Origin of the sequence: Variovorax sp. LjRoot84, from assembly GCF_964254305.1 — a bacterium.
Classification (GTDB): domain Bacteria; phylum Pseudomonadota; class Gammaproteobacteria; order Burkholderiales; family Burkholderiaceae_C; genus Variovorax.
Window position 1 is genome coordinate 650,085 of record NZ_CAXUTE020000001.1, and the last position, 113,289, is coordinate 763,373.

91 protein-coding genes and 1 pseudogene (2 of these 92 running past the window's edge) are annotated in these 113,289 nt (G+C 68.4%); 55 read left to right on the forward strand and 37 right to left on the reverse strand.

The genetic code is table 11. The features are described from left to right. The 4 genes in view from ACSQ9I_RS03410 to ACSQ9I_RS03425 are tightly spaced (at most 4 nt apart) and all read right to left on the reverse strand, a layout consistent with a single transcriptional unit that may run on beyond the window. Positions 1-253, reverse strand: the 5' portion of a protein-coding gene (locus ACSQ9I_RS03410) for an acyl-CoA dehydrogenase family protein (protein WP_436312274.1). Its footprint begins 944 nt before the window's first position; 253 of the gene's 1,197 nt are visible here — the first part of the coding sequence; the start codon lies at positions 251-253; its stop codon lies off the left edge, out of view. A 4-nt stretch (positions 254-257) separates the two neighbouring features. After that, positions 258-1,112 carry an enoyl-CoA hydratase family protein gene (locus ACSQ9I_RS03415; RefSeq protein WP_436312275.1) on the reverse strand — a complete coding sequence of 285 codons (855 nt, stop codon included), beginning with the start codon at positions 1,110-1,112 and terminating at the stop codon, positions 258-260. Then, positions 1,109-1,585, reverse strand: coding sequence for a MarR family winged helix-turn-helix transcriptional regulator (locus tag ACSQ9I_RS03420; protein ID WP_093105319.1), 477 nt, complete (start codon positions 1,583-1,585; stop codon positions 1,109-1,111). The genes ACSQ9I_RS03415 and ACSQ9I_RS03420 overlap by 4 nt, the downstream gene beginning before the upstream one ends. A gap of 1 nt (position 1,586) precedes the next feature. Next, entirely contained in the window at positions 1,587-3,950 is a 2,364-nt protein-coding gene (locus ACSQ9I_RS03425; protein WP_436312276.1) for a bifunctional salicylyl-CoA 5-hydroxylase/oxidoreductase, read from the reverse strand. A 98-nt stretch (positions 3,951-4,048) separates the two neighbouring features. On the opposite strand from ACSQ9I_RS03425, the gene ACSQ9I_RS03430 reads away from it, so the two are divergent. Together ACSQ9I_RS03430 and ACSQ9I_RS03435 are read left to right on the forward strand one after the other, a co-directional pair. After that, positions 4,049-5,317 (forward strand): class I SAM-dependent methyltransferase, encoded by a 1,269-nt coding sequence (locus ACSQ9I_RS03430; protein ID WP_436312277.1) that lies wholly within the window; start codon positions 4,049-4,051, stop codon positions 5,315-5,317. Positions 5,318-5,331: 14 nt separating this feature from the next. Beyond that, complete coding sequence (locus ACSQ9I_RS03435) at positions 5,332-5,655, forward strand: DUF1840 domain-containing protein (RefSeq protein ID WP_093105327.1); 324 nt, start codon at positions 5,332-5,334, stop codon at positions 5,653-5,655. 187 nt (positions 5,656-5,842) lie between these two features. On the opposite strand, the gene ACSQ9I_RS03440 is transcribed toward ACSQ9I_RS03435, so the two are convergent. Next, positions 5,843-6,859, reverse strand: a complete 1,017-nt coding sequence (locus ACSQ9I_RS03440) for a Bug family tripartite tricarboxylate transporter substrate binding protein (protein WP_436312278.1) — start codon at positions 6,857-6,859, stop codon at positions 5,843-5,845. Positions 6,860-6,936: 77 nt separating this feature from the next. Next, a complete protein-coding gene (locus tag ACSQ9I_RS03445) occupies positions 6,937-7,860 on the reverse strand; it encodes a LysR family transcriptional regulator (protein WP_436312279.1) in 924 nt (307 codons plus the stop codon). 110 nt (positions 7,861-7,970) lie between these two features. On the opposite strand from ACSQ9I_RS03445, the gene ACSQ9I_RS03450 reads away from it, so the two are divergent. Then, a complete protein-coding gene (locus tag ACSQ9I_RS03450; RefSeq protein WP_436312280.1) occupies positions 7,971-8,732 on the forward strand; it encodes an SDR family oxidoreductase in 762 nt (253 codons plus the stop codon). Here the strand turns inward: ACSQ9I_RS03450 and ACSQ9I_RS03455 are convergent. The 4 genes from ACSQ9I_RS03455 to ACSQ9I_RS03470 all read right to left on the reverse strand — a co-directional run bounded on the left by ACSQ9I_RS03455 (position 8,660) and on the right by ACSQ9I_RS03470 (position 12,471). Continuing rightward, a complete protein-coding gene (locus tag ACSQ9I_RS03455) occupies positions 8,660-9,175 on the reverse strand; it encodes a MarR family winged helix-turn-helix transcriptional regulator (RefSeq protein WP_436302683.1) in 516 nt (171 codons plus the stop codon). The two genes, ACSQ9I_RS03450 and ACSQ9I_RS03455, sit on opposite strands and share 73 nt — an antisense overlap. Then, a complete protein-coding gene (locus ACSQ9I_RS03460; RefSeq protein WP_436312281.1) occupies positions 9,172-10,176 on the reverse strand; it encodes an alpha-ketoacid dehydrogenase subunit beta in 1,005 nt (334 codons plus the stop codon). The genes ACSQ9I_RS03455 and ACSQ9I_RS03460 overlap by 4 nt, the downstream gene beginning before the upstream one ends. Next, positions 10,167-11,186 carry a thiamine pyrophosphate-dependent dehydrogenase E1 component subunit alpha gene (locus ACSQ9I_RS03465; protein ID WP_436312282.1) on the reverse strand — a complete coding sequence of 340 codons (1,020 nt, stop codon included), beginning with the start codon at positions 11,184-11,186 and terminating at the stop codon, positions 10,167-10,169. The genes ACSQ9I_RS03460 and ACSQ9I_RS03465 overlap by 10 nt, the downstream gene beginning before the upstream one ends. Positions 11,187-11,283: 97 nt before the next feature. Beyond that, entirely contained in the window at positions 11,284-12,471 is a 1,188-nt protein-coding gene (locus tag ACSQ9I_RS03470) for a helix-turn-helix domain-containing protein (RefSeq protein ID WP_436312283.1), read from the reverse strand. A gap of 129 nt (positions 12,472-12,600) precedes the next feature. Between ACSQ9I_RS03470 and ACSQ9I_RS03475 the strand changes: the two genes are divergently transcribed. The 5 genes from ACSQ9I_RS03475 to ACSQ9I_RS03495 all read left to right on the forward strand — a co-directional run bounded on the left by ACSQ9I_RS03475 (position 12,601) and on the right by ACSQ9I_RS03495 (position 19,024). After that, positions 12,601-14,706, forward strand: coding sequence for a PQQ-dependent dehydrogenase, methanol/ethanol family (locus ACSQ9I_RS03475; RefSeq protein ID WP_436294471.1), 2,106 nt, complete (start codon positions 12,601-12,603; stop codon positions 14,704-14,706). A gap of 102 nt (positions 14,707-14,808) precedes the next feature. Further along, positions 14,809-15,831, forward strand: coding sequence for a D-xylose ABC transporter substrate-binding protein (gene xylF / locus ACSQ9I_RS03480; RefSeq protein WP_436312284.1), 1,023 nt, complete (start codon positions 14,809-14,811; stop codon positions 15,829-15,831). Positions 15,832-15,835: 4 nt separating this feature from the next. Further along, on the forward strand, positions 15,836-17,023 hold the full coding sequence (locus ACSQ9I_RS03485; RefSeq protein ID WP_436312285.1) for a sugar ABC transporter permease: 1,188 nt from the start codon (positions 15,836-15,838) through the stop codon (positions 17,021-17,023). Beyond that, positions 17,023-17,799, forward strand: a complete 777-nt coding sequence (locus ACSQ9I_RS03490) for an ATP-binding cassette domain-containing protein (RefSeq protein ID WP_093105355.1) — start codon at positions 17,023-17,025, stop codon at positions 17,797-17,799. The genes ACSQ9I_RS03485 and ACSQ9I_RS03490 overlap by 1 nt, the downstream gene beginning before the upstream one ends. A gap of 61 nt (positions 17,800-17,860) precedes the next feature. Further along, complete coding sequence (locus tag ACSQ9I_RS03495) at positions 17,861-19,024, forward strand: ROK family transcriptional regulator (protein ID WP_436312286.1); 1,164 nt, start codon at positions 17,861-17,863, stop codon at positions 19,022-19,024. Here ACSQ9I_RS03495 and ACSQ9I_RS03500 read toward each other — a convergent pair. Then, on the reverse strand, positions 19,012-19,989 hold the full coding sequence (locus tag ACSQ9I_RS03500) for a tripartite tricarboxylate transporter substrate-binding protein (protein ID WP_093105484.1): 978 nt from the start codon (positions 19,987-19,989) through the stop codon (positions 19,012-19,014). The genes ACSQ9I_RS03495 and ACSQ9I_RS03500 overlap by 13 nt on opposite strands. Before the next feature lie 161 nt (positions 19,990-20,150). Between ACSQ9I_RS03500 and ACSQ9I_RS03505 the strand changes: the two genes are divergently transcribed. Further along, positions 20,151-21,611: an NAD-dependent succinate-semialdehyde dehydrogenase gene (locus ACSQ9I_RS03505; RefSeq protein WP_436312287.1), complete on the forward strand. Its 1,461-nt coding sequence runs from the start codon at positions 20,151-20,153 to the stop codon at positions 21,609-21,611. Position 21,612: 1 nt separating this feature from the next. Here ACSQ9I_RS03505 and ACSQ9I_RS03510 read toward each other — a convergent pair whose 3' ends face one another. The 10 genes from ACSQ9I_RS03510 to argH are packed head-to-tail and all read right to left on the reverse strand — an operon-like array spanning position 21,613 to position 31,449. Then, positions 21,613-22,596 (reverse strand): NAD(P)H-quinone oxidoreductase, encoded by a 984-nt coding sequence (locus ACSQ9I_RS03510; protein ID WP_436312288.1) that lies wholly within the window; start codon positions 22,594-22,596, stop codon positions 21,613-21,615. A 22-nt stretch (positions 22,597-22,618) separates the two neighbouring features. After that, a complete protein-coding gene (locus ACSQ9I_RS03515) occupies positions 22,619-23,488 on the reverse strand; it encodes a transporter substrate-binding domain-containing protein (protein WP_436312289.1) in 870 nt (289 codons plus the stop codon). A 36-nt stretch (positions 23,489-23,524) separates the two neighbouring features. Then, positions 23,525-24,298 (reverse strand): class II aldolase/adducin family protein, encoded by a 774-nt coding sequence (locus ACSQ9I_RS03520; RefSeq protein WP_093105369.1) that lies wholly within the window; start codon positions 24,296-24,298, stop codon positions 23,525-23,527. Positions 24,299-24,310: 12 nt separating this feature from the next. After that, positions 24,311-25,714, reverse strand: a complete 1,404-nt coding sequence (locus tag ACSQ9I_RS03525; protein WP_436312290.1) for an MmgE/PrpD family protein — start codon at positions 25,712-25,714, stop codon at positions 24,311-24,313. Then, a complete protein-coding gene (locus ACSQ9I_RS03530; protein WP_436312291.1) occupies positions 25,711-26,619 on the reverse strand; it encodes a polysaccharide deacetylase family protein in 909 nt (302 codons plus the stop codon). Before ACSQ9I_RS03530 ends, ACSQ9I_RS03525 begins: the two co-directional genes overlap by 4 nt. Further along, a complete protein-coding gene (locus ACSQ9I_RS03535; RefSeq protein ID WP_436312292.1) occupies positions 26,616-27,494 on the reverse strand; it encodes a polysaccharide deacetylase family protein in 879 nt (292 codons plus the stop codon). The genes ACSQ9I_RS03530 and ACSQ9I_RS03535 overlap by 4 nt, the downstream gene beginning before the upstream one ends. 5 nt (positions 27,495-27,499) lie before the next feature. Further along, positions 27,500-28,330, reverse strand: a complete 831-nt coding sequence (locus ACSQ9I_RS03540) for an ABC transporter substrate-binding protein (RefSeq protein ID WP_436312293.1) — start codon at positions 28,328-28,330, stop codon at positions 27,500-27,502. 34 nt (positions 28,331-28,364) lie between these two features. Continuing rightward, a complete protein-coding gene (locus tag ACSQ9I_RS03545) occupies positions 28,365-29,138 on the reverse strand; it encodes an amino acid ABC transporter ATP-binding protein (protein WP_436312294.1) in 774 nt (257 codons plus the stop codon). A gap of 2 nt (positions 29,139-29,140) precedes the next feature. Next, a complete protein-coding gene (locus ACSQ9I_RS03550; RefSeq protein ID WP_093105382.1) occupies positions 29,141-30,016 on the reverse strand; it encodes an amino acid ABC transporter permease in 876 nt (291 codons plus the stop codon). After that, on the reverse strand, positions 30,010-31,449 hold the full coding sequence (gene argH, locus ACSQ9I_RS03555) for an argininosuccinate lyase (protein WP_436312295.1): 1,440 nt from the start codon (positions 31,447-31,449) through the stop codon (positions 30,010-30,012). The genes ACSQ9I_RS03550 and argH overlap by 7 nt, the downstream gene beginning before the upstream one ends. Positions 31,450-31,624: 175 nt before the next feature. Here argH and gcvA point away from each other — a divergent pair, with 175 nt between their 5' ends. Further along, complete coding sequence (gene gcvA, locus ACSQ9I_RS03560) at positions 31,625-32,566, forward strand: transcriptional regulator GcvA (protein WP_436312296.1); 942 nt, start codon at positions 31,625-31,627, stop codon at positions 32,564-32,566. 18 nt (positions 32,567-32,584) lie between these two features. Here gcvA and speB read toward each other — a convergent pair whose 3' ends face one another. After that, the gene (gene speB, locus ACSQ9I_RS03565; protein WP_093105386.1) at positions 32,585-33,562 is read right to left on the reverse strand and encodes an agmatinase; all 978 of its coding nucleotides are present in this window, start codon (positions 33,560-33,562) and stop codon (positions 32,585-32,587) included. A 148-nt stretch (positions 33,563-33,710) separates the two neighbouring features. On the opposite strand from speB, the gene ACSQ9I_RS03570 reads away from it, so the two are divergent. Beyond that, on the forward strand, positions 33,711-34,652 hold the full coding sequence (locus ACSQ9I_RS03570) for a 2-hydroxyacid dehydrogenase (protein ID WP_436312297.1): 942 nt from the start codon (positions 33,711-33,713) through the stop codon (positions 34,650-34,652). Between the two features lie 36 nt (positions 34,653-34,688). On the opposite strand, the gene ACSQ9I_RS03575 is transcribed toward ACSQ9I_RS03570, so the two are convergent. After that, positions 34,689-36,149: an amino acid racemase gene (locus ACSQ9I_RS03575; protein ID WP_436312298.1), complete on the reverse strand. Its 1,461-nt coding sequence runs from the start codon at positions 36,147-36,149 to the stop codon at positions 34,689-34,691. 96 nt (positions 36,150-36,245) lie between these two features. On the opposite strand from ACSQ9I_RS03575, the gene ACSQ9I_RS03580 reads away from it, so the two are divergent. The 4 genes from ACSQ9I_RS03580 to ACSQ9I_RS03595 all read left to right on the forward strand — a co-directional run bounded on the left by ACSQ9I_RS03580 (position 36,246) and on the right by ACSQ9I_RS03595 (position 44,834). Next, on the forward strand, positions 36,246-37,142 hold the full coding sequence (locus tag ACSQ9I_RS03580; protein ID WP_093105392.1) for a LysR family transcriptional regulator: 897 nt from the start codon (positions 36,246-36,248) through the stop codon (positions 37,140-37,142). Between the two features lie 195 nt (positions 37,143-37,337). After that, positions 37,338-39,449 (forward strand): CHAT domain-containing protein, encoded by a 2,112-nt coding sequence (locus tag ACSQ9I_RS03585; protein ID WP_436302705.1) that lies wholly within the window; start codon positions 37,338-37,340, stop codon positions 39,447-39,449. Continuing rightward, positions 39,446-41,116, forward strand: a complete 1,671-nt coding sequence (locus tag ACSQ9I_RS03590; protein ID WP_436312299.1) for a ShlB/FhaC/HecB family hemolysin secretion/activation protein — start codon at positions 39,446-39,448, stop codon at positions 41,114-41,116. Before ACSQ9I_RS03585 ends, ACSQ9I_RS03590 begins: the two co-directional genes overlap by 4 nt. A 1-nt stretch (position 41,117) precedes the next feature. Beyond that, positions 41,118-44,834, forward strand: a complete 3,717-nt coding sequence (locus ACSQ9I_RS03595; protein ID WP_436312300.1) for a two-partner secretion domain-containing protein — start codon at positions 41,118-41,120, stop codon at positions 44,832-44,834. A 114-nt stretch (positions 44,835-44,948) separates the two neighbouring features. Here ACSQ9I_RS03595 and ACSQ9I_RS03600 read toward each other — a convergent pair whose 3' ends face one another. Continuing rightward, a complete protein-coding gene (locus tag ACSQ9I_RS03600; protein ID WP_436302708.1) occupies positions 44,949-45,806 on the reverse strand; it encodes a LysR family transcriptional regulator in 858 nt (285 codons plus the stop codon). A gap of 83 nt (positions 45,807-45,889) precedes the next feature. Between ACSQ9I_RS03600 and ACSQ9I_RS03605 the strand changes: the two genes are divergently transcribed. Next, positions 45,890-46,270, forward strand: a complete 381-nt coding sequence (locus tag ACSQ9I_RS03605; RefSeq protein WP_436294488.1) for a tautomerase family protein — start codon at positions 45,890-45,892, stop codon at positions 46,268-46,270. Between the two features lie 73 nt (positions 46,271-46,343). Here the strand turns inward: ACSQ9I_RS03605 and ACSQ9I_RS03610 are convergent, their stop codons facing one another. The 4 genes from ACSQ9I_RS03610 to ACSQ9I_RS03625 all read right to left on the reverse strand — a co-directional run bounded on the left by ACSQ9I_RS03610 (position 46,344) and on the right by ACSQ9I_RS03625 (position 52,274). Beyond that, positions 46,344-47,123 carry a hypothetical protein gene (locus ACSQ9I_RS03610; RefSeq protein ID WP_436312301.1) on the reverse strand — a complete coding sequence of 260 codons (780 nt, stop codon included), beginning with the start codon at positions 47,121-47,123 and terminating at the stop codon, positions 46,344-46,346. Between the two features lie 103 nt (positions 47,124-47,226). Continuing rightward, entirely contained in the window at positions 47,227-49,212 is a 1,986-nt protein-coding gene (locus ACSQ9I_RS03615; RefSeq protein WP_436312302.1) for an ATP-binding response regulator, read from the reverse strand. Continuing rightward, the gene (locus ACSQ9I_RS03620; RefSeq protein WP_093105413.1) at positions 49,209-50,213 is read right to left on the reverse strand and encodes an ABC transporter substrate binding protein; all 1,005 of its coding nucleotides are present in this window, start codon (positions 50,211-50,213) and stop codon (positions 49,209-49,211) included. The genes ACSQ9I_RS03615 and ACSQ9I_RS03620 overlap by 4 nt, the downstream gene beginning before the upstream one ends. A 168-nt stretch (positions 50,214-50,381) precedes the next feature. After that, positions 50,382-52,274: an ATP-binding protein gene (locus ACSQ9I_RS03625; RefSeq protein WP_436312303.1), complete on the reverse strand. Its 1,893-nt coding sequence runs from the start codon at positions 52,272-52,274 to the stop codon at positions 50,382-50,384. Positions 52,275-52,510: 236 nt separating this feature from the next. Here ACSQ9I_RS03625 and phnD point away from each other — a divergent pair, with 236 nt between their 5' ends. The 10 genes and pseudogenes from phnD (at position 52,511) to ACSQ9I_RS03675 (ending at position 66,644) form a co-directional block, all read left to right on the forward strand. Further along, a complete protein-coding gene (gene phnD / locus ACSQ9I_RS03630) occupies positions 52,511-53,542 on the forward strand; it encodes a phosphate/phosphite/phosphonate ABC transporter substrate-binding protein (protein ID WP_436315707.1) in 1,032 nt (343 codons plus the stop codon). A gap of 7 nt (positions 53,543-53,549) precedes the next feature. Continuing rightward, positions 53,550-54,575 (forward strand): phosphate/phosphite/phosphonate ABC transporter substrate-binding protein, encoded by a 1,026-nt coding sequence (locus ACSQ9I_RS03635; protein ID WP_436312304.1) that lies wholly within the window; start codon positions 53,550-53,552, stop codon positions 54,573-54,575. Between the two features lie 246 nt (positions 54,576-54,821). Beyond that, positions 54,822-56,522, forward strand: coding sequence for a ShlB/FhaC/HecB family hemolysin secretion/activation protein (locus ACSQ9I_RS03640; protein WP_436312305.1), 1,701 nt, complete (start codon positions 54,822-54,824; stop codon positions 56,520-56,522). 18 nt (positions 56,523-56,540) lie between these two features. Beyond that, positions 56,541-60,266, forward strand: a pseudogene (locus ACSQ9I_RS03645) (two-partner secretion domain-containing protein); the annotation flags it as partial. A 950-nt stretch (positions 60,267-61,216) separates the two neighbouring features. Beyond that, a complete protein-coding gene (locus ACSQ9I_RS03650; protein WP_436312306.1) occupies positions 61,217-61,549 on the forward strand; it encodes a hypothetical protein in 333 nt (110 codons plus the stop codon). A gap of 321 nt (positions 61,550-61,870) precedes the next feature. Next, the gene (locus ACSQ9I_RS03655) at positions 61,871-62,863 is read left to right on the forward strand and encodes a hypothetical protein (RefSeq protein WP_436312307.1); all 993 of its coding nucleotides are present in this window, start codon (positions 61,871-61,873) and stop codon (positions 62,861-62,863) included. Between the two features lie 205 nt (positions 62,864-63,068). Beyond that, positions 63,069-63,683: a CC0125/CC1285 family lipoprotein gene (locus tag ACSQ9I_RS03660; RefSeq protein ID WP_436312308.1), complete on the forward strand. Its 615-nt coding sequence runs from the start codon at positions 63,069-63,071 to the stop codon at positions 63,681-63,683. A 376-nt stretch (positions 63,684-64,059) separates the two neighbouring features. Next, entirely contained in the window at positions 64,060-64,416 is a 357-nt protein-coding gene (locus ACSQ9I_RS03665) for a hypothetical protein (RefSeq protein WP_436312309.1), read from the forward strand. A gap of 64 nt (positions 64,417-64,480) precedes the next feature. Beyond that, positions 64,481-65,881: a hypothetical protein gene (locus ACSQ9I_RS03670; RefSeq protein WP_436312310.1), complete on the forward strand. Its 1,401-nt coding sequence runs from the start codon at positions 64,481-64,483 to the stop codon at positions 65,879-65,881. Between the two features lie 31 nt (positions 65,882-65,912). Then, complete coding sequence (locus ACSQ9I_RS03675) at positions 65,913-66,644, forward strand: hypothetical protein (RefSeq protein WP_436312311.1); 732 nt, start codon at positions 65,913-65,915, stop codon at positions 66,642-66,644. A 22-nt stretch (positions 66,645-66,666) separates the two neighbouring features. Here the strand turns inward: ACSQ9I_RS03675 and ACSQ9I_RS03680 are convergent, their stop codons facing one another. Continuing rightward, a complete protein-coding gene (locus ACSQ9I_RS03680) occupies positions 66,667-67,041 on the reverse strand; it encodes a VOC family protein (RefSeq protein WP_436312312.1) in 375 nt (124 codons plus the stop codon). A gap of 71 nt (positions 67,042-67,112) precedes the next feature. On the opposite strand from ACSQ9I_RS03680, the gene ACSQ9I_RS03685 reads away from it, so the two are divergent. Further along, positions 67,113-67,748 (forward strand): LysE family translocator, encoded by a 636-nt coding sequence (locus ACSQ9I_RS03685; protein ID WP_436312313.1) that lies wholly within the window; start codon positions 67,113-67,115, stop codon positions 67,746-67,748. Between the two features lie 17 nt (positions 67,749-67,765). Here the strand turns inward: ACSQ9I_RS03685 and ACSQ9I_RS03690 are convergent, their stop codons facing one another. Further along, complete coding sequence (locus ACSQ9I_RS03690) at positions 67,766-68,041, reverse strand: DUF4242 domain-containing protein (RefSeq protein ID WP_093110740.1); 276 nt, start codon at positions 68,039-68,041, stop codon at positions 67,766-67,768. A gap of 182 nt (positions 68,042-68,223) precedes the next feature. On the opposite strand from ACSQ9I_RS03690, the gene ACSQ9I_RS03695 reads away from it, so the two are divergent. Both ACSQ9I_RS03695 and ACSQ9I_RS03700 read left to right on the forward strand, forming a co-directional pair. Beyond that, entirely contained in the window at positions 68,224-69,309 is a 1,086-nt protein-coding gene (locus ACSQ9I_RS03695; RefSeq protein WP_436312314.1) for a CAP domain-containing protein, read from the forward strand. Positions 69,310-69,377: 68 nt separating this feature from the next. After that, positions 69,378-70,397 carry a Bug family tripartite tricarboxylate transporter substrate binding protein gene (locus tag ACSQ9I_RS03700; protein WP_436295301.1) on the forward strand — a complete coding sequence of 340 codons (1,020 nt, stop codon included), beginning with the start codon at positions 69,378-69,380 and terminating at the stop codon, positions 70,395-70,397. Positions 70,398-70,407: 10 nt separating this feature from the next. On the opposite strand, the gene ACSQ9I_RS03705 is transcribed toward ACSQ9I_RS03700, so the two are convergent. Continuing rightward, the gene (locus tag ACSQ9I_RS03705) at positions 70,408-71,859 is read right to left on the reverse strand and encodes a caspase family protein (protein ID WP_436312315.1); all 1,452 of its coding nucleotides are present in this window, start codon (positions 71,857-71,859) and stop codon (positions 70,408-70,410) included. Between the two features lie 195 nt (positions 71,860-72,054). Here ACSQ9I_RS03705 and tssK point away from each other — a divergent pair, with 195 nt between their 5' ends. From tssK to ACSQ9I_RS03825, 24 genes are all read left to right on the forward strand, one after another. Next, positions 72,055-73,386 carry a type VI secretion system baseplate subunit TssK gene (tssK, locus tag ACSQ9I_RS03710; protein ID WP_436312316.1) on the forward strand — a complete coding sequence of 444 codons (1,332 nt, stop codon included), beginning with the start codon at positions 72,055-72,057 and terminating at the stop codon, positions 73,384-73,386. 33 nt (positions 73,387-73,419) lie between these two features. Further along, complete coding sequence (locus tag ACSQ9I_RS03715; protein ID WP_436312317.1) at positions 73,420-74,748, forward strand: DotU family type VI secretion system protein; 1,329 nt, start codon at positions 73,420-73,422, stop codon at positions 74,746-74,748. Next, on the forward strand, positions 74,745-78,344 hold the full coding sequence (gene tssM / locus ACSQ9I_RS03720; protein WP_436312318.1) for a type VI secretion system membrane subunit TssM: 3,600 nt from the start codon (positions 74,745-74,747) through the stop codon (positions 78,342-78,344). The genes ACSQ9I_RS03715 and tssM overlap by 4 nt, the downstream gene beginning before the upstream one ends. Further along, positions 78,341-78,991 carry a type VI secretion system-associated protein TagF gene (gene tagF, locus ACSQ9I_RS03725; RefSeq protein ID WP_436302724.1) on the forward strand — a complete coding sequence of 217 codons (651 nt, stop codon included), beginning with the start codon at positions 78,341-78,343 and terminating at the stop codon, positions 78,989-78,991. The genes tssM and tagF overlap by 4 nt, the downstream gene beginning before the upstream one ends. A 55-nt stretch (positions 78,992-79,046) precedes the next feature. After that, a complete protein-coding gene (locus ACSQ9I_RS03730; RefSeq protein ID WP_436312319.1) occupies positions 79,047-80,921 on the forward strand; it encodes a protein kinase domain-containing protein in 1,875 nt (624 codons plus the stop codon). 54 nt (positions 80,922-80,975) lie between these two features. Further along, positions 80,976-82,604, forward strand: a complete 1,629-nt coding sequence (mltA, locus tag ACSQ9I_RS03735; RefSeq protein ID WP_436312320.1) for a murein transglycosylase A — start codon at positions 80,976-80,978, stop codon at positions 82,602-82,604. A 240-nt stretch (positions 82,605-82,844) separates the two neighbouring features. Continuing rightward, a complete protein-coding gene (locus tag ACSQ9I_RS03740) occupies positions 82,845-83,609 on the forward strand; it encodes a hypothetical protein (protein WP_436312321.1) in 765 nt (254 codons plus the stop codon). A gap of 28 nt (positions 83,610-83,637) precedes the next feature. After that, complete coding sequence (locus tag ACSQ9I_RS03745) at positions 83,638-84,729, forward strand: hypothetical protein (RefSeq protein WP_436312322.1); 1,092 nt, start codon at positions 83,638-83,640, stop codon at positions 84,727-84,729. Continuing rightward, positions 84,726-86,696 carry a caspase family protein gene (locus tag ACSQ9I_RS03750; protein WP_436312323.1) on the forward strand — a complete coding sequence of 657 codons (1,971 nt, stop codon included), beginning with the start codon at positions 84,726-84,728 and terminating at the stop codon, positions 86,694-86,696. The genes ACSQ9I_RS03745 and ACSQ9I_RS03750 overlap by 4 nt, the downstream gene beginning before the upstream one ends. A gap of 9 nt (positions 86,697-86,705) precedes the next feature. Continuing rightward, complete coding sequence (locus ACSQ9I_RS03755; RefSeq protein WP_436312324.1) at positions 86,706-87,260, forward strand: hypothetical protein; 555 nt, start codon at positions 86,706-86,708, stop codon at positions 87,258-87,260. A gap of 8 nt (positions 87,261-87,268) precedes the next feature. Continuing rightward, entirely contained in the window at positions 87,269-88,072 is an 804-nt protein-coding gene (locus ACSQ9I_RS03760) for a type VI secretion system accessory protein TagJ (RefSeq protein ID WP_093110764.1), read from the forward strand. Then, on the forward strand, positions 88,065-88,580 hold the full coding sequence (gene tssE / locus ACSQ9I_RS03765; protein ID WP_093110766.1) for a type VI secretion system baseplate subunit TssE: 516 nt from the start codon (positions 88,065-88,067) through the stop codon (positions 88,578-88,580). Before ACSQ9I_RS03760 ends, tssE begins: the two co-directional genes overlap by 8 nt. Positions 88,581-88,587: 7 nt before the next feature. After that, positions 88,588-90,492: a type VI secretion system baseplate subunit TssF gene (tssF, locus tag ACSQ9I_RS03770; RefSeq protein ID WP_436312325.1), complete on the forward strand. Its 1,905-nt coding sequence runs from the start codon at positions 88,588-88,590 to the stop codon at positions 90,490-90,492. Beyond that, positions 90,456-91,547, forward strand: a complete 1,092-nt coding sequence (gene tssG / locus ACSQ9I_RS03775; protein WP_436312326.1) for a type VI secretion system baseplate subunit TssG — start codon at positions 90,456-90,458, stop codon at positions 91,545-91,547. The genes tssF and tssG overlap by 37 nt, the downstream gene beginning before the upstream one ends. Positions 91,548-91,590: 43 nt before the next feature. Next, positions 91,591-94,263, forward strand: coding sequence for a type VI secretion system ATPase TssH (gene tssH, locus ACSQ9I_RS03780; RefSeq protein ID WP_093110772.1), 2,673 nt, complete (start codon positions 91,591-91,593; stop codon positions 94,261-94,263). Between the two features lie 26 nt (positions 94,264-94,289). Next, a complete protein-coding gene (locus ACSQ9I_RS03785) occupies positions 94,290-95,111 on the forward strand; it encodes a hypothetical protein (protein WP_093110774.1) in 822 nt (273 codons plus the stop codon). Between the two features lie 28 nt (positions 95,112-95,139). Further along, positions 95,140-96,507, forward strand: a complete 1,368-nt coding sequence (locus tag ACSQ9I_RS03790) for a tetratricopeptide repeat protein (RefSeq protein WP_436312327.1) — start codon at positions 95,140-95,142, stop codon at positions 96,505-96,507. Between the two features lie 20 nt (positions 96,508-96,527). Beyond that, a complete protein-coding gene (locus ACSQ9I_RS03795) occupies positions 96,528-98,900 on the forward strand; it encodes a type VI secretion system Vgr family protein (RefSeq protein WP_436312328.1) in 2,373 nt (790 codons plus the stop codon). An 18-nt stretch (positions 98,901-98,918) separates the two neighbouring features. Continuing rightward, complete coding sequence (locus ACSQ9I_RS03800; protein WP_436312329.1) at positions 98,919-101,570, forward strand: DUF2169 family type VI secretion system accessory protein; 2,652 nt, start codon at positions 98,919-98,921, stop codon at positions 101,568-101,570. 23 nt (positions 101,571-101,593) lie between these two features. Then, a complete protein-coding gene (locus ACSQ9I_RS03805; RefSeq protein WP_436312330.1) occupies positions 101,594-102,643 on the forward strand; it encodes a pentapeptide repeat-containing protein in 1,050 nt (349 codons plus the stop codon). 5 nt (positions 102,644-102,648) lie between these two features. Beyond that, positions 102,649-103,287 (forward strand): DUF3540 domain-containing protein, encoded by a 639-nt coding sequence (locus ACSQ9I_RS03810; RefSeq protein WP_170855763.1) that lies wholly within the window; start codon positions 102,649-102,651, stop codon positions 103,285-103,287. Between the two features lie 10 nt (positions 103,288-103,297). Then, positions 103,298-103,693, forward strand: coding sequence for a DUF4150 domain-containing protein (locus tag ACSQ9I_RS03815; RefSeq protein ID WP_093110786.1), 396 nt, complete (start codon positions 103,298-103,300; stop codon positions 103,691-103,693). Between the two features lie 23 nt (positions 103,694-103,716). Continuing rightward, on the forward strand, positions 103,717-105,327 hold the full coding sequence (gene tagH / locus ACSQ9I_RS03820) for a type VI secretion system-associated FHA domain protein TagH (RefSeq protein ID WP_436312331.1): 1,611 nt from the start codon (positions 103,717-103,719) through the stop codon (positions 105,325-105,327). 22 nt (positions 105,328-105,349) lie between these two features. Next, the gene (locus ACSQ9I_RS03825) at positions 105,350-106,126 is read left to right on the forward strand and encodes a PP2C family protein-serine/threonine phosphatase (RefSeq protein WP_436312332.1); all 777 of its coding nucleotides are present in this window, start codon (positions 105,350-105,352) and stop codon (positions 106,124-106,126) included. 45 nt (positions 106,127-106,171) lie between these two features. On the opposite strand, the gene ACSQ9I_RS03830 is transcribed toward ACSQ9I_RS03825, so the two are convergent. The 4 genes from ACSQ9I_RS03830 to tssA all read right to left on the reverse strand — a co-directional run bounded on the left by ACSQ9I_RS03830 (position 106,172) and on the right by tssA (position 109,897). Continuing rightward, positions 106,172-106,654 (reverse strand): Hcp family type VI secretion system effector, encoded by a 483-nt coding sequence (locus ACSQ9I_RS03830; protein WP_093110882.1) that lies wholly within the window; start codon positions 106,652-106,654, stop codon positions 106,172-106,174. Positions 106,655-106,780: 126 nt separating this feature from the next. Beyond that, the gene (gene tssC, locus ACSQ9I_RS03835) at positions 106,781-108,277 is read right to left on the reverse strand and encodes a type VI secretion system contractile sheath large subunit (protein ID WP_093110792.1); all 1,497 of its coding nucleotides are present in this window, start codon (positions 108,275-108,277) and stop codon (positions 106,781-106,783) included. A 33-nt stretch (positions 108,278-108,310) separates the two neighbouring features. Continuing rightward, positions 108,311-108,832 (reverse strand): type VI secretion system contractile sheath small subunit, encoded by a 522-nt coding sequence (gene tssB / locus ACSQ9I_RS03840; RefSeq protein ID WP_212733719.1) that lies wholly within the window; start codon positions 108,830-108,832, stop codon positions 108,311-108,313. 33 nt (positions 108,833-108,865) lie between these two features. Continuing rightward, entirely contained in the window at positions 108,866-109,897 is a 1,032-nt protein-coding gene (gene tssA, locus ACSQ9I_RS03845; RefSeq protein WP_436312333.1) for a type VI secretion system protein TssA, read from the reverse strand. A 71-nt stretch (positions 109,898-109,968) separates the two neighbouring features. Here tssA and tssJ point away from each other — a divergent pair, with 71 nt between their 5' ends. After that, entirely contained in the window at positions 109,969-110,526 is a 558-nt protein-coding gene (tssJ, locus tag ACSQ9I_RS03850; RefSeq protein WP_436312334.1) for a type VI secretion system lipoprotein TssJ, read from the forward strand. 6 nt (positions 110,527-110,532) lie between these two features. Here tssJ and ACSQ9I_RS03855 read toward each other — a convergent pair whose 3' ends face one another. Both ACSQ9I_RS03855 and ACSQ9I_RS03860 read right to left on the reverse strand, forming a co-directional pair. Beyond that, positions 110,533-111,624: a type VI secretion protein IcmF/TssM N-terminal domain-containing protein gene (locus ACSQ9I_RS03855; protein ID WP_436312335.1), complete on the reverse strand. Its 1,092-nt coding sequence runs from the start codon at positions 111,622-111,624 to the stop codon at positions 110,533-110,535. 24 nt (positions 111,625-111,648) lie between these two features. Beyond that, positions 111,649-112,974 carry a DotU family type IV/VI secretion system protein gene (locus ACSQ9I_RS03860; protein ID WP_436312336.1) on the reverse strand — a complete coding sequence of 442 codons (1,326 nt, stop codon included), beginning with the start codon at positions 112,972-112,974 and terminating at the stop codon, positions 111,649-111,651. Between the two features lie 237 nt (positions 112,975-113,211). On the opposite strand from ACSQ9I_RS03860, the gene ACSQ9I_RS03865 reads away from it, so the two are divergent. Beyond that, on the forward strand, positions 113,212-113,289 hold the 5' end (the start) of the coding sequence (locus ACSQ9I_RS03865) for a LuxR C-terminal-related transcriptional regulator (RefSeq protein WP_436312337.1). The gene runs 597 nt beyond the window's last position; the window shows 78 of its 675 coding nt (coding positions 1-78); the start codon lies at positions 113,212-113,214; the stop codon falls past the right edge of the window.

Here is a 113,289-nt window from a genome sequence, read left to right on the forward strand (position 1 = left end):
CGCGCAGCAGCACCAGCGCGCGCGAATCGAGGCGTTCCAGCGCGCCGCCCGAAGAAGCCGGCACGCAATAGCGCAGCCAGCCGCCCTGGCCGAGCCGCTTCACCCAGTCGCGGCAAGCGGCGCGATCGTCGCGCTCGTCCACCGACTGGGCGGCTGCCCAGGGCAGCAGATCGCGCGACAGCGCCCGATGCGCATCGTCGAAGAAGGGCAGCGCCAGGTGCGCCGTGGAAGGAGGTACGGGCGAAGCAGCCATTGCGTCAGTCTCCGCCGAACACCGGCTTGCGCTTGGCCGCAAAGGCTTCGAAGGCGCGCCTGAAGTCCTCGGTCTGCATGCAGATCGCCTGCGCCTGCGCCTCGGCCTCGATCGCCTGGTCGATGGTCATCGCCCATTCCTGCGACAGCATGGTCTTGGTCATGCCGTGCGCGAAGCTCGGGCCTTCGGCGAGCTCGCGCGCCACGGCGGTGGCGGCGCCGAGCAGCGCGCTGCTCTCGTGCAGCGCGTTGAAGAAGCCCCAGGCGTGGCCTTCCTGCGCCGTCATCGCGCGGCCGGTGAAGAGCAGCTCCGAGGCGCGGCCCTGCCCGATCACGCGCGGCAGCAGCGCGCAGGCACCCATGTCGGCGCCGGCCAGTCCGACGCGCGTGAAGAGGAATGCGGTGCGCGCTGCGGGCGTGCCGTATCGCAGGTCGCAGGCCAGCGCGATCATCGCGCCGGCGCCGGCACAGACGCCGTCGATCGCGCCGACGATGGGTTGCGGGCAATGGCGGATCGCCTTCACCAGGTCGCCCGTCATGCGCGTGAACTCGAGCAGTTCGGGCATGTGCATCTGCGTGAGCGGCCCGATGATCTCGTGCACGTCACCGCCTGAACAGAAGTTGCCGCCCGCGCCCGTCACGACGATCGCCTTGACGTCGGTCGCGAAATTCAGCGCGCGAAACAGGTCGCGCAGCTCGGCGTAGGAGTCGAAAGTCAGCGGATTCTTGCGCTCCGGCCGGTTCAGCGTGACCGTGCCGATGCCGTCCTCGAAGGACCAGCTGAAATGCTCGGCCTCGTAGCCGGCCTTCGGCTCGAATTGCGCGCGCATGGGACTGCTTGCGCCGATGTAGTGCTTCATAGGGCCTCCGCCAATTGTTGATGTGAATGCTGCTTGACCTTGCCGAGCAGCTTGTGGAGCTGCGTGACCTCCTTCGCGTTCAGGCCCGCGAAGGCATCGACGATCCATGCCTCGTGCTGTTGCGCCATCTCGTTGAAGAGCTTGCGGCCACGCGTGGTGAGGCGCACGCGCCAGGCGCGGCGATCGCCCTCGACGTCGACGCGCTCGACCAGCCCCTCGGCCACCAGCTGGTCGGTGATGCCGGTGACGTTGCCGCCGGTCACCATCATGCGGCGCGACAGCTCGTTCATCTTCAGCCCGTCCGGCGAGCGTTCGAGTTGCGACATCAGGTCGAAGCGGGGCAGGGTGGTGGCGAACTGCTCGCGCAGCTCGTTGCGCACCTGCTTCTCGATAAGCTGGGTGCATGTCAGCAACCGCAGCCAGAGGCGCAGCTCGTCGGGGTGCTCGCTGTGGGCTCTTGCTTCGAGGTCCATGCTATTGATCCTCCTCGCTGTTGCGCGGCACGGCCGTCGCAGCCGCCGCGGCGGCCAGCTGTTGCTGCTTGGCGATCTCGCGGTACATCTGGTCGCGCCCGCTCAGGTATTGCTTGGGCCAGTCGACGTCGCGGCTTTGCAGCTTGGCCGTTTCGTGCAGGGTCCACGCCGGGTCGGCCAGGTGCGGCCGTGCGATCGCGCACAGGTCGGCGCGGCCCGCGGCGATGATGCTGTTGGCCTGGTCGGCGTCGGTGATGGCGCCGACCGCAATGGTCGAGATGCCGACCTCGTTGCGGATGCGGTCCGCAAAAGGCGTCTGGTACATGCGTCCGTACACCGGTTTCGCCGTGCGCGTGGTCTGGCCCGAAGAGACGTCGATGAAGTCGCAGCCCGCTTCCTTGAAGAGCCGCGCCACCACCACCGCGTCGGCATCGGTATTGCCGCCGGGCGCCCAGTCATGCGCCGAGATGCGCACGCTCATTGGCCGTTCGGTGGGCCAGGCCGCGCGCATCGCGCGGAACACTTCCAGCGGATAGCGGCAGCGGTTCTCGAGGCTGCCGCCGTACTCGTCGGTGCGCAGGTTGGTCAGCGGGCTGATGAAGGAAGCCAGCAGGTAGCCGTGCGCGCAGTGCAGCTCGAGCCAGTCGAAGCCGGCTTCGGCCGCGCGACGCGTCGAGGCGACGAACTGGTCGCGCAAAGTGTTCATCTCTGCTCGCGTCATGGCGGCGGGCAATTGGTTCTGTTCGCCGTAGGCCAGCTCGCTGGCGGCGATCAGCGGCCAGTTGTCTTGCGGCAGCGGTTCGTCGATCTCTTCCCAGCCCAGCTGGGTCGAGCCCTTCGGCCCGCTGTGGCCCAGCTGCATGCCGATCTTCGCCGTGGTCTGCGTGTGCACGAAGTCGACGATGCGCTTGAAGGCGGCCGACTGCGCATCGTTGTAGAGACCCGTGCAGCCGGGCGTGATGCGGCCCTCGGGCGTCGGGCTGGTCATCTCGACGAACACCATCGCGGCGCCGCCGAGCGCGCGCGCGCCAAGGTGCACGAGCAGGAAATCCTGCGGCACGCCGTCGACCGCGCTGTAGGTCGCCATGGGCGAAACCAGAATGCGGTTCTTGAGCGTGAGGCCGCGCACCGTGAGCGGCATCAGCATCGGAGGCAGCGGCTTGCCGCCCGCGAGCCACGCCTCGTAGCCGCCCAGCCATTGCGTGTCGCGCAGGCGCAGGTTCTCGTGGCTGATGCGCTGCGAGCGCGTCATGAGCGAGTAGGCGAACTGCTCGATCTCCATGCCGGTGTAGCGGTGCACGTTCTCGAACCATTCGGTCGAATTGCGCGCCGCGTTCTGGATCTTGAGCACCTCGACGCTGCGCCGCGCCTCATAGGCTTCGAGCACATGGTCGACGCTGCCGCCGCGCGCGAACTCATCGCTGAGGTCGATCGCATCCTCGAGCGCGAGCTTGGTACCCGAGCCGATCGAGAAGTGCGCCGTGTGCGCCGCGTCGCCCATCAGCACCACCGGCACGCTCTTGCCATTCACCTCGACGCGGTGCGTCCAGTGCTTGCAGACCACGCGCGGAAAGCGGATCCAGTTGGCCGAGCCGCGCAGATGCGTGGCGTTGCTGATCAGCTCGTGACCGCCGAGGTATTTGGCGAAGAGCTTTTCGCAGAAGGCGATCGCTTCGGGCTGCTCCATCTTGTCGAGGCCATGGGCCTGCCACACCGCTTCGGGCGTTTCGACGATGAAGGTCGAGGTCTTGTCGTCGAACTGGTAGGCGTGGGCCTGGAACCAGCCGTGCTCGGTCTTCTCGAAGGCGAAGGTGAAGGCATCGAAGGTCTGGTGCGTGCCGAGCCAGACGAAGCGGCACTGGCGCAGATCGATGTCGGGCTCGAAGACGTCCGCATAGCGCTGGCGAATGCGGCTGTTGAGGCCGTCGCTGGCGATCACCAGGTCGGCGCCGTACTGCGCGGCCAGGGCCTGGTCATCCGTGGCGTCGGTCTCGAACACCAGCTTGACGCCGAGCGCCAGGCAGCGCTCCTGCAGGATGTTCAAGAGGCGCTTGCGGCCGATGCCGCAGAAGCCGTGGCCGCCCGAGCGCACCTGGCGTCCCTTGAAGAACACCTGAATGTCGTCCCAGTGATGGAACTCACGGCCGATCAGCGCGGCCGTTTCGGGATCGGCGGCCGCGAGGTTGGCGAGCGTCTGGTCGCTCAGCACCACGCCCCACCCGAAGGTGTCGAAGGGGCGGTTGCGTTCGATCACCGTGACCTCGAGCGCCGGCCGCCGGGCCTTCATCAGGAGCGCGAAGTAGAGGCCGGCGGGACCGCCGCCGATGCACAGCACGCGCTGCAGATCTGTTGCGAAGCTATTCATGGATCAATAGTTTAGGCCTAAACAATCTGTTGTCAACCCGGCAAGGGTTTTCGCCGAGGTCGGTTGACGAAGTTCGCCGCTGCTGGCAAAAATCAGCCATGTCAAGCCTGTTGCCGAAGATCGAGTCCCAGCTTTCCACGCTGCCGGTTCCCATCACGCTGCAATTGCCCGATGGGCGGAAGGTCGCAAAGCCAGGCTCACGCGTCACGCTCGCCTTCTCCGAATGGTCGGCGCTCGCCAAGCTCACCGCTCGGCAGATCGGTGCCATCGGCGAGGCCTACGTCGAGGGACGGGTCCAGATCGAAGGGAAGATGCGCGACCTGATCGATGTCGCGGTCAGCCTGCTGCCCGGCAATCCGGCGGAAACCAACACCAACTGGTGGAGCCGGCTGCAGCGGCGCACCAAGTCGCGCGGCTCGCACTCGCTGGGCAAGGATGCGGCGCAGATCGAGTTCCACTACGACGTGTCGGACGACTTCTATGCGCTGTGGCTCGACCCGCGGCGCGTCTATTCGTGCGCCTATTTCCGTGACGCCGGGATGACGCTGGCGCATGCCCAGGAGGCCAAGCTCGACCACATCTGCCGCAAGCTCATGCTGCAGCCGGGTGAGCGCTTCCTCGACATCGGCTCGGGCTGGGGTGCGCTCCTGCTGTGGGCGGCCGAGCACTACGGCGTCGATGCGACCGGCATCACGCTGTCGAAGAACCAGCATGCGCACGTGACGCGCATGATCGAGGAGAAGGGCCTGCAGGGCCGCGTACGAGTCGAACTGCTCGACTACCGAAAACTCGACAGCGACAAGCCCTTCGACAAGATCTCGTCGGTCGGCATGTTCGAACACGTCGGCAGCGTCAACATGCCGACTTACTTTCGCAAGATCCATTCATTGCTCAAGCCGGGCGGCCTGGTCATGAACCATGGCATCACTTCGGGCCAGCTCGACTACAAGCAGCTCGGAGCCGGCATGGGCGATTTCATCGAGAAATACATCTTCCCGGGCGGCGAACTGCTGCACGTCACGCATGTGCTGCGCGAGACGGTGGCCGCGGGCCTGGAGATGGTCGACACCGAAAACCTGCGGCCGCACTATGCGCGCACGCTCTGGGCCTGGTCGGATGCGCTCGAGTCCCGGCTCGACGAGGCGCGCGAGGTCCTGCAGCGCGCCGGCGGCCACCAGGGCGGCAATGCCGAGCGCATCCTGCGTGCCTACCGCCTGTATCTGGCCGGTTCGGCGATGTGCTTCGAACAGGGCTGGATTTCGCTGCACCAGATGCTCGCCACCCGGCCCGACGGAAAGGTCGAGGGCGGCGCGCTGCGCGGCGCGCAATCGGTGTACCCTTTTGTCCGCGACTACATCTACAAATAACCGAGCGAGGCACCATGCTGTATCGATTCAAATCGCGGGCCAGCCCCCCCTTCGTGATGCTCGAAACCCACGCGCGTCAGTTGTTCGACATCATCGGCAAGGCGCCGGAGCGCAAGGGCATCGTGACGGTGGAGCAGATGCCGGCCGCCATCGCGGCGCTGGAGGCGGCCATGGCGCGTGAAGCCCACAACGCCCACAACAACGACGATTTCGCCGTCGAAGGCCATGACGAGGCGGCCGAGAAGCAGCACATCACGCTGCACCAGCGCGCCGTGCCCTTGCTGCACATGCTCAAGGCGTCGCTGGCCGACCGCAAGGACGTGATGTGGGAGGTGTGATCACCCCCAGGCTTGCTCGCTTCGCGTAGAGCCTGTCCTGAGCCTGTCGAAGGGAGCCTGTCGAAGGGAGCCTGTCGAAGGGCCAACCCCTCTCCGGGGGCGCCGCCTGCGGCCCGGCGAAGCCGGTTCCGCGGCGGCCCACGGTCCGGCGCGCTGCGCGCACCAATGGATCAGGAACGCCAGGGGCTTAGTCCACCTTGGCCCCGGAGGCCTTGACCACCTTCGCCCACTTGGCGTGTTCGCTGTCGATCATCTTGGCGAACTCGGCCGGCGAGTTGCCGCTCGGGATCGCGCCCTGGGCCAGCATCTTTTCCTTGATCGCCGCGGTGCCGAGCGACTTGGCCACTTCCTGCTGAATGCGGTTCACGATCTCGGGCGGGGTGCCGGCCGGGGCCAGCAGGCCGAACCATGAGCTGGCTTCGTAGCCCTTGAGCATGGGGCCGCCGGCCTCTTCGACCGTCGGCACGTCGGGCAAGGCCGGCGAGCGCTTTGAGCTGGTCACGGCCAACGCCTTGAGCTTGCCGCCCTTGATCTGCTGCATCGACGAGGGCAGGTTGTCGAACATCACGTCGGCGTTGCCGCCCACCAGGTCCAGCAGCGCCGGGCCCGATCCGCGATAGGGGATGTGCGTCATGAAGCTGCCGGTCATGGTCTTGAAGAGCTCGCCCGCCAGGTGGATCGAGGTGCCGCTGCCGCTCGAAGCCATGTTGAGCTTGCCGGGATTCGCCTTCGCGTACTTCACGAAGTCGGCCACGCTGTTGATGTTGAGCGCGCGCGCCTTGTCGGCATTCATCTCCATCACGTTGGGCACCGCGGCTACCAGCGTGATCGGCGCGAAGTCCTTGATCGGGTCGTAGGGCAGCTTGGGGTACAGCGCGCGGTTGATGCCGTGCGTGCCCACCGTGCCCATCAGCAGCGTGTAGCCGTCGTTCGGCGCCTTGGCCACGATCTCGGCGCCCACGTTGCCGCCGGCGCCCGCGCGGTTGTCGACGATGAACTGCTGGCCGAAGGCCTTGGAGAGCTCCGGCGCCACGGCGCGCGCAAGGAGGTCGGTGGTACCGCCGGGCGCGAAGGGCACCACGATGCGCACCGGCTTGGTCGGCCAGCTGCCTTGGGCCGCCGCGGGCCCGGCAGCCAGCACCAGGGCGGCGATCGCGCCTAGGGCCAGTGCAGAGCGGCGGCGGGATTGGAACGAGAGGGTCATGCGTGTTTCCTGTTGATGCATGGCACCGAGTCTGACAGGCGAAGCGCCTCGTTCGTCGCGGGTGAAACCCCGTGTGCTCAGATCCCCTGCATGCGGGCCGCGAAGCGCTGCTCGCGAAACTTCTCGACCACGAAGTCGACGAACACGCGCGTCTTCGCCGGCAGCAGCTTCTTGCTCGGGTAGTAGAGCGAGATCGGCCCCGAGTCGGCATACCAGCCCGGCAGCACGCGCACCAGCTCGCCGCTTTGCAAGCCGGGCAGCGCGAAAGCCATCGGCAGCAACGCGATGCCCAGGCCCATCATCGCGGCGTGGGCGATCGCCTCGGGGTCGCTGAAGATCAGGCGCGGCTTTGAATCCGCCGCGCCTTCGTCGCCGGCCGCGTTGCGCAGCGTCCAGGCCCGCACCCGCCCGGTGGGTGAGGAGCGCCGCATGATGGCGTCGAAGGCGGCCAGGTCGGACGGGTGCTCCGGCACCGGCTTGCCGGCCATGTACGCGGGCGCCGCGACCGCCACGATGTGGATGCGCGCGAGCTCGCGCGCCACCACGCCGGGCGTCAGCTCGATGCCGCCGCCGATCGCGGCGTCGAAGCCCTCGCCGACCAGGTCGACCTGCCGGTTGTCGAAATGCCAGTCGGGCACGACCGCCGGGTAGCGCGCCAGGAACTCGCCGACCAGCGGCACCACGTACGTGCGCCCGAAGGCCTGGCCCATGCTGACCTTGAGCGTGCCGGCCGGCTGGCCCCCGGCTTCGGCGGCGCCTGCCATGGCGTCGGCCAGCGTGCCGAGCGCACCGCCGATCTGCAGCAGCAGCCGCTCGCCGCTCTCGGTCAGGGTCAGCTTGCGCGTGCTGCGCTGGAACAGGCGCACGCCCAGACCCGCTTCGAGGCGCGCGACGTTCTTGCTCACCGCGGCAGGCGTCAGGCCGAGTTGTCGGGCGCCGGCGGAGAAGCTGCCGGCCTCGGCGCTGCGGACGAAGGATTCGAGATGGCTCAGCGGCTGCATGGGTGCATTTTCAACCACGGGTTGAGATTGATAGGGCAGTTTTGTGGCTACCGGCGATGCAATGCAATCCCCAAACTACAGGCATTCCACAACCACTTCGAAAGCGCACCATGTCCCCAAGCACTTCTTCCAAGCCCGTTCTGGCCGGCAAGACGGCCTTCGTCACCGGCGGCTCGCGAGGCATCGGCGCCGCCATCGTGCGGCGTCTCGCCAGGGACGGCGCCGCCGTCGCCTTCAGCTATGCCAGCAACGAGGCTGCGGCCAAGGAGCTTGCCGGCAGCATCGAAGCCGCGGGCGGGCGCGCGATCGCGCTGCGCGTCGACAGCGCCGATGCCGATGCGCTGCGCACGGCGATCGACGAAAGCGCGCGCACCTTCGGCCGGCTCGACATCCTGGTCAACAACGCCGGCGTTCTCAAGCTGGGCGCCGCCGACCAGATCTCGCTGGAAGACTTCGACCTCACGCTGAACGTCAACGTGCGCGCCGTCTTCGTCGCCATCCAGGCGGCGCTGCGCCACATGGGCGAGGGCGGCCGCATCATCAACATCGGCAGCACCAACGCCGAGCGCATGCCCTTCCCCGGCGGCGGCGTCTATGCGATGAGCAAGTCCGCACTCACCGGGCTCGTGCAAGGCTTCGCGCGCGACCTCGGCCCGCGCGGCATCACGATCAACAACGTGCAGCCCGGCCCGGTCGATACCGACATGAACCCCAAGGACGGCCCGATGGCCTCGGCCATGCATGGTTTCATGGCCATTCCGCGGCACGGCCGCGGCGAAGAGATCGCGGGCATGGTGGCCTACCTCTCGAGCCCGGAAGCGGCCTTCGTGACCGGCGCGGGCCTCAACATCGACGGTGGGTTTGCAGCCTGAGCGTCCGGGCCGGCCACCGACGCGATCAGCCGGTCGAGGGTGGCACTCAGGTGCTTCAGATCTTCGGCGCCGACGCCCGCGAACAGCTCGGCCTCGCGTTCCCACGCCTGCACGCGGACCGTCTCGAACAGCGCCTTGCCGGCGCTGCTCAGGTGGAGGCGGCTGCGGCGCAGGTCGGTCGGGTCTTCGTGGCGGTGCAGGCGCTTGTGGCGCTTCAGCCCCGCCAGCGCGCGGCTCACCGCCATCTTGTCGAGGCCGGTGAGCTCGCAAAGCTGCGTGGCCGTCAGGCCGGGCTGCGTGCCCAGCGCCGCCATCGTGCGCCACTCGTTGAGCGTGAGCGCGTGCTGGCGCCCGACCCGCTGCTGGAAAGGCCGCGCCGTCAGGTTGACGACCCGGACCAGCTTGAAGAAGACCGAGTCCTCGAAGCCAGCCTCGGTGTTCATCCGCACAAGGCCCTGGCAGTTTGAACGATCCGCTCGGCGCCGACGCGCGATTGCGCTTCGAGCACCGGCGAATAGCCGACCGGGATGCGCGGCGCGCCCAGGCGTGCGACCCTGCAGCCGGAGGCCTCCGCCGCACTGGCCGCGATCTCGGCGCCGAAGCCGGCGGCCTGCACCGCCTCGTGCACGACCAGCAGGCGGCCCGTGCGTTCGCAGGAGGAGAGCACCGACTCGCGGTCCCAGGGCCACAGCGTGCGCAGGTCGAGCAGATCGACCTCGATGCCTTCGGCCGCCAGCGTGTCGCAGGCGGCGCCACACGCCTGCATCTGCCGGCTCCAGCTCACCAGCGTGAGCGCGTTGCCGCGGCGCAGCTGCGCCGCCTTGCCGAGCGGCACCACCCGCGTTTCGTCGACCTCGCCGCGCGAGGCCCACAGGTTCTTGTGCTCGATGTAGACCACCGGGTCGCCGCACTGCATCGCGGCGCGCAGCAGCGAATGGTTGTCCTGCGGCGTCGAAGGGCACACCACCACCACGCCCGGCAGGTGCGCGAACCAGGCTTCGAGCGACTGCGAATGCTGCGCCGCCGAGGCATCCCAGATGCCGCCCGGCATGCGCGCGACCATCGGCACACGGCCCTGGCCGCCGAACATGAAGCGGTTCTTGGCGGCCTGGTTCACCAGCTCGTCCATGCCGCACAGCGCGAAGTCGACCACGCGCATCTCGACCACCGGCCTGAGCCCTGCCAGCGCCATGCCGACGCCGGCGCCCATGATCGCGGCCTCGGAGATCGGCGTGTCGATCACGCGCTCGGCGCCGAAGCGCTGCTGCAGCCCCTTGTACTGGCCGAAGATGCCGCCGCGGCCGACGTCCTCGCCGAGCACGACCACGCGCGAATCGGCTTCCATTTCGCGCTGTACCGCGAGCGCGGCCGCTTCGGCATAGCTGAGTTCGTGCACAGTGCTGCCGGCGGCGCGGCCGCCCGCGATGTCGCTCGTCATGTCCATTGGCCCGCTCCGGTGGTCTGCACATCGGTGAAGGCGGCGCCGGGCTCGGGCCAGGGCGCGGCATCGGCGGCGGCGAGTGCGGCGGCGACTTCTGCCTCCGCCTCGTCCTCGATCGCATCGAGCAGAGCGGCGTCCATGCCGTCGGCGATCAGGCGGCCGCGCGCCCGCGCGACCGGGTCGGTCTCCAGCGCCGCAGCCAGCTCGGCCGGGTCGCGGTAGGCGGCGAGGTCGACCGACACATGGCCCTTCACGCGGTAGGTGAGCGCGTGCAGCAGCCGCGGCCCGCCGCCGGCGCGCACCTCGGCGACCAGCCTGCCCGCGGCCGCATGCACCGCGAACACGTCGTTGCCGTCGACCCGGGTGGCGGCGATGTCCATCGCCTCGGCGCGCGCGGAGACGCCTTCGCCGGCGGTCATCGGGCCGCTGGCGGTGGTTGCGCTCCAGCGGTTGTCCTCGCAGACGAAGAGCACCGGCAGCCGGTACACGCGCGCCCAGTTCAGCGACTCGAGAAAGGGGCCGCGGTTGATCGCGCCGTCGCCGAAGAAGCAGACCGTGATCGCGTCCTTCTTCTGCAGCTTCTGGGCATGCGCCGCGCCGACCGCGATCGGCAGCCCGGCCGCGACCACGCCGTTGGCGCCCAGCATGCCGACCGAGAAGTCGGCGATGTGCATCGAGCCGCCCTTGCCGCCGTTGAAGCCGCTGGCCTTGCCGAACAGCTCGCACATCATGCGCACGAGGTCGGCGCCCTTGGCCAGCGTGTGGCCGTGGCCGCGGTGAGTCGAGGTCAGGTAGTCGGCGAGGAGCAGATGGGCGCAGACGCCGGCTGGCACCGCCTCCTGGCCGGTCGACAGATGCAGCGGGCCGCGCACCTTGGCGGCGCCGGCGGCTTCCTGGCCGTAGGCGCTCACGCCACCCTGGCTGGCCGCCTCGGCGGCATTCTCGAAGGCGCGGATGCGCAGCATCGTGCGGTAGAGCGCGCGCCGCGCGGGCTCGGGAATCGGCAAATCCATATCGGCTCCAGCGCAGCACACATCTGCGCTTTGCCGAAAATCGTATCGGGCGTGACCAATGCGCGTGAGCGGGCTAACCCGGCCGCGAGGCCGACCTTCATTCAGGCGCGTTCTGCTGCCAGCTCTTGAGACGGCGATAGAGCGTGCCGCGCGACACCCGCAGTTGGCGCGCGGCATGCGAGATGTTGCCGTAGTGCGTAGCCAGGGTCTCCTCGATCAGCTTGCGGCTGTGGCCGCGCAGCGTGCCGTCGCTGGCGGGCGGCTGGGTCGGCGCGACCGGCTGTACCTCGTCGAGCGGCGTCGAGTCGATGGGCGCTTCGGCCGGCACGTTCACCGCATGCCGGAAATCGACCCCGTCGTACGCCTGCAGCCGGGCCTGCAGCCAGACGCCGAGCCCGCTTGCGAGCCGCACCGGCTGCGCGGCCTCGTGGCGGGTCATGCGCAGCAGGCCCTCGAGGTCGAGGCCGAACAGCTGCTCGGCATCGCAGGCCCCGGACTCTGGCAGCCGGCCGATCAGCCGCATGCCGGCCGTGTTGAGCCAGGCCACGGTGCCATCGGGCGCGATGCCGGCCAGGGCCTCGAGCGGCGTGCCCAGCAGCGCCGGGCTGGCCTGGAAGCGCAGCACCAGCCGGTCCTGCGACTGCGCCTGCAGCAGGCGGTTCTCGATCGTCGTCGCGTAGAGCGCGACCATCGACGCGGCATCGAAGCCGAAGCGCCGCGCCTCGACCGAGATGTCGAGCACCGCGGCCAGCCGGCCGTGCACGTCGCGGATCGGTGCCGCCGCGCACTGCATCTCGCGCAGGTACTCGAAGTAGTGCTCGGCGCCCTGCACCGTGCAGGCCTGGCCGGTGGTCGCCACGATGCCCGGCGCCGTGGTGCCGACCACGCTCTCGGCGATGTTGACGCCCAGGCGAGCGGTCTTCTGCAGGATCGGCTGCTGCGCCGCGGCCGGATGGTGCGTGACGTGCATGATCACGCCCTGCGCATCGGTCAGCAGCACGCGGCAGTCGGTGCCGGCGAGCGAGCTCTCCATGCTCGCCAGCTCGTGGCGCGCGGCCTCGAGCAGCTCGCGGTTGCGGCCCAGCGTGCCGTGCAGGCGGCTCGGCGTGACGGCGTCGAAGGCGATGACGCGGCGCGTGTTCGCATGGGCGCGCGTGCAGCGCATCCACGACTGGAGCACCGCCTCGCCGACCAGGCCGGAAGGGCGCACGCCTTCCTCGAAGAACTGCTGCCGGGCCAGCGCCACGCGCTCGGCGCGCGTATTGGCGAAGGGGGACAGGGGCATGGCCGTCTCCTGTGATCGAGGAGGCTGAATTTGTTCCGCAATGGAACAGTCGAGGTCTAGGGAAATCCCGAGGGTGAACAAAGCGTGCGCGCGCACCATTCTTCGATACACAACGACCGGAGACCCACGATGAACAAGACCCACGCCGCGCTCGCGCTCGGCGCGCTGCTGTGCCTGGCCGCAGCACCCGCCTCGGCCCAGACCAAGGGCTCCGCCGAGCACATCAAGGCCGTCACGCAGCGCGTGGACGGCAACTTCATCCGCAGCAACGCCGCGAAGACGGCCGACTGGCCCAGCCATGGCCTCGACTACGCGGAAACGCGCTTCAGCAAGCTCGACCAGATCAACGCCGGCAACGTGAAGGAGCTCGGCCTCGCCTGGTCCTACAACCTCGAATCCACGCGCGGCGTGGAGGCCACGCCGCTGGTGGTCGACGGCATCATGTACGTCAGCGCCTCCTGGAGCGTGGTGCACGCCATCGACGTGCGCACCGGCAAGAAGATCTGGAGCTTCGATCCGAAGGTGGACAAGTCCAAGGGCTTCAAGGGCTGCTGCGACGTGGTCAACCGCGGCGTCGCGCTCTACCAGGGCAAGGTCTTCGTGGGCGCCTACGACGGGCGCCTGATCGCGCTCGATGCCGCCACCGGCCAGCCGGTCTGGGAGAAGGACACCATCGTCGACCGTTCGAAGTCCTACACCATCACCGGCGCGCCGCGCGTCTTCAAGGGCAAGGTGGTCATCGGCAACGGCGGCGCCGAGTACGGCGTGCGCGGCTACATCACGGCCTACGACGCGGCCACCGGCGAGCAGAAGTGGCGCTGGTTCACCGTGCCGGGCGACCCGTCCAAGCCCTTCGAGGACGCCTCGATGGCCAAGGCCGCCAAGACCTGGGACCCTTCGGCCAAATACTGGGAGGCGGGCGGCGGCGGCACCGCCTGGGACACGCTCGCCTTCGACCCCGAGCTCAACCTCATGTACGTGGGCACCGGCAACGGCTCGCCATGGGCGCGCAGCAAGCGCAGCCCCAAGGGCGGCGACAACCTCTACCTGGCCTCGATCGTCGCGCTCAATCCCGACACCGGCAAATACGTCTGGCACTACCAGCAGACGCCAGGCGACAACTGGGACTACACCTCGACCCAGCCGATGATCCTGGCCGACCTGAAGATCGACGGCAAGCCGCGCAAGGTGATCCTGCATGCACCGAAGAACGGCTTCTTCTTCGTCATCGACCGCAGCAACGGCAAGTTCATCTCGGCGAAGAACTTCGTCGAGGTGAACTGGGCCACCGGCTACGACAAGAAAGGCCGGCCGATCGAGGTGGCCGCCGCGCGCCAGAACGAGAAGCCCGGCGACAGCATCCCCGGCCCCTTCGGCGCGCACAACTGGCATTCGATGTCCTTCAACCCGCAGACCGGCCTGGTCTACCTGCCGGCGCAGAACATCCCGCTGAGCCTGATGGACGACAAGGCCTGGAAGTTCAACGAGAACATGCCGGCCCGGCCGCATGCAGCGCTCGGCTGGAACACCGCCATGTTCATCAATGCCGAGCCGCCCAAGAGCAAGCCCATGGGCCGCCTCGTCGCGTGGGACCCGGTGGCGCAGAAGGAAGCCTGGGGCGTCGAGCATGTCTCGCCCTGGAACGGCGGCACGCTGACCACGGCCGGCAACCTGGTGTTCCAGGGCACGGCCGACGGGCGCTTCGCGGCCTACAACGCCAAGACCGGCGAGAAGCTGTGGGAGACCGCCACCGGCACCGGCGTGGTCGCGGCGCCGGCCACCTACATGGTCGACGGCAAGCAGTACGTCTCGATCGCGGTCGGCTGGGGCGGCGTCTACGGCCTGGCCGCGCGCGCCACCGAGCGCCAGGGGCCGGGCACGGTCTACACCTTCGTGGTCGGCGGCAATGCGCCCAAGCCGGAGTTCGTGCAGTACCGCATGGACAAGCTGCTGCAGGGCGTGAAGTACGACCCAGCCAAGGTGCCCGACGGCACGCTGCTCTACGTGAGCAACTGCGTCTTCTGCCACGGCGTGCCGGGCGTGGACCGCGGCGGCAACATCCCCAACCTGGGCTACATGAACCCGAGCTACATCGAGAACCTCGACAAGTTCGTCTACAAGGGCCCGGCCGTCGAGCGCGGCATGCCCGACTTCAGCGGCAAGCTGAGCGCCGAAGACGTGGAGAAGATCAAGGCCTTCATCCAGGGCACGGCGGACGCGATCCGGCCCAAGTAGGACAAGGCCGTTAGTCCATTTGCCCGCAGGGATTCCCCGGATGGCCGCCGTCCGGCGCGGTGGACATAGTTCGTCCCTCGAACTAATTCGGAGACCCTGCACATGAAGCTCGACCGCACCCTGACCGCCCTGGCTCTCGCCCTGTCCGCTTTCGGCGCCTCTGCGCAAACGGTGGTCGGCGTGAGCTGGTCCAATTTCCAGGAGGAGCGCTGGAAGACCGACGAGGCCGCGATCAAGGCGCAGTTGGAGAAGCTGGGCGCCAAGTACATCAGCGCCGACGCCGGCGGTTCGCCCGAGAAGCAGCTCGGCGACATCGAAGGCCTGATGTCCAAGGGCGCCAAGGCGCTGATCGTGCTCGCGATGGACAAGGACGCCATCCTGCCGGCGGTCAACAAGGCCACCCGGCAGAAGGTGCCGGTGGTGGCCTACGACCGGCTGATCGAAGCGCCCGGCGTCTTCTACATCACCTTCGACAACGTCGAGGTCGGCCGCATGCAGGCGCGCGCCGTCTACAAGGTGCAGCCCAAGGGCAACTACGTGTTCATCAAGGGCTCGCCCACCGATCCCAACGCCAACTTCCTGCGCGCCGGCCAGCAGGAGATCGTCGCCGAGGCCGTGAAGAAGGGCGACATCAAGATCGTCGGCGACGAATACACCGATGGCTGGAAGCCCGAAGTCGCGCAGAAGAACATGGAGCAGATCCTCACCAAGGTCAGCAACAAGGTCGATGCGGTGGTGGCGGCCAACGACGGCACCGCCGGCGGCGCGGTGGCGGCGCTCACGGCCAAGGGCATTCGCGGCATTCCGGTATCGGGCCAGGACGCCGACTTCGCGGCGCTCAACCGCGTCGCGCTCGGCACCCAGACCGTGACGGTGTGGAAGGACTCGCGCGAGCTCGGCCGCGAGGCCGCCTCCGCCGCGATCGCCCTGACCCAGGGCAAGACGCCGGAGAAGGCCGCCAACTGGAGTGGCGGCGAGAAGAAGATCGCGATCTCGTCGCGCCTCCTCACGCCGGTGCCGATCACGCGCGACAACCTCGACGTGGTGGTCAAGGAAGGCTGGATCAAGAAGGCCGAGCTCTGCAAGGGCGTGTCTGGCGACAAAGCCCCGGCCGCCTGCAAATAGGGCTATGAGTCAGTCCCCGGGGCTGTGGCGCAGGAGCGGCATCGACCTGCGCCTGCTCCTGATGAGCGTGCTGCTGGTGGTGATGGCCATCGTCTTCCACGTGCTCTCGGGCGGCGTCTTCCTGTCGCCCGAGAACCTCTACAACATCGCGCAGCAGACCGCCGTGGTGGGCATCGTCGCGACCGTGATGGTGCTGGTCATCGTCGCGCGCCACATCGATCTCTCGGTCGGCTCGGTGATGGGCTTCGTCGGCGTGCTGGTCGCCTACCTGCAGTACACGTCGGGCTGGTCCTGGCCGGCGGCCTGCCTCGCGGGCCTGGCGGTCGCGCTCCTGGTCTCGCTCTACCAGGGCGGGCTCACCGCGATGCTGGGCGTGCCTTCCTTCGTGGTCACCTTGGGCGGCCTCATGTCCTTCCGCGGCGCCGCCTTCCTGGTGGCCGACGGCAAGACGCAGCCGGTCAACGACGAGTTCTTCCAGCGCCTGGGCGGCGGCTACGACGGCGGCATCGGCACCACGGCCACCTGGGTGCTGGCTGCGATCGTGGGCGTGGTGCTGTTCGCGCGCAAGCTGCAGCAGCGGCGCGCGCGCCAGCGCCACGAGATGCCGGTCGAGCCGCTGTGGCTGGACCTGCTGCTCACGGCCCTGCCGGTGGCCGTCGTGTTCGCCTTCGCCGCAACGATGAACAGCTACCAGATCTCGTCGAAGACCGAGCCGCAGGGCATCCCGATCCCGGTGCTGATCTGGGCCGTGGTCGCGGTCGTGCTGTCCTTCATCGTGCATCGCACGCGCTTCGGGCGCTACGTGTTCGCGATGGGCGGCAATCCGGACGCGGCCGCGCTGGTCGGCATCCCGGTCAAGCGCGTGACGATGCTGCTGTTCGCCCTGCTCGCGGTGCTGGTGACGGTGGCCGCGATCGTCTCCATCGCGCGCCTCAACGCGGGCACCAATTCGCTCGGCAGCGGCATGGAGCTCTACGTGATCGCGGCGGCCGTCATCGGTGGCGCTGCGCTCGCCGGCGGCAGCGGCTCGATCTTCGGCTCGGTGCTGGGCGCGCTGATCATGCAGTCGCTCGACAGCGGCATGCTGCTGCTGGACGTGCAGATCGGCAAGCGCATGGTGATCATCGGGCAGGTGCTGATCGTCGCGGTCGTCTTCGACGTGCTCTACCGCAAATACTTTGGAGAGCGTTGATGAGCGCCGCGACACAACCCCTGGTCGAGCTGCGCGACATCCACAAGGCCTTCGGCGGCGTTAAAGCGGTGGACGGCGTCAGCGTCAACCTCTATGCCGGCGAGGTGGTCGCGCTCCTGGGCCACAACGGCGCCGGCAAGTCCACGCTGATGAAGATGCTCGCCGGCGCCTACCCGGTCGACTCGGGCGAAACGCTGATCGCAGGCGAGCAGGTCCACATCCGCACGCCTTCGGAGGCCCAGGCGCAGGGCATCGAGACCATCTACCAGACGCTCGCGCTGGCCGACAACCTCGACTCGGTCTCCAACCTCTTCCTCGGCCGCGAGAAGCTCACGCCCTGGCGCACGCTGGACGACCACTTCATGGAGAACCAGGCGCGCAAGGTGTTCCAGCGCCTGAACAAGAACTTCACCAACATCCGCGTGCCGGTGCGGCGCCTGTCGGGCGGCCAGCGGCAGGTGGTCGCGATCTCGCGGGCCCTGTACTTCAACGCCCGCATCCTGATCATGGACGAACCCTGCGCCGCGCTGGGCCCGGAAGAAACCGCGATGGTCGGCAGGCTGGTGAAGCAGCTCAAGGCCGACGGCGTGGGCATCTTCCTGATCACCCACGACATGCCCGATGTGTTCGGCTTGAGCGACAGGCTGGCCGTGATGAAGAACGGCCGCCTGGTCGGCACCTACCGCACGGCCGACGTGACCGAGGACGAGGTGCTGGGAATGATCATTGCGGGCAAGCGGCCAGAAGGCAAGGTGCAGGCCGAACACGCCGGATGAGCGCCGCGCCGGGCCGCCCCAAGCAAGCTCGCACCGCAGTGCGAAGCACGAAGGTTACTTGATGACCACTATCGGCGACCAGCAGCTGGTCAGGCGCATCAACCGCAGCGTGCTGCTGCGCCTCCTGCGCGCCAAGCCAGGGCTGTCGCGTGCGCGGCTGGCGGCCGAGAGCGGGCTCACCAAGTCCACTGTGAGCCTGCTCGTGCGCGAGCTGCTCGAGGATGGCTGGCTGCGCGAGGCTGGCGCGGCCGTCGCCGACGGACTGGGGCGGCCCTCGATCCCCCTGCAGATCCACGCCGGCGTGCGGGCTTTGGTCGGTGTCGAGATCGCGGTCGAGACCTTGCGTGTGGTGTGCGTCTCGCTGTTGGGCGAACTGCTCCATTCGGAAGCCTGGCCCTTGCACGAGCATGCGCCGCGCGCGGTATGCCGGCAGGTCGCGCGCATGGTGGCCGCCGCACACCGGCACCTGAGCGCCGCGGGGCTTCAGCCCTCGGGCATCGGCGTCGGCGTGCCCGGCGCGGTGGACGACGCGACCGGCCAGGTGCGCTTCGCCCCCAACCTCGGGTGGCGGGAGGTCAGCTTGCTGCCGGGCCTGGTCGAGGCGCTGGCGCAGGAGGGCATCGCGGATGTGCCGGTCCAGCTGCAGAACGATGCCGACGCGGCGGCGCTGGGCGAGTACGAGTTCGCGGGCGGCGAGGGCGAGGACCCGCTGGTCTTCGTGAGCTGCGATGTGGGTGTGGGCGCCGGCGTGGTGCTCAACGACCGCCTCTTCACCGGCGCGCACGGCATGGCGGGCGAGATCGGCCACACCATCCTGCAGGTGGAAGGGCCGCTGTGCTCCTGCGGCCGGCGCGGCTGCGCCGAGGCCTTCCTCGGCTCGCGCGTACTGGGCAGGGGCGCCGACGCCGCGCGGCGCGGCGCGGCCTTCCTGGGCGTGCTGCTCCAGAACCTCTGGGTCACCTTCGAGCCGCGCGCGATCGTGGTTGGCGGCCAGTCATGCCAGGCGAATCCGCAACTGCTGGACGGGGCGATCGAGGTGGTGCGGCGCTATGCCGAGAGTGCCGGCATGCCGCCACCGGTGGTGCGCGGCGCGCGCCATGGGGCATGGGCGCCGGCGGTTGGAGCGGCAGCACTCGCCTTGCACGAGTACCTGCGGCCGCTCCATCCGGATTCGAAGGCACGGCGCGAGCGCGCCGTGCGAGGGAATCAATTTCAGTCGGCGTAGACGCCGGCAGCCTTGATGATCGGGCTCCACTTGGCGATTTCGGCGGCGACGAACTTCTTGTGCTCGCCCGGCTCGACGCGGCTGTCGGCGGTCACCACGGCGCCCAGGCCTTCCTGCTTCTTGATGAAGTCCGGATCCTTCAGCGCGACCTTGAGCGCATCGTTGAGCTTCTTGGTCACTGCGGCCGGCGTGCCCTTGGGCGCGTAGAGGCCGTGCCAGATCGTGATCTGGAAGTCCTTCAGCCCCGATTCCTGCAGCGTCGGCAGGTCCTTGAGCAGCGGCGTCGTCAGGCGCTTCGAGGTGGTCACGGCGTAGGCCTTGACCTTCTTGGCTTCGATCTGCGGCGAGGTGTTGGTGGTCTGGTCGCACAAGAGGTCGATCTGGCCGCCGATCAGGTCGGTGATCGCGGGCGCCGTGCCCTTGTAGGGCACCGGCGTCATTTCGGTCTTGGTTGCGCTCTGGAACAGCAGGCCGCACAGGTGCGACGCCGAGCCCACGCCCGCGTTGCCGAGGTTGATCTTGCCCTTGTTCTCCGCAATCCAGGCGGTGAGCTCCTTGTAGTTGTTCGCCTTCATGCTGGGCTTGGCGATCAGCGTCATCGGCACGTCGTTGACGATGCCCAGGTATTCGAAGTCGCTCTCCACCTTGAAGGGCACGTTGCGCACCAGGGTCGGGACGGTCGCCATGCCGATGTGGTTCAAAAGCAGCGTGTAGCCGTCCGGATTGGCGCGCGCCACCTTGGCGGCACCGATCGAGCTGCCGGCGCCGGGCACGTTGTCGACCACGATGCTGACGCCGCCCAGGGGCTTGCGCAGCGCCTCGGCCAGGTCGCGCGCGACGCGGTCGGTCGGGCCGCCGGCGGAGAAGGGCACCACGATGCTGATGGGCTTGCTGCCCGGGAAATCCTGGGCGTGGACGCCGACGACCGCGGCGGCAATGGCCGTGAAGGCTAGCAGTTTTTTCATGGTCATTCCGTGTTCAATCCGAGTTCAAGGGCCGCGATCTTATCGGGTGCGGATGGCCGGACGAATACCGGATTGCCCTTAAGGGATACCGCCGTCCACCTGTTTACAGGCAGCCGCCGTGGTTATCGTGGTCCCTGGAACCCGAGACAAGGAGCACAGGCATGCTGAAACTGAAGGATCCGACCCTGCTGCGCCAGCAGGTTTTCGTCGCCGGCGAATGGGCGGACGCGGACAGCCGCGAAACCATCCCCGTCACCAACCCCGCCAACGGCGAGCAGATCGGCACCGTGCCGAAGTGCGGCACCGCCGAAACCGTGCGCGCGATCGCCGCCGCGGAAACGGCCCAGCGCAACTGGGCCCGGCGCCCGGCCAAGGAACGCTCGGCCATCCTGCGCAAGCTCAACGACCTGATGCTGGCCAACGTCGACGACCTGGCGCTCATCATGACCACCGAGCAGGGCAAGCCGCTGGCCGAGAGCAAGGGCGAGATCGCCTACGCGGCCTCCTTCATCGAATGGTTCGCCGAAGAAGCGCGCCGCGTCTACGGCGACACGATTCCCGCCCCGCAGGCCGATCGCCGCATCCTCGCGTTGAAGCAACCGGTCGGCGTGACGGCCGCCATCACGCCCTGGAACTTCCCGGCCGCCATGCTCACGCGCAAGGCCGGCCCGGCGCTGGCCGCGGGCTGCTCGATGGTGGTCAAGCCCGCGAGGCAGACGCCGTTCTCGGCCCTGGCCTTCGCCGAGCTCGCCGACCGCGCCGGCTTGCCCAAGGGGCTGCTGTCGGTGCTCACCGGCTCCGCCTCCCAGATCGGCGGCGAGATGACGAGAAGCCCTATCGTGCGCAAGCTCACTTTCACCGGCTCCACCGAAGTCGGCCGCACGCTGATGAGGCAGTCGGCCGACACCATCAAGAAGCTCTCGCTCGAGCTCGGCGGCAACGCGCCCTTCATCGTCTTCGACGATGCCGACATCGATGCGGCGGTCGAAGGCGCGATGGTCTCCAAGTACCGCAACACCGGCCAGACCTGCGTCTGCGCCAACCGCATCTACGTGCAGCGCGGCGTGCTCGAGGCCTTCACCGAGAAGCTGGTGGTCAAGGTCCATGCGCTGAAGGTCGGCGCCGGCACCGAGCCCGGCGTGACGCAGGGCCCGCTGATCGACGACAAGGCGGTGGCCAAGATCGAGGAGCATGTGGCCGATGCGGTGAAGAAGGGCGGCAAGGTCCTGGCCGGCGGAAAACGCCACGCACTCGGCGGCAACTTCTACCAGCCCACCGTGATCGGCGGCGCGACGCCCGGGATGCTGGTGGCGCACGAAGAAAGCTTCGGCCCGCTGGCGCCGATCTTCGCCTTCGACACCGAGGCCGATGCGATCGCCGCGGCCAACGACACCGAGTTCGGCCTGGCCTCGTACTTCTACAGCCGCGACGTCGGCCGCATCATGCGCGTGGCCGAGCAGCTGGAGGCCGGCATCGTGGGCGTGAACACCGGCCTGATCTCCACCGCCGAGGCGCCCTTCGGCGGCGTCAAGCAGTCGGGGCTCGGACGCGAAGGCTCGAAGTACGGGCTCGACGAGTTCCTCGAGATCAAGTACGTGTGCCTGGCGGGGCTGGACAAGTAGCTCAATCCTTCATACGCACGACGATCTTCCCGACATGCCGGCCTTCTTCCATGTATCGATGGGCATCGCTCATGCGGTCCAGGGGAAACATGCGGTCGATGACGGGAGAGATCCGGCCTGCCGCGACATGAGGCCACAGCGCGCGCCGGACGCCTGAGACGATCCGTGCCTTGGCCGCCAGCGGCCGGTCGCGCAAGGAGGTGGTGAAAAGAGAGCCGCGCTTGCCCATCATCTTGCCGAGCGGTATCTGTCCATCCCGGCCGCTTTGCAAGCCGATCATGGCGATGCGGCCATCGGGCGCGAGGGCGTCTATGTTCCTCGGCAGGTACGAGGCGCCCATGTTGTCGAGGATCACATCCGCGCCCCGGCCGCCGGTTTCCTTCTTCACCACGGCGACGAAGTCCTCCGTTCGGTACGAGATGGCGCGCTCGGCGCCGAGCGCCACGCAGCGCTCGAGCTTGTCGGCGCTCCCCGCTGTGGCGAACACGCGTGCATTCAAGGCCCGCGCCGTTTGAATGGCGAAGGTGCCGATGCCTCCCGCCCCGCCATGAACCAGAAGAACCTCTGCGGCGCAGAGCCCGGAAATGTCGAGCAGGTTGGACCACACCGTGCAGGCCGCTTCGGGCAATGCCGCCGCATCCACCAGATCCACGATCGGCGGGAGGGGCAGCAGCTGGGTTGCCGGCGCGCAGACACGCTCTGCGTAGGCCCCGCCTGCAACCAGCGCGCACACGCGGTCTCCGACCGCCCAATCCGCCACGTCCGGGCCGATCTCGAGAATCGTTCCGGAGCACTCGATGCCCAGAACTGCCGGCAGGGTCGTCGGCGTGCCGTAGCTTCCGCGCCGCTGCAGCAGGTCGGCGAAGTTCAACGCCGTCGCATGGACATCGATGACGACCTCCCCTGCGCCCGGACGAGGATCCGCAAGCCCGGCAAGCGACAGGACTTCCGGCTCGCCGGTGCGATCGAGAACTACCGCACGCATCTTCGCTCCTGCTGCAATACCATCAATTGCCCGCGTCGACCGTGACTTCCGCGAGCGCCTGCCGCCCGATGCCGTACTTCTGCAGCACCTGCTTGTAGCTCCCGTTCTTGATGGCAGCAGTCACGGCTGTCGCGACCGCGTCCCGCAGGGCAGGCTCGTTCTTGTCGAAGGCAAAGCCGAACAGCGTCTTGTTCAGGGGCTCGCCGACCAGGGTGTAGACGCCGGGCTCCTCATTCATCAGATAGGAGACGTACTCCGGGCCGAGAACCGCCGCGTCCAGCCGGCCCTGCTTGAGGTCGAGACGCGTCGCCGTGGCGCCGGCGGTTCCGTTGACCGTGGAGGCGGCCTTGCCCGCGCCGACGCAGTTCTTGTCGCTCCAGGCGATGGTCACCGGGTAGTAGCTGGTGGTCCGCGGCACGCCCACGGTCTTGCCGCAAAGATCGCCGGCGGCCTTGAGCGAATCCTTCTTGCCGCTGGTCGTGAAAGGCTGCGCGCCGGTGGCGAGGTAGTCGACGAATGTGAGTTTCTCGCGCCGCGAAGGCAGGTCCGTGAACGCCGTGCCGATCATGTGGATGCGGCCGGTCGCCAGCGAGGGCGAGAGCTGTTCGAAACTCATCTCCTCCCATTGCACCGAGACGCCCAGTTCCTTGGCGATGATTTCCACCAGCTCGACATTCACGCCGATGCGCTTGTTGGACTGGGGATCCTTGTAAGCCATCGGCGGATAGGTCGACTCGATGCCGACGACGAGGGTGCGCGTGGCCTTGATCTTTTCCGACAGAGGCGTTGCTGCGATCTGCGCCAGGGCGGCCGGCGGTCCCGACAGCGCCAGGCCGATGCCTGCGCACAGCGTGCACGCCCGAAGCGCGTGGACAAGGGAGGAGTGCTTCATTGCTGCGATTTCCTTTCTGTGGATGGGTTCGTTTCTTCAGGCCTGGTACTGGCCCGCCTGGGCCTCGATGAGCCGGCGCGCCGCCTGCCAGGTCAACTGCACGATCTCGGCGGACTCCCCGCTTTCGAACTGCTCGGCCGTCAAGGCCTGCACTTCGACGGGCGGTGTGCGAATCGGCATGCCACCCGCGAGCGCGTTCACCTGGATCTGGCACGCCCGCTCCAGGAACCAGAGTTCATGGAAGGCGTCGGCCACGGTGGCGCCGCCGACCAGCAAACCGTGGTTGCGCAGGATCATTGCGTTGCAGCGCCCCAGGTCTGCGACCAGGCGCTCGCGTTCTCCGAGCTCGAGCGCGATGCCCTCGTAGTCGTGGTAGGCCAGCCGCCCGTGGAACTTCAGCGCGTGCTGACTGATGGGCAGCAGGCCCGCTTCCTGTGCCGACACCGCCGCGCCCGCAGCGGTATGGGTGTGGATCACCCAGTGCAGGTCGGCGCGCGCCGCGTGCACGGCCGAGTGGATCGTGAAGCCGGCCCTGTTGATGCGGAAGCGCGCATCGGGCGCACCGTGCGCGCGCCCGTCGACCACGTTGCCGTCGAGATCGATCTTCACGAGATCGGAGGCACGCATCTCCTCGAACAGCAGGCCGTAGCGGTTGATGAGAAAGTGCGCCTCGGGGCCCGGCACGCGCGCAGAGATGTGCGTGTCGATCAGGTCGGTCATGCGAAAGTGCGCGACCAGCCGGTACAGCGCCGCGAGTTCGCAGCGCGTCGCCCATTCCTCGTGGCCGATTCCTTCGGGAGGGTTATTCATGGGGTGTTCCTCTCAGCGAATCAACTCGTGTCGTTCGGACTGGCCGGCCAGGAGAGGCAGCAGCGCGCGGGCATCGTCGAGCTCGTCGAGGTGAAGGACGCGATCGGCCAGCGCATCGGCTTGCTCGGCCGGCAGCGCAATGGCGGCCAGTTCACTGAACTTCGCGCGCAGCGCGGCATCGCTCAATGGGTTGGCGGGTGCGCCGAGCGCAATCGGCACGTGATGCGAAACGCTCGCGCCACGCTGGGGCGTGACGCTGACCACCGGCTCGTCCAGCGCGGCCATCTCCGGGTCGACGTGCAGGCGGACCAGTGACATCGCGGCACTCAGGCGCGCATCCTTGCGTGCCGGCGCGAGATAGCGCGCGAGGCCGGCGTCGCCGAACACCCAGGCGATGGCGATCGCGTACGGCATGCTCATCTGCGCACTGGAGAGCGAGGCCAGGTCGCGCCCGCCGCACATGTCGTGCACGAACGCGCTGAGGCGCACGTCGATGCGGCCCACCTGCTGCGCCAGCCCCGGATTCGCCGCCATCAGATGCAGCACGGCGTCGATGGTCGAATGATTGCTGCGGCACGAAGCATGCGGTTTGATCGAGCAGCGCATCAGCTTCCAGACGCTGCCCGCCTCGGCCAGCAAGGCCTCGGGTTGCTTCGACGCGGACGCGAAGGCGTTGAAGAAGCCGCCCCACACATCGTCGAACACCTGCGTCGGACCGCTGACGCCCTGTGCCGCGAGCAAGGCTGCCGTGAGCCCGCCTTCCGCCGCCCGCCCGGCATGAAGGCGCTTGGTTTGCGATGCGTCGTGAATGAAAGCCCACAGCCCGCTGCTGAAGCTGGCGGCATGGCCGAATGCGGCCGCGGTGTCTGCCGCGTCGAGTCCCAGCAGATGACTTGCTGCTGCAGCAGCGCCGAAGGTGCCGCAGGTGGCGGTCGAATGCCAGCCCTTGCCGTTGTGCGCCGAATAGCCGCCGCAGGCTTCGAGCACGCGCCGTCCTATGTCGTATCCCAGCACGACGGCGGTGATGAGATCGCGGCCGGAGACAGGCCGGGGCCGCGCGCGCCCGGCCGGCACGGTCAAGGCCGCGATGGCCGCGGGCAGCACGACGGCGCCCGAATGGTCGCAACCGCCGGTGTCGTCGAGCTCCAGCGCATGCGCCGCCACGCCATTGGCGAAGGCCGCGTCGCGTGCACCCAGCGAACGCGTCGTGCCCCACACCGGCGATGTTCCGGCACTGGGTTCGGCGCCGAGCATCTGCAGCACCTGGCGCGGCTCGAACGCGGCAGCGCCGGCCAGCGTCGCGCCGAAGGTATCGAGGATGTGGCGTTTGGCGCGCGCCACCACCTCGGCAGGCAGGTCGTCGTAGCGCGTGCCGGCGCAGAAGTGCGCCAGCTGCAGGGAAATGCTGTCGCTCATGGTGCGACGGAAGCTTCGTGAAGCGGTGAGAAGACGTCGACCGGATGGCCGGCCTCGTTCCCGGTGTGACGGCCGCTCCACCACGCGGCGACATCCCGTCCCGTCGCGACCCACACGTCGTCGTGCGCCAGCACGCCGGCGAGGAATTCGCGCAGCAGGTCGATGCGGCCCGCCGTACCGATGATCTCGGGATGCAGGCGCAAGGGAAGGCACAGGCCGAAGCGGCGGAAGCCCGCGAAGTCCTGCTGCCAGTTGCCCAGCACCTCGCGGTACGACGCGATGCGCGGCTGGCCCACCGGCACCGGCGGATAGAGGTTGAAGGCGAAGTAGGGCTCGTCTTCCAGTTCGTAGTGGAGCGGAATCTCAACCAGCGCCTGCGCGGCATCGCCCGAGGGCGGATGCAGATAGGGCAGGTCGTCGCCGCGCCAGGACGAAGACCACCGGATGCCCGCCGCGCGCAGCTGCTGCGTGAAGCCTGGCGCCCAGTTGCCGAAGGGCGAGCGAAAGCCCACCGGCGCCTCGCCGGTGACCTCGGCCAGCACGGCCTGCGCGGACAGCAGGTTGTCGCGTTGCTGCGCCAGGCTCAGCGCGTCGAAGTTCTCGCAGCCGAAGGATGCGTTGCCGATCTCGTGACCGGCTTCGTGAATGCGTCGCACCGTCGCGCGATGTTCGAGCGCGACGCTGCCGGGCACGAACCAGCTCGCGCCGAGCTTGAACTCGTCCAGCACGCCGAGCAGCCGGTCCACGCCGCGCCTGGCGCCGTACTGCCACACCGACAGGCTCTTCTCGCGCCCCGCCATCCGCGGCTCCTGCGCAAGGATGCCGGCAGCGTCGAAGAAGTCGACCGTGACGACGAAGGCCATCCGCTTGCCCTCGGGCCAGTGGCTGCGTGCCGGCGGCTTCATGCGAGGACCCTCGCGCCAGCATGCTGCTCGCGCCACCACTGCGCGACCTCGCCGCAACGGGCGAACCACACGCCTTCGCGGCTGCGCATGTGCTGGCACAGGCGTTCCAGCAGCAGGATGCGTCCGGGCTTGCCCGAGACCTTCGGATGGAACAGCGTCGTCATGCACAGGCCGTCGCGGTGCGAGCCGTCGAACTCGCGGCGCCAGTTGTCGAAGGTGGCGTCGTAGCTCGCGATGCGGTCGAGGCCGGCGGGATAGTCGGGGTTGCGCTGGTAGGCCAGCGATGCGTAGTCGTCCAGCTCCCAGCGGCCCGGGATCTCCACCAGGCTGCGGCCGCTGGCCGCATGCTCGATGAAGTAGGGCCGGTCATCGCCGCGCATGGAACTCGAATAGCGCACGCCGGCGTCGAGCAGGATCTCGATCGTGTCCGCGCCCCAGTCGCCCGAGGGTGTGCGAAAGCCGGCGGGCGTGAGGTCCAGGTGCTTGCGGAACAGCGCGAGCGACAGCGCCATCACTTCCTGCTGGCGCTCGCGCGTCAGCTGCCAGAAGGCCTCATGCCGGTGGCCGTGGTAGCCGATCTCGTGGCCGCGTTCGACGATGGCGCGGATCTGCGCCGGCCAGTTCTCGAGCACCCAGGTCGGCACGAAGAAGGTCGCCGGCATGCGGTACTCGTCGAGCATGTCCAGCAGATAACCGACGGCGCGCCACGGGCCGTAGGCGCCGAGCGTGAAGAAGGAAGGATTGCGCCAGATCGAGCCGTCGAGCATCGCGTTGCCGGTGGGGCCGTCGACATCGAAGGCGAGCGCAACGCTCGATTGCACGCCTTCGGGCCAGAGGCGGGACGGTGCGGCGTCGCCGATCGCTTGCACGGGCATGCGCTTCAGTTGGCGCTGTCGATGATCAGCTTGGGCACTGCGTAGTCGGCGAGGCCCCACTTGGCGGCGATCTTCGCGTAGCTGCCGTCGGCGATGAGCTTGGTCATGGCCTCGCTCAGCTCGGCCACGAGCGCCTCGTTCTTGCGGCCGATCGCCAGGCCGACGTACTGGAAGGCGAAGGGCTTGCCGACCGTCGCGTACGTGTTCGGCTCCTGTCCCATGATGTAAGGCAGCGTTTCGCCGCCTTGCACCGCCGCGTCGAGGCGGCCCTGGCGCAGCTGGGTGCGCGCGTCGGCCGAGCCGTCGGTGCCCGTCACGATGATCGCCGGCTTGCCGGCCTTCACGCACTGGGCGTCGCTCCACTTGCCGATCTCGACCGGGAACGAGGTGCGGCGGCTCGCGCCCACTTTCTTGCCGCACAGCGCGGTCATGCTGGAGAACTCGGCCGCCCGCGCATTCGTCACGTAGAACTGCGGGCCGGTCTTCAGGTAGTCGATGAACTTGACCGCGTCGCGACGCTCCGGCAAGTCGGTCATGCCGGAAAGAATGATGTCGACGCGGCCGGTGGCGAGCGAGCTCATCATCTGGTCGAAGCTGGTTTCTTCCCATTTGATCGCGGTGCCGAGCTTGGCCGCGAGTGCCTCGCCCAGGTCGATGTCGAAGCCGCTCAGCTTGCCGCTGGCCGGGTCCTTGAACTCGAGCGGCGGGTAGTTGGAGACCACCGCGGCGGAGATCGGCGCGCCCTTGGCGCGCGCGGTTTGTGCCTGCGCCAGCGGCAGGACCAGCGCGAAGGCTGCGGCGAGGAGGCTGAGACGTGTGAGTGGGCGGCAAGTCATGCGAGAGCTCCGGAGGTTGGTCAAAGAAAAAAAGTCAGCCGCGAACGGCGGAAATGAACTCGCGGGTGCGCGGATGCTGCGGGGCGGACAGGACCTGTGCGGGCGTGCCGGTCTCGACGATCTGCCCCTGGTCCATGAACATCACGCGCGTCGCCACGTCGCGGGCAAAGCCCAGTTCGTGGGTGACGACGACCATGGTCATGCCGCTGGTCGCCAGGTCGCGCATGACCGACAGCACCTCGCCGACCAGCTCGGGGTCGAGCGCCGAGGTGGGCTCGTCGAACAGCATCAGCTGCGGCCGCATCGCCAGCGAGCGGGCGATCGCCACGCGCTGTTGCTGGCCGCCCGAGAGATCGATCGGGAAGGCCTCGCTCTTGTGGGCGAGGCCGACGCGATCGAGCAGCGCGCGCGCTTCGGCGAGCACCTCCTCGCGCGGGCGGCGCTGCACGCGCAGCGGGCCCTCGATCACGTTCTCCAGCGCCGTCATGTGCGGGAACAGGTTGAAGCGCTGGAACACCATGCCGGTCTTCAGGCGCTGGCGGGCGATCTCGGTTTCGGACAGCGCGTAGAGCTTGTTGCCCACCTGGCGAAAGCCGACCAGTTCGCCGTTCACCCAGAGCGCGCCGTCGGTCACGGTTTCGAGCTGGTTGATGCAGCGCAGGAAGGTGCTCTTCCCGGAGCCGGACGGGCCGATGACGCAGAGCACCTCGCCGGCGGCGATGTCGAGCGTGATGCCCTGCAGCGCCTGGAAGTCGCCGAAGCTCTTGCGCACGTCGACCGCGCGCACGATGGGATCGGGATGGCGCATGCTCACTGCCTTGCCGCAGCGCGCCCTGCGCCGCGTGCGTAGTAGGACTCGACGCGCGACTGCAGCAGCGAGAGCACCGTGACCACCACGATGTACCAGATGCCGGCCACGATCAGCAGCTCGATCACGCGGGCGTTGGCGTAGTAGATGTTCTGCGCGTTGTGCAGCATCTCGGCGTACTGGATCACGCTGGCCAGCGAGGTCAGCTTGATCATGCCGACGAACTCGTTGCCGATCGGCGGGATGATCACGCGCATCGCCTGGGGCAGGATCACGCGGCGCAGCGCGAGCAGACGCGGCATGCCGATCGACTTGGCGGCCTCGTACTGGCCGACGTCGACCGACAGCAGGCCCGCGCGCACCACCTCGGAGGTGTAGGCGCCCTGGTTGATGCCGAGACCCAGCAGCGCGGCGAGGAAAGGCGTCATCAGGTCGACCGTGCGCATCTCCCACAGGCCCGGGATCCCGATGGTCGGGAACACCAGCGCCAGGTTGAACCACAGGAGCAGCTGCAGGATCACGGGCGTGCCGCGAAACAGCCATGTGTAGCCGCGTGCCACCCAGCTCAGCACCGGATTGGCCGACACGCGCATCACCGCGGTGATCACGCCCAGCACGATGCCCAGCCCCATCGCCAGCACGCTCATCACGATGGTGTTGACCAGGCCGGTGAGTATCGATTGCGCCGTGAGGAACTTGCCGACGTACTGCCATTCGATCTTGCCGCGCGCAAAGGCGTTGAGCACGAACAGCAGCGCCACCACGATGAGCGTGGTGGCGATGTAGCGCCCCCAGTAGCGGCGCGGCACATGTTTCAGATGGGAAATGCCGGCCGGCGTGGACGCATCCGGCGGTGCGGTGGCTGCGGCCGTCAGCATCGCGGCCCCGTGTAGTCGGCGATCCACGCACCCTGTTCCGCGAGCCGGGTCTTCAGGCGTGCGATCTGCTCGCGCACGCGCTCCGGCGCGGTGCCGCCCTGGCCGTGGCGCGCCGACACGGCGGCTTCGAGCGTCAGGTGCTCGAGCACTGCGGGCTTGAGCCGCGGGTCGACCTCGGCCAGCAGCAGGGCGGAGACATCGCTCAGTTCGATCTGCTTCGCTTCGCAGGCCTTGACCAGCGCGCCGGTGATCTCGTGCGCTTCGCTGAAAGGCACGCCGTTCACCGCCAGCCAATCCGCCACCTCGGTGGCGAGCGTGAAGCCCAGCGGCGCCTGGCGCTTCAGCTGCTCGACATCGACGCGCATCGTCCGGATCATTCCGGCCATGGCCGGCAGCACCAGCGACAGGGTGTCGATGCTGTCGAAGGCCGCGCTCTTGTCTTCGGCCAGGTCGCGGTTGTAGGCCAGCGGCAGCGACTTCAGGGCAGAGAGCATTCCTGTCAGGTTGCCGATCAGGCGGCCGGCCTTGCCGCGGCTCAGTTCGGCGATGTCGGGGTTCTTCTTCTGCGGCATGATCGAACTGCCGGTGCAGTAGCCGTCGTCCAGCTCCACCCACCGGAACTGCCGCGATGACCACAGGACCACCTCTTCGGACAGGCGCGACAGCTCGACCGTGAGCATGCTGGCGACGAACAGGAACTCGCACACGTGGTCGCGCGCCGCGACCGCGTCGATCGAGTTCTCGCACGGTGCGTCGTAGCCGAGCTCCATCGCCGACAGCTCCGGCGAGCGGCAGATCGCCGAACCGGCCAGCGCGGCGGCACCGAGCGGCGAACGTGCGCTGCGGCGGTCCCAGTCGATCAGCCGGTCGATGTTGCGGCCGACGGCCTGGGCATGCGCCATCAGGTGATGCGCGAACACGATGGGCTGCGCGGGCTGCAGATGGGTGAAGCCGGTCGACAGCGTGCCGATGTGCAGCTCGGCCTGCGCCACGAGCGCGTGCTGCAGCTCGAGCACGGCGCTGGCGAGGGTGCGCGCCCGGTCGCGCAGGTACAGCTTCAGGTCGTTGGCGGCCTGGTCGTTGCGCGAGCGGCCGGCGCGCAGCTTGCCGCCGATGGCGCCGAGCCGCAGGGTCAGCACGCGCTCGAGGAAGGTGTGCACGTCTTCGTCGGCTTCGGAGGGATGCAGGTCGCCGGCGGCGTACTCGCGCTCGACGGCATCGATGGCCGCGAGGAGCTGGGCCAGTTCGTCGGCCTTCAGCACGCCCGCGCGCTGCAGCTCGCGAGCATGGGCGCGGGAGCCGGCCAGGTCGTAGGGCACGAGCCTGAAGAAACTCGGCTCCGATCGCGACAGCGCCTTCAGTGCCGCCGACGGTTCCGACCTGAAACGGGCTCCCCAAAGACGCTGCGTTGCACTCGCTTCTTGCGCTTCCATATCGTTACCACAAAGTGACAATGGGCTGCATCGTAGTAAGAATGACCAGCGCTGGAAAACGAGATTAAGAACCGGGTTGCCTGCAAAAAATCTCAGCATCCGGAGGACACGGCCCTGCCGAAACTGCGGGGAAACGAGGGTTGTGGCCTGAACCTTGCTGGCATCCCATCCCCCCATGGACAAACCCACAGAAGAACACTCCGTGCACGACATCGCGAAGCGCCTGGCGGTGCGCAGCCGGCTGCCTCCGCTCAATGCCTTGCGAGCCTTCGATGCCACTGCCCGCCACCTGACCGTGGTCAAGGCTGCCGACGAATTGAGCGTGACGCCGAGCGCTGTCAGCCATCAGCTGCGCACTTTGGAAGACGCACTCGGCGTGCAGCTGTTCACGCGCAACAAGACGCGCCTGAAACTCACTCCCCACGGCGAGGCCTTGCTGCCCTCGATCCGTGCGGCCTTCCAGATGATTGCTTCCGCGGCCGCCAGGCTGGGCGACAGCGTGATGATGGGCGACCTGGTAGTGTCGGTGCCGGTCGGGCTCGCCTCGCGCCTGCTGACGCGTCACATCGGCGAATTCATGGTGGCGCATCCGGATGTGCGGCTCAAGCTGATCGCCTCCAACGAGGACAAGGAGGTCTACCTGCCCTCGGTCGACCTGTGCATCCGCTACGGCACGGGCATCTGGCCCGAGCGGCAGGTGCGGCTGCTGAGCCATGTCGAGTTGTTCCCCGTCTGCAGCCCCGCGATGATCAACGGGCCGATGGGAGTGCGGGCGCTCGACGACCTGAAGCATCACATGCTGTTGTGCGAGGACGGCGGCACCGAGTGGACGCGCTGGCTGCTCGCGGCCGGCATGCCGGCCAGCGGCTTTCGCATGACCGAGATGGGCAACGCGCACATCGCGATCGAGGCGGCACTTCATGGCCAGGGCGCGGCCCTGGGCGACAGTCTTCTGGTGGGCGACGACCTGGCCGAAGGCCGGCTCGTGCGGCTGTTCGAGAACCGCATTCCGGCCAAGCACGCGTACTACCTCGTGTGCCGCCACGAAGTGTGCGAGAACCCGCTGGTCGCGGGCTTCACCGATTGGATCCTCGGCAAGGTGCGAACCGGCGAATAGGCGCGCCACGCCTCGGCTTCAGTCGCGGTACACCACGCCGGGCAGCACGCACAGCATCTCGAACGCGAGGTTGGCGCCGACCAGCGCCGTCGTTCCGTGCGGATCGTAGGGCGGCGAGATCTCGACCAGGTCGGCGCCCACCAGGTCGAGGCCACGCAGGCCGCGGATGATCTCCAGGCCCTGGTGCACCGTCAGTCCGCCGATCTCCGGCGTCCCCGTGCCCGGCGCGAAGGCGGGGTCGAGGCCGTCGATGTCGAAGCTGAGGTAGACCGGCCCCTTGCCCACACGCTCCACCACTTCCTTCATCAGCGGGACCAGGCTCTTGTGCCAGCACTCCTCGGCCTGCACCACGCGAAAGCCCTGCTCGCGGCACCAGTCGAAATCGTCGGCGTGGTAGCCGGTGCCGCGCAGGCCGATCTGCACCACGCGCCGGCAGTCGAGCAGGCCCTCTTCCACCGCGCGGCGGAAGGGCGTGCCGTGGGCGATCTTCTCCCCGCCCATGGTGTCGTTCACGTCGGCATGCGCGTCGACGTGGACCACGCCGATCGGGCCGTGGCGCTTGTGCATCGCACGCAGGATCGGCAGCGCGATGGTGTGGTCGCCGCCGATGCTGATGGGGCGGCAGCCGTTGGCGATGATGGCGTCGTAGGCCGTGGCGATGCGGTCGATCGAGTCGAAGATGTTGTAGGCGTTGGTGGCCACGTCGCCGATGTCGGCGACCTGCAGCGAGTCGAAGGGCGCGGCGCGCGTTGCCATGTTGTAGGGCCGCAGCAATACGGACTCGCTGCGTACCTGGCGCGGGCCGAAGCGGGCGCCCGAACGGTTGGAGGTGCCGAGGTCGAAGGGCACGCCGACGAAGCAGGCGTCGAGGCCTTCGGTCGTTTCCTGGAAGGGCAGTCGCATCATCGTCGCGATGCCCGCGAAACGCGGCACGGCGTCGCCGCTGAGCGGCTGGTTGAAGCCTGTGCGTTCAGGATGGAGGTGCGAGGATGGCATGAGCGAACCGGGCGATGGGATCGAACGATCATAGGAAGACGCGCGCGCAGCGGACTTCAAAAATCTCAGCATCTCGGCTTAGATTTATTGCGCCGGCTTGGTTCCCTGCTGCCTAGCATTGGTGGATTCGCCCGACGCTCCCTACCGGATGACCGCCACCGCACCCCATATCTTCTTCAGCAGCAACCTCGATTCACCGCAAGCCTGGCGCGAAGCCTTGGCGCGGCACCTCGGCGACTTCAGCTTCACGGTCGGGCCGCATTGCGCGGATCCGGCCGCGATCGATGTCGCATTGGTCTACAAGCCGCCGAAGGAGGGCCTGCTGGCGTTCAGGAACCTGCGTGCCGTGGTTTCGCTGTCGGCCGGCATCAACCAGTTCTCCCCCGCGATGCTGCCTGCGGGCGTGCCCTTGTCGCGGTCGATCGATTCGACGCTCACGCAGCACATGATCGCGTATGCGAAGGCCGCCGTGTACCGCTATCACCGCAGGTTCCACGTGTTCGAGCGCAATTCGCGGGAAAGCGCATGGCGCTTCGAGCTGCCGAAGTCGAATGCCGAGACCACCGTGGGCGTCCTGGGCCTGGGCGAACTCGGCAGCGCCGTCGCCAGCGCGCTGGCCGCCGATGGTTTCGGCGTTCAGGGCTGGAGCCGCAGGGCGAGAGATCTGCCGGGCATCCGGACCCACGCCGGCGACGCCGGCCTGCACGCGATGGCAGCCGGCGTGGACATCGTCATCAATGTCCTGCCGCTGACCGATGCCACCGAGGGCATCCTCTCGGGGCGCTTGTTCGCGAGCTTCAGGCAGGGCGCCTTCCTCATCAACATGGGGCGAGGCGGGCACCTTGTCGAACAGGATCTTCTGAGCGCCCTCGACGAGGGCCGCATCGCCGCGGCCACGCTCGATGTCGTCCAGGTCGAACCCTTGCCCGAGGGGCATCCGTTCTGGGCCCACCCCGGCATCCTGATCACGCCGCACATCGCCGGCATCACCTCGCCGGAATCGGCCGCGCCGCAGATTGCGGAGAACATACGCCGTGCGATGCGAGGCCAAGGCTTGCTGAATCAGGTCGACTGGGCGCGAGGCTACTAGAACAGGTCGACCCGCGCGCGCGGGCGCATGAGAGTTTTAACGTGCGGATTGACTGAATTCGATGCATCGCCGGGCCAGCACTTGGGCCGGGTCAATGACGGGGACCCGCTTGCCCTGGACCTCGTAGTCGAGGTTCTGCTGAATCAGCAGCGGAAGCTCGGTGCATCCCAGAATCACCACCTCTGCACCGCTACGCACCAGCTGCCCGATCGCGTCCTCTACCGCGGCCCGGCAGTGATCGTCCAGGAAGCCTGCCTTGACGCCTCCGGGTCCGTAGATGACCTCCATGATCTGCTGCTGGACGACAGGCTCAGGCGTTGTCACTTGCCGCATCGCGCGTTCGATCTCGTCGTGATAGACGCGGCTCGCAACGGTCCCGGTGGTCGCGAGCAGGCCGATGTTCCTGATGCCCGCGTACTCCCTCGTGATGAATTCGACCGTCTCCCGCAGCATGTGGACGATCGGGATGTCCAGCATCGGCTGGATGTATTTCACGAACGCATGGGCTGTATTGCAGGGAATCGCGATGATGTCGGCGTCGGCATCCTGCAGCTTCTTGCACGTGGCATACAACGCCAGCGTCGGATCGAGACCATCCCGAATCAGGTATTCGGTGCGGTCTGGAATCTGAGGGTTCTGCTCCACCACGAACTTGAGGTGGTCCTGATCCCGTGCCGCGGGTGTGGCCCGAACCAGGTTGTCAAGAAAGCTGACCGTGGCGGCCGGCCCGACGCCGCCCAGCACACCGATCTTGAACGGCCGCGTTCCGGAGGCATGGTTGGCTTCTGCTGCGAACTCGGCGTAGACCTGGTTCGAGTCGACGACCGCAAGGCCGGCCGCCGCGGCCTTGCTGTGCAAGCTGTCCATTGCGACGCACAGCACGGTACTTCCGACCAGAACCAGTTCAGCGCCCTGATCCGCAAGGTCGTCGTACGCGCGCTCGACAGCCTGAAGATCCGCCGCCGACACTGCATATTCCCCGAGGGATGAGGCACTCAGTGTTTCGATCGTCGCGGTGAGCTCCCGCAACGCCGTGGCGCGCGGGTAGATCAATTCCAGGGCTCCGCCGTCGAAACGGCTTTCGAACAGGCCCAGCGAATTGACCGAAGCCGATGCGAGCACGCCGATTCTTCGCACGCGCGGGTACCGGCTCGACACATGCTTCGCCAAGGCGTCAAGCATGCTCACGATCGGCGTTTCGGAGACCGGTGCCAGCTCGGACGCGAATCGATGGGATTCGATCGTCGGCAGCAACACGCCCGCGAGATCGGTATCGTCCATCCGCCAGATCGAGTCGAAGAGGGCGATCTTGCCGCGCTCGATCTCGGCTTCGCAGGTCGCAGGTGCATCCTCGAATGCCGAATCCGGATCGAGCACGACCCGGTACTTCCGGGGCGCCTGGGCAGCGCAGATCGCTTCCATCTTCGCGGCGATATCGGCCGCCCCGAGATGCTCGGGCCGACCGACGACGAGAAGTGATCGGAGCCTCGGTGTCATGGATGGAGATTCTGGTTGGCGAGACGCCCTTTGTCGCATTGAAAGATGGCTGCAAACCATTAAGTGATCTAATACCCTGACTGCACAAGATTGATCATGCGGCTCAAGCACATCGAGGTCTTCAACGCGATCATGCTGACCGGAACGGTGAGCGGCGCGGCTCGCCTGCTTCACGTCACCCAGCCCGCCGTCACCTTGACGCTGCAGCACGCCGAGCTGCAGCTGGGCTATGCACTGTTCACTCGCCAGCGCAACAGGCTGGTGCCCACCAGCGAGGCCCAGGCGCTCTATCCGGAAGTGCAGTTGCTCGTGTCGCGGCTCGAATCCGTGCGGCGGCTTTCCACCAGCCTGCGCCGGGGCGGCCGCACCGAGTTGCGCCTGCTGATCGTTCCCTCCCTGGCCGTTCGCGCGCTGCCGGATGCCTTGAAGCTGTTTCGCAAGCGCTACCCCGACCTGGCCGTGGCGATACGAATGCTGCACTCGCACGAGGTGACCCAGGCGATTGCGCTGCGCGAAGGCGATGTGGGCATCGTCTATGGCGCCATCCAGCATCCCGGCGTCCAGCAGGTCCCCATCGCCGCGGGCCGTCTGGTCTGCGTGTCCCTCCGGTCCGGGCGCGCGAGCGACCGGCGTACCACGGTGGAGTTGACCGAGCTCATGCGCAGCGGCTTCATCCGCATCGACGAGCGCGATCCGATCGGCGCCATGCTGGCCGAGCAGTGTGCCCACCATGGCGGGGAGCCCGAAGGCGGCCTGACCGCGCAGACGCATCACATTGCCATGGTGTTTGCCGAACAGGGGCTCGGGCCGGCCATCGTCGACTCGTTCACGGCAGCCGCCACCACCAGCGATGCCTTGCAGGTGCGCACGCTGCTGCCGGAAGTACCGGTCAGCGTTCAGGCGCTGTTGCCGCAAGGAGAACGATCGCCGAAGCAGGCCGCTGATTTCATCGAGGCCTTCAAGGCGGTCATCGTCAGCGCCCCGTCCGGTTGAGCCTGCTGCGCCAGGAGCAAGGCCCGAGGCCTACGCCCTTCGCGCTAGACCGTATTGCGAATAGGCGACCCCTGAGGCCACTCCTAGACTCCCGCGACGAGGTCTGAGAGGCGCGCACTTCCGCTGCGTCGCGGCTTGCGCCAAGCGGGCCTACAGACTGCGCGCGGGGGTCGAATGCAAGGTTCTTCGAGGTTCGTGTGGGCGCACTCTGCGCGCAAGTGGATCGCAGGCGCTCTCGGACTCGGGGCGCTCGTGGGCTGCCAGTGGGCCATGGCGCAGGCACCCGATGCCGAGGCGGCGGCCAGCAAGCAGGAGCAGGCGCGGCTCGCCGACACCGACACGCTATTCGCGCTCACCAACGACGGCGCGGTGCTCTATGCGCAGGACAGCCCCAAGCTCTCGGGCTATCAATACTGCAGCCAGGCGGTGGCGCTAGCCGAGGCGGGCGAGTTCCGCCAGAGCGTGCGCGCCGCGAGCAAGGCGCTGCACCTGGCCAACGCCACGCGCGACCCCAACCTGCTCGCGATGGCGAACCGCGATCTTGCCATCGTCTACAGCTACTCGGGCCAGCTCGAGAAAGCCGAGGAGTTCGCGCGCGAGGCGCTCAAGCATCCGGCGCGCGATCCCAAGCTGGTCGTCGGGCCGGTGCACAAGGTCATCGGCGACGTGCAGACCCGGCGCGGCGACTATGCCGGCGCGGTGCAGAGCTACGACACCGCGCTCGCCAACAGCTCGCAGCGTTATGCGCCGCTGGTGCAGTCCTCGCTCGTCAATGCGCTGATCGAGTCGGGCGAGCCGGCACGCGCGCGCCAGCTGCTCGGCACGCTGCCGCCGCCGCGCGAGGCGCCGCTGGCCGCGCAGCTCGAGCGCACGCGCGCGCGGCTGCTGCTGGCCGAGAACAAGCCGGCCGAGGCGCGCGATCTGTACCTGCAGCTGACCACACGTTCGGTCGGCACCGACAGCGGCTACTACCAGCTCTGGGCCTGGGACGGCGTGGCGCGCAGCGAACTCGCGCTGGGGCAGAAGCAGGCCGCGGCCGAGGCGGTGGGCCGCGCGCTCGGCGGCGTCGATGCAGTGCGCGCGAAGTTCCGCAGCGAAGAATTCAAGATGGGTTTGTTCTCCGATCTGCAGGCCGTGTTCGAGCGCGGGGTCGGCCTCTACAGCGAGGTGGGCGATGCGCGCCAGGCCTTCGAACTCAGCGAGCGCAGCCGCTCGCGTGCGCTGCTCGACGCGGTGCGCGGCCGGGCCCGCGTGAGCAGCGAGGCGGCCGCGACCGTCGACCTCGCGACCCTGCAGCGCACGCTGGCGCCCGACGAACGCGTGCTGCAGTTCCATGCGCTGCCCGACCGCCTGCAGGCCTGGGTGGTCAGCCCCTCCGGCATCGAGGCGAAGAGCATCGCGATCAAGCGCGACGACCTGACCGAACTGGTCGAGACCTTCCGCAACTCGGTGGTGCGCGGCCGGCGCGCCGCCATCGCCAATGCCGACAAGCTGGGCGCCGCGCTGCTCGGTCCGCTCGCGTTGAAACCGGGCGAGCGCCTCATCATCGTGCCGCACGGGCCCTTGCATTACCTGCCTTTCCAGGCGCTGCGGCTGAACGGGCGCTACGTGATCGAGACGCATCCGGTCTCGGTCGCGCCCTCGATGAGCATCGCGGTGCAGCTTGCGCAGCGCTCGCCGCGCGTCGACGCCGCGCTCATCGCCTTCGGCAATCCGCGCATCGAAGACAAGTACGACCTGCCCGGCGCCGAGGTCGAGGTCAAGCAACTCGCGCAGCTCTTCCCGCGCAACAACGTCTACATGGGCGCCGCCGCCACCAAGACGCAGTTTCGCGACGTGGCCTCGCGCGCACCGCTGATGCACGTGGCGGCCCATGCCGAAGCCGACCAGGTCGATCCACTCTACTCGCGCATCCTCCTGGCCAACGAAGGCGGCAAGCAGAACTTCCTGGAAGCGCACGAGATCCTCGGCCTGCCGATGCAGGGCACCGCGCTGGTCACGCTGTCGGCCTGCGAATCGGGGCTGGGCCGCATCGCGCAGGGCGACGAGGTGCTGGGCTTCACGCGCTCCTTTCTCTCCGCAGGCACGTCGAGCCTGATCTCCTCGCTGTGGCCGGTGTCGGACGACGCCACCGCCATTCTCATGAGCACGCTCTATGCCGAACTGGCCAAGGGCAGGGACATCCAGCAGGCCATGCAGGCCGGGCAGCTGGCCGTATTGAAGGAACCCCGCATGTCGCATCCGTTCTTCTGGGCCCCGTTCAACCTGATCGGCAACTGGCGGTTGAAGGTGGGGAGCCCGGCATGAGGGGCGTCGGCTCGGTGGTGGCTGTCGCGCTGGCGCTGGCCGCGCAGGTCGCGCAGGCCGCGGACGAAGAGGCCACGACGCTGCTGCCCACCCAGGATCCGTGCGGCAGCTGCGACCGCCAGGTCGCGCAGGCCTCGCCCGCGCCGCAAAGCCTGCCCGCGCCGCCCGTGCCGGCGGCCGCGTTCCGCCTCAACGACCTGCGCCTCAACGGCGTCAAGGCGCTCAGCAACGAAGAGCTGCAAAGCATCACGCAGCCCTACATCGGCCGCGACGTGACGCTCGGCGATCTGGAGGCGCTGGCGCAGGCCATCACCGCCAGGTACCGCGAGCGCGGCTATTTCCTCGCGCAGGCGGTGGTGCCGGTGCAGACCGTGCAGGGCGGCGTGGTGGAGATCAGCGTGATCGAAGGCCGGCTCGGCAAGATCGACGTGATCGTGGCGCCCGATGCGCCGATCGCCGAGGCCCGCGTGCGCGCCTTCCTCGCGCCGGTGCAGCCGGGGGACGCGGTCAGTGCGCAAAGCTACGAACGCGCGATGCTGCTGCTGTCGGACCAGCCCGGCATCCGTGTCGCCTCCGGCTTGCAGGAAGGCACGCAGCCCGGCACCACCGATCTTTCGGTCGAGGTGACGGCGGCGCGGCGCTGGGTCTTCACCGCCGAGGCCGACAACCACGGCACCAAGGAGTCCGGCCGCTACCGCGTCGGTGGCAGCGCGCGCTGGCTCAGTCCCTTCGGCATCGGCGACAACCTCGACATGCGCGCGATGGTGTCCAACGACAACGGGCTGGTGTTCGGCCGCGTGGCCTACGAGGCGCCGATCGGCAGCAACGGGTGGCGCGCCGGCGTGGGCCTGGCGCGCGTCAACTACGAGCTCGGCGGCCAGTTCGCCGACCTCGATGCGCAGGGCACGGCCAACGTGCTCGACTTCTCGCTCAACTACCCGCTGATCCGCCAGCGCCAGCAGAACCTGTTTCTGCGCCTGGGCGCCGACGTCAAGGACCTCGAGGACGAGTTCGGCGCGGTGGGCTTCACCACGAAGAAGCGGGTGCAGGGCTTCGGCCTCGGCTGGACCTGGGAGCGGCGCGACGAGGTGCTGGGCGGCGGCTACTGGGCCAGTTCCGGCACGCTCTACCGCGGCAAGCTGGACATCCGCGATCCGCAGACCCTCGCGTTCGACCAGAGCCTCGGCGGCCACCGCACCCAAGGCGATTTCACCAAGCTGAGCTTCCTGGTCTCGCGGCTGCAGGCCATCGTGCCGCGCCATTCGCTCTACCTGTCGCTCGGCGGCCAGTGGGCCAGCAAGAACCTCGATGCCTCGGAAAAGCTCGCGCTCGGCGGCGCGCGCGCGGTGCGCGCCTACCCCTCCGGCGAGGTGCTGGCGGACGAGGGCGTGATCGGCATCGTCGAATGGCGCTGGTCCTACAACGAGGAGCTCACGCCCTTCGTGTTCTACGACGCGGCGCGCGGCAAGCTGGCGCGCGACCCGACGCCCTTCGACGGCGAGAACCGCCTGAGCCTGCGCGGCTACGGCATCGGCGTTTCGTGGGCGCGGCCCGGCAACTTCGCCATCAACGCGACGCTCGCCTGGCGCGACGGCACCCGCCCGGCGCAGACCGACGGCGGCGGCCGCAATCCGCGCCTCTACGTGCAGGCGCAAAAGGCCTTCTGACATGAAACACCCCCGCAACTCCGCGCGCTTCAGCATGCGTCCCGTGGCGCTGGCCATGGCGTGCATGGGCGCCGCACCGGCCTTCGCGCAACTGCCGAGCTGGAACAACTTCCAGGTGCGCGGCGGCGCCGTCGCGGTCGGCACGCCGACGGCCGGCGGCACGCAACTGGGCATCGTGCAGGGCACGCAGCGCGCCATCGTCGACTGGCAGGGCTTCTCCATCGGCCCGGGCCATGCGGTCAACATCGCGCAACCGGGCGCCAGCAGCGTGCTGCTCAACCGCGTCACGGGCAACGAGCTTTCCACTATCGCGGGCGCGTTGAATGCCAATGGGCGCGTGTTCCTGGTCAATCCCAACGGCGTGCTGTTCGGCAACGGCGCGAGCGTGAATGTCGGCGGGCTGGTCGCGTCGACGCTCAAGATGAGCACCAGCGACAGCGCTTTCATGAGCGGCACCGAGCGCTTCGAGTTCAAGCAGGACGGCACTGTCTTCGGCACGGTCGAGAACCGCGGCGGCATCACGGCGCAGGGTGGCGGCACCATCGCGCTCATCGGCGCGCAGGTCAGCAACAGCGGCAGCATCGTCGCGCAGGGCGGCACCGCCGGGCTGGTGTCGGGCGACACGGTGACGGTCGATTTCGCGGGCGACGGGCTCACCACTTTCAAGGTCTCCTCCGGCCTCTACAGCGGCGTCGCCAACAGCGGCGTGGTGCAGGCCGATGGCGGGCGCGTCGTGATGATGGCGACCGCGGGCAGCGAACTCGCGCAAGGCGTGGTCAACACGCGCGGCGTGCTGCGCGCCGATTCGCTGGCATCGCGCAACGGCGAGATCGTGCTCGACAGCGGCGGCTCGGCAGCGGGCGTCACCATCAGCGGCGGTCTGCTGTCCGCCGCCGGCAACGGCGCAGGTCTGACGGGCGGCTCGGTCGACGTCAAGGGGCGGACGATCCTGCTGCAGCCCGGTGCGCCGGACGATGGCGGAGTCATCGACGCCAGCGGCGGCGCCGGCGGCGGCCGCATCCGGCTGCAGGCCGCGGCGGTCGGCGGCGATCCGCAGACCGGCGCGATCGCCGTCGCCGCGGGCAGCCGCATCAGCGCCGATGCCACCGTGGCCGGCAACGGCGGCGACATCCGCCTGATGGGCGAGCGCACGCTGCGCGCCCACGGGACGCTTACGGCCCGCGGCGGGCCGAACGGCGGCGACGGCGGCTACATCGAGACCTCGGGCGGCTACGCCATGCCGGCGGGCGAGAGCAACGGCGGCATCGATCTCGCGGGCCTGCGCACCGACGCGTCGGCACCGCGCGGCACGGCGGGGACCTGGCTGATCGATCCCTTCAACGTCACCATCGTCAACGGTGCGGCCGACGGCGGCCTCACGAGCAATCCTTTCGCCCCGATCGCCGACTCCACCATCCAGGACGGCGACATCAACAACGCCCTCAACGGCGGCACCAGCGTGCGCATCACCACCGGCAATCCTGCGGCCGGAGCGGCGACGGACGGCAACATCACATTGGACGATGTGCAGATCGAATACAGCGGCAACAAAGGGGCGCTGACCTTCCAGCTCGACGCCCATCGGAACATCTTCGTCAACGGCGCATCGGTCATCGCCTCCGTCGGCGATCCGCTGAACGTGATCTTCAACGCCGACGCCAACGGCACCTCCGCGCCCTTCGGCGGCGGCACGGTCACCCTCAGCGGCGCCATCTACAGCAACGGCGGCAATGTCGCCATGTCGGGCGCCAGCGTGGATGCCGGCTGCACCATCTGCCTACCCACAGCGCTGATCGACACCCGCACCGGCAACAAGCGGGTGGATCCTCTTGCCGCCGGGGTGTACACCGGCGGCAGCAATGCGGGCATCGGCGGATCGGTGCAGCTCACCGGCATGGACACCGGCACGGGCGGCGGCTTCGTCGACGGCGCGGTGTTCATGCAGAACAGCACCATCATCACCGCCACAGGCAACGTGACGATGTTCGGCAGCCGCAGCGAGGGCAGCGGCGTCCAGCTCGAAAGCTTCGACGCCAGCACCACCATCATCACCACCAGCGGCAACGTCTCGGTGACGGGCATCGGCAGCTTCTCGAGCAACAGCTCCGAGCCGCCGGGCCACGGTGTCGTGATCAACGGCGAAACGATCACCACCGTCGACGGCAACATCACGGTCACTGGGCGCCGGCTGGCCGGCGGCACGGCCGGCAACGGCGTGCTGCTGCGCGATGGCGCGCTGCTGCAGACCACCGGCAGCGGCGACATCATCGTCACGGGCCAGTCCGACGGCGGTGCCGCGGGCGTGAACATCGCGCCCGCGGCATCGGCGACCGCACCGCCGGCCGGCCGCATCGACGGCAACCGCAACGTGGTGCTGCGCGCGGTCAACGACGGCAGCACCGATGCGCTCGCGATCGGCGGCACGGTGCGCGCGGGCAATGCACTCGACCTGCGGCCCGGCGGCGTGGACCTCGCGGGCAACGCGCTGGACCGCCCGGACGTGCCGATCACGCTCGGCGGCACGGCGGCCACCGGCTTCGCGGTCTCGGCCGCCGAGTTCACGCGCCTCACCACGCCGACCATCGTGGCCGGCAGCAACGCGCATGCGGCCAACATCGATGTGGTGGGCCCGCTCGCGCTGGCTTCGGCGCTCACGCTGCAGAACGGCGCGGGCGGCAACATCACCCTCGGCGCAGCGGTGTCGACGCCGCAGCTCGGCCTCTTGAGCGCCGGCAACATCACGCAGGCGGCTGCTGCTGCGATCGCGGCCGGCACCCTGCTCGCACGCTCGACCGGCGGCAGTGTGGAGTTGCGCAATCCGCAGAACAACGTGGGCACGGTCGGCGGCGGCGCGGCGGGAAGCTTCGCCTACGTGGATGCAGACGCGGTCACCGTCGGGCCGGTGACGGTGACCGGCTTCGATGCCGCGAGCAACCTGCCGCAGCCGGTCTCCACCACCTCGATGGCGGCCGACACCGTGTTCGTGCGCACGCTCGCCGGCGACCTCTCGCTCGGCACCAACGTCACGAGCGGCAGCGGCACCGACCTGGTGGCGGCAGCGCGTTTCCAGAATCTCGGGGCCTTCACCATCGCCGGCGCGCCCTGGCGCGTGTGGGCCGACACCTGGGTCGGCGAGACGCGCGGCGGGCTCGCAGGCTCGGGCCTGCTGCCCAATCTCTACCACTGCGCCTACCAGGGCCTCTGCACGGTGACGATTCCCGCCGGTGCCAACCACTTCATCTACGCGCAGCAGCCGAGCGCCGTCGTCCTCGTCCACAACGCCGCGCGGCCCGGCGGCGTGCCGAATCCGCTGTTCACCTACAGCATCACCGGCCTGATCCTCGGCGACACCGGCGCCGGTTTTGCCGGCGCCGTGTCGAGCCCCGCCACGCAATTCAGCCTGCCGGGCAGCTACCCGATCAACGGCAGCTTCAGCTCGGCCGAGGGTTATGCGGTCAGCGTGGTGCCGGGCGTGTTGACGGTGGGTGGACTCGTGGAACTGATCAAGCCCGACGTGGTGCGCGAGAACCAGAGCACCTGGCTCTACGACCGCAACATCGGGCCGGCGCCGATCTGCCTCGCGACCGGGCCGCTGGGCGGCGACCGCGCCGCGCAGGGCGGCGACGTGCTGGCGCGCGAATGGTCGCGCGTGCGCTCGCGGCCCAATCTCACCAATTGCATCGACACGGAGCGCCGCAACGGCTGCGCCGACTTCTGAGGCACCTTGCGTATCCGTTCGGGCTGAGCTTGTCGAAGCCTCCTGTCCGGAGTCATAGTGGGTGAGCCTTGGACAAGTTGCTGACCCGGCCTGCTCACAGTTCGTGAGCTTTCGTTAGCCTCGCACCGCGCTCCTGAAGGCAGCCGAAAGCGCGGCAAGCGCATCGCGCGGCCGGCCGTCCTTGACCCTTGAGTGAAGCAGAACTGGCAAGCGCGGTAAATCGGGAAGCCCGAGCTTGGCGCCCACGTCAACTGCGCCAAATGGCAGCATGCGCGGAGCCAATGCAGCAACGCCCAGCCCGGCCATGACGGCCGCAGCGACCGCCGCAACGCCGCCGCCGACGAAAATTTCTGTCCAGGGCACGGCTGCCGCATCGAGAAGCTGCCCGGCCATCACACGCACGCCGCAGGGCTCGGCAAGCGTGGCAAGCGGCAGGGGCTCGCCCGCGCGATGCTGCCAGCTTGGCGCTGCGAACCAGCCGAATTTTTCTTCGGTAAGAATTTCCCCGTCGCTCCGCCCGACATGCAGGCGGACGATCACGGTGTCGAGTTCCCGCCGGTCGAAGCTTTGAAGCAGGTCGCCCGACGATCCGATCCGGATTTCGATCAACAGCTGCGGGTCTTGCGCATTCATGCGCGCGATCAGCGCGGGGAGCTCCGGCCCCGCAACATGGTCGCTGATGCCGATGGTGAGGCGCTGCCGGGCTCCGGCAAATTCGGCGAGCGCGCGGTCGTGTACCTCCAGGAGTTCGCGGGCGTGTTCGAGGAAGGCTGCGCCCCGCGCCGAAAGCTGCACCGACCGGGGCGTCCGCTCGACGAGCCGGCAGCCGAGCCTCTCTTCGAGCCGCTTCAGCTTCAAGCTGACCGCGGCCTGCGTCGTCTGCATGGCTTCAGCCGCGCGCGTGAAGCTGCCAAGCTCGACGATGCGGATGAAAGCCTCGACGGCATCCAAGTCGAGGGGGCGTTCCATTATTTCTATTTGTTATCGCTGATATAAATATAAATAGCATATCAAAATAGATAACATAAAACCAGGACAACATGGAAAGGACTTGCATGCCGCTCACTCACATCTCGCTGCGCGCCGGAAAGCCGGAAGCCTACCGGCAGGCGATCTTCGACAGCCTTTACCGCGCGATGCACGAAACGTTCAACGTGCCCTTAGACAACCAGTTCATGACCATCAGGGAGCATGACGCTGCGAACTTCCGCTACGGCGCGTCTTATCTTGGCATCGCCCGGAGCGACGATCTCGTGCTGATCCAGATGACCGTGAACAACACCCGCACCGTGGAACAGAAGAAGGCGCTGTTCGGGCGGATCGCGGAGCTGCTCGGCGAAAGCCCCGGCATCCGGCCGGAGGACGTGTTCGTGAGCCTTGTTGAGGTCGCGAAAGAGAATTGGTCCCTCGGCCACGGCCTCGCGCAATACGCTTGAGGCGATTCTGTTGAACGCGGCCGCGGTTTCCGCAGGAGCAGGAGCGGCCCGCCTACACCTCCTCACGCGCGCCTCATCGCGCCGCCAGCGCCCGGCCGAAGTCGCCGGTGTAGGTGCGCAGGCCCTGATGCGTGAGGCGGGAGCGCGCATCGATGAAGACCTTGCCGCTCACCGATTGCCAGCGGCGGCAGAACGCATAGTCCTCGCTCAAGTAGCGGCCGTTGTCCGGCTCGGCCATCACGTCGAAGAAGCGGTAGTGCGGCCAGGCGCGCGAGGCGAGGTCGCCGGTGGCGGCATCGGGCGTGTAGCGCAGTTCGGGGCAGGCCGCGGCCAGCCGCTCGAACACCGTGCGCGCGATCAGCATGAAGCCCGTGGGCGCGTCGAGCACTTCGACGAAGCCGTCCGCGTCCACCGTGCGATCGCCCTCCAGCGCGTTGGCCGGAAAGCGTGCATGGCGGACCTCGAACTCCTCGCGCGTGCTGCCCGCGGGCAGCGGCGCGCGCAGGCCCTCGGCGGGCCAGCCGTCGCTCTTGAGCGGGTAGACGCCGGCCACCACCTCGCGGCCGGCGAGCAGCAGCCGCAGCGCGGCCTCGGGCTCGAAGCCGATGTCGGCGTCGATCCAGAACAGGTGCGTCCATCGTGCATCGGCCATGAACTCGGCCACGAGGCGGTTGCGCGCGCGCGGGATCAGGCTGTCGCCGTCGAGAAAGCGGGTCTGCATCGCGAAGCCGTGGCTCCAGGCCAGGTTCACCAGGCCGAGCAGGCTGCGCACGTAGGTCGAGCTCATCGCGCCGTTGTAGCTCGGCGTCGCGATGAAGGGGCGGATGTCTTTCAGGGCCGTGATGTCGAGCATCGGCGCATTGTGTACTCAGGCTCAGGCCGGCGCCGGGCCGCCCAAGGCGGCCTGCGGCCCCATCGGGGGGCAGCGAGTACACGCAGTGACGGAGCGTGGCGGCTCATGAATTGCTGCGGCGCGTGGAGAGCAAGGCCCGCAGCTTGGCCGGCGCCACCGGCTTGGTGAGCAGCATCACGCCGCCCTGACGCAGCCGCTGCAGCACCTCGGGCCCGGTGGCGCCCGAGACCAGCACCGCCAGCGCGTCGGGCTGCAGCCGGCGCGCGGCGTCGATCACTTCCATGCCGTCCTCGTCGCCGGCCAGCTGCAGGTCGCACAGCAGCACGTCGAGGCGCGTGCCGGCGTCGGCAAGCCGCTCCAGCGCCTCGCTGCCGGTGGTCACGCATTCCACCAGGCAGCCCCATTGCCCGAGCAGCGCGCGGCTGGCATCGAGGATGGCCGGGTCGTCGTCCACCACGAGGCAGCGCAGCCCGGCCAGCGGCGACGCGGCCAGCGGCTCGGGAGCCAGCGGCAGCACGTCGCGCGGGTTCGCGCGCGGCAGCTCCAGCGCGAAGCTGCTGCCGGCCTGCAGCGCCGAGCGCAGCGCGATGCGCGTGCCGAGCAGCGCGGCGATGCGGGCGCAGATCGCGAGGCCGAGGCCGAAGCCCTGGCGGCGGTCGCGTTCGGTGTTCGCGACCTGGTAGAACTCCTCGAAGATCCGCGCCTGGTGGATCGGCGCGATGCCCACGCCGTTGTCGCGCACTTCGATGCGCACCTTGCCGCCGCGCTGTCGCGCCAGCACCAGCACCGTGCCGTCGGGCGAGGTGTGGTGGATCGCATTGCTGACCAGGTTGCCGACGATGCGCAGCAGGAGGGCCGAATCGGTGCGCACCGCGAGCCCGCGGTCCATCCACACCAGCCGCACGCGCGCGGCGGCGGCGCGCGCCGCATGCTGGGCGTCGAGCTGGTCGAACAGCGTGGCGAGCGACACGTCGGTGATCGCCGGCGTCAGCACCTGCGCATCGAGGCGCGAGATCTCGAGCAGATCGTCGAGCAGCACGCCCATGAACTCGGCGCCCTCCTGCAGGCGCAGCACGGCAGGCCGCTGCGTTTCGGTAGCCGTGGGCAGCAGGCCGTCGATGAACAGGCCCATCGCATGCAGCGGCTGGCGCAGGTCGTGGCTGGCCGCGGCGAGGAAGCGGGCGCGCGACAAGGCCGCCTGCTCGGCCTCGGCCATGCGCTGCAGCGCGACGGCGGTGGCTTCGCGCACCTGCTCCTCGCTCTGCTGCCGGTTGCGCTGCAGGCGCTCGGCCAGGCGGTTGATGTCGTGCGCGAGGTTGGCGAGCTCATGGCGCGCGCGCGGCTTGCCGGCTTCGCCCTTTTGTTCGCCTGCGTTGCGCGCGACGACGTTGCAGCGCGCATCGAACCGGCCCGCCTCCAGCGCCGCCACGGTGCGCGAGATGCGCCGCAGCGGCTGTGCGACCGCACGCGCCGTGTGGCGCACCCAGGCCCACGCCGCCAGGAGCGCGATCATCGCGATGCCGATGCCCGCCATCAGCGAGCGTGTGCGTTCGCGCGCATAGGCCGTGGTGTCGCGGAAGGCCTGCACCAGGCCGATGGGCGTTTCGCCGGCGGCGGTCGAGCCTTCGGGCGCGAAGGCGCTGGCGCGCGAGGCCTCGCGCAGCGTGACCGGCGCGGTGAACATGCGCAGCTGCGCCAGAGGCGCGGTCTTGGGGCCGGCCGTCACGTAGACGCCGGCGCTGTTGCTGATCTCCACCCGCGTCACTTGGCCGCCGCGCAGCGCCGCGTTGGCGACGTTCTGCAGCGCGGGCAGGTCGCCGGCGTAGAGGCTCAGGTCGGACATCGCGGCCACCTGGCGCGCCACGGCCTGGCCTTCGGCATTGAAGGCAGCTTCGAGCGTCTCGAGGCGGCTGTGGGTGAACCAGGCGGTGAGCGCGATGGCCACCGCCGCGCAGGGCACCACGCCGAGCCGGAACAGGTCGCGCTGGAGGCTGCCGCCGACCACGACGGTGCGGCCGTCCGTTGCGGGCGGGTCCGTCGGTCGTGCGGCGGAGGCGGGCACGGCCAGACCGTGGCTCGGGGCGGTCATCGGGTGGCGGTCACCCGCTCGGTCAGTTCCCGCTCTTCCGGAATGCGCAGGCCCAGACCGCGCGCGACGGTGGCGTTGATGCGCACCGTGGCCGGCGTCGCCGCCTCGACCAGCACGCCCGCGCCCGCCGGCGCGGCGGCCACCTTCTGCCCGAGCGCGCGCGCCTGCAGCGCGAGCTGCCCCGGCGTCGAGACGGCGGCCGCAAGCCCGCCCGAGCGGACCAGGCCGTCGCTGGTGCCGAACACCGGCAGGCCGGCGCCGGCGCCCGCGCGCAGCACCGAGAGCGTGGCGGCCTGGCTGTCGCCGATCAGGTCGGGCAGCACCATGAGCGCATCGCTGCGCGGCACCAGCACGCGCAGTACCGAGGCCAGCGAGGTCGCGTCGGGTGCGTATTCGACCTGCAGATCCCAGCCCTGGGCCGCGCGCTGCAGCTCGCGCACGATCGGCTCCGACTCGGCCGTCGCCACCACGCCGAGCCGGCGCTTCTGCGGCAGCACCGCGTCGATGAGCGTCAGCTGGTCGGCCATTGCCGGCTCGCGCAGCAGCACGCCGACATGGCGGTCGGTGCGCCGCAGCGCGGGGCTTGTCTTGAGGCTTTCGTAGTCGAGCCGGCTCAGCATCACGAGCACCAGCGGGTCCTGGCCCGGCCGCTCGATGGCGGCGCGCGCCGCCACCGGCCCGACGGCCATCGTGACCGGAACCTCCGCCGGAGCACTCGGGCGCATGCCGCGGGTGCGCACGCCGGCCGTCACGCGGTCTTCACCGGCGCCCGCAAGCTCCGGGACGGGGCCGCCGGCGGGCAGGCGGACCAGATCGAAACGGCTGCCGGCCTCCTGGGATTCGCGCAACAGGCGAACGAACTCCGTGTGGGCCGCCAGCTCGTCGGCCACCAGCACCGTGAGCCCGGCCGCGTTCGCGCCGCCGGCGAGCAGGACGGCGATGGCCATGCCCGCGATGGTGCGCAGCCCTTGAAAGAGCGCTGGAGATCGATTCGCAAACATGAACTGCACCTGCAGTGGGTGATGGACCCAATGTACGGACGCGGCCTGCTTCGCGCGATAAGGCAGAGGGCTTATGTCGGCCTGCACGGCACCGGATTGCCGTGGAAGACTGCACGGCTTCGCGGCCTGTCGGCCTATCTCCGACGTCGTATCCCTGGCGGGACCTTCCTACAACACCGCCTGACGCACCGCCGCCAACTGGGCATTGATCGCCTGCCGCAGCAGCTTCGGCGACACCGGCTTGTAGAGCACGGCGACGCCCGAGTTCGCCACTTCGCGCAGCCGGTCGGGCTTGGTCTCGCCGGTCACCAGCAGGCGTGCCGTCGCCTCGCCGATGCCGCGCGGATGGCGCTCCAGCGCGGCCAGCACATCGAGGCCGTTGTCGCCGCCTTGCAGCAGCAGGTCGCTCACCACCAGGTCGGGCGGCCGGTCCCACTCGTCGGCCAGCGCCAGGGCCTCGTTGCGGGTCTGCGCGGCCATCACCTCGGCACCCCAGTTCGAGAGCACCACCTGCAGGCCCTCGAGGATGGTGCGCTCGTCGTCGATCACCAGCACCCGCACGCCGCGCAGGCTCGCTTCGTCCTCGCCGCCGGCGCCATGGGGCAGGGCTGCCGGGCCCACCGGCGCCGCTGCCGCGGGCTCGGCGCCACGCACCATCACGCGCACGCAAGTGCCCTTGTGCGGCTGCGAGCTCAGCTCGACGCGCGCGTTGAGCAGCGCCGCCAGCCGCTGCACGGTGGCGAGGCCCAGGCCCATGCCGCGCGCGTCGCGGCCCTGCCGGCCGTGCGGCTCGACCTGGTAGAACTCCTCGAAGACCCGCGACTGGTGATGCGCCGCGATGCCGACGCCGGTGTCCACCACGTCGATGCGGATGCCGCGGCCGCGCCGGCGCGCGCCGATCAGCACGCCGCCCTCGGTGGTGTGGCGCAGCGAGTTCGACACCAGGTTGTTCAGGATGCGCGAGAGCATCACGTAGTCGCTGCGCACCCAGAGCTCGGTCTTGCGCACCACCAGCCGCAGGTTCTGCTGCTCGGCCACCGGCCGGAAGTTGCGGCTGATCTCGTCGAACAGATGATCGAGCGCAAAGTCCGCCCACTGCGGCTGCAGCACGCCGGCATCGAGCTGCGAGAGGTTGAGAAGCTCCGAGAACAGCCGGTCCAGCGATTCGACGCATTCGCGGATATGGCCGATGCGCTGCAGGCGCACCGGGTCGGTCTCGCCGTTGGCCAGGCCGTCGGAGAACAGCGTCAGCGCGTGCAGCGGCTGGCGCAGGTCGTGGCTGGCGGCGGCCAGCAAGCGCGTCTTGGCCTGGCTCGCCACCTCGAGCTGCTGGTTCTTGCTGGCCAGTTCGGCCGTGGCGTTGGCGATGCGGCTTTCCAGCTCGCCGCGGCTTTCCGACAGCGCGCGCGCCGCCTCGTTGAAGCCGTGTTGCAGGTGCCGCACCTCGGCCGTGCCTTGGACCGCCACCTGCGCGTCCTCGCCGGCGCCCAGCCGGTCGACCGCCTCGCCGAGGGCGCGGATCGGCGCGCTGATGCGGCGTGCCGCCCACCAGCCGGCCAGCCCCACGCCCACCAGGCTGGCCGCCAGCACCAGCACCACGTTGATCCACACCGAGCGCTTGGCGCGCTGCACCGCGTCGAGGCTGATCTCCACCATCACCTTGCCGGTGTGCTTGCCGTCGTCGCCGATGATCGGCGCCACCACCTGCAGGCCCTCGCTGCGCTCGCGGTCGGTGGTTTCCGAATTGGCGAGGATCTCGCCGTCTTCGGACCAGATCTGCACCTGCTGCACGTGTGGCTGGTAGCTGCCGGACTGCGCGGTGCGCTGCAGCGCGCGGCGGTCCATGCTGTGGAGCTGGATCTGGGCCACCGTCGCCACCTGCAGCGCCACGGTCTGCGCATTGGCGCGCATCAGCTCGGTCACGCTCGCGAGGTGCTGGCGCGTCAGCACCGCGATCGCACCCAGCGTCGCCACCATGGCGGGCAAGAGCGCCAGCAGCACGAGCTGCTGCGCCAGCGTCAGGCGCATCAGCAGGCGGAGGGCGCGAAAGGGCCAGTTCATGGGCGCATCAGACGCCTGGCGACTTGTGTGTCAACCACCGACTTAAGTACATGTCTAGAGAAAAACGTCACGAATCTGATCGAAGTTGGTTTCTAATTGTGTTCTCGACAGAACCGCTTTGACCAGCCCCAAGGCCCCCAGCCGACGCGTTCCAGAAGAAGATGCAATTTCCTGTCCATTGCGCCGCCGGTGCTCCCCTTGCTTCTCCCGCCCCGCATTCCGGGCGTTTGCGGATGATGGCACGGCGCGCCGCCGCCCTGCTGGGGCGCGGCGCGCTGGCGTTGCTGCTGGGCGCGACGCTCGCGGCCGCGGCGCAAACCGCGGGCACGGCTGCCGCCGCCAAGACGGCGCCGCTGCGCTTCGGCATCCTGCCGCTGGGCGGCGCCTTCGAATCGCGCAACGACTGGGAGCCGCTCCTCGCAGACCTGAGCCGCGCCATCGGCCGGCCGGTCAGCGTGCTCTCGGTCACTTCCTACGAAGCGCTCGAACAGGCGATCCAGCGCGACCAGGTCGACATGGCCTTCCTGTCCGGCAAGATGGCGCTCGATGCCGTCACGCAGCGCCGCATGAACGTCGTGGCGCAGGTCACGCGCCACGACGGCCTGCCCGGCTACCGCGCGCTGCTGCTCACGCGCAAGACCGGGAAGTTCACCACGCTGAAAGACCTGCTGGCCCAGCCCGAGGGCTGGCGCCTGGCGCGCGGCGAGAGCCGCTCGGTGTCGGGCTTCATCGTGCCGCAGCTCCAGCTCTTCCTGCCGAACCACATCGCGATGGAGACGCGCTTCGCCAGCGAAGTGGTGGGCACGCACCAGGCGACGGCGCTGGCGGTGGCCAACGGCGAGGCCGACGTGGCCACCAACAACACGGCCGATTTCGAGCGCTTCAAGCTCCAGTTCCCGGCCGAGGCCGATCGGTTGCAGGTGATCTGGGAGTCGGAACTGATCCCGCATGCGCAACTGGTGGTGCGGCGCGAGTACAGCCCCGAGTTCCAGAAGAAGGTGCAGGCCTTCCTGGTCGACTACGCGCGCGCCAAGGGGCCGCGCGGCGACGCCGAGCGCGCCGTGCTGAAGTCGCTGCACGACCTCGCCGGTTTCGTCGCGGCCGACAACAGTTCGCTGTTGCCGGCTGCCAAGCTGGCCTACCAGCTCGCCAGGCAGAGCGCCATGACCTCGCAGTGGGTCAACGAGGCGGCGCGCCAGGCCCGGCTGCAGCGCATCGAGAGCGGGTATGCCGAGCAGGTGGCGGCCTTGCGCAACGGCGCACCCTGAGCCTCGCATGAGGCGGTGTGTGCTGCGCGCGGCGTGGCAGTGCACCCTGGCTGCCACGCTGGGCTGGCAAGCCGCTGCCGCGCTCGCACAGAGCCTTCGCGCCGAGCCGCCGCCGGCCATCCGCTTTGGCGTGCTGCCGGTCGGCGGTGCGGTCGAGTCGCGCGGCAACTGGACGCCGCTGCTCAACGACCTGAGCCGCGCGCTCGGCCGGCCGGTGAGTGTGCTCTCCGTGACCTCCTACGAATCGCTGGCCCAGGCCCTCCGGCGCGACGACGTCGATTTCGCGCTGCTGTCGGCCAAACTGGCGCTCGATGCCGTCGCAGAACGGCGCATGAACGTGGTGGCCCAGGTGGCGCGGGTCGACGGCCTGCCCGACAGTCGCGCCGTGCTGCTCGCGCGCAAGACAGGCGCCCACAATTCGCTGAAGGAGCTGCTGGCCCGCCCCGAACGCTGGCGCCTGGCGCGCGGCGACAGCCGCTCGGTGTCGGGCTTCATCGTGCCGCAGCTCCAGCTCTTCCTGCCGAACGGCATCGCGATGGAGACGCGCTTCCAGAGCGAGATCGTCGACACGCACCAGGCCACCGCGCTCGCGGTGGCGAACGGCGATGCCGACGTGGCCACCAACAACACGATCGACTTCGAGCGCTTCAGGCAGCAGTTTCCGGCCGAGGCCGATCGGCTGCAGGTGATCTGGCAGTCCGAGCCCATTCCTCCGGCCGTGGTCGTGATGCGGCGCGCCCATCCCCTCGCGTTGCAGAAGAAGCTGCAGGACTTTCTGGTCGACTACGGCCGCACCAAGGGGCCGCGCGGCGACGGCGAGCGCGAGGTGCTGAAGTCGCTGCATGCGCCCTTCGGCTACGTTGCGGCGGACAACACCGCGCTGCTGGCTGCGGCCGAGCTGGACTACCAGCTCGCGAAGCGGCGCGCGCTCGCCGCGAAGTGGGTCAATGCAGAAGCGCGCGCGGCCCGGCTGGAACGCATCGAGCGCAGCCATGCGGAGCAGGTGGCGGTGTTGCGCGACGGCAGGCCCTGAGCGCGGGCTCGGCCTCATAACACGAACGACTTAAGCGAGTTTCCACGCGGGATCGCATCGCTGCGCATTCGGTCACGAAAGCGCGGAGATTCTTGCCGCGCAGCTTGAAGCCTCGAGCATGGCCGCCAGAATGCGCGCCTCAACAAGAAGAAGGTGCCGGGGTCAGCGATGGTATTCAGGGGAGGTCGAGGGCCACAGGCCCATGAGAAAACGCGCGCCGTTTTTTTGCGGCGCAATGCTTGGACGATGACCGTGCTGGGCGCCGCGGCGGCAGTGGCCCAGGCGCAGACGGCGCCGCTGCCTTCGGCGCCCAATCCCTTCGTCGAGGAACAGCGCCAGCAGGAACGCGAACGCGCGCTGCGCCAGCAGCAGGAACGCGCGGTCGACAGCCGCCTGCAGCCCGCAGCGCAGCCCGAAACCCGGCGCCTGGCCAAGGACGAAAGCCCGTGCTTTCGCATCGAGCGCATCGTGCTCGACGGCGAGCTCGCCGAAGACTTCCAGGGCCTCCTCGCCGTCGCTGCCGGTGAAGACGGCAGCGACGACCCGCTGGGCCGCTGCCTCGGCACCGAGGGCGTCAACATCGTCCTGACCCGGCTGCAGCAGGCCGCCGTCGCGCGCGGTTACGTCACCACCCGCGTGCTCGCGGCGCCGCAGGACCTGAGCCAGGGCACGCTGACGCTCACGCTGATCCCCGGGCGCATCGCCGCCATCCGCTTTGCTGAAGGCAGCGATGCGCGCACCAGCCTCGCGAGCGCCATCCCGGCCCAAGCAGGTGCAGCCGGCGAACTGCTCAACCTGCGCGACATCGAGCAGGGCCTGGAGAACCTCAAGCGCGCACCCACCGCCGAAGCCGACATCCAGATCGAGCCCTCCAAGGCCGCCGGTGCCCGCCCCGGCGACAGCGACCTGGTCGTGAAGTACAGCCAGCGCTTCCCGCTGCGCACCACCTTGAGCCTGGACGACGGCGGCACCAAGGCCACCGGCAAAACGCAGGCGGGCGCCACCGTCGCCTGGGACAACCCGCTCGGACTCAACGACCTCTTCTACGTCAGCGCGAACCACGACGCCTTCAACCACAGCGGCCAGGGCACCAGCGGGCAGACCGTGCACTACTCGGTGCCCTATGGCTACTGGCTCTTCGGCGCCACCGCTTCGCAGAACCGCTACCACCAGACCGTGCAGGGTGCCGACCAGGACTACGTCTATGCCGGCGAGTCGGGCAATGCAGAGCTCAAGCTTTCGCGCCTGGTCTATCGCGACCAGCGCCGCAAGACCACGCTCGGCCTGCGCGGCTTCAGGCGCAACGCGCGCAACTTCATCAACGACACCGAGATCGAGGTGCAGCGGCGCGTGACCGCAGGCTGGGAGCTGGGCCTCGCACACCGCGAGTTCATCGGCCCGGCCACGCTCGACGCCAATCTCGCATACCGGCGCGGCACCGGTGCCTTCGGCGCGCTGCGCGCGCCCGAAGAGCAGTTCGGCGAAGGCACCTCGCGCTTCAGGCTCCTCAGCGCCGAGCTGGGCCTCAACGCGCCCTTCGAGCTCGGCGCGCAGAAGCTGCGCTACGCGGGCCTGTGGCGCGGCCAGTGGAACCGCACGCCGCTGACGCCGCAGGACCGCTTCTCGATCGGCGGGCGCTACACCGTGCGCGGCTTCGACGGCGAATCGAGCCTGATGGGCGAGCGCGGCTGGCTGCTGCGCAACGACATCGGCTGGGCGCTGGGCGCGAGCGGCGCCGAGCTCTACCTGGGCATCGACTACGGGCGCGTGGGCGGCCTGTCCACCGAGCAGTTGGCCGGGCGGCACCTGAGCGGCGGCGTGATCGGGCTGCGCGGCGCGTGGAAGGGCCTGAACTACGACCTCTTCGTCGGCGCGCCGATCAGCAAGCCCGAGGGCTACCGCACCGCCAGGACGACCGCGGGATTCAACCTGAACTTCAGTTTCTGAGCTGGCAAGGAAAGAAGAATGAACAAGCACCTTCACCGCATCGTCTTCAACGCAGCGCGTGGCATGCGCATGGTCGTGCAAGAAACGGCCATGAGCGCGGGCAAGGCAACGGGGGCGACCTCGGGTGTGGTGGCGACAGCGCTCGCTGGCTTGCTCGCCGTTTCACCGGCGCCGGCGCAGATCGTCGGCGCGCCGGGCGTGGCGCCCAACCTGCGGCCCACGGTGCTGCTGGCACCCAACGGCGTGCCCCTGGTCAACATCCAGACGCCCAGCGCAGCGGGCGTCTCGCGCAACCTCTTCAACCAGTTCGACGTTCAGCGCAACGGCGCCATCCTCAACAACAGCCGCACCGATGTGCAGACGCAGTTGGGCGGCTTCGTTCAAGGCAATCCCTACCTGGCGACAGGCCCGGCGCGCATCATCCTCAACGAGATCACGAGCGGCAACCCGACGCAGCTGCGCGGCTACGTGGAGGTCGGCGGCCAGCGGGCCGAGGTGATCATCGCCAACCCGGCGGGCATCGCGGTCGATGGTGGTGGCTTCATCAATGCTTCGAGAGCCACGCTGACCACGGGCACGCCGCAGTTCAATGCGCAGGGCGGGCTCGACAGCTTCGTGGTGCGCGGCGGCACCATCAGCATCGACGGTGCAGGGCTCGACCTGAGCCGCACCGACTACGCGGCCATCCTCGCGCGCGCCGTGCAGGTCAATGCCGGGATCTGGGCCAACGAGCTCAAGGTGGTGACCGGGGCCAACCAGGTCTCTGCCGATCAGAGCCAGATCAGCCCGACCACAGGCACCGGCCCCACACCCACCTTCGCGCTCGACGTCGCCCAGCTCGGCGGCATGTACGCCGGCAAGATCACGCTTGTCGGCACCGAGGCCGGGCTGGGCGCGCGCAATGCCGGCACCATCCAGGCCGCGGACGGTGCGGGCACCCTGGCGGGTGCCGGTCAGCTCATCGTCACCGCGGCCGGGCGGCTGGAGAACATCGGCACCCTGCAGGCCAGCGCCGGTGCCAACCTGTACGCCGACAGCCTGGCCAACAGCGGCCGCATCGCCAGCGGCGGCGAACTCAAGATCGCCACGCAGGGCACGCTCGGCAATGCAGGCGGCACCCTCGAAGGCCCGAGAGTCGAACTCGCCAGCGCAGGCGGCGACATCGACAACCGCGGCGGCACCATCCGCCAGACCAGCAGCGTCGGCCTGACGGTGGCGGGGCCGAGCCTGAGCAACACCGCGGGCGGTGTGATCGGTGCGGAGCCGGTTTCTGAAACGCCTTCGCAACCCAGCCCCGGCACAGGCACCGGTGGAACTGGCACCGGCGGCACCACCGACCCCGGCACACCGAGCACGGGCGGCGGTGGCGGCACAGACACCGGTAGCGGCGGCGGCACAGCCCCTTCGCAACCCTATGTCCCTCCCGCACCCGGCAGCATGACCGCCGCGGGTTCCATCCTCAACGACGGCGGGCGCATCTACGCGGGCGGCCCGATCGCGCTGCAGACGCCGCAGGTCAACAACAACGGCGGCTCGCTCACTACGACGAGCCTGGCAGCCAGCGGCCCGAGCTTCAGCAACGTGGGCGGCACGGTCAACGTTGCGAACAACTTCAGCGCCCACGTCGACCACTTCGACAACACCGGCGGGAGCTTGCGCGCCGGAAGCCTGAACATCGTCGCCACCGGCGACCTGGTCAACCAGGACGGCAAGCTCGAGAGCAATGGCGATGCGAGCTTGAGCGCCGGCGGCTCGCTCGACAACACGCGCGGCACTGTCTCCGCCGCAGGCAGCCTGACGGCCCACGCCAGCGGCGCCCTCGACAACAGCGCCGGCACCTTGCTGGCCAACCAGGGCGTCGCCCTCGGCGCGCAGTCGCTCAACAACAGCAAGGGCAGCATCCAGTCGGCCACCGCCGGCACCCGGCTCACGGTGGCGAATCAACTGCTCAATGCCGAGGGCACGATCGGCGCGGCCACGGACCTCTCGGTCCAGGCGGGGAGCCTGAGCAACAGCGGCAGTCTGCGCGGCAGTAACGACACCTCGCTCGAGGTCACCGGCGCGCTCGTCAACGACGGCAGCATCACGGCCGGGCGCCACACGACCGTCACCGCCGGCAGCCTGCAAAGCCCTTCGACCCTTCGACAAGCTCAGGACAGGCCAAGCTCAGGACAGGCGGTATTGGGCGCCGGCATCCAGGCCGATGGCAAGCTCGGCAGCACCGGCGATCTGCGCGTGGCGACCACCGGCGCGCTGGTGGCCACAGGCACCCAGCTTGCGGCGGGCGATGCCGTGCTGCAGGGCGCGAGCATGGACCTGTCCTCCAGCACCACCAGTGCCGCCAACGTTGCGCTGACCGCCACCCAGGGCAATGTCACGACGAGCGGTGCGACGGTCGTCACGCCGGGCACGCTGAGCGTGGCGGTGAATGCACAACCTGGCCAGACGCTGGTCAACGACGCAGGCATCCTCAATGCGGGCCAGCTCGACCTGAACGCCTCGAACATCGCCAACACTCACGGCGGCGAGATCGTGCAGACCGGCACCAGCGCGACGACCATCGCCACCTCGGGCGCGATCGACAACACCCAAGGCCGCATTGCCACCAACGGCCAGGACCTGAGCCTCTCGGCCGCGAGCTTCGCCAACACCGGCGGCAAGATCGAGCACGCGGGCAGCGGCAGCCTGAGCATTGCCGGCGGCAGCTACAGCGGCGCCGGGGGCCAGATCACCGGCAACGGGGCGCTGGTCGTCAACGTTGCTGGCGCCTTCAACCAGGACGGCGGCAGCACCTACGCCAGGCAGATCACCATCGATGCCGGCGCCTTGAGCAACCAGGGCGGCAAGATCGTCCAGGGCGAAGCGGGCGCCACACGCATCACGGTGGTGGGTGCCTTGAACAACAACGCCGGCACCATCGCCAGCAACGGCAACACCACCGTCGCCGCGGGCAGTCTGAGCAACCAGGCCGGAACCATCCGCGCGGCCGAGACCTCGAACCTGGGCCTCACCGTCGGCGCCATGCTGGACAACAGCAACAAGGGCGAGATCGGCGCCGGCGGCAGCACGACCATCCAAGCCGGCAGCCTGAACAACAACGCCGAAGGGCGCATCACGGCAGTCGGCGATCTCAGCGCGACCGTCGCCGGTACCCTGACCAACGTCGACGGCACCCTGGCTGCCAACGGCAACACCACCGTCGAATCCGCCAGCCTCGACAACACGCGCGGCACCATGGCAGCCGTGACCGGCAAGCTCCAGGTCACGACCACTGGTGCCACCACAAATGCGGGTGGCAGCCTCCAAGCCGGCGGCGCCACCGTGCTGAGCAATGCCGGTCTGGACAACAGCGCCGGCAAGGTGTTCGGCAACAGCCTGAGCGTCGATACGCATGGCCAGGCCCTGACCAATGCCCAGGGCACGATCGCAGCCACGACCACAGTCGATGTCCAGTCGGGCGCGCTCAACAACAACGCCGGCCTGATCCAGTCGGGCGGCGCGATGACGGTCGACACCCACGGGCAGGCGCTCGCGAACACCAACGCGGCGGGCTACGCGACGGGGCAGGGCGGCATCACCAGCGCCGGCACGCTGACGCTGGACAGCGGGGCCCTGAACAACAACGCCGGCTTCATCGGCGCCAAGGATGCGCTGGTCGCCAGCACCCAGGCGGTGACCAACGCTGCAGGCGGCATCGTGCTGGGCCAATCGACGGTAGCCATCAACACGCGCGGCGCTCTCTGGGCCTGGGCAAGCCGTCCTACTGGGCAACGGTGCGGCGGGCGTCGCGGGCGGAGCCTTCAACACGGCGGGGCAATTGTTTGCCAACGGCGGAGATGTGAGTCAACTCAATTTCGGTGAGGTGGGTATCGCAACGCTCACCGGCAGCGCGGGGGGTGCAGCGCAAGCTCTCACCATTGCTCGATACGGTACGGGGTTCGGATACGGCATCGGTGGCACCGGGACCGGGGGCTTGAGTGGTCTAGGACTTGTGAGTGCAATCAATGCAGCCGGTGAAGGGATCAAGCCGTTGGTTGGAAGCTCTCCGAGTTGGCCTTCGATGTCGGCAGGGACTGTTACTGGTTATGGGGCGGGATGGACGTTGAGGGCGTTTCCTATAGCAGGGGCGTGGCTCGGTGCCGCCGTTCAGGAAACGACCGGGAGACTAGTTGATCTTCTTGGCGATGGATCGTCAAACACGCAAAGCGAAGGTAATCGATGAAAAATGAGCGGGTAAGAACCTGGGCGGAATGCTGGTCCTTGAGGCGATCGGCAATACTCAATGCAATCGTAAAATTGATCATTTTCTTTCCGCTTGCGCTAATTGTTGGTACACAGCTTGCGCTTGGAATTTCATGCTTGAGCGGTAAAAAAAATCTTTGTCTTTGGTTGCCAGCTGTAATGACGAGCGTTCCGTTGAGCTTCTATTTGTTAGTGTGCTTCGGACTTTTCATTCTCTCCTGCCAAGTCGTGTTTTACTCGTGGCAACAGTACGTCAAAGGGAAGTTTGATCACTTGCTTCCTCCGCATCGGGATGAATCGGCGTGAATTCGTTCGAGTCGACCGAGACGCTATATCGAGAAGCGCCTCAGCCGAGCAGTCAGACAAAGCAACAGGCGCCGTCACCAGCCGCGGCGGGTGAGTCTCACGGCCGGGTGGAACCAGCAATTCCGCCGTCCAGAAGCAAACTCGAGATGAAACGCATATCGCGACTACTCTTAACTGAGGGAAAACTAACAGGGTTCGGGGTTGCGCTTCTGTTCTTGATGGGAGTGCTGATCTTGTTCGGCTCGGTGGCGTTTCTACCCATGGTCTGGATGAGATGGGTGGGCGCGTCAATGGGCCTTGGTTGTATGGCCGTAGCTGGATACAGTGGCCAGGCGTATGCGCTCGGGCTGCCCCCTCCTTTCACCAACGATCCGCTGGGTTGGCGCAAAGCAAAAGCCACACACAAGGACCAGCCGATTTCAGAAGACCATTCAAGCGACAAGCCAGAGCCAGAGCAGCGAGAGCGCGAGAGAGAGTAAGAAGTCGCGTGCTGTGGAATCGGCGCTTTGCTAAGCACAGTTGCGTTCGCCGTCGTGAGGCTGGACAGCAGCAGGCGGATGCTCGATGCCTGCGCTGCCAAGGCGGCGCATATCCGGCCATGCTCGCGCGACTCGATCAACCCAAGCCCTCAAACCATTGAACCCCAAGTGTGTACCTGGGGGTTTGAAGCTATCCATTGAACCAAAAAGGAAACCGAGATGAACTGGTCAAATTGGCGATCTGCGGGTATGTCCGTACTCGCAGGCGCGCTCTCCCTCTTGACGGGCTGCGCTTCCGTCACCCAGGGGCTCGAGCAGTCCGTGAAGATCGAGACGCTCACCAGTACTGGAAAAGCCGTCGAGGGCGCGCAATGCCAGCTTTCCAACGACAAGGGAACGGCCATGGCAGTTTCGGGGCAGAGTGCTTTGGTCCGGCGTTCCGGCGGCGACCTCTCAGTGCTTTGCGAATTGGCCGGCCAACCTTCTGCCGTCGGCCAAGCAGTCTCGCGCGCCAATGCCGGCTTGGCGGGCAACATCCTGATCGGAGGCGGGATCGGCGCTGTGATCGACGCCACCTCCGGTGCGGCATACACCTATCCGACTTGGATGCAACTGGTCTTCGGGGAAGAGCGATTGTTCGACCGCAGCGGCCATCGGGATGAGGGGCCGGTCTCTGGAACCTTTGTGCGGGCGACGGGGCCCGCGACGACGGCGGAACTTGCAAGGCCGAGCGATCCATCAGTGCCACCGGTCGCGGCAGCGCCCAGTGTTGCAGCGAGCGGCATCAGGGCGCCCTTGCGTCGAGGCGATGCGCTGGAGTATGTGTTGATCGATCAGATGACGGGGAACAAGTCGCCGGTCATCTATCGTCTGGATCAGGTCACCGCGAACGAGATGTCCTTTAACCAAGGCGCTCGTGTCGAAAGAATCGATGGGCAGGTTGTGTTGATCCGTTCGCCTGCAGGGGGCATTTTTGATACGTCGTCCCCTCCCGGCGGCTGGGCACGCGTAAACGTCCGGCCGGGCATGGCATGGAGCGAGGAATACCCCAGGCACAGCCTTCGCGCGACCGTGACCGGTGAAAGCTCCTACAAGATCGGCGATGAGGACGTGCGCGTGGTCAAGATTCGATACGCCGGCTGGCAGAACAACACGGTTATGTCCAACGGCGCAGCACCGCGATCTTCACAGATGGAAGTTACCGTGCTCTATGCGCCGGACCTCAAACGTGTTGTCCGGTTCGACGCCGAAACCAAGGCAATCGCTGGGATGACGAAGGAATCTCTTCAGCTCCAGCGCATCCTCAGGAACTGAGACGTCACCAACCCAGGTCTGGCTGCAAAGCAACGGCCACCCACGAGCAGCAGTCGGGTTCCGAAGACGATTCATGCGGCAAGACGGCGCCGGAGCAGTCTTGCCAATCCCGCAGATGAATCAGCCGGGCGCTGGCCCTGCTTGTCGCGCATCAAAAAACCATCAAGGAGGAACTTCCATGAGGAAGCATTGGACTGCACTCACCATGGCCGCGGCGGCCGCGGCGGCCGCGCTGTCAGGCTGCGTTGTGCCGCCAACACCCTACCAAGCAGCGAGCGAAGCGCCGCGCGGCTCCCTTGGCTATCGAAGCGTCAAGGTGGAAGACGCGCTGGTCCGCGTCGAGTTTCAAGGCAATGCACGAACGGCGCTCAGGGTCGTTCAGGCCTACACGCTCTACCGGGCCGCGGAAATCGCCAAGGAAGAACACGCGCCGGCGTTCTCGATCCTCGAGGGCTCGTTCGATCGACAGATTCTCGAGGGCACGGATACCCTCTCTCGCGCGGATGGCGCTGGCTTCGAAGCCGAGGACGTGGCGGTCAGCCACCCCGGGCGCGGCGATGGTCCCGCGGACAGCGTGGTGAATTTGGAATCGGCGCCGATCGTGCGCACCCGCAGCTACGGCATGCCGTCGCCGCCGCCGAGGCCGGTCTATGTGCCGACCTACATCTACATGCCTGCCACGCCGATCGTGCTGCCTCAGCGCTCATTGCTCATTCGCCTCTTGCCGGCGGTTCCCGCCGGAGCGGAGGACCGCGTGTTCGTGACGCAGAAGGTGCTCGATCAGCTGGGGCCGCGCATCATCCGGCCCGGCAAGAAGTGATCACCGTGGGGCTTGGCCATGAACTTTCATGCAGATGTTCTTCCACACCGAGAGCCGCGCCGGGCAAATCAGTGCGTTAGCACGAACGACTTAAGACAGCTACCGCGACTCGTCGCATGGCTGCGCATTCAGTCACGAATGCGTGAAGATTCTTCGGACGCAGCCCAAAACAGCGGGCGCGCGCACCAGAATTCGCCGCTTGAAAAGAAGAGGGAGCTGAAGCAGATCCTGCAGCAGAAATTGCCGCGCCAATACCTGACGCGTCGGTACTCCCACCTCAGTCACACGCCTCTCCATGAGTCAACCCATGGTCAATTCCATGAACCTTGTTCGAGCCATCCTCGGTTGTGTCCTTGCGGGCACAGCCTTCTGCGCCATGGCGCAGCCCAAGCCCCAAGCACCGGAGTGCCGAGGCCAGCAGATAGAAGCGTCGCGCGTCGACTTCTGTCTGGTTCGAGGCGCCGCCTTTCAGCACGACACCTACATGCTTCGGCTGGATGGCGCCTTGATCTTCGCGCTGACCGACGACTATGTGGAGCAGGTGGAGCTCCAGCACACGATTCCCGAAGGCCCGGGCATCGAATACCCGCTGTCCAAGCAAGGCACCAAGACCGTCAAGATCACCGGAGGCTGCATCCCTGAGAGCAAGGACGGTGCGGAGGTCGCTCGGCTCTGCAACTTTCACTGGGGCAGACATCACGTGGTGAGAGACCAGCGCTTCGAGTTCGATTGATTGGCGCGGCGAGTGCCTGCGATACGTACAAACACAAAGAGGCGCCGTTGCACGGCGCAAGTACATGAAGGTCATCCATACCATCTTCTGCGCTGCAGCCGTGCTCGTCCTTGCGGGCTGCGCATCCGGGAGCCAAGAGTCAGCCGGCTTCACGAGCGAGCCTTTGATCGACGGCAACAGGCTGGAACGCCACAGTCTTCTGCGTGCAGGCAACGAAGCCGCCTTCTCGACACAGCAAGGAAGGCTCTCCAGCAACTTCGCGGTATCTTGCGACTCGGTCCAGGCATGGCTGCTATTCACGTCCTCGGGTGAGCGACGCTATCCCGGTGGCGGCAAGCGCTACGGCGAGCGCCGCGAGTTGAAGGAAGAGACTGCGCGTCAGCTCAAGGCCATCCCTGCGGTTCAAGGCGCGTGCCAGACGGCGCCCGACTGGCGCGAGGTGCGCCGAAGCAGCGATGGCATCGTCACGTTGATCGATGTCAAGAGCATCGAGAGGGCGGAAGACGATTTCATCTTCTGGGGCGCGTTCGACTACCCCAAGATCGGATTCGATCCGCCATACGGGGCACCCTTCGGTCAGAAGTTCGAGCGCTTCAGCCTCTCTTGTGCGGCGAGGTCTTATCTGCAACTCAGCGGCTACGACGTCGACAATCGGAATCGGGTCACGGACGGCCTTCTGTTCAATACTAGGGCCCCGCGCGCAGCCATCGGCAGCGACATCAACGAAGACTACAAGGCGCTCTTCGCGGCGGTCTGCGGTGATGCGGCGAACTGGGTCAAGTTGCCGGCCTTCGCTGCGCGCAAGAAAGAGGCAACGGATGACCCTGCGACGGTGCAGCAAGCTCCCGCGGCTGCGGTGCTGCAAGCGATTGCGCAACTCGAAATCCAACGGGCGCCGAGAACCTTGAAGCGTCTCGTGCTGGCAGGGACGCACACCTTCAAGGGCCGCACGAAACCGAGTCGCGAAGAGCATCTGCTCTCCGCGTTGCCTTCACCGGGTCTCATGTCCGAAACGGTCAAGCTCACTGACTACACACGCACCGGAATCACATTCCTCGGCTTGTTCGGGCTGAGCGCAGAAACCGCCGCGTTTGCCCTGCATGAGCGCAAGAGCCGCTTCTTGACGACGGAAGCCTCGTTCAGCGGCGATTGGAGCCGGATGCCCGTCGGCTCGCAGATCGCCTTCAGCGTGGCGACCCAGTACGCCTCCGCTGTCGCGAGCCTTGGCGTTTCAGAAAGCAAGTACACCACCCAATGCCAGGTCATCGCCGAGATGGCTGCGACAACGCTGCATCCGGCGCTCGCCGGCAAGGCGAAGCAACTCGAATGCCGTGTCGTCAACGACAAGTACAGGCAGGTTCAAACGGCGTACTACCTGCAGGACTACGGCCATGTAGTGCGGACGGAATCCAGCAAGACCGCGTTTTCCTACTACTCGCGAAGAATCACAGAGGTCGAGCAGTAGTTGCTGCCCTCTGTTCTTGACCAAAGCCATCATGCGATCTTTCTCTTTCTTCACACCCGTCCTCGCGCTCTGCCTGCTTGCAGGCTGCGCCCGATCCCCCGTCACGCCTGACGAACCCGTCCAGCCGCCACGCCTCACGCGCATCCTGGTGATCCCCGTGACGCCCATCGCCAAGTTGCACACCGAGAACAAGGGCATCCCGCTCGGCGTGTTGTGGCAGTCGATCGCCGATCGCATCAAGAGCTTGGACTTCAACGACCGCATGGAGACCATGCGCAAGGACATGGGGCCGAGGATGACGGCTGCGCTGGTCAGGCAACTGCGCACGCAGGGCTACGAAGCAGAAGTGATCGAGGGTATCCGCCGGCCGGTATCCTCACCTGACAGCATCGACTACACGCGCCTGGCGGTCACCGACCCGGTGCTGCACATCTACTTCAACGAAGTCGGCATGTATTCGTCTCGGTTTTCGATGGACTACGTGCCGCGCGTCAATTTGAGTGCCTATCTGATTCGTCCGCAGGATGCAGACACGCTCTATGGGGAGACCATCTACTACGGCGCCGATTCGAGAGGCACCGCTTCCTGGAGCGTTCCAGCAGACGCCCGTCATCGCTGGGCGAGTTTCGACGAGATGGTCGGCAAGCCGCAGGAAGTGGCGGGGAGCTATGACGATGCGCTTGATGCGCTGGCATCGAGGATCGCGCAGAACATTCGCGAGCAGTTCGAGCCGGCGCCTGCGCGGGTGTCTTCCGCGCCATGAACGGCGAGGTGATCGGCGACCCTCAAACGCCCTGTATCACCGCCATGATGTTCCCCTCCGTATCCGTGAACCACGCAGCCTTCGCCCCGCCCTCGTTTACGATGCCGTTCTCGTCTTTCCCCGGCATGTCGTAGTCCTCGAACACGACGCCGCGCGTCTTCAGTTCGGCCACTTCGCTCTCGATGTCCTCGACCTGCCAGAAAGCCTGGCTGGCCTTGGAGGTGCCGGCGTTGGGCGTCGGGTACAGGAAGCAGCTGGTGCCACCTGCGCACTCGTAGACGACACCGCCGTCCACTTCCGCCGTGGGCTTGAAGCCGAGCTTCTGCTCGTAGAACTGCCTCGCACGGGCGACGTCTTGCGCCGGGATGTACGCGTAGATCGGTGACTTCTGAAGCATGGTTTTCTCCTGTGATCCGCGGGCCTGAAGACAAGCACCTACCATCGCGCTTTTGGAGCGAAAGCACAACCATGGACATCACCCTCCCGCTGCTCGGCATCGCCGGCGCCATGATCGTCGGCGCCATGAGCCCCGGCCCCAGCTTCGTCATGGTCGCGCGCACGGCGGTCGCCTCGCGCAGCGACGCACTGGCCGCGGCGCTCGGCATGGGGCTCGGCGACATCGCCTTCGCGGTGGCCGCGCTGGTCGGATTGCCGGCGGCCTTTCTCGCGGTGCCGGCGCTCTACCTCGCGATCAAGCTGCTCGGCGGGCTCTACCTGGTGTATCTCGGCATCCGCATCTGGCGCGGCGCGAAGCAACCTTTGGACGTCGCCGAGGCGCAGGCGCCGGGCGGCAACCGGCAGCCCGGCCGGCGTGCGCTGCTGCTGGGCCTGGCCACGCAGATCAGCAACCCGAAGACGGCCGTGGTCTACGCCAGCATCTTCGCGGCCTTCCTGCCGCGCGACGTGCCCCTGTCGCGGGCGCTGGCCTTGCCCGTCGTCATCTTCTGCATCGAGACCGGCTGGTATGCCATCGTGGCCTTGGCGCTGTCATCGGCCGCGCCGCGCTCGGCCTACCTGCGCTGCAAGACCTGGATCGACCGCGCGGCCGGCGGCATCATGGCGCTGCTCGGCGCCAAGCTCCTCTCTGCCGCGCGGGAGGTTTGAATCAAGAGAGTGCGCGCCTAGGCCCGATAGAAGTAGGGGTCGAGCACGGTGACTTCCGTGATGGTGTCCACCGGCAGGCTGTTGTCGCCCGCCGTCTCGCGGATCGCCTCCGGGTTCGGGCTGTCGTAGACGCAGAATGACTTGCGATGGTCCTTGCTCACATAGGAGTGGACCCAGGTCACGCCTCTCTTGGCGTTGTTGGCGATCACCATGCCGCAGGCTCGCGCGCCGACATCGGTCACCGGAATCTCCAGGCCTTCGGGAAAGGTGCGTTCGACCAGATAGCGAGGCATGTCTGCTCCTTGGTTGAGTGGCTACGGCAGGAATGCGCCGTCGGTCTCAGCTTAGTCGGCCATGCCTTTCGCGTCTGCCCGGGACTTGCCTAGCGTCGGCATCGCTCCGAGTTCCGCCTACCTACGTCAACGATGGCCGCGCTCTGACAGGAAGGTTCGCGATTTCGTGACGTCATGGCGCCATGACGCATTCGCTTTCCTTTTCCATATCCGCTTACGGCTGGCGCCGTGCGCTCGCAGCCATCTTCTGTGCGTTGATCGCAGCCTGCGGCGGGGGAGGCGGCGGGGGCGGGGGCGTGGCGGTGCTGCCGCCGGGCTCTACAGCGTCGACCCAGACCCCGCCGAGCGCGCCGGCCGACGGAGCGCTGCCCTCGACGCTGGTGACTTCCGTCCCCCCCGACACCTACGGCGCTTCTTCGGAGGGCCACCAGGCCTTTGCACTGCTGAACGCGGAGCGCGAGCGCTGCGGATTCGGCCTTCTCGCGCAGAACGCCCAGCTCGATGCCGCTGCCAAAGCGCACGCGGACTGGCAAATCGTGAACAACCAGTTGACCCACCAGGAGACGCCGGGCACGTCCGGCTTCACGGGCGTGAATCCGGTGGACAGGGTCTCGGCCGCGGGCTATTCGGCCGGCGGCGTGGGCGACGAAATCTCCAGCCTGTACTACTCCGGCTCGATCGCGGGCACGGGCGTCTTCGGCGTGCGGGCGCTGCTCGCGCTGCCGTACCACCAGGTCGGCATGCTGGGCGGCTTTCGCGACATCGGGATCGCGCTGCGCGGCAGCGATGAACTCGGCACCACTGCCATCTTCGGCCCGCGCACCGTGCAGCAGTTCAACCTGGGCTTCACGCCGGCCGCCGGCCGCCAGGAGCCTGCCAGCGACCAGGTGCTCACCTATCCCTGCGAAGGGACCAGCGGCGTCTTTTTCGAGATCACCAACGAGACCCCCAATCCTGTGCCGGGCCGCGACCTGCGGGCCAGCCCGCTTGGCCACGGCCTGCTGGTGGCCGTGCGAACCGGACAGACGCTCGCGATCTCCTCGGCATCGATGCAGACGCTGTCGGGGAACGTTCCCGTGGTGCTCCGGCCGGCCATGACCAGTGACAACGATCCGAACGGCGTGCTGGCTGCCAACAAGGCGCTGATCATTCCCGACGCCTCCTTGATGCCGAACACGGCCTACGCGGTGAGGATCGCCGGCACCAACGACGGCGTGTCCTTCGCCAGGAGCTTCAACTTTTCGACCGGCGCCGGCGCGGCCCGGTGAGGCTTGTGAGGTACCCGGCACGCTCCTAAGATGGGCCGGGTCGAATTTGCCAACGTCTGGAGAAGACCATGATGCCGATCGAGTCGAACGTCTCTCTTTCGCGGCGCACCGCGTTGCAGCTCGGGCTGGGTGGCCTCGGCGCGAGCATGCTGCCCGGATTCGCCGCCGCCCAGGGCGCCTGGCCCGCCAAGCCGGTCACGCTGGTGGTGGGTTATCCGCCCGGTGGGCAGACGGATTTCGCGGGGCGCATCCTCATCGCCGGCATGCAGAGCAGCCTGGGCCAGAGCGTGGTGATCGACAACAAGCCCGGCGTCAACGGCAACATTGCCACCGACTTCATCTCGAAGGCAGCGCCCGACGGCTACAGGCTGCTGGTGGGCAACGGCAGCAACATGGTGCTCAACCCGCACACCTACCGCAACACGCCGGTGGCGGATCCGCTCAAGCTCACGCCCATCGGCCTCACGCTGACCTCGTCGCTGATGCTGGTGGTGCCGGCCAGCCTGCCGGTCAAGAACCTCGAGGAATTCATCGCCTGGGTCAAGGCGCAGGACAAGGAGGGCAAGACCGTCGATTACGCGTCCGGCGGGCCCGGCAGCCTGGTGCAGACGGCGATGGAGCTGTTCCGCGAGCGCATCGGCAAGCCAAAGATGAGCCATGTGCCGTACAAGGGCAGCAGCCCGGCAATGACCGACCTGATCGCGGGGCGCGTCCCCTGCATGTTCGATGCCTCGTCCGTGGTCGCGCCCTTCCTCAAGTCCGGCCAGCTCAAGGCACTGATGGCGACCGGCCCCAAGCGCGTGCCGGCCTTCCCGGACGTGCCCACGGCCGCGGAGCGAGGCATCAAGGACTTCCAGGTCATCTCCTTCATCGGCCTGTACGGCCCGGCCGGCCTGAATGCCGACATCGTAAAGAAGGTCAACACGGCGATGAACAGCGCCCTCAAGGACCCGGGCGTGCAGAAGACCGTTGCCGACCGCGGCGACGAAGCCGGCGGCGGCACGCCCGAGCAGCTGGGGGCGCTGACGCGCGACTACTACAAGCTGCTGGGCGAGGTGGTCAAGGCCAACGACATTCGCGCCGAGTGAGGCGCCGGGCTTACTGGATCTTCACGATCTCCGCCTGCGGCTGCGCCTCGGGCGCCGCCGCGCCGGCGCGCATGAGCTTCTCGCCTTCGCGGAAGAAATACCAGCAGCCGTCGTCGGGCCTGCGCGCGTCGGTCAGCCGGCTCGGCGGCACGGGGTTGAACCTGGCGCAGAGGCTCCCGTCGTTCTTCAGCTCCCAGCGGCCCGAGCCGTTGCTGCTCGCGTTGCCGATGCTCTGGCTGTTGTAATAGATAAGGCCGCCGCTTCGCATGTCCCAGCGCATCAGGTAGCCCGCTGTGCTGTCCTTGAGGGTGTGCGTCTTGCCGACGAGGAGCTGCTCCACCTCGGCGCGGTCCAGGAACTTGCGCGCTGCCGAGGCGGGCGTGGTGCTGCTCGCGGGGGGCGATAGCGCGGCCACCTGTGGGGCCGGAAGTGCTGGCGGCTGTGCGGCCGGCTGTGGCGGCGGCGCCGGTGGCGGGATGGATGGCGGCGCCGTTGCGCGCCCGGCGTCGAGTTCGCGTTGCGCGCGCTCGAGCTGCTTCTCGAGTTCGTTCGGCTCGAAGCGCCGACCCGCGGGCTCGCGAACCTGAGGCTGCCGCGCCGCCTCGCGGCCCGGCTGCTCTTGGGCCGGCGGCGGGTTGCGTTGCGGGTTGAAGCTGAAGTTCGAGGTCAGCGAGGTGTTGACCCAGGGCAGCTGGCGTTCGCGGGTGTCGCGCAGCACCTTGACGCGCACGTTCTTGAACATCTGCTCGACCTCGAGGCCGGGGACCATCATCTCCACGGCCAGGTGCTTGGTGTAGACGCTGTTGCGGCCGCTCGGGCCGTCTTCGGCCGGCGCCCCGGGCGCCGAGGCGAATGCGATCAAGGTGCCGCGCGCACCCATCTCCGCCAGCCCGCCGGCGGAGCGGATGTTGCGCGTCTTGCCGGCGAAAGGATTGTCCCGGCAAGCATCGAGGATCACGATGCGCGGGTGCGAGCGTGCCTTCTCGATGCGACTCAGGAACAGCTCCTCGATGTCGACCGACTCGTCCTTGACCTCCTCCTGGTCGCGCAGGTTGATGTCGACCGGCAGCAGGTAGTTGCGGCCGTCGATCTGCACCCCGTGGCCGGCGTAGTACAGCACCGCGATGGCATCGTCCTCCTGCACCCGGCGCGCGAACTCGCGCAGCGCGCGCCTGAACTGCAGCACGTTGACATTGAGCTGCTCGTTGACATCGAAGCCCAGCTTGCGCAGGTTGTTCGCGATCAGCCGCGCGTCGTTCTCCGGGTTGTCCAGCGGCACCTTCGGATAGCGCGCATTGCCGATCACCAGCGCGATGCGCTTGTCGGCCGGCTGAGCCTGCGCAGGGGCGGCCGCCATCAGTGCAAATAGGACAAACCCCAGCACCAGCACCAGCATCCCGAGCAGCCGGCACACGACCGCGCCCATGTCGGCTGGATCGTCGGCGGCACGTGGGGCGGACATGCCAACGAATATCCGCCCGCGCCATCGCCATGGCAATTCGTATTTCTGCAGGGGCTCGTGCTTCATTGCGCCTAGCCCCTTAGCACTATCCCGGTCGCTGCGCCTAGGCCATTAGCCAGATTTGCCTGGCCTCCGGTGCGCCGGAAACTAGATGTTTCCACCCAGGCGGGAGCCCCCGCCGTCGACGGAGCGCGGATGAGTTGGCGAACTAAAGTGGTTTGGAGCGAGGGGATGCTGCTGCAGCCTCAGCACCTGCAGCAAAGCGAGCGCCATGCCGATCATGCGCGGCATCTTCTGTTGCGAAGCACCACGCCATATGCCTGGGGTTTTGCCGAGCTCGAGATCGACCAGGCCGCGCTCTCGCTGGGCAAGCTGGCGCTGGTGCGCGCAGTAGGCGTGTTCGGCGACGGCACCGTGTTCGACATGCCGGCGGTCGATCCGCTGCCCGAACCCATCGACATCTCGAGCACGATGCGCGACGAGGCCGTCGTGCTGGCCCTGCCGCTGCGCCGCGCGGGCGCGCGCGAGGCCGATGCCGAGGCGTACGACGACCTGGTGCGCCATCGCGTGCTGGAGTCCGACGTGCCCGATTCCAACACCGCCGGCGAACGCACCGCGATGTTGCAACTGGGCCAGCTGCACACCCGCCTGATGCGCGCCGGCGACGCGACCGATGCCTGGACCACGCTCAATGTCTCGCGTGTGGTCGAGCGGCGCGTCGACAACCAGGTGCAGCTCGATCGCGTGCTGCTGCCGCCGCTGCTCGACGTGGCGGGCCATGCCGTCATCCGCGCGTGGCTCGACGAGCTCCTGGGCCTGTTGCGCCAGCGCGGCGAGGCGCTGGCCGGGCGCATGAGCCAGGGCGGCACCGGCGGCGTGGCCGAGATCGCGGACTTCATGTTGCTGCAGACGGTCAATCGCAACGAGGCCGTGTTCGCGCACCTGGCCAAGAGCGCCATGCTGCACCCGCAGCGTTTCTACGAACACGCGCTGGCGCTGGCCGGCGACCTGGCGAGCTTTCGCGATTCGCGCCGCGTCGCGCGCTTCGGGCCTTACGTGCATGACGACCTGGCGATGAGCTTCAAGCCGGTGATGGACGACCTGCGGCGCAGCCTGTCGATGGTGCTGGAGCAATCGGCCATCCGCATCGAGCTGCACGACCGCAAGCACGGCGTGCGCGTGGCCGTGATTCCCGATGTCGAGCTGCAGCGCAACGCCACATTCGTGCTCGCGGTCAACGCGCAGATGCCGAGCGAGGCTCTGCGCGCGCGCTTCCCCACGCAGGTGAAGATCGCGCCGGTGGAGCGCATCCGCGACCTGGTCAACCTCGCGCTGCCGGGCGTCACGCTGATGCCGCTGCCGGTGGCGCCGCGGCAGATCCCCTTTCATTCGGGCGCCAACTACTTCGAACTCGACACGCGCAACAGCGACCTCTGGCGCCAGCTCGAACAGTCGGGCGGCGTCGCGATGCATATCGCAGGCGACTTCCCCGGCCTCGACCTCGCGTTCTGGGCCATTCGCTCGTAATCGTCTCGCCCGCGCCCCTGCCGGAGCACCACCATGACAACCCCGGACCCCTTCGCCGCCTTCGAGTCGGAGCGCACGGTCATCAAGCCCAAGCCGCGCGCGCCTGGGGGCAACACGCCGGCCGTGCCGCCCACGTCGATGGGCGGTGGCGCCGATCCGCTGCCGGCCGAAGTGGGCGAGCTGGGCTTGCTCAATCCGCTGGTGTCGGCCGCGGCGAAGCTGCTGGTGCTGATAGGCAAGCTGCGCAATCTGGCGCAAGCGCCCAACGTGCAGTCGCTACGGGCATCGACGGCCGATGCGGTGAACCAGTTCGACGCCGCCGCGCGCCGCGCCGGCATCTCCAACGAAACGGTGCTGGCCGCGCGCTACATCCTGTGCACCGCACTCGACGAGGCAGTGGCCAACACGCCCTGGGGCGTGCAGGGCGGCTGGAACAAGCAGAGCCTCCTGGTGCAGTTCCACAACGAGACCTGGGGCGGCGAAAAGATCTTCCAGCTCCTGGCCAAGCTCGCGCAGGACGTGCCCACGCATCGGCAACTGCTCGAGTTGATCTACAGCGTGCTCGCGCTCGGCTTCGAAGGCCGCTACCGCGTGATCGACAACGGCCGCGCGCAGCTCGACACCGTGCGCCAGCGCCTGGTCGACCTGATCGCCAAGGACCGCCCGCCGGTCGAAGCCGAGCTCTCGCCGCACTGGCGCGGACAAGGCACAGGCTCGGCGCGCTTGCGCGAGTCGCTGCCGATGTGGGTGTTCGCGGCCGGCTTCGCGCTCTTGCTGGCGCTCGCATGGTTCGGCCTGCGGCTCACGCTCAACCACCGCTCCGACACCACCTACGCGGCGGTCTCCAGCCTGCGCGTGCCCAACTTGCAGATCGCGCCGCCCGCCATCCTGGCCAAGTCGCCGCGGCTCGCGAAGTTCCTCGAGCCCGAGATCAAGCAGGGCCTGGTCACCGTCACCGACGAGGCCGACCGCAGCACCGTGCGGCTGCGCGGCGACAGCTTCTTCGGCTCCGGCAGCGCGGACCCGATGGCGCAGTCGCTGCCGGTGCTGAAGCGCATCGGCGAAGCGCTGGCCGAGGTCAAGGGCGAGGTGCTGATCACCGGCCATTCCGACAACCAGCCGATCCGCTCGATGCGCTATCCGTCCAACTGGCATCTCTCGGCCGCGCGCGCCGATGCGGTGAAGGGCGCGCTCTCCAGCTTCATCGAGCCGGCCCGCATGCGCGCCGACGGCAAGGCCGATGCGGAGCCGGTCGCGGCCAACGACACGCCGGCCAACCGCGCGCGCAACCGCCGCGTCGACATCGTGCTCCTGAGCCCGCCGGACCAGGTGGCCGCCGAACTCGCGGGAGCGAAGCGATGAAAAAGCTCTTCGGATGGCTCTTCCATCCCCTCCTGTTGACCGCGCTGGCGCTGGTCGTCGTCGCGCTGCTGATCTGGTGGATCGGCCCGCTGATCAAGATCGGCGCGCTGGCCCCGCTCGAAAGCGAACTCGCGCGCGCGGTGTTGATCGGCATCATCGTGCTGCTGGTGGTGCTGCGCGCCGTCTACCGCCGCTGGCGCACGCGCAAGGCCAGCCAGCATCTGACCGACGGCCTCATGAAGGCGCCCACCGCGCAGCCCGCGGCGGCCGCCGACAACGGCGAGCAGAAGGTGCTCAACACGCGCTTCACCGAGGCCGTGGCCACCTTGAAGCAGATGCGCCTGCACGCGGCCGGCAAGAAGCCCGGCTGGCGTGACTGGCTCTCGCTCTCGGGCGGCAGCTACCTCTACGACCTGCCGTGGTACGTGTTCATCGGCGCGCCCGGCGCCGGCAAGACCACGGCGCTGATCAACTCCGGCCTCTCGTTCCCTCTGGCCGACAAGTTCGGCCCCGGCGCCATCCGCGGCGTCGGCGGCACGCGCAACTGCGACTGGTGGTTCACCGACGACGCGGTGCTGATCGACACCGCCGGCCGCTACACCACGCAAGACAGTCACCAGACGGAAGACAAGAGCGCATGGGAAGGCTTCCTCGGCCTGCTCAAGAAAGTGCGGCCGCGGCGCCCGCTCAACGGCGTGTTCCTCACCGTCAGCGTGGCCGACCTGCTGAGCCAGGGCACCGAGGCGCGCAGCACGCTCGCGGCCTCGATCCGCGCGCGGCTGCTGGAGCTCGACGCCAAGCTCACGACGCGCCTGCCCGTCTACGTGTTCGTGACCAAGAGCGACCTGCTCTACGGCTTCAGCGAATACTTCGCCGATCTGGGCAAGGAGCAGCGCGCGCAGGTCTTCGGTTTTACGCTGCCGGCCGAGGAGGGCGCGCAGGTCGACGAGAAGGGGCTCGCCACCGCCTTCCAGCGCGAGTTCGGCTTGCTGCACGATCGCGTCAACGACGCCTTGATCCAGCGCATGCAGCGCGAGACCGACGGCACGCGGCGCGCCGCGATCTTCGGCTTTCCGGCGCAGTTCGGCTCCATCGGGCCGCTGTTGTCCGACCTGCTCGAGCAGGTCTTCACCGGCTCGCGCTTCGCGCAGCCGCCGTGGGTGCGCGGCGTCTACTTCACCAGCGGCACACAGGAAGGCAGCCCGATCGACCGCGTGATGGGCAGCCTCGCGCGCAGCTTCGGGCTCGAACGCGCCATGCTCCCGCCGCAGAAGAGCAGCGGGCGCAGCTACTTCCTCACCTCGCTGCTGCGCGACGTGGTGTTTCCCGAGCAGCGCCTCGCCGGCGCCGACGTCAAGCTCGAACGCCGCCGCAACACGCTGCGTCTGGCCGGCGTGGCCGCGATGACGCTGATCACCGTCGCCCTGCTCGCGGGCTGGGGCTACAGCACCTGGCAGAACATGAACTACCTGAAGGCCGTCGAGGCGCGCGTCGAGCCGGCGCGGCAGACGCTGGCAGCGCTGCCTTCGCGCGTGTCGAACCTGGTCGAGGTCGCGCCGGTGCTGCAGGCGCTGCGCAACATCTGGAAGGCGCCCGAGAACCGCGAAGGCGAGGAGCCGCTGTCGATGACGCTCGGCCTCTACCAGGGCGACAAGCTCGATGCCGCCGCGATGCTGGCGCACCAGCGCGCGCTCAACGAGGCCTTCCTGCCGCAGCTCGCCAAGCGCATCGAGGACCAGCTGCGCACCGCGCAGAAGGACAACCTCGAGTTCAGCTACGAGGCGCTCAAGACCTACCTGATGCTGCACCAGCCCGAGCGTTTCGATGCCGATGCGCTCAAGGCCTGGATCACGCTCGACTGGGCGCGCAGCCTCGACCGCGGCATTCCCGAAGAACAGCGCAAGCTGCTCGAGGACCAGCTGGACGTGCTGATCGCGCAGGGCCCGCCGCGCTCGCCGCTCAAGATGGACGAGAACCTGGTGCGCAACGTGCGCGCGGTGCTCGCGAGCTATCCGCTGGAGCAGCGCGTGTTCAGCCGCTTGAAGCGCCAGCGCCTCGGCAAGGACATCCCGCCCTTCAGCGTCGCGACCGCCGCCGGCCCCGCGGGCCCGCTGGTGTTCGAGCGCATCAGCGGCAAGCCGCTCGCCGACGGCGTGCCGGGCATGTTCACCTACGACGGCTACCACAAGCGCTTCCAGAACGAGGTCACGGTGCTCACCGGCCTGCTCGCCAACGAGGACCCGTGGGTGCTCGGCCAGGAGCGCGGCACGGCCGACCGCCTGCGTGACGCCGCCGCGCTCGGCGCGCTGACCGACCGCGTGCGCCGGCTCTACCTCGAGGAATACGTCAAGGTGTGGGAGGCGCTCCTGTCCGATGTGCGCCTGGTGCGCGCCACCGGCCTGGAGAAGAACATCGAGACCGCGCGCATCCTCTCGGGCACCGGCTCGCCGCTCGCCAGCTTCCTGCGCGCGGTGGTCAAGGAGACCACGCTGACGCCGGCCGAGACCAGCAGGGACGTGGTGAGCAAGGCCACCGAGACCGTGCGCAACACGCGCAAGGGCCTGGAAGACCTGTTCGGCGGCGACCCCAGCAAGCCGGCGGCCGCGCCCAGGCGCATCGAGAGCATCGTCGACGACCGCTTCGAGCCGCTGCGCCGCCTCGTCACCTCGCCCACGCCGAACGGGCCGGCGCCGATCGACGATGCGCTCAAGCTCTTCAACGAGGTCTACGTCTACCTCAACGCAGTCGACACCGCGGTCAAGAGCCGCAGCTCGCCGCCGCCCGGCGACGTGGCCGGCAAGCTCAAGTCCGATGCCGGGCGCTTGCCGGAACCGGTGCGCACCATGGTCGAGAACCTGAGCCAGGCCGGCGCCACGCAGGCGCGCGTGGCCGAGCGCGGCAGCCTGAGCCAGGACCTGCGTCCGGTGACGGAGTTCTGCACCCGCGCGATCGCCGGGCGCTATCCCTTCGTCACCAGCAGCAAGCGCGACGTGCTGCCCGAGGACTTCGGCCAGATGTTCGGTCCCGGCGGCCTGATGGACGACTTCTTCCAGAAGCGGCTGGCTGCGCTGGTCGACACCAGCACGCGGCCCTGGCGCTACAAGCCGGTGGCGGAGCAGGGCGCGATCACGGCGCAGGCGATCGCGCAGTTCGAGCGCGCGGCGCGCATCAAGGACATCTTCTTCCGCGCCGCCGGCCGCACGCCCGCTATGCGGCTGGACTTTAAGCCGGTCGAGATGGATGCCGGCATCACGCAGTTCATCCTCGACGTCGACGGCCAGCTCGTGAAATACGCGCACGGCCCGGTGGTGCCGATGGCGGTGCAATGGCCCGGCCCCAAGGGCAGCAACCAGGTGCGCGTGCAGGTCAGCCCGCCATCGACCAGCGGCAGCTCGGGCATGGCGGTCGACGGGCCGTGGGCCCTGTTCCGCGTGCTCGACGACGGCCAGCTCGAAGCCGGCGACGCGCCCGAGAAATTCTTCATCACCTTCCAGATCGGTGCCCGCAAAACGCGCTTCGAGGTGACGACCAACAGCGTGCAGCATCCGATCCGCTTGCGCGAGCTGCGGGAGTTCGCGTGTCCGGAGGGCTTGTGAATTCGCAACAGGATGCCGCCTCGAACATGGCGCCGGGCTGGTTTGGCAAGCTGCCCGGCATGGGCGACTTTGCGAGCCGCCGTCTGCCCGAGCCCTTCCGCAACGCCTGGGACCGCTGGCTGCAGCATGGGCTCACGCGGCTGCGCGCGCGGCGCGAAGACTGGACCGAGCGCTATCTCCAGGCGCCGCTCTGGTGCTTCGTGCTCGGCGAGGGCGTGATCGGCGCCGGCGGCTGGCTCGGCGTGATGATGCCCTCGGTCGACGGCGTGGGGCGCTACTTTCCCTTCACAATCGCAGCCGAGCTGGTGTCCTCGCGCCCCGAGCTGCATGGCGCTGTGCTGGCGCGCACGCAGCACTGGTGGACGCTGGCCGCGCAGGCCGCGCTCGAAGGGCTGGAGCACGATCTCGATGCGCAGCGCTTCGATGCGCGCCTGCAGGAATTGTTTGCGGGCTTTACGGCCGAGGCGGGCGAGGGCGACGGGCCGTCGCTGGCGCTGCCGGTGGCGCGCCACTCGCTGTGGTTCACCGATCCGGTGGCCGAGCGAGGCCCGGGCATGACCAGCCAGGGCCTGCCGCAGGATGACCAGTTCGATGCGCTGTTCGGCTTTGGACCCGATGCCGCGGCGCAGGAAGGGGGGGCAGCATGAGCCGCCGGGCCGCTCCCAAGGCGAATACCGCAGTGCGTAGCACGGAGCTTAGCCAATGAGCCCCGACGACGACCGGCCGCCAGGCACACCGCCGCAAGAAGGCGACGACCGCACGCAGGTCGTCACCGGCCGGCCTGCTGCGCCCACGCCGGACGAGGGCGCGACCGTCATCTCCGGCGGCGCCGCGCTGCCGGCGAGCGAGATGCCCACCGTGGCCGGCATCACGCGCGCCGAGAAGGCGCCGAGCAACGCCGAGGCCGGGTTGCTGCCGGTGGGCAGCCGGCTCGCCGAATTCGAGGTCACGCGCATCGTCGGGCAGGGCGGCTTCGGCGTCGTCTACGAGGCCTGGGACCCGACGCTCGAACGCGTGGTCGCGATCAAGGAATACCTGCCGACCTCGCTCTCGACGCGCCAGCTGGACGGCACGGTCGCGCCGCTGTCGGAGCGGCACCGCGAGACCTTCGAGCTCGGCATGCGCAGCTTCATCAACGAGGCGCGCCTCCTGGCCCAGTTCGACCATCCCTCGCTGCTCAAGGTCTACCGCTTCTGGCAGGAGCGCGGCACCACCTACATGGTGATGCCCTTCTACCGCGGCGACACGCTGCGCCAGGCGCTGGCTGCCATGACGGGAGGCGTCGACGAAGCCTGGCTGATGCGCATCATGGACGGCGTGACGCAGGCGCTCGCGGTGATGCACCACGCCCACTGCTACCACCGCGACATCGCGCCCGATAACATCATCCTGCTCGAAGGCTCGGGCCGTCCCGTGGTGCTGGACTTCGGCGCCGCGCGGCGCGTGATCACCGACAAGACGCAGGCGATCACGGTCATCCTCAAGCCCGGCTACGCGCCGATCGAGCAGTACGCCGAGATGCCCGACATGTCGCAGGGCGCGTGGACCGATGTCTATGCGCTCGCGGCCGTGATGCACGTGGCCGTCTGCGGCCGCGCGCCGCCGCCCTCGGTCGCGCGCCTCCTGGCCGACAGCTATGTGCCGCTGGCAGGCAACGAGGCGCTGCTACAGCGCTACAGCCCCGGGCTGCTCGCGGCCATCGATGCCGGCCTGGGCGTGCGGCCCGAATCGAGGCCGCAGTCGATGGAAGCGCTGCGTGCGGCGCTGGGTCTGGATGGCGACCGGACGGTGATCCGTGCGCCGGCGCCGGCACCCGCGGCGGCACCGGGTGGACGTACCGGCAGCGCGAGTCCTGCGGCACCCGCGCCCGCGCCGGCTCCCAAGGGCAAGGGCGCGGCCATCGCCGCCGTGGCCTCCGTGGCCGTCATTGCCGCCGCGGGCGGATGGTGGTGGTTCCAGGGCAAGCCGGCCGACACGACGCCGGCCGGCGCAGCGCCGCCGCCGTCCACCGAAGTCGCGCAGACGCCGGCGCCTCCACCTCCACCGCCCCCGCCACCACCCAAGGTGCGCACGCCGGGCGAGTCATTGCAGTCGCTGGCCGAAGGCGTCGCGCCGGGCTTCGAGGTGACGGCGAACCCGCGCAAGGCCGAGGTCGCGATCGGCAAGGACAGGCTGGGCTTCGAAGTGCGCAGCAAGCGCGAAGGCTTCGTCTACGTCTACCTGCTGTCCAGCGGCGGCGAGCTGTTCCTGCTGTTCCCGAACCTGCTCGACAAGTACAACAAGATCGGCGCCGGTGCTGCGTTGTCGCTGCCGCGCGCTTCGTGGCCGATGGACGCGGGTGGGCCGGCCGGCATCAACCAGTTCGCGGTGCTGGTCAGTGAGCACGAGCGCGACTTCAGCGCCTCGGGCATCCAGAACGACGGCGTGTTCCCACAGTTCCCGCTGCCCGTGCTGGCAGCGCTCGAGGCCGCGCGCGGCAGCGGGCCGCCGCCGCTCGCGGGCAAGCCGGTGTGCGCGCCCAACACACCGTGCAACGACGTCTATGGCAGCGCGTTTTTCAAAATCACCGAGAAGTAATCGTCTGTGGGGCAGCGGCCCGTCAGGCCCCGCCCCCCAGACCAGGAGTTCTTCATGAACAAGCCTTCCTCACTGCCCTTCGCTTCACCCGCCCGCTGGGGTGCCGCCGCCGTCGCGATGGCCGCGCTGGCGGCCTGCGGCACGATGCCGGGGGTCAGCTCCACAAGCTCCACACCGGCCACGGCCAGTGCCCCCGCCGTCGCGCCCGCGGCAGCCGCGGCTGCGCAGGTCACGCCCGCGCCCTCCGCCTCGCGCCCGGCTTCGACCAGCGCCGGCGCCAGCGTGGCCGGCCAGTCGCGCACCTTCTCGACCCAGCTCGCCACCTACACCTCGGTGGGCTTCGACGCCGTGCCGGGCTGGGGCCGCGACGATTTCGCCGAAAGCTGGCCTGCCTTCCTCGGCAGCTGCAAGGTGCTGACCGGCCGCGGCACCGAATGGCGGCAGGTCTGCGATCGCGCGCGCGCCGTCGACGACAAGAGCAATCCGGCCATCCGCGGCTTCTTCGAGCGCGAGTTCTCGGCCTACCAGATCCGCGACGACGACCGCCGGCCCGACGGCGTGGTCACCGGTTACTTCGAGCCCGAGATCACCGGCAGCCGGCAGTACGCGCCGCCCTTCATCTATCCGGTGTACGGCCAGCCCGAAGACATGCTGTTCGCCGATGCGCGCAAGCTGCCGGCCGGCAGCGGCACGGTGGCGGCGCGCGTCGAAGGCCGCAACGTGGTGGTGCAGAGCGGCCTCAGCACGCGCGACATGGGCGCGCCGGGCCTCTATGCGCTCGACCTCTCGGCCATCACGCGCGACACGCTGGACCGCAAGGTACGCCTGCGCATCGAGGGCAGGCGCCTGCTGCCCTACTACACGCGCGAAGAGATCGAGACCAAGGGCGCGCCCAACGCGCGCGTGCTGGCCTTCGTGAACAGCGCCACCGCGCTCTACGAGATGCAGATCCAGGGCTCGGGCCGAATCCGGCTGCCCAACGGCGACGTGATCCGCGTCGCCTATGCCGAACAGAACGGCCAGCCCTTCCGGCCGACGCTGGCGCAGTCCTCCTCGGGCAAGACGCGCAGTCCCGTCAAGGTGCGCGGCGGCGCGATCGAGCTCGAACTCGACGACGGCGATGACGACGAGGACAGCAACGACACCTCGGTGATCCGCACCCGCGGCTTCACGCTCGCGCGTCCCGTCAACAGCGGCGCGGTCATGGTGCCGGGGCGGCGCGTGGCCGGGCCGGTGATCGGCACCGGCATCAAGGACCCGAGCTATGTGTTCTTCAAGGAGTCGCCGGGCAGCGGCGGCGGGCCGGTCGGTGCCTTCGGCGTGCCGCTGTCGGCCGGCCGCTCGATCGCAGTCGATCCGCGCAGCACGCCGCTGGGCTATCCGGTCTTCGTCTCCACGCGCGCGCCCGGCACCGGCACGCCGATGCAGCGCCTCACCATCGCGCAGGACACCGGCGGCGCGATCCGCGGCGCGGTGCGGGCCGACTATTTCTTCGGCAACGGCCAGCAGGCCGCGACCCAGGCCCGGCGCATGAAGGAGCGCGGCCAGCTGTGGATCCTGCTGCCGCGCGGCCTCGCGGTGGCGGCGGCCGCGACCTCGACCATTCGCACGCGTGGGGCGGCGGTCGGTGCTGACTTGCCGCAATGCCTTGTGCCTGAAGAAGGCGCGTGCGTCGATGACTAGGAACGCCGCAAGGCTGATGGGCGCGTCGGCGGGCGGTATGCCCAGTGTCGGCCGACCCCTCACCCTAGCCCTCTCCCGGAGGGAGAGGGAACAAGGCAGAACGCGTCACGCGCAGGTCTTACTCCCTCTCCCTCCGGGAGTGGGCGTGTGTGAGGGCGCCGGGCCTTCGAAGCGCACGCAGCCGCCGCATACCGGGCGGACAGCCCAACGGGCAAAGACACCGTAGTCGCGAAACACACCATGCAAGAGACCCTGTCTTCGGAGCAAAGCGTCGAACTCGTCCGCCTCTGGCGGCGCAGGCAGACGCTGTCCCCCGACGAGATGGGCGAGATGTACCGCATCGTCGGCGGCGCGCTGCGCAGCTGCAACCCGCCCGAGCTGCGCGTGCTCGGCGAGGGCCGTCAGGAACTGGTGGCGCAGTTCATCTACGTCAAGGTGCTGCGGCTCGATGCCGATCCGGACGAAGCGGACGATGCCGCGCGCGGCGAGGCCGCGAGCCACAGCGCGCCGTCGAGCGCCTTCGCGCTGTGTGCCTACTTCCGGCGCTACCTGATCGACTGCACGCGCGCGAGCGCCTTCCGCCGCAAGCTCTCGATCGGCGACCAGATCACCGAGAGCCAGCTCGAGGCGCAGGTTGGCGCGGCCGACAACGCGCAAGACGAACTGGCCGAGCACGGCCTCAACGCGCCGTCGGTGCATGCCGCGGCGCGCGCCTTCATCGCGGGTCTGCCCGAGCCCGAGCGCATCCTTTTGTGCGAAGGCTTCGGCCGCGAGGCGGCGGGCGGGCTGTCGGGCGTGGCCTCGCGCCACGCCATCGCCTCCTACCACTACCGCGCCGGCCGGCTCGGCCTCGTGCACAAGCGCGAAGGCCTGCCGGCTGACTATGCGCGCACCACGCTGGGCCAGTGGATCACGCAGACCCTGGGCATCGCGATCGAGGCCGGCAACATGGGCGCGATCCTGCAGGTTTTCAAAATCCTGGGCGCTGAAGCGTCTTATGCCTGAAGACATAAGACTTTCAGGAACACGCACCATGCCCATCGATCTCTGGCCCCCGCTCAGCCTCATCCGCGGCACCCTGGGACGCGGCGGCGATCTCGCCCCTGCGGGCGAAGGCGCGGCAACGCTGGCCGAGCCCGCCGCGATCCCGGCCCGCCAATCCGACGAGACCCTTCTGCTGCCCTTGACCGAGCTCGCCCGCCGCCGCGAGGCCGTGGCCCAGCGCGCCTTTCCGGCCCGCTGGGCGCCGGGCCGCCTGGTGAGCGTGCTGCACGAAGGCCGGCTGCTCGGCGTGCTGCTCGACAAGTGCCTGCACGGCACGCTGTGGCGCGGCTGGATGGCCGCCAGCGAAGCCGACTGGGCCAGCGCCTACGACGTGCTGCTCGAGCCCGGCGACGAACCCTTCGAGCCGATGTTCGGTCTGATCCAGACCTGGAACGTGCTCACGCTCGAACGGACGCCGCAGCTCTGCGCCCGCGTGCTCGGCGAGGTGTCGGCCACGCGGCTGGCCGCCATCCGTGCGGTGCACGACGAATGGGCCGTGCAGCAGCCGCTGGCCATCGAGCCCGAGCCCGGCCGCATCGCGCTGCGCACGGCCGGCGGCGTGTTCTCCGTGCTCTCGGGCACGCCGCTGGGCGTGGCCGATCCGCGTGCCGACTACCAGAGCCTCTACCTCGAAGCCGCCGCCCGGCTCGCCACGCCGCTGCAGGCCACGCCGAAGCCGGGCAGCCTGTCCGTCGCGGCGCCGGCCGGGGAGGGCTGGTGGTCGCGTGTGAAGGCCTGGTTCGGCGCCGACCGGGTGGTGCGGCCCGCGCTGGCGCTGCTGGCACTGGTGGTCGTGGTGCAGAACGCGACCCTGATGCGGCCCGGGGCCGGAGACGACGAGGTCCGGTTCCGTTCGGTGCAGGGCCCCGTCACTTCCGCCGCGCCGGCCGAGCTGAGCCTGCGCTGGAAGGCCGGCGTCGGCATGGACGATGCGAACGCGCTGCTGCGCTCGGCCGGCGCAGAGCTGGTGGGCGGACCGGATGCCGAGGGCCGCTGGCGCCTGCGCTTCCTGGCCGATGCGGCGCAGGGCCGCGCCATGCTGGCGGGTTCGCCGCTGGTCGAATCGGTGGGGCCGCCGTGACGAGGCGCCGCCTGCGCACCGTGCTGCTGCTGGCCATGCTGGCCGCAGCCACCTGCGCGGGTGCGGCGCAGCGCGCCTTGCTGGTGGGCGTGTCGGAACTGGTCAACCAGCCTGCGTCGCTGTGGCTGCAGGCGCCGCGCAACGACGTGATGCTGATGCGCGAGGCCCTGCTGAAGCAGGGCTTCGCGGCCACCGACATCACGGTCGTGGCCGACGGCGTGAGCGGCGCCGCGCTGCCCGAGGCGCAGCGCATCCACGAGGCGCTGGGGCGACTGCTGGAGCAGTCGCAAAGCGGCGACTTCGTGCTGCTCTATTTCTCGGGCCACGGCACGCGTTGGCGCGATGCGAGCAAGCGCTACCAGGAGCCGGACGGCTTGGCCGAGAACTTCCTCGCGCGCGATGTGCGCGGCGCGGTGAGCGGCAGCGGCGCGCTGCCGGGCGGCCTGCGCGACGTCGATTTCGACGGCTGGGTGCAGGCTTTCCTGGCGCGCAACGTGTTCGTGTGGTCGGTGTTCGACACCTGCTCGGCCGCCTCGATGACGCGCGGCCGCGCGCCCGCGAGCGCCGAGGTTGTTGTGGGTCCGCCGGACGACGAGGTGCGCTTTCGCGGCATCCGCGCCGACCTGCTCGCGCAAGGCGCTGCCGGCGCCTCCGCCGCCGCACCAACGGCACCCGCGGCCCCGGCCGTGCCTCGAGCACGCTACGTGGCCTTCTTCGCATCCGAAAGCCACCAGGTCACGCCCGAGCTGCGGCTGCCGCGCAAGGGCCGCGACGCGCAGCCGCAGGGCCTGCTGACCTGGGCCGTGGCCGAGGCGCTGCAGCGCCGGCCCGCGACCTGGCGCGAGCTCTTCGACGTCGTGCTTGCGCTCTACCCGCCGGTGATCTCCGAACTCGAAGCGCGCTTCCCGCAACGCGAGCTGCCATCGCCGGTGGCCGAGGGCAATCTCGATGCGCCGCTGTTCGCCAACAGCCCTCAGCCGCTCGGCACGCGTCCGGTGTGGCGTGCGCAGCGCAGCGGCGCGAACCTCGCGATCCAGGCCGGCCAGCTCGACGGGCTGGTGCCGCGGCAGGAGCTGCGCGTGCTCGCGAGCCTGGAAGACGGCACCCGGCGCAGCGCGGCCGCTGTGCTGGCGCAACTCGATCCGGCCGGCGCGCAGCTGCCGGTGCCGGCCGCGCTGCGCGATGTGCCGGGCAGCGCGCTGTGGAGCGTGACGCCGCTGGCCGAGCCGGCCGCCTTCGCGTTGCGCGTGCGCGCCGACAAGCCCTTGCCCGCGGGACTGAGCTTCGACTACCCCGCCTCCATTCGCCTGGCGCGCGCGGGCGAGGATGGGAGCGAAGCCGATCTGCGCTGGACCGATCTCGGCCCCGCCGGCCATCGGCTGGAGCTGCTCTCGCCCGCGCTCGGAACCGGCACGGGCCAGGTCGCGGCCGACCCCGCAGCCTTGCGCGAGCGGCTGCAGGGCTTCGCGCGTCTCAAGTGGCTCGGCGAGCTGAACCGGCTGGCCGGCGGCGCGCGCCTCGACGGCTTCGAGGCCGCGCTGGAAACCTGGCGTGCCGACCGCATGCTGCGCAGCGAGCCCCTCGCCCGCAGCGCCACGCCGGGCCCGCTGCTCGCGGGCGAGCGACGCGTGCTGCGCGTGCGCAATACCGGCGGGACTTCGCTCGACATGGTGATCGTCGGCATCGACCCGGAAGGCGGCCTGCGACCGGTGTACCCCGATGCCGCCGGCGCGAGCAACCGTTTCGAACGCGGCACGCGCGAGCTGCCGGCGGCCAAGCACTTCGAACTGCCCTGGCTGGCGGGCCCGGGTGCGCGCCTCTTCGTGCTGGCGACGCCGGCCGCGCCGCACAGCGCGCCGCGCCTGTTCGGCGCGGGCGTCGATCCGGCCCTGGCCGATCTGCGCGTGCGCGGGCAACTCGGTGCACCGAAAGAGCGGCAGGTCTTTGCCGCGATGATTTTTTTCTAGGAGATCGACATGGGCTGGACTTCTGATGGCTCGGTGGACCCGGACGAGGGCCTGCGCCTGCTCGACCTGGTCTCCGAAGAGGCGGGCGACGACTACTGGATGCTGCTCGAATCCAAGGGCAAGGCGATCGAAGGCGATTCGACGCGCCCCTTCGCGGACGGCAAGTCGCGCCTGGAGGTCGGCGGCTTCCGCTACCAGCTGGACGTGTTCTCGCCGCCGGGTTCCACCAAGGGGCAGCTGCGTGCAGCGGCGGTCTTCGTCGTTCGCGATTGCGATGCCGCGAGCGCTTCGATCGCGAGCCTGCTGCGCGACCAGGTGAACGACCTGAAGGTGGTGATCTCGGTGTACAAGGCCGGCGGCGATACCTCCAAAGACCTGCAGCCGCACCTGGAGCTGGAGCTGACCCAGGCGCGCCTGCTGAACCACACGATGCTGACCGCCGTCAGGTTGGCGCGGCCGCGCGAAATCATCCAGATCGAATACCAGGGGCTCGAGATCCGCTCCGCGCCGCAGAGCGAGACGGGCCTGCGCGGCGCCGTACGCACTTGCACCATCAAAAAGTGAGGCCGGACATGACGAACTCTGCCGAATTCCTCCAGGCCGCCGACCCCGCGGCCGCGCTCAAGGCACTGACGGATGAAGTGCGCGCCAAGCCCGCCGACAGCAAGCTGCGCGTCTTCCTGGCCCAGCTGCTGTGCGTGCTCGGCCAGTGGGAGCGTGCGCTCAACCAGCTCAACGTCGCGGCCGAGCTCGATGCGATGGCCATTCCGATGAAGCAGGTCTACGGCGAGGCCGTGCGCTGCGAGGGCCTGCGCGCCGACGTGTTCGCCGGCACGCGCACGCCGATGGTCTTCGGCCAGCCCGACGAATGGCTGGCGCTCCTGATCGAATCGCTGCTGCGCCAGGGTGCGGGCGACGCGCAGCTCGCCGAAGACCTGCGCGAGCGCGCCTTCGACGCCGCGCCCGCCACGCCGGGCACGCTCGACGGCAAGCCCTTCGAATGGCTGGCCGACGCCGACATGCGCCTGGGCCCGGTGCTCGAGGCCTTCGTGAACGGCCGCTACTACTGGATTCCCTATGCCCGGCTGGCACACGTGAAGCTCGATCCGCCCGAAGACCTGCGCGACTGCGTGTGGCTGCCGGCGCATCTGCAGTTCGAGAACGGCGGCGAGACGCTGGCGCTGGTGCCCGTGCGCTACGAAGGCACCGAGAAGAGCGGCGACGGCGCGCTGCAGCTCGCGCGCAAGACCGAGTGGCGCGAGCTGCAGCCCGAGGTCTGGGCCGGGCTCGGCCAGCGCATGCTGAGCAGCAGCGATGGCGCCGAGCATGCGCTGATGGACGTGCGCGAGATCCTGTTCTCGACCGGCGATGCCTGAACTCACCGCACAGGAACGCTTGCAGCCCTCGCTGCTCGATCGCCTGGTCGACCATGCGCCCGGCGAGCAGCGCGAGAGCGACGACAAGCGCACGCTGACCCGGCAGGCGCTGCGCCAGGCCGTGCTGCGCGACCTGAGCTGGCTCTTCAATGCCACCGGCCATGGCCTGGCCTTCGACGACAAGCGTTTTCCGAATGCGGCGCGCTCGGTGCTCAACTACGGATTGCCTATGCTGTCCGGCCAGTTCACGTCCTCCGTTCAGCGTGTCAGCATGGAACAGGCTCTGAAGAACGCCATCCTGCAGTTCGAGCCCCGCATCCTGCCTCGCACACTCGAAGTTGAACTCGTCATGGAAGGCTCGGCACTTGATTCCCACAACCGCATTGGCCTTCGGATCCGCGGCATGCTCTGGGCCCAGCCCGTGCCGCTGGAGTTTTTGATGCGCAGCCGAATCGACCTGGAGGAGGGCCGGATCGAAATTGAGGACATGACAAGCCCTCAGCGGTAGCCCAGCCATGGACCCGCGCCTGCTGACCCTGTACGAACAGGAACTGCGCTACTTCCGCGAGAGCTCGGCGGAGTTCGCGCGCGCCTTCCCGAAGATCGCGAACCGGCTGGGCATCGAGGGCCAGGAGGTCGCCGACCCTTACGTCGAACGGCTGATCGAAGCCACCGCCTTCCTGTCGGCGCGCGTTGCCCTGAAGCTCGATGCCGAATACCCGCGCTTCACCGGGCATCTGCTCGACATCGTCTATCCGCACTTCATGGCGCCCACGCCATCGATGGCCGTGGTGTCCATGGCGGTCGACCCCGACGATGCCAATCTCGCGACCGGGCCCGCGCTGCCGCGCGGCAGCGGCCTGCGCGCGCGCCAGGCCGTGGGGCAGAACACGCACTGCGAGTTCCGCACCGCGCGGGCGCTGCGCTTCTGGCCGGTCGAAGTGCTGCGGGCGCAGTACTTCAGCTACGCGCCCGACCTGCCGCTCGCCCAGCATGCGCAGTCGCGCGAGATCCGCGGCGGCCTGCGCATCGCGCTGCGCGCCACCGCCGGCCTCAAGTTCGACCAGATTCCGCTCGACGAACTGCTGATTCACTTCGGCGGCGCCGAGGATGTGGCCTGGCAGCTGCACGAGTGCATGCTCGGCAAAGCCATCGGCGTGATGGTGCAGCCGCTGGCCGCCGGCGGCGCGGCCACGGGTGCGGCCGGCAGCGCGTTGCGCCACCTGCCCGCGAGCGCGGTGCAGCCCGCGGGATTCGAGGACGACGAGGCCTTGCTGCCCGTCACCGCCACCGGCTTCTCCGGCCATCGGCTGGTGCAGGAGTACTTCGCCTTTCCGCAGCGCTTCCAGTTCGCGCGCATCACCGGCTTGCAGCGCGTGCTCGCGTCGATGGCCGTGACCGAGGTGGAGATCGTGGTGCTGTTCTCGCGCGGCGATGCGGCGCTCGAAAAACTGGTCAGCGCCGAGAACGTGCAACTGCATTGCGTGCCGGTCGTCAATCTCTTCAGCAAGCGGCTCGACCGCGTGGCCGTGAATGAGGGCGTGAGCCAGTTCCACCTGGTGCCCGACCGCACGCGCCCGCAGGACTTCGAGGTGCACACCGTGACCGAGGTGGTCGGCCACGGCAACTCGGGCACAGCCGGCGCGGCACTGGAACAGCCCTTCCTGCCCTTCTATGCGGCCTTCCACGGCGCGCGCCACAGCCACCCGGCCTACTTCACCACCACGCGCGAGCCGCGCATGCTGTCGGTCAAGCAGCGCACCGAAGGGCATCGCAGCAGCCACATCGGCTCCGAGCTCTACATGCAGATCGTCGATCCGCAACAGGCGCCTTACTCCGGTGCGCTGCGGCAGCTGGCCGTCACCGCGCTGGTGACCAACCGCGACCTGCCGCTCCTGATGCCGCTGGGCCGCGAGAGCGACTTCGACTGCATCGACTCGTCTCCGGTGCAGCGCGTGCGCATGGTTCGCGGCCCCTCGCGGCCGGTCTCGCCGGTGGTGGGCCAGGGCCTGGGCTGGCGGGTGGTCGACCACCTGGCTCTCAACTACCTGTCGCTCGCCGACAGTTCACGCGAAGAAGGCGCGGCCGCGCTGCGCGAGATGCTGATGCTCTATGCCACGCATGCCGACGAGGTGCGTCAGAGCCAGGTGCGTGGGCTGCTGTCGGTGCGCGCGAAGCCGGTGGCGCGCCGGCTGCCGCTGGCCGGGCCGATCGCCTTCGGCCGCGGGCTCGAGGTCACGCTCGAGGTCGACCGCAATGCCTTCCACGGCCACAGTGCCTTCCTGTTCGGGGCCGTCATGGCGCGTTACCTGGCGCGCCACGTGGAGGTCAACCACTTCGTCGAGACCGTGCTCACGGCCTCGGGCAAGGGCGAGATCATGCGATGGAGGCCGCTGTGCGGGGCACGCCCGATCCTGTAGCCGTGCCGGCGGCACGGCCCGAGAGCGTGGCCGAGCGCCTGCAGGCCTGCGCGGACCAGCCCTGGGCCTACGACTACTTCGCCCTCATGCGGCGGCTGGAGGCGCTCGCGGCGCCGTCGCCGCGCTGGGGCCGCGCGTTGCTGCCCGGCGCCGAGCCGGTGCGCGTGGGGCAGGAGCCATCGCTGTCCTTCGCGCCCGCGAGCTTCAGCCGCTTCGAGCCGGCCGGCGCGCATTCGCCGCCGCGGTTGCGCCAGCATTTCTTCGGCTACCTCGGGCCCAACGGCCCGCTGCCGGTGCACCTGAGCGATTTCATCCGCGAGCGCACGATCAACCATGGCGATCCGACCTGGCTCGCTTTTCTCGACAGCTTCGCGCACCGCTTCAGCCTGTTCTTCTACCGCGCCTGGGCCCAGGCCAGGCCGGCGGTGGGGCTGGACCGGCCGAAGGAGGACGCCTTCCGCCGCCAGGTGGGCGCGCTGGTCGGCATCGGCACCGCCGCGCGGCAGGAGCGCGACGAGATCCACGACGACGCGCGGCTGCACTTCTCGGGCTGGCTCGCACGTCGCGTGCACAACGCCGAGGGCGTGGAGGCGGTGCTGCAAAGCTACTTCGGCGTGCCGGTGCGGCTCGAGCCCTGGGTCGGGCACTGGATGACGCTGCCCGTGGAGGAACTCACGCGCCTGGGCCGCGGCGAGGCTTCGCGCTCGCTGGGCATGGGCGCGATGCTCGGCCGGCGCGCCTGGGACCGCCAGCATCGTGTGCGGCTGCACCTCGGACCGCTCAGCTTCGAGCGCTACCGCATGTTCCTCCCGATCGGCTCGGCACGGCCCGCGCTGCAGCGCTGGATGCGGCAGCTCTTGGGCGACGAGCTGTACTGGGATGCAGAGCTGATTCTCGAAAAACATGACGTGCCGCCCACGCGCCTGGGCCGGCAGCGGGGCAACGCGCCCCGGCTGGGCTGGTCCTCGTGGCTCGGCGAGTGCAAGCGCAAGCGCGATGCGCCCGATGTCCGCATCGATGGCGATGCCGCTCTTTCGCGCGCAGCACTTCAATAAAAAACCCCAGGGCCGTTCGTCTTGACTACATACGGAGAAGCTCATGAGTGAAATCAGCCGCACTGCCTTGTTCGGCAAGCTCAATTCGCTGGCCTACAAGGCGATCGAGGGCGCCACGGTGTTCTGCAAGATGCGCGGAAACCCGTATGTGGAGCTGGAGCACTGGTTCGCCCAGCTGCTGCAGTCGCAGGACTCCGACCTGCACCGCGTGATCCAGCACTACCAGCTGGACATCTCCGTCATCGCCAAGGACATGACGGCCGCGCTCGACCGCCTGCCGCGCGGCGCCACCGCGATCAGCGATTTCTCGCCGCACATCGAGAACGCGATCGAGCGCGCCTGGACTTACGCCACCCTGCAGTTCGGCGAGGCGCAGGTGCGCACCGGCTACCTGCTGGTCGGCATGCTGAAAACGCCGAGCCTGCGCAATCCCTTGCTCGGCCTCTCGAAGCAGTTCGACAAGGTCAAGGTCGAAGACCTGGCCGACAACTTCGCCAAGATCTGCGATGCCTCGCCCGAATCGAAGATGCGCGCGCAGGACGGCACCGGCATGGGCAGCGGCGCCCCCGGCGAAGAAAGCGGCGCGATGGCGCCGGCCGCCATGGGCAAGGGCGATGCGCTGAAGAAGTTTGCTGTCGACCTCACGGAGAAGGCGAAGAAGGGAGAGATGGATCCGGTGACCGGGCGGGACGAGGAAATCCGCCAGATCGTCGACATCCTGATGCGGCGCCGCCAGAACAACCCGCTGCTCACGGGTGAGGCGGGCGTCGGCAAGACGGCGGTGGTGGAAGGCTTCGCCCAGCGCCTGGCGCGCGGCGACGTGCCGCCGCAGCTCAAGGACGTGAAGCTGCTCACGCTCGACATCGGCCTCCTGCAGGCCGGCGCCAGCATGAAGGGCGAGTTCGAGCAACGCCTGCGGCAGGTGATCGACGAGGTGCAGGCTTCGCCCACGCCGATCATCCTGTTCATCGACGAGATCCACACGCTGGTCGGCGCGGGCGGCGCGGCCGGCACCGGCGATGCGGCCAACCTGCTCAAGCCCGCGCTCGCGCGCGGCAACCTGCGCACCATCGGTGCCACCACCTGGGCCGAGTACAAGAAGTACATCGAGAAGGACCCGGCGCTGACGCGGCGCTTCCAGGTCGTGCAGGTGCCGGAGCCCGACGAGACCAAGGCCATCCTGATGCTGCGCGGCGTGGCCAGCGTGCTCGAGAAGCACCACCGTGTGCAACTGCTCGACGAGGCGATCGAGGCGGCGGTGAAGCTGTCGCACCGCTACATTCCCGCGCGCCAGCTGCCCGACAAGGCCGTGAGCCTGCTCGACACCGCCTGCGCGCGCGTCGCGGTGTCGCAGCATGCGATGCCGCCCGAGGTGGAAGACTGCCAGCGCCGCATCGAGGCGCTCACGGTCGAGAGCGAGATCATCGGCCGCGAAGAGGCGATCGGCATCGACGTGAGCAAGCGCGCGCCGCAGGTGCAGGCGCTGCTTGCCGAATCCAATGCCGAGCTCGAAAAGCTCAATGCGCGCTGGAAGGAGGAGAAGGGGCTGGTCGACCGGCTGCTCGAACTTCGCGGCAAGCTGCGGGCGGGGAACAAACCGGTGGATGCGTCGACGCCAGGGGACGGAGACCGCGCCGCGCTGCTCGCGGAGTTGCACGAGCTGCAAACCCAGATCAGCAGCGTGCAAGGCGAGTCCCCTCTGATCCTGCCCTCGGTCGATTCGCAGGCCGTGTCCTCGGTGGTCGCCGACTGGACCGGCATCCCGGTCGGGCGCATGCAGCGCAACGAGATCGAGACCGTGCTCAACCTGCCCAAGCTGCTGGGGCAGCGCGTGATCGGCCAGGACCACGCGATGGAGATGATCGCCAAGCGCATCCAGACCTCGCGCGCCGGGCTGGACAACCCGAGCAAGCCGATCGGCGTCTTCATGCTGGCGGGCACCTCCGGCGTCGGCAAGACCGAGACCGCGATCGCGCTGGCCGAGGCGCTGTACGGCGGCGAGCAGAACATGATCGTCATCAACATGAGCGAGTACCAGGAGGCGCACACCGTGAGCTCGCTCAAGGGTGCTCCTCCCGGCTACGTGGGCTACGGCGAGGGCGGCGTGCTGACCGAGGCCGTGCGCCGCAGGCCCTACAGCGTGGTGCTGCTCGACGAGGTGGAGAAGGCCCACTCCGACGTGCACGAACTGTTCTTCCAGGTTTTCGACAAGGGTTTCATGGAAGACGGCGAGGGCCGCAGCATCGACTTCAAGAACACGCTGATCCTGCTCACCACCAACGCCGGCACCGACATGATCGCCAGCATGTGCAAGGACCCGGAGCTGATGCCCGAGCCCGAGGGCATGGCCAAGGCGCTGCGCGAGCCGCTCTTGAAGATCTTCCCGCCCGCGCTGCTGGGCCGGCTGGTGACCATCCCGTACTACCCGCTCTCCGACGAGATGCTCGGCAAGATCGTCGAGCTGCAGTTGAAGCGCATCAAGAAGCGGGTCGAGGCGCGTTATCAGATTCCGTTCGACTACAGCGACGAGGTGGTCAAGCTGGTGGTGAGCCGCTGCACCGAGAGCGAATCGGGCGGCCGGATGATCGATGCCATCCTCACCAACACCATGCTGCCCGACATCAGCCGCGAGTTCCTGAACCGGATGATGGAAGGCAAGCCGATCGAGCGGGTGCAAGTCACGGTCGACAACGGCGCATTCGATTATCGGTTCTGAAGACCGAACCAATGAGGTGAACAGCCATGCCGCACTACACCAACAAAGTGAAAGTTCTGAGTCCGCTGCTTGCCATTGCGTACTCCGACAACAAGGGGGCTCGACTCAACTATCCGACAAAGGCCCAGACGGATCTTCTCCTGAACGGCGCGGCAGCCGCGAGAAGGATCATGAGGGCCGCCGTCGCCGAGTTGGACCGCGTCGTGTATCTGAGACGGCCGGAGGGCGAACCGTTCACGAGCATCATGAACTACCACTTCGGCCTGGCCGCCAATCGCCTGAATCCGATGCTCAAGAGCAACGCCGTGGACAAGTCGTTGGGGCTGAAGGCGATCGGGCAGAAGGATCGCCGCTGGATACTCAACAAGATCCGGATGGGCATGCTGAGCATTTCGTTCCATCTCAACACGGGTGTCTACCTGATCGATGTCGACATCGGTACGAGAAACATCATCGGAGGCGTTGCGGATACGCCGGGCGCCGGCGAAGAGGGCTACGTTGTCGGCGGTGCGAACAATCCCGCCACCGGCAAGTTCACTCCTCACTGCGGTCTGCTGTCCGGCTTCAAGAACGGCGAAATTCATGTGGCGTTCGCCTTCATGCAACAACACGGCTATACGGCGGAGGCGGTTGCTCGCGTCATCATTCACGAGGCATCGCATAAATACTGGGGAGTTGCAGACTACTACTACGCGCATCAGACAGCGGGTTACCGGCAGCTCAACTGCGTGGAGGCGGTCGACAACGCCGACAGTTTTGCCTGGGCCGCTGTCTCGCTGGATCAAGGGGCGCTCGTCCACGGCACGGATTCCAACGACCTGCACCATCAGGCAGCCCTTGTGCCTTGAGCGTCCGCGCTTCACTACCGTGAGCCGCATGAAGATCCCCCCAGGCTACAAGCCCGCCACCCATCTGCGCCTCGATGAGGCGCTGGCGCTCGCGATCGCGATGCACCGCGCCAATCGCCTCGACGATGCAGATGAGCTCTACGCACGCATCCTGGAGGCGGCTCCGGACAACGCCGATGCGGTGCACTTCAGGGGCGTGCTGCGGCACCAGCGCGGTGGCAGCGAGGAGGCGCTCGGATTGATCCGCCGCTCGATCGCGCTGAATGCCGCGGTGCCCGACTGGCACAACAACCTGGGCAACGTGCTGCTCGAAACCGGCCAGGTCGACGCCGCCGCGGATGCCTATGAAGAGGCCGCGCGCCTGGCGCCTGCGCGCGCCGACATCCACAACAACCTCGGCGTGCTGCGGCGCGAGCAGGGGCGGCCCGAAGAATCGGAGAGCGCTTACCGGCGCGCCATCGAACTGGATCCGAAGAACGTCGAGGCCCACACCAATCTCGGCCGCCTGCTCAACAGCCTGGGACGCGAAGAGGAATCGATGCGCTGCTTCTGCGAAGCATTGCTGCTGAAGCCCGGCCATGCGCCGGCGCGCGAGGCGCTCGGCCTGGCCTACTACACGCTCGGGCGCTTCGAGGAGGCGGCGCAGGTGTACCGCGACTGGCTGAAGGACGAGCCCGGTAACCCGGCGGCGCGCCATCATCTCGCGGCCTGCTCGGGCGAAGGCGTGCCGGCGCGCGCCGCCGACGACTATGTGGAGAAGGTGTTCGACGGCTTCGCCGACAGCTTCGATGCCAAGCTGGCGCACCTGCACTACCGCGCGCCGGAGCTGATTGCGCAGACCGTGGCCGGGCTGCTGGGCGCACCCCGGCGCGAGCTCGCCGTGCTCGACGCCGGCTGCGGCACCGGCTTGTGCGGCCCGCTGCTCGCACCCTACGCGCGGCGCCTGGAAGGCGTCGATCTGTCCGAGCGGATGCTGGCGCGGGCCCGGGTGCGCCAGGTCTATGACGCGCTGGCCAAGGCCGAACTCACGGCCTTCATCGAAGGTGCGGCGCCGGCCTCCTACGACCTCGTCATCTCGGCGGACACCCTGTGCTATTTCGGCGATCTGCGTGGGGTGGCCCAGGCCACGGCCAGGGCGCTGCGGCCGGGCGGCTGGCTGGTGTTCACCGTCGAAGCGCTCGATGCGCCGGAGGATGTGAAGGAGGCGGGCTTCCATCTGCACCACCACGGCCGCTACAGCCATCGCGACAGCTACCTGCGCGAGGTGCTCGCGGAAGCGGGGCTGGCCGTCGGTGCAGTGACGGCCGCGCACCTGCGCATCGAAGGCGGCAAGCCGGTCGACGGCTGGATCGTGTCGGCGCAGGCCTGCGAAGCGGCGGCCTCCCATTCGTCCTAGAAAACACAGAAAGAAAACGCATGGCCGATACGCAATTCATCATCAAGAGCGATTCGCCCGTCAACGACGACCTGATGTTCTGGAGCGTGGTGGGCCAGGAAAGCCTGTCGCGTCCGGCGGCCTACGAGCTGACCGTGCTGTCGGCGAACGAGAAGATCGACGCCAAGGACATTCTCGGCCGCGCCTTCGACGTGGTGTTCGAGTTCCTCGATGCCGACGGCGCCAAGCACGAGCGCCATTGTCAGGGGCATGCGGTGCGCTTCATGCGCAAGGGCAGCGTGGGGCGCTATTTCGAATACCGCTTCACGCTGCGCTCGTGGTTCTGGCTGCTCACCAAGCGCAGCAACTCGCGCATCCTGCAGGACAAGCCGGTGCTGGACCTGCTCGATGCCGTGTTCGAGGACAGCCCGATCAAGCGCTTCAAGAAGATCAAGACCGACAAGGTCATCGGCACGCACGATGCGCGGCGCTACAGCGTGCAGCACCAGGAGAGCGACTACCAGTACCTCTCGCGGCTGCTCGAGGACGAAGGCGTCTACTACTGGTTCGACGCGCACGACGCGCCGGGCACGATGCACCTCGCCGACGCGAGCGACGTGGCGCACAAGAAGCTGCCGGTGACCGACACGCTGAACTACGTGGCCCCGGGCGCGAGCGAAGCGCGCTTCAACGAGATCAGCCTGTGGGTGGATTCGCGCCGCCTCGACACCGGCAGCTTCGCCTCGCGGGACAGCGACTTCAAGGCCATCCGCAAGAAGCTCAGCGCCGACAAGGGGGATCCCGACGTGCACGAGCTGGCCGATTTCGAGGCCTTCGAGTTTCCCGGCGGCTACCTTCGCGAAGCCGATACCGAAGACGCCGCCAAGGTGCGTACCGAAGAGCTGGTCGCGCGCCGTCGCCTGAACTGGGCCATCACGCGCTGGCCCGACGTGGCCGCCGGCATGAACTTCAGCTTCAAGGGCCACCCGGCCGGCGGCGCCGACGGCGACTACCTGATCGCGAGCTGTGCCTTCGTCGTGACGCATCCGGGCTACGAGAGCATGAGCGAGAGCGAAAGCCAGGTCGACCGGCAGGGCCAGCTGCTGCTCGAGCTGCTGCGCGAGGACCCGATCAACGCCAACTGGATCGAAGCGTTGCAGGACATCGTGCGCGGGACGCCGGAGCTGCACCAGCCGGTGCGCGGCAATGGCGTCTTCCTGCTCACCGTGCTGCCGGCCGAAACCCTGTTCCGCCCGCCGCGGCTGACGCCGCGCGTGACCATGCCCGGCCCGCAGAGCGCGATCGTGGTCGGCCCGAAGGGCGAGGAGATCCATGCCGACGACTTCGGCCGCGTGAAGGTGCATTTCCACTGGGACCGCTACGACGAGAGCGACGAGAAGTCCACTTGCTGGGTGCGCGTGTCGCAGCCCTGGGCCGGCAAGGGCTGGGGTGGCTATTTCATTCCGCGCATCGGGCAGGAGGTGATCGTCGATTTCCTGAACGGCGACCCGGACCGGCCGATCATCGTCGGGCGCGTCTACAACGACGACCAGCCGAAGCCCTTCGATTCGCACACGCAAAGCGGCTTTCGCACGCGCTCCACGCCCAAGGGCAGCGCCTCGAACTGCAACGAGCTGCGCTTCGAGGACAAGAAGGGCTCGGAGCAGGTCTTCCTGCACGCCGAGAAGAACCAGGACATCGAGGTCGAGAGCGACGAGACGCACTGGGTGGGCCACGACCGCAAGAAGACGGTGGACAACGACGAGACCAACCATATCAAGAACAACCGGACCGAGACGGTCGGTGTGGACGAGAAGATCGACATCGGCGCCAACCGCACCGAGACCGTCGGCGCGAACGAAGACATCACCATCGCGTCGAACCGGACCGAATCGGTCGGCGCCAGCGAGACCGTCTCGATCGGCGCGGCGCGGGATCACACCATCGGCGCCGACGACACGAAGACGGTGGGCGCCAGCGAGAGCGTCACCATCGGCGCCTCGCGCACCGACACGGTCGGCGGGTCGATGACCCAGACGATCGGCGGCTCGCTCTCGCAGACCGTGGCCGGCGGCATCACCACGACCACGGCCGGCGCCTACACCATCACCGCGACCGGTGGTTTGACGGTCTGCGCGCCGGGCGGCGTGAAATACATCGACAGCTTCTTCAGCCGCCTGGGCGGCAACCTGCTCGAGAACTACAACAACATCGTCAAGCTGACGCCGATGAGCATCGAGGGGACGGGTTTCAAGGCCGAGGCCTGCGGCATCAAGATCGACGAGGGCGGCCTCTTCAACAAGAAGGCCGGGGTGGCGCTGCTGCACCTGGGCAGCTTTCTCGAGAACGCCGGCCCGGTGCTGAAGAAGGCCGCCGTGGTGGTGGACAAGGCCGGCCTGCACCTGATCGGGTGAGCGGGCCGCCCGAGCGTCATGAGAATCGTCAAGCCCAACTGCCTCAGCGTGCTCCCACGATGCATCGAGCACAGGCGGGAGCTGTTCCTTTGCGTGTCGACCTTCGCGATGGTTCCGCTGCGCGAGGCAGCCATGCTGTGCTCCGAGCAGAAGCTGTGGACTGTGCTGCCGCAGGCCTTTCCGGAATTCGTCGAGGCGGGCGCGCCGAAGAAGGGCGGCGAGTTCCTGCTGGCGGGCGCGGTGCATGCGCCGCCAGGCTCGCAGGCGGCGAGCATCTCCTTCGGCATCCGTTTCGCCGGCATCGAGAAGATCGCGCTGGCGCACGGGCGGCGGTTCACCGACGGCCAGGCGATCGTCCATCAGGAGCCGCTCACCCGCGTCGCTCTCGATTGGGCGAATGCCTATGGCGGCAAGGAGTTCCCGCTCAACGTGCGCGGCTGCGGGCATCCCTCGTCCGTGCGGCCCGATGGCTATCTGCCCTTGCCGTGCATCGAGGCGGCGGACAAGCCCTGGCATCGGGATCCGGCGCGCAACCGGCCGATGGCCTTCGGCGTGCTCGACCTCGCGCATCCGGAACGCCTCGCCTGCGCCGGCACCTATGACGAGGCTTGGCTGAAGACCGAGTTTCCCGGCTTGGCGCTCGATGCGGACCTGTGCATCCACAACATCGCGCCCGCCGACCAGCGCAGCGCCTCGCCTTTCGCAGGCAACGAAGGCTATGAACTGGCTCATCTCTCGGCCTCGGAGCCCTTGCTGCGCGGTGCCTTGCCGGGCGTCGCGGTGCGCGCCTTCATCCAGCGCAAGAGCGCGGCGCACGAAATGGAAGAGCTGAGCACCGCGTTGCGCACGGTGGTCTTCCTGCCGGAGGCGGACCGGGTCGTGCTGGTCTGGCAAGGCCTGTGCAAGGTGGCGGAGGACGATGCCGGCGACATCCAGACCGTTATGGTGGCCGCCGAACACATCGGCCGCCCGCGCGCGCGCGGGCACTACAAGCAGGTGCTGCTGGACCGCGTCGAGTCCGAGGACGCAGCATTGCTGTCCTTGATGGACGAGCAGCTGCTGCCCGAGGACTTGCCCTTCGAAGGCCTGCTGCCGGCCGATTTCGATCTCAACCGCAAGCCGGCCGCCGACAGCTACGGCGAGCGCCTGCGCCGGCGTGCGGAAGTGCAGCTGAAGGCGGGCCGCGACGAGGTGATCGCCCTGGGACTCGATCCCGACGCGCATGCGCCCGCGGCCACGCTCGGGGCGCTTCCGCCCATGCCGCCGCTGCCCCAGCTCGGCGAGTTCATGCGCCAGCTCGCGGTGGACGGGCAGATGCGGATCGAGCAGGGCAAGAAGGCGGCCGCCGCGATGCTGCAGGCCTCGGAGACGGCGTACACGCAACAGGGCCTTTCGTTCGACGTCGTTCGCGACGAACTGGCGGGCGTCGGGCAGGGCGGGCCGCCCAAGCCGTTGAAGCCACAGACGATGGCCACGCTGAACGAGCTCCAGGGCGTGGCGAAGCGCAGCAACACGCCGCTGGACGAAGTGGACGAGATGCTGGCCGACGAGAAGCTGCACGCACGCTGGGACCGGCAGGATCGCGAGTTGCGCGACATCTATGTCCGCCATGCCCAGCACATGCATCCCGCGCCCGCCGCGACCGGCAGGTTCGCCGAGCGGCAGCATCGCTGGGTGGAAGAGCGGCTCGCGGCCGGCCACGGCCTGCGCGGCCTCGATCTCACGGGCGCCGATCTGCGCCGCTTCGATCTGCGCGGCGTCGACTGCACCGGCGCCATGCTCGAAGCGGCGAATCTCCATGGCATGCAGCTCGCCGGCGCCAGCTTCGACGGGGCCGTGCTGGTGCGCGCCGATCTGGGCGAAGCCCTCGCGGCCGGCTGCGACTTCAGCAACGCCAATCTGGGGAAGGCGAACCTGCACAGCGTGGACGCCGCCGGCGCGGTATTCGCCGGAGCGAACCTGTGGGAGGCGCGCCTCGAGCAAGCCGGGCTGGCACGCGCGATCGTGGGGGCTGCCCAGTTCTATCGCGCATCGTTGATCGGCATCGACCTCTCGCATGCGGAGCTCGCCGAGGCCCAGTTCCTCGAGTGCGACCTGTCGTCGGCCGACTTCAGCCACGCCAACTTCGGCGGCGCCCAGTTCATCAGTTGCAAGGCCGAGGGCGCGCGGTGGCTGCAGTGCACCGGCGGCACTGCCGTGTTCTACAAGTTCGCCTGCCGCGGCGCCGATTTCTCGAATGCCAGCCTGCCAGGCGCTCGTTTCGTCGAGGCGATCGATCTCGCCGGTGCCGTCTTCGCCGGCGCCACGCTGGCCGGCGCCTATTTCGGCCAGGGCAGCGACCTGAGCGGCAGCTGCCTCGACCGCGTGCAGGCGCGCCAGGCGGACTTCACCGCCTGCAACCTTGCCGGTGCCACCTTCAGGCACGCGGACCTGCGCGAGGCCAGCTTCCGCAAGGCGCTGCTGGGGCGCGCCGACCTGAGCGGTGCGAACCTGATGGACGCCATCCTGAGCAACGCCGAAGCCTTCTCGGCACAGCTGTGCGACTGCAACCTGTACGCGGCAGACCTGGCGCGCATCCGCGCCGATGCGCACACCTCCTTCGAGGGCTCGCTCACGAAGCGAGCCCGCATCTATCCGCGCTGGCGCCCACCTGTGCCTTCATCGCCATGACGCCGATGCAGAAGAGCGAACTCATGGCAAAGATCGAGAATGCCGACCCGGTGCAAGGCGCTTCGCTGCAAGGCGTCGATCTGTCCGGCGCCAGGCTGAGCGGCGCCGTGTTCGAGAACGTCGATTTCCGCGGCTGCGCGATGGCCGGTGCCAGCTTTGCCGACAGCATCCTGAGCAAGTGCCGCTTCGACGGCGCCAGCCTCCAGGGCGCGGTGATGACGGGCGCAACCTTCCATGAGTCGAGCGCGTGCGATGTGGATCTGTCGGAATCCGCCTGCGTGGGATTCAATGCGGTTCAGAGCCGCTTCGACGGCAGCAGCTTCAGCAAGGCCGACCTGACGGAAGCGAACTTCATCAAGTCGTCGCTGGCTGGCGCCCGGCTCGCGGGCGCAAGGGCGGTGCAACTGTCGCTGGTCGAAACGCGCACCGAGGCGATCGACCTCTCGGACCTGCTGTTCTTCAAGTCCGTGGTGGTGGAGGCCGATCTCTCGGCCGCCGACCTGAGGGGCTGCCGCATCGATCAATCGGTCATGAGCAAGGTGCGCCTCGCGGGCCAGCGGCTGGCGGGCGCCGACTGGCAGCGCAGCCAGTTCATGGAGGCCGATCTGGACGGTGTCGACCTGTCGGGCGCGCAGCTGCAGCAATGCAACTTCAAGGGCGCCAAGTTGACGGACGCGAACCTGGTCAAGGCCAAGGCCGCCAACACGCTGTTCATCGAATCGCGCTGCGAGCGCATGGACGGCAGCGGTGCGGATTTCTTCCAGAGCATCTGGAGCGATGCGCTGCTCGAAGACGCCCGCTTTGCCGGCACGCGGCTCGAGCAGGCGATGCTCCATCGCGCCAGGTGCCTGCGCGCCAGCTTCGCACGCGCCAACCTGGTCTACGCCGACTTTTCCCATGCCGACGTGTCCGGCGCCGACTTCGACGGCGCCAGCTGGGAACGCACGAAATTCCATCAGGCGCGGCGCATCGGCGTGCGCCTGCCTGCCGGCGCCAGCATCCTGTACGAGGATCCCGAGCTCGCCGCGGCCGAAGCATGGAGCCCCCTCGATCCGCCATCGCAAAAAAGGTGAACACCATGGAAGTCATCGATCAACGCGAGCCCAAGCTCGCAGCGCCGTCCGCCGCCGCGGCCTACATGGTCGGCAGCGTCGTGGAGACCGCTGCCGACGTGGTGTACGTCAGCTTCGACCGGCGCGTGCATGAAGCAACGCGCGCATTCAGCTGCATGGTGGTTCCGGAGCCGGGCGACGAGGTCGGCCTGTTTCGCGCGCCGGACGGTCGCCTCTTCATGACCGCGGTGCTCAGCCGGGCCTGCGATGCCCCCTTGACGCTCCATGCCCCGGAAGGCTTCGCGCTGAAGTCGGACAAGGACATCCGGATCGAAGCGCAGCAGGCCGTGCATCTGCAGGGCGCGACTTTCACCGGGCGGTTCGACAGCGCGCACTGGGCCGCGCGCCTGATGCGCGTGACCGGCGTCGAGTTCGTGCTGCGTTCCGCGGCGGCGCGGCTCTTCGCAGAGGCCGCGGAGGCAGTGTTGTCGCGCTTGCAGGTGTCGGCCGATCGCAGCTATCGTCATATTGCGCAGGCGGAGCATGTGCGCACCGGCATCCTCGACGTGAAGGCCGAGCACGTGGCGAACATCCGGGCCGGGACGATGCTGCTTTCCTCGCGCGAGTTGACCAAGGTCGACGGCGCCCAGATTCACGTTGGATGAAAGGATCGCCATGTTCGCGAACACCCAGATGGGCGGCCAGGACACCGGCTTCCCGGATGTCTGCCTGACGCCGACGCCCGGCGGGCCGGTGCCCACGCCCTATCCGAACATCGCCACGCGGCCGATGGCGGTCAATGCGGTCTACACGGTGCTGCTCAGCAACGCGCCGGCACACAACCTGGGAACCACCATCCCCATGACCAACGGCGACAACGCCGGCGTCGCCACCGGCGTGGCCTCCGGCACCGTCATGGGCCCGGCGCGCAACCTGACCGGGGCGTTCACGGTACTGATCGGCGGCAAGCCGGCCACGCGGCTCAGCAGCGTGGCCTTGCAGAACAGCACGAACTGTCCTGGTGTGTCGATCGCGCCGAGCCAGGTCAAGGTGCTGCTGCTCGCGCCCTAGACAGAGAGTAAAGAGGCCACCAGGTGATACGGATCGCTGTTCTCAACGTCCGGGGCGCGCCACCCGGGCAGCCGCTCGCCGCCAGCTTCGGTCCGGCCGGCGGCACCATCGGCCGTGCCGACACCAACACGCTGGTGCTGCAGGATCCAGACCGGACGGTATCTCGCATGCATGCGCAGATCTCGTTTCGCAACGGCGACTTCTACATCGCCGATCACGGCAGCAATCCCATGCAGCGCAACGGCCAGCCGCTGGGCTCGGGCAGCGAGGTGAAGCTGGCGGACGGCGATCGGCTGGTGATCGGCAGTTTCGAACTCTCGGTGCAGCACGCGGCGGCCGACGCGCCTGGCGCTGCCTCGCGGCCGGCGCCGCTGCACGTGCCGGCGGCCAGCGACGACGACCCCTTTGCCGACCTGCTCGCGGGGCTGGCGCCTGCAACGCCTGCCGCGCCCGCAGGCCGCGCGGCGCCGGCGGCGAGTGCGCCGGTGCCGCTTCCCGACCCCTTCGGCCCCGGCGCTGCCGGCGGCCGGGCCGCGGACACGGATCCTTTTGCCGACCTGCTGGCGCCCGCACCCTCCGGCGCACCAGCCAAGGCCGCGGCGGGCCTGGGCGCGCTCGACGACTTTTCGGACCTGGCCGCGCCGCCGGCGGGCAAGGCCGCCGGCATCGACGCGCTGTTCGGCGGCAGCGCAGGCCCCAGCGGCCTGGGCGGCGATCCGCTGGCGCTCTCGCCGCTTGCGGATCCGTTGCTGCAGCCGAACACGGCGGGCGGACTCGATCCGTTCGCCGCATTGAAGGGCCGCGCGCCCGCGACGCCGGCACCGCGCAGCGATCACGTGCCGATCGGGCAGTTCGGCTATGTGCCGCCGGTGGCGATCGCGCCGCCGGCAGCCTCGTCGCTGCTGGACGATCTGGATGCGCCGCTCGGCTCGCCGAGCTTCGACGACATGACGGGCGCGCGGATCGAAGCACCCGTACCCCCGCCGCTGGCCGCGAAAGCGCCGGGCTTCGCGCCATCGCCGCCGGCCGCGGCGGTGCCGGCCGATGCGCTGCTGGCCGCCTTCCTGCGCGGCCTGGGCAGCATGCACCCGATGCCCGAGGCGCTCACGCCCGGACTGATGGAACGCGTCGGCGTCCTGCTGCGTTCGGCGACCGAAGGCACGCTGCAACTGCTGCTCACGCGCCAGGAGTTCAAGCGCGAGGTGCGCGCCGAGGTCACGATGATCGCGGCGCAGGCCAACAACCCGCTGAAGTTCTCGCCCACCGTCGAGGTCGCGCTCGCGCATCTGCTGGGGCCCGGCGTGCGCGGCTTCATGCCGGCCGAGGCCGCGATGCGCGACGCCTTCGACGATCTGCGCGCGCACCAGTTCGGCGTGATGGTCGGCATGCGGGCCGCGCTGGCCCACGTGATCGAGCGCTTCGGACCGGAAGAGCTCGAAAAGAAGATCGCAGCCAAGTCGGCACTCGACAGCCTGTTCGCCGCCAACCGCAAGGCCAAGCTGTGGGACCAGTTCATCGCGCTCTATGCCGGCATCGCGAGCGAGGCAGAGGACGACTTCCACACCCTGTTCGGCAAGGCCTTCCTCGAGGCCTACGAAGAGCAGATGGCGCGCCTCAAATCCGGCGGCGGTTGAAGAGAACGAAAGAGGAGGGGCCGTGGACATAGAAATCGTCACCTTGTCGAGGCAAGGCGGCCGCAGCTACAACGAAGACGTGTTCGGCCACTGGAACGACGGCCGCTTCGTCGCCTGCCTGGTGGCCGACGGCGCAGGCGGCCACGGCGGAGGCGACGTCGCGGCGGCCATCGCGCGCAGCAGCGTGCTGGAGGGCTTCGCGGCAAATCCGGGGCTCGATGCCGAGCTGCTGCGCCGGCTCATCGCGCGCGCCAACCTCGACATCGTGGCGCGCCAGGCCGAGGGCGGCAAGCTGGCGGCGATGCGCTCGACCGTGGTGCTGGCCGCGGTCGACCTGCACGAGAACCAGATTGCCTGGGCCCACAGCGGCGACAGCCGCGCCTACCTGTTTCGCGCCGGCGCGCCGGTGGCGCGCACCGTCGACCACAGCCTGGTCCAGCAGATGGTGGCTGGCGGCATGCTCGACGAGGAGGGCGCTCGCCTTCATCCTCAGCGCAACATGCTGTTGTCGGCGCTGGGCTCGGTCGAAGAGCAGCCGGAGATCGCGGTCTCCGCGCCCATGCCCTTGATGGCGGGCGACGTGCTGCTGCTTTGTACCGACGGGGTCTGGGAGCCGCTCGGAGACGAGCGCCTGCTCGAGATGCTGCGCGCGGCGAAGGACGCGAGCCGATGGGTGGAGGAGATCGACCAGCAGGTCAGGGCCAACGCCAAGCCGGGCTACGACAACTACACCGCGTTGACGGTGTGGGCCCACGCCGACGGCATGGATGACGAGGTCACGCAGCCGCTGCCGCCCTAACCGCATGCAGGACGCTCTCCGAGCGCCCCGCCTCGATCCGGCCGCTCAAGCTTTGACGTTGGCGCGGATATCCCAGGCCGCCGTCTTGGCCGCATCGAGCGTACCGTCGGCCTTCTGCGGCTTGTACTCGTACTTGAACTTCGCGAAGTTGAGCGTGATGTTCTCGGTGAGGCGGTCTTCGCCGCCGCTGCCGCCGGTGGAGACGGCCGACACGAGCACTTCGTTCAGCGTGATCGTGAGGTACTCCTGTGCGTCCTCGCCCGCCTTGCGGACCACGAGCGTCGCATCGGCAAAGTGCTTGCCGTTGCAGCAGGCAAGCAGCAACGCATTGGAAGAGGAGTCGACGTACTTGGTGAAGGACAGGTCCTGGACGCTGACCTTGCCCGCGCCACCGCCGCTCCCCAGGTGCATGCTGCCCGACTGGCTGGCACCCCAGCTCCAGGCCAGCAAGTCGATCTCCTCCTTGTGCTTGCTGTCTTTCGACTCGCCCTTGACGTCGGCGATCTTGATAAACATGTCTACGGCCATGATGCCCACCTTTCAGTTTGTGTGAACCAAGAAAAATCAGCTTCCTCGCAGTGCGCCCCGCGGGCCAGCTCGGCAGCTGTAGAGAGAACGAACGGGTCGCTGCGTTTGCAACGATTTCGCGGAAATTTATTTGCCGCCCTTCGCCGACGGCAGCTTCGAGACCAGGCGCAGCGACACCGTCAGGCCTTCGAGCTGATAGTGCGGGCGCAGGAAGAACTTGGAGCTGTAGTAGCCGGGATTTCCTTCGACTTCCTCGACCACCACCTGCGCCGCGGCCAGCGGCTTGCGGGCCTTGGTCTCCTCGGAGGAGTTGGCGGGGTCGCCGTCCACGTAGTTCATGATCCAGTTGTTGAGCCAGCGCTCCATGTCGGCTCTTTCCTTGAAGCTGCCGACCTTGTCGCGCACGATGCACTTGAGGTAGTGCGCGAAGCGGTTGCAGGCAAAGAGGTAGGGCAGCCGCGCCGCGAGGTTGGCATTGGCCGTCGCGTCAGGGTCGTCGTACTCGGCCGGCTTGTTGAGCGACTGGGCGCCGATGAAGGCGGCGAAGTCGGAGTTCTTGCGGTGGATCAGCGAGAGCAGGCCGGCCTTGGAGAGCTCGGCCTCGCGCCGATCGCTGATCGCGATCTCGGTCGGGCACTTCTGGTCGACGCCGCCGTCGTCGCTCGGGAAGGTGTGCAGCGGCAGGTTCTCGACCGCGCCGCCCGACTCGATGCCGCGGATGCGCGAGCCCCAGCCGTAGAGCTTGTACGAACGGTTGATGTTGGTGGCCATGGCGTAGGCCGCGTTGGCCCAGCTGTACTTGCCGTGGTCGGAGCCCGACACCTCTTCCTCGAAGTCGAACTCCTCGACCGGATTCGTCTTCGCGCCGTAGGGCGTGCGGGCCAGGAAGCGCGGCATGCACAGGCCGATGTATTTGGAATCGTCGGACTCGCGCAGGCTGCGCCAGCCGGCGTACTCGGGCGTCCCAAAGATCTTGGTCAGGTCGCGCGGGTTGGCGAGCTCCTGCCACGACTCCATCTGCATCAGGTTGGGGCTCGCGCCGGTGATGAAGGGCGCATGCGCCGAGGCCGCGAGCTTGGCCATCTCGCCCAGCAGTTCGACGTCGGGCGGGCTCTGGTCGAAGTGGTAGTCGCCGACGATGGCGCCGAAGGGCTCGCCGCCGAACTGGCCGTATTCCTGCTCGTAGACCTTCTTGAACAGCGGGCTCTGGTCCCAGGCGGCGCCCTTGAACTTCTTCAAGGTCTTGTGCAGCTCCTTCTTGGAGATGTCCATCACCCGGATCTTGAGGTTCTCGTCCGATTCGGTGTTGTTCACCATGTAGTGCAGGCCGCGCCAGGCGCTCTCGAGCTTCTGGAACTCCTCGTTGTGCAGGATCTTGTTGATCTGCTCGGTGAGCTTCGCATCGATCGCGGCGATCATGGCCTGGATCGACTTAGTCACATCCTTGCCGATGACCTGCGTGTTGGCCAGCGCCTGCTGCGCCAGCGTGAGCACGGCCGCCTCGACGGCGCTCTTGGCCTCGTCGCTGCGCGGTTTGAACTCCTTCTGCAGGAGCGACGAGAAGTCGCTTCCTTCGTAGGCAACGTCTTTCAGAGGGCTCTGCTGCTCGAGTGCTTCAGCCATGTCGGGTTCTCCTCGTGTGCAAAAAATGGGGCATCAGGCGGCCGGCGCGGCGCCTTCTTCGGGCTTCTTGCTGGCGGCCAGCGTCTGCAGCAGCGCCGGGTCTTCCAGCACCTTGGCCAGCAGGTCTTCGGCGCCGCCCTTGCCGTCCATGTAGGTGACCAGGTTCGACAACTGGGTGCGGGCCTCGAGCAGCTTGTTGAGCGCATCGACCTTCTTGGCCACGGCGGCGGGCGAGAAGTCCTCCATGTTCTCGAAGGTGATGTCGACCTTGAGATCTCCTTCGCCGGTCAGCGTGTTCGACACCGAGAAGGCGGCGCGCGGCTTCATGGCCTTCATGCGCACGTCGAAGTTGTCGGTGTCGAACTCGAGGAACTTGCGGTCGCCCACCGGCGCCAGCGGATCGGCTGGCTTGCCCGAGAGGTCGGCCAGTACGCCCATCACGAAGGGCAGCTGGACCTTTTTCTCCGCGCCGTAGAGCTCCACGTCGTACTCGATCTGGACCCGCGGCGCCCGGTTCCGGGCGATGAATTTCTGGCTGCTCTTGGACATGGACATGCTCCTTGGGGAGGGTGGATGTTGCGATGGGACTTACTCGACCGACTGCTTGCCGGTCACGGTCTCGATGGTGTCGAGCGCGTTTGGAGCGAGATCGGCCATGATTTCGAAGAAGCTGACGCCGATGAGCTTCTTGGCGCGTGCGATCAGAAGCGGCGCCGGGTTGCCCGGCTCGGCCTGTTCGAGATAGCGGATCACGCGGTCGAGGGTCTGGAGCGCGTCCTGCCGGGTCCGGATTTCGCCGGGTGCCGCGGCGCGCGCGGCGGGGGCGCTGCCGGTGCCGGCATCTGCGGCAGCTTCGGCCTCTGCCTCGGCCTGCGCCGTGGTGCCGGCCACGGCGGCGCTGGCCTTGCTCAATACGGTGGCAATCGCGCGCAGCGGCCCGAGATCGATCAGGTCCGTGCGGCCGGTGCGCTCGACGATCAGCGTCTGCAAGTGCGTGACGAGCGTGGGCATTTCCATCAGCGTCTGCAGCACCTCGGGCGTTTCGCCGTGGATGGCCTCGAGCCCACCGTGGATCTGCGCGGCGGAGTAGCCGGCTTCGGCGCCGGCCGGCGCCAGCGCGTTGTGCGCGATCGCGACGTCGCGCACGCGGATCGGACCGACCCCGCGCGCCACGCCGACGTTGGCTTCGTACAGGTCGCGCAGCACCATGTCTTCGTCGGTCAGCGGCGCGAGCGAATTGAGGCGCATCGTGGGATCGTTGTCGTCGTCGGCATCCAGCTTTGGATGTATGCCTTCCCAGTGGCGGTCGAGCAAGCCGGTCAGCAGCCGCAGGCTCATGACGAAGCCGGCGATGCCTTGCATCCGGGTGCTGGCGCGCAGCAGCAGCACGGCGACCCGGGCATCCTTGGTCCGGCCCAGCAGGGCCTGCGCCTGTTCGGCCACGGAGCGCCACTCGGGCTCCACCGCGGGGATCACGGTGTCCCCGAACTGTTGCTCGGGCTTGCCTTGCGCGGCCGCGGCCAATGCGGTGAATGCAGGGTCGTACTCGAGGTCGTCACCGCATGGCGAGGCTTCGCTGATGGGAGCCTGCAGGGCTTCGACGAGTTCGGGAGTCAGCATGTTGCCTGTTCGAGTTCACTAGGGATAATCAAAGATGCTCCCTGACCGGTCAATGCAACGAAGGAAATAGCATGAGAGACCCTGGTACACGCCGTTCGCCCTATGGACGTCTTCAGGATGCGGGGCTTCGGCGCGTACGGGCGGGCCTGGGCATGCTGCTGGCGATCGCGTTCGCTGCCGGTTGTTCGAGCCCTCCGCCGCCGCCGAAGCCCGTGGTCACGCCGATAACGATGACGCTGGCGGCAGGTGCCGATGCCAACCCCGATGCGCGCGGACGGGCCTCGCCGCTCACGGTGCGCGTCTATGCGCTCAAGACCAGCGGCGCCTTCGAGGCGGCGGATTTCTTCTCGCTGTTCGAGAAAGACCAGGCCACGCTCGGCGCCGAGATGGCCCAGCGCGAAGAACTGCTGCTGCGGCCCGGCGACAGCAAGAAGCTCGAGATGACGCTGGCCGCCGACATCAAGGCGATCGGCGTGATGGCGGCCTACCGTGACCTCGACCGCGCGCGCTGGCGCGAGGTGCGCGCGATCGAGCCGGGCAAGCCGCTCTTGGTCGGCGTCAACTTCGGCGCGCGCCAGATCCAGATCCGCATCGAACCGGCGCCACCGCCACCGCCGCCGGCGAAGTAGCCTTTTCTATCCGCGCGCCAGCGGCTGGTCGGCCGGCAGGAAGCGCTGGAACAGGTCCGCGACGAAGGCGTCGTCCTCGCCGTCCGCGGGAGCGGCCACGACATAGAGGCCGCGCCAGTGCGCCGGCGCGAGCGTGCGGCCGAGGCCGTTGTCGAACATGCGCTCCACCAGCGTGCGCAACCCCGGCTGCAATGCGCGCAGCTGCTCCACGAAGCTGTGAATCGCCAGCCGGCGCGCCGGCTCCGGCTGACTGCGCAGCAAGCCCATGCGCAAGGCATGCAGTCGGTCGGCCATCGGACCAAAGGGATCGTCCGGCCGCGCGCCGGCTGTCGCGTTGTCGGGCAGGCGGTAGCCGAGCGCCTGGACCAGCGCCTCCGGCGGCATGGCGGAGCGCAGCACGCCGTAGCCGGCGAGCCGCTCCAGGCCGGTCACGACCAGGTAGACCGGCAGGTGCAGCCGCAGATGCTCGGCCGCTTCGTCGACGCGCTGCCGCAGCCGCGTCGCATCGGATGCCAGTGCCTTTGTGTCGCCGAGCAGACCTGCGGCACTCACGCAGACCACGATGCCGTTGAGTGGCTGGCGCTCGCGTTGATGGGCGAGCGCCAGCAAGGCTTGGTACCAAAGGCCTCGCTCATGCCGCGAGGCCGGCTCGCGCACCGCGGCCGGGCTGGTTTCGATCGCGATCATCGAGCGCAGGAAGTGCCAGCGCCAGAAGACATCGCCGGCGGTATCGGGCCCCGTCTGCAGCGGCGGTGGCGAGGCGCGGCGGGCCGCGGCCAGCAGCCCGGGCAGTCCGGCCGATTCGTCGCCGATGAACAGGAACCAGGGCTGGTCGTAGAGCGGATTGCGCACCGCGCGCTGCGCCGGCGAACGAAGAAGCAGCTCGCGCGCCTGCGCGATGGCCTGCCGCAGGGCGGCGAGCGCCGCCTGCTCCGAAGGGTTCGACGGCGGGCCGAGGACTGCGATGCGCCGCCGCAGCATCCGCCGCCGCGCGAAGTAGCGCGAGCCCAGCATGAACCACCAGAGAGCGAGAAGCCCCAGCAGGCACAGCGCGAGCAGGGGCCAATAGTAAGTGGGCAACGGGTGCAGGGCGTTCATGGAAGAAGCTGGTCGCGGCGCTGTTCAGCGCGAGACGGTTTCGAGGAACACGAAATCGGCGATCGGCCGCCCGCCCGCTTCGTTGGCGGCCAGCGATTCGCGCAGCCGTTGAAGATAGGGTGAGGCCAGTTCGAAAGGAGGTCTGTCCGCGGTTTCGTTGAAGGGCACGGGCGAGGAAAGGGCCGTGACCAGCACGGTGCCGAAGGGCGGACTCACAAGCCAGCTCGATGGGATGTCGCGGCCCAGCTCGACGCTTTCGCCGGCGCGCAGGCGGGCCTGGCCGCGGCCCGCGTTGAGATGCATCACGGCGCCGTCGGCGGTGAAGTAGTCGACCCAGAGATAGCCGTCGTAGTCGGCGTTCGTGGCCTGCACCAGCACCAGGTCGCCCTCGCGCAGCCGGCCGTTCTGGGCGCTGAGTGCGGCGACCTTCAGGCCGTACCGCTTGTCGCGATTGCGCGCCTGGTAGGGCTTGAGGATGGCGACGACTTCGCAATGCGGCCAAACGCGCAGCTGGAGCTGGAAGCTCGCCGCGCTCACGCCCGGCATGGCACGCACTTCGCGCTCCACGCGCGCCATGTCTTCCGGCAGCGAGACGAAGCCGCTCACGCGCGTCGCGCCGTCCGCGCCCACCGTGGCGGCGAGGTCGGCGCAGGCGTAGGTCTGGAGCTGCTGCTCGACCCGCTGGGCCAGCGTGGGCGGCGCTTCGCGCGGGCCGTTCAGCATCGAGCCCAGCAGGTACACCAGCGGAATCAGCAGCGCGAGTGCGCCGGCGGCGCGCAGCAGTGCCCGCTCGCGCCGCTCCGGGATGCGCGGACCCGGCGGGTCGGGCACGCTGTAGGGTTGGGGCGTGATGCGCTCTACGGCCAGGGTGCCCGGTGCAAGAGGCTGCACCGGCAGTTGCTGACCATGCAGCTCCTTGAGCTTGCCGAGCTCGCCGCTGTCGCCGTTCTCGAAGTAGTACTGGCCCTTGAAGCCGTGGACCAGCGCGTGCCAGTAGATCTCGCGCACCGCGCCGTCGTCGGCCTGCAGCGCCGACAGGTGATGGAAGAACTCGCTGTGCGCGTTGTTGGAATTGAAGAGCTGCACCTGCAGCGGCGTCACGCCGATGCTCCAGCCGGCATTGCGCGCGACGATCTCGTCGAGCCAGGCGACCATGGCGAAGGACGCCGATTCGATGCGCTGGGCCGGGATGCCCGCGGCCCGGGCCGTGACCCGGGCCTCCTCGAGCAGGTCCAGGGCGCGGCGCTGCACCGCGTCGGGCGTCCGACTCATGCGCCCGGCGGCGATCGCCGCGTCGAGTTCGAGGCCGAATGAGAACAGGGGACAGAAGCAGTCGAACAGGCGAGCCATGAAACGCTCGCGCTATTCTTCGGTGGCGGTGGGAGCCTTGGGTTTGCGCCTGCATCGATGGCACATGCCGATCTCCCTGTTCTTCGTTGGATGTGGAATTCATTCTTTCAACGCCCCCCAGGGCCCGCCATATCGCTTGGGGACTATGTCGTTCGTGGAGCGGGCGAGTCTTGCCGCGCGCCGCGATCGCCGTTATCTTTGGTATTCGTTGAGTTCATTCACTACGTTGGGGCCGCCATGAAAATCCTGATCGCCGACGACCACCGGCTCGTCATCGAGGCGGTCAAAGCCAAACTGTCGGAAATCGAGCCCGAC

Excerpts from the sequence above, each read along its gene's own strand:
- ACSQ9I_RS03705 (WP_436312315.1), bottom strand. The coding sequence starts at position 71,859 with ATGTCCGCCCCACGTGCCGCCGACGATCCAGCCGACATGGGCGCGGTC.
- ACSQ9I_RS03715 (WP_436312317.1), top strand. The coding sequence starts at position 73,420 with ATGACAACCCCGGACCCCTTCGCCGCCTTCGAGTCGGAGCGCACGGTC.
- ACSQ9I_RS03760 (WP_093110764.1), top strand. The coding sequence starts at position 87,269 with ATGACGAACTCTGCCGAATTCCTCCAGGCCGCCGACCCCGCGGCCGCG.
- ACSQ9I_RS03505 (WP_436312287.1), top strand. The coding sequence starts at position 20,151 with ATGCTGAAACTGAAGGATCCGACCCTGCTGCGCCAGCAGGTTTTCGTC.
- ACSQ9I_RS03420 (WP_093105319.1), bottom strand. The coding sequence starts at position 1,585 with ATGGACCTCGAAGCAAGAGCCCACAGCGAGCACCCCGACGAGCTGCGC.
- tssF (WP_436312325.1), top strand. The coding sequence starts at position 88,588 with ATGGACCCGCGCCTGCTGACCCTGTACGAACAGGAACTGCGCTACTTC.
- ACSQ9I_RS03515 (WP_436312289.1), bottom strand. The coding sequence starts at position 23,488 with ATGAAGCACTCCTCCCTTGTCCACGCGCTTCGGGCGTGCACGCTGTGC.
- ACSQ9I_RS03435 (WP_093105327.1), top strand. The coding sequence starts at position 5,332 with ATGCTGTATCGATTCAAATCGCGGGCCAGCCCCCCCTTCGTGATGCTC.
- ACSQ9I_RS03415 (WP_436312275.1), bottom strand. The coding sequence starts at position 1,112 with ATGAAGCACTACATCGGCGCAAGCAGTCCCATGCGCGCGCAATTCGAG.
- ACSQ9I_RS03830 (WP_093110882.1), bottom strand. The coding sequence starts at position 106,654 with ATGGCCGTAGACATGTTTATCAAGATCGCCGACGTCAAGGGCGAGTCG.
- ACSQ9I_RS03670 (WP_436312310.1), top strand. The coding sequence starts at position 64,481 with ATGAAGGTCATCCATACCATCTTCTGCGCTGCAGCCGTGCTCGTCCTT.
- ACSQ9I_RS03755 (WP_436312324.1), top strand. The coding sequence starts at position 86,706 with ATGGGCTGGACTTCTGATGGCTCGGTGGACCCGGACGAGGGCCTGCGC.
- ACSQ9I_RS03640 (WP_436312305.1), top strand. The coding sequence starts at position 54,822 with ATGACCGTGCTGGGCGCCGCGGCGGCAGTGGCCCAGGCGCAGACGGCG.
- ACSQ9I_RS03460 (WP_436312281.1), bottom strand. The coding sequence starts at position 10,176 with ATGGACATGACGAGCGACATCGCGGGCGGCCGCGCCGCCGGCAGCACT.
- ACSQ9I_RS03465 (WP_436312282.1), bottom strand. The coding sequence starts at position 11,186 with ATGGATTTGCCGATTCCCGAGCCCGCGCGGCGCGCGCTCTACCGCACG.
- ACSQ9I_RS03525 (WP_436312290.1), bottom strand. The coding sequence starts at position 25,714 with ATGAGCGACAGCATTTCCCTGCAGCTGGCGCACTTCTGCGCCGGCACG.
- ACSQ9I_RS03685 (WP_436312313.1), top strand. The coding sequence starts at position 67,113 with ATGGACATCACCCTCCCGCTGCTCGGCATCGCCGGCGCCATGATCGTC.
- ACSQ9I_RS03470 (WP_436312283.1), bottom strand. The coding sequence starts at position 12,471 with ATGCCCCTGTCCCCCTTCGCCAATACGCGCGCCGAGCGCGTGGCGCTG.
- ACSQ9I_RS03475 (WP_436294471.1), top strand. The coding sequence starts at position 12,601 with ATGAACAAGACCCACGCCGCGCTCGCGCTCGGCGCGCTGCTGTGCCTG.
- ACSQ9I_RS03650 (WP_436312306.1), top strand. The coding sequence starts at position 61,217 with ATGAAACGCATATCGCGACTACTCTTAACTGAGGGAAAACTAACAGGG.
- ACSQ9I_RS03740 (WP_436312321.1), top strand. The coding sequence starts at position 82,845 with ATGCAAGAGACCCTGTCTTCGGAGCAAAGCGTCGAACTCGTCCGCCTC.
- ACSQ9I_RS03805 (WP_436312330.1), top strand. The coding sequence starts at position 101,594 with ATGGCAAAGATCGAGAATGCCGACCCGGTGCAAGGCGCTTCGCTGCAA.
- ACSQ9I_RS03700 (WP_436295301.1), top strand. The coding sequence starts at position 69,378 with ATGATGCCGATCGAGTCGAACGTCTCTCTTTCGCGGCGCACCGCGTTG.
- tssE (WP_093110766.1), top strand. The coding sequence starts at position 88,065 with ATGCCTGAACTCACCGCACAGGAACGCTTGCAGCCCTCGCTGCTCGAT.
- ACSQ9I_RS03545 (WP_436312294.1), bottom strand. The coding sequence starts at position 29,138 with ATGCGCCATCCCGATCCCATCGTGCGCGCGGTCGACGTGCGCAAGAGC.
- ACSQ9I_RS03635 (WP_436312304.1), top strand. The coding sequence starts at position 53,550 with ATGAGGCGGTGTGTGCTGCGCGCGGCGTGGCAGTGCACCCTGGCTGCC.
- ACSQ9I_RS03790 (WP_436312327.1), top strand. The coding sequence starts at position 95,140 with ATGAAGATCCCCCCAGGCTACAAGCCCGCCACCCATCTGCGCCTCGAT.
- gcvA (WP_436312296.1), top strand. The coding sequence starts at position 31,625 with ATGGACAAACCCACAGAAGAACACTCCGTGCACGACATCGCGAAGCGC.
- ACSQ9I_RS03810 (WP_170855763.1), top strand. The coding sequence starts at position 102,649 with ATGGAAGTCATCGATCAACGCGAGCCCAAGCTCGCAGCGCCGTCCGCC.
- ACSQ9I_RS03455 (WP_436302683.1), bottom strand. The coding sequence starts at position 9,175 with ATGAACACCGAGGCTGGCTTCGAGGACTCGGTCTTCTTCAAGCTGGTC.
- mltA (WP_436312320.1), top strand. The coding sequence starts at position 80,976 with ATGAACAAGCCTTCCTCACTGCCCTTCGCTTCACCCGCCCGCTGGGGT.
- ACSQ9I_RS03660 (WP_436312308.1), top strand. The coding sequence starts at position 63,069 with ATGGCCGCGGCGGCCGCGGCGGCCGCGCTGTCAGGCTGCGTTGTGCCG.
- ACSQ9I_RS03425 (WP_436312276.1), bottom strand. The coding sequence starts at position 3,950 with ATGAATAGCTTCGCAACAGATCTGCAGCGCGTGCTGTGCATCGGCGGC.
- xylF (WP_436312284.1), top strand. The coding sequence starts at position 14,809 with ATGAAGCTCGACCGCACCCTGACCGCCCTGGCTCTCGCCCTGTCCGCT.
- tssA (WP_436312333.1), bottom strand. The coding sequence starts at position 109,897 with ATGCTGACTCCCGAACTCGTCGAAGCCCTGCAGGCTCCCATCAGCGAA.
- ACSQ9I_RS03860 (WP_436312336.1), bottom strand. The coding sequence starts at position 112,974 with ATGGCTCGCCTGTTCGACTGCTTCTGTCCCCTGTTCTCATTCGGCCTC.
- ACSQ9I_RS03520 (WP_093105369.1), bottom strand. The coding sequence starts at position 24,298 with ATGAATAACCCTCCCGAAGGAATCGGCCACGAGGAATGGGCGACGCGC.
- ACSQ9I_RS03795 (WP_436312328.1), top strand. The coding sequence starts at position 96,528 with ATGGCCGATACGCAATTCATCATCAAGAGCGATTCGCCCGTCAACGAC.
- ACSQ9I_RS03610 (WP_436312301.1), bottom strand. The coding sequence starts at position 47,123 with ATGCTCGACATCACGGCCCTGAAAGACATCCGCCCCTTCATCGCGACG.
- ACSQ9I_RS03665 (WP_436312309.1), top strand. The coding sequence starts at position 64,060 with ATGGCGCAGCCCAAGCCCCAAGCACCGGAGTGCCGAGGCCAGCAGATA.
- ACSQ9I_RS03745 (WP_436312322.1), top strand. The coding sequence starts at position 83,638 with ATGCCCATCGATCTCTGGCCCCCGCTCAGCCTCATCCGCGGCACCCTG.
- ACSQ9I_RS03540 (WP_436312293.1), bottom strand. The coding sequence starts at position 28,330 with ATGACTTGCCGCCCACTCACACGTCTCAGCCTCCTCGCCGCAGCCTTC.
- ACSQ9I_RS03450 (WP_436312280.1), top strand. The coding sequence starts at position 7,971 with ATGTCCCCAAGCACTTCTTCCAAGCCCGTTCTGGCCGGCAAGACGGCC.
- ACSQ9I_RS03800 (WP_436312329.1), top strand. The coding sequence starts at position 98,919 with ATGAGAATCGTCAAGCCCAACTGCCTCAGCGTGCTCCCACGATGCATC.
- tssJ (WP_436312334.1), top strand. The coding sequence starts at position 109,969 with ATGAGAGACCCTGGTACACGCCGTTCGCCCTATGGACGTCTTCAGGAT.
- ACSQ9I_RS03580 (WP_093105392.1), top strand. The coding sequence starts at position 36,246 with ATGCGGCTCAAGCACATCGAGGTCTTCAACGCGATCATGCTGACCGGA.
- tssK (WP_436312316.1), top strand. The coding sequence starts at position 72,055 with ATGAGTTGGCGAACTAAAGTGGTTTGGAGCGAGGGGATGCTGCTGCAG.
- ACSQ9I_RS03510 (WP_436312288.1), bottom strand. The coding sequence starts at position 22,596 with ATGCGTGCGGTAGTTCTCGATCGCACCGGCGAGCCGGAAGTCCTGTCG.
- tssC (WP_093110792.1), bottom strand. The coding sequence starts at position 108,277 with ATGGCTGAAGCACTCGAGCAGCAGAGCCCTCTGAAAGACGTTGCCTAC.
- ACSQ9I_RS03625 (WP_436312303.1), bottom strand. The coding sequence starts at position 52,274 with ATGAACTGGCCCTTTCGCGCCCTCCGCCTGCTGATGCGCCTGACGCTG.
- ACSQ9I_RS03530 (WP_436312291.1), bottom strand. The coding sequence starts at position 26,619 with ATGAAGCCGCCGGCACGCAGCCACTGGCCCGAGGGCAAGCGGATGGCC.
- ACSQ9I_RS03575 (WP_436312298.1), bottom strand. The coding sequence starts at position 36,149 with ATGACACCGAGGCTCCGATCACTTCTCGTCGTCGGTCGGCCCGAGCAT.
- tssG (WP_436312326.1), top strand. The coding sequence starts at position 90,456 with ATGGAGGCCGCTGTGCGGGGCACGCCCGATCCTGTAGCCGTGCCGGCG.
- ACSQ9I_RS03815 (WP_093110786.1), top strand. The coding sequence starts at position 103,298 with ATGTTCGCGAACACCCAGATGGGCGGCCAGGACACCGGCTTCCCGGAT.
- tssM (WP_436312318.1), top strand. The coding sequence starts at position 74,745 with ATGAAAAAGCTCTTCGGATGGCTCTTCCATCCCCTCCTGTTGACCGCG.
- ACSQ9I_RS03485 (WP_436312285.1), top strand. The coding sequence starts at position 15,836 with ATGAGTCAGTCCCCGGGGCTGTGGCGCAGGAGCGGCATCGACCTGCGC.
- ACSQ9I_RS03620 (WP_093105413.1), bottom strand. The coding sequence starts at position 50,213 with ATGTTTGCGAATCGATCTCCAGCGCTCTTTCAAGGGCTGCGCACCATC.
- ACSQ9I_RS03730 (WP_436312319.1), top strand. The coding sequence starts at position 79,047 with ATGAGCCCCGACGACGACCGGCCGCCAGGCACACCGCCGCAAGAAGGC.
- ACSQ9I_RS03570 (WP_436312297.1), top strand. The coding sequence starts at position 33,711 with ATGACCGCCACCGCACCCCATATCTTCTTCAGCAGCAACCTCGATTCA.
- ACSQ9I_RS03445 (WP_436312279.1), bottom strand. The coding sequence starts at position 7,860 with ATGCAGCCGCTGAGCCATCTCGAATCCTTCGTCCGCAGCGCCGAGGCC.
- tssH (WP_093110772.1), top strand. The coding sequence starts at position 91,591 with ATGAGTGAAATCAGCCGCACTGCCTTGTTCGGCAAGCTCAATTCGCTG.
- ACSQ9I_RS03550 (WP_093105382.1), bottom strand. The coding sequence starts at position 30,016 with ATGCTGACGGCCGCAGCCACCGCACCGCCGGATGCGTCCACGCCGGCC.
- speB (WP_093105386.1), bottom strand. The coding sequence starts at position 33,562 with ATGCCATCCTCGCACCTCCATCCTGAACGCACAGGCTTCAACCAGCCG.
- ACSQ9I_RS03535 (WP_436312292.1), bottom strand. The coding sequence starts at position 27,494 with ATGCCCGTGCAAGCGATCGGCGACGCCGCACCGTCCCGCCTCTGGCCC.
- ACSQ9I_RS03695 (WP_436312314.1), top strand. The coding sequence starts at position 68,224 with ATGACGCATTCGCTTTCCTTTTCCATATCCGCTTACGGCTGGCGCCGT.
- ACSQ9I_RS03855 (WP_436312335.1), bottom strand. The coding sequence starts at position 111,624 with ATGAACGCCCTGCACCCGTTGCCCACTTACTATTGGCCCCTGCTCGCG.
- ACSQ9I_RS03490 (WP_093105355.1), top strand. The coding sequence starts at position 17,023 with ATGAGCGCCGCGACACAACCCCTGGTCGAGCTGCGCGACATCCACAAG.
- argH (WP_436312295.1), bottom strand. The coding sequence starts at position 31,449 with ATGGAAGCGCAAGAAGCGAGTGCAACGCAGCGTCTTTGGGGAGCCCGT.
- ACSQ9I_RS03500 (WP_093105484.1), bottom strand. The coding sequence starts at position 19,989 with ATGAAAAAACTGCTAGCCTTCACGGCCATTGCCGCCGCGGTCGTCGGC.
- ACSQ9I_RS03615 (WP_436312302.1), bottom strand. The coding sequence starts at position 49,212 with ATGACCGCCCCGAGCCACGGTCTGGCCGTGCCCGCCTCCGCCGCACGA.
- tssB (WP_212733719.1), bottom strand. The coding sequence starts at position 108,832 with ATGTCCATGTCCAAGAGCAGCCAGAAATTCATCGCCCGGAACCGGGCG.
- ACSQ9I_RS03680 (WP_436312312.1), bottom strand. The coding sequence starts at position 67,041 with ATGCTTCAGAAGTCACCGATCTACGCGTACATCCCGGCGCAAGACGTC.
- ACSQ9I_RS03690 (WP_093110740.1), bottom strand. The coding sequence starts at position 68,041 with ATGCCTCGCTATCTGGTCGAACGCACCTTTCCCGAAGGCCTGGAGATT.
- ACSQ9I_RS03440 (WP_436312278.1), bottom strand. The coding sequence starts at position 6,859 with ATGACCCTCTCGTTCCAATCCCGCCGCCGCTCTGCACTGGCCCTAGGC.
- ACSQ9I_RS03595 (WP_436312300.1), top strand. The coding sequence starts at position 41,118 with ATGAAACACCCCCGCAACTCCGCGCGCTTCAGCATGCGTCCCGTGGCG.
- phnD (WP_436315707.1), top strand. The coding sequence starts at position 52,511 with ATGGCACGGCGCGCCGCCGCCCTGCTGGGGCGCGGCGCGCTGGCGTTG.
- ACSQ9I_RS03785 (WP_093110774.1), top strand. The coding sequence starts at position 94,290 with ATGCCGCACTACACCAACAAAGTGAAAGTTCTGAGTCCGCTGCTTGCC.
- ACSQ9I_RS03675 (WP_436312311.1), top strand. The coding sequence starts at position 65,913 with ATGCGATCTTTCTCTTTCTTCACACCCGTCCTCGCGCTCTGCCTGCTT.
- ACSQ9I_RS03590 (WP_436312299.1), top strand. The coding sequence starts at position 39,446 with ATGAGGGGCGTCGGCTCGGTGGTGGCTGTCGCGCTGGCGCTGGCCGCG.
- ACSQ9I_RS03430 (WP_436312277.1), top strand. The coding sequence starts at position 4,049 with ATGTCAAGCCTGTTGCCGAAGATCGAGTCCCAGCTTTCCACGCTGCCG.
- ACSQ9I_RS03605 (WP_436294488.1), top strand. The coding sequence starts at position 45,890 with ATGCCGCTCACTCACATCTCGCTGCGCGCCGGAAAGCCGGAAGCCTAC.
- ACSQ9I_RS03495 (WP_436312286.1), top strand. The coding sequence starts at position 17,861 with ATGACCACTATCGGCGACCAGCAGCTGGTCAGGCGCATCAACCGCAGC.